Source organism: Paraburkholderia caledonica, from assembly GCF_000383275.1.
Classification (GTDB): domain Bacteria; phylum Pseudomonadota; class Gammaproteobacteria; order Burkholderiales; family Burkholderiaceae; genus Paraburkholderia; species Paraburkholderia caledonica.
In genome coordinates this window covers 226,424-341,766 of sequence record NZ_KB911035.1, presented here as the reverse complement: position 1 = coordinate 341,766, position 115,343 = coordinate 226,424, and the positions used below count along the sequence as shown (strand labels likewise).

At 61.7% G+C, this 115,343-nt stretch carries 92 protein-coding genes (2 of these 92 running past the window's edge); 48 read left to right on the top strand and 44 right to left on the bottom strand.

Annotated features, from left to right (window positions below):
• On the bottom strand, window positions 1-198 hold the beginning of the coding sequence (locus H281_RS0107645; RefSeq protein ID WP_020066501.1) for a (2Fe-2S)-binding protein. 264 nt of this gene lie to the left of the window's left edge; only the first 198 of its 462 coding nucleotides appear in the window; its start codon is at window positions 196-198; its stop codon lies off the left edge, out of view.
• Between the two features lie 185 nt (window positions 199-383).
• On the opposite strand from H281_RS0107645, the gene H281_RS0107640 reads away from it, so the two are divergent.
• Window positions 384-1,328 carry an AraC family transcriptional regulator gene (locus H281_RS0107640; RefSeq protein WP_027804383.1) on the top strand — a complete coding sequence of 315 codons (945 nt, stop codon included), beginning with the start codon at window positions 384-386 and terminating at the stop codon, window positions 1,326-1,328.
• A gap of 18 nt (window positions 1,329-1,346) precedes the next feature.
• Here the strand turns inward: H281_RS0107640 and H281_RS0107635 are convergent, their stop codons facing one another.
• Together H281_RS0107635 and oxlT are read right to left on the bottom strand one after the other, a co-directional pair.
• On the bottom strand, window positions 1,347-1,808 hold the full coding sequence (locus tag H281_RS0107635) for a RidA family protein (protein WP_020066499.1): 462 nt from the start codon (window positions 1,806-1,808) through the stop codon (window positions 1,347-1,349).
• 233 nt (window positions 1,809-2,041) lie between these two features.
• Window positions 2,042-3,379 (bottom strand): oxalate/formate MFS antiporter, encoded by a 1,338-nt coding sequence (oxlT, locus tag H281_RS0107630; RefSeq protein ID WP_020066498.1) that lies wholly within the window; start codon window positions 3,377-3,379, stop codon window positions 2,042-2,044.
• A gap of 464 nt (window positions 3,380-3,843) precedes the next feature.
• Here oxlT and H281_RS0107625 point away from each other — a divergent pair, with 464 nt between their 5' ends.
• The gene (locus H281_RS0107625) at window positions 3,844-4,251 is read left to right on the top strand and encodes a DUF6632 domain-containing protein (protein WP_020066497.1); all 408 of its coding nucleotides are present in this window, start codon (window positions 3,844-3,846) and stop codon (window positions 4,249-4,251) included.
• A 67-nt stretch (window positions 4,252-4,318) separates the two neighbouring features.
• Here the strand turns inward: H281_RS0107625 and ypfJ are convergent, their stop codons facing one another.
• The 4 genes from ypfJ to H281_RS0107605 all read right to left on the bottom strand — a co-directional run bounded on the left by ypfJ (window position 4,319) and on the right by H281_RS0107605 (window position 8,801).
• A complete protein-coding gene (ypfJ, locus tag H281_RS0107620; protein ID WP_020066496.1) occupies window positions 4,319-5,182 on the bottom strand; it encodes a KPN_02809 family neutral zinc metallopeptidase in 864 nt (287 codons plus the stop codon).
• A 228-nt stretch (window positions 5,183-5,410) separates the two neighbouring features.
• Complete coding sequence (locus tag H281_RS0107615) at window positions 5,411-6,622, bottom strand: SAM-dependent methyltransferase (protein WP_020066495.1); 1,212 nt, start codon at window positions 6,620-6,622, stop codon at window positions 5,411-5,413.
• Window positions 6,623-6,678: 56 nt separating this feature from the next.
• Complete coding sequence (locus H281_RS0107610; RefSeq protein WP_020066494.1) at window positions 6,679-7,515, bottom strand: DUF1365 domain-containing protein; 837 nt, start codon at window positions 7,513-7,515, stop codon at window positions 6,679-6,681.
• A complete protein-coding gene (locus H281_RS0107605) occupies window positions 7,500-8,801 on the bottom strand; it encodes an NAD(P)/FAD-dependent oxidoreductase (protein ID WP_033379455.1) in 1,302 nt (433 codons plus the stop codon). The genes H281_RS0107610 and H281_RS0107605 overlap by 16 nt, the downstream gene beginning before the upstream one ends.
• Window positions 8,802-9,165: 364 nt before the next feature.
• Here H281_RS0107605 and H281_RS0107600 point away from each other — a divergent pair, with 364 nt between their 5' ends.
• The 4 genes from H281_RS0107600 (at window position 9,166) to H281_RS0107585 (ending at window position 12,584) form a co-directional block, all read left to right on the top strand.
• Complete coding sequence (locus H281_RS0107600) at window positions 9,166-9,789, top strand: sigma-70 family RNA polymerase sigma factor (protein WP_020066492.1); 624 nt, start codon at window positions 9,166-9,168, stop codon at window positions 9,787-9,789.
• Window positions 9,786-10,535 (top strand): anti-sigma factor, encoded by a 750-nt coding sequence (locus H281_RS0107595; RefSeq protein ID WP_020066491.1) that lies wholly within the window; start codon window positions 9,786-9,788, stop codon window positions 10,533-10,535. The genes H281_RS0107600 and H281_RS0107595 overlap by 4 nt, the downstream gene beginning before the upstream one ends.
• A gap of 77 nt (window positions 10,536-10,612) precedes the next feature.
• Window positions 10,613-11,446 (top strand): DUF1295 domain-containing protein, encoded by an 834-nt coding sequence (locus H281_RS0107590; protein ID WP_020066490.1) that lies wholly within the window; start codon window positions 10,613-10,615, stop codon window positions 11,444-11,446.
• Window positions 11,447-11,450: 4 nt separating this feature from the next.
• On the top strand, window positions 11,451-12,584 hold the full coding sequence (locus H281_RS0107585; protein ID WP_020066489.1) for an SAM-dependent methyltransferase: 1,134 nt from the start codon (window positions 11,451-11,453) through the stop codon (window positions 12,582-12,584).
• Here H281_RS0107585 and H281_RS35600 read toward each other — a convergent pair.
• The 5 genes from H281_RS35600 to H281_RS0107560 form a co-directional block, all read right to left on the bottom strand.
• Complete coding sequence (locus tag H281_RS35600) at window positions 12,573-13,280, bottom strand: hypothetical protein (RefSeq protein ID WP_020066488.1); 708 nt, start codon at window positions 13,278-13,280, stop codon at window positions 12,573-12,575. The two genes, H281_RS0107585 and H281_RS35600, sit on opposite strands and share 12 nt — an antisense overlap.
• A gap of 168 nt (window positions 13,281-13,448) precedes the next feature.
• Entirely contained in the window at window positions 13,449-14,318 is an 870-nt protein-coding gene (locus H281_RS35595; protein WP_020066487.1) for a hypothetical protein, read from the bottom strand.
• Window position 14,319: 1 nt separating this feature from the next.
• Window positions 14,320-18,153, bottom strand: a complete 3,834-nt coding sequence (locus H281_RS0107570) for a type VI secretion system Vgr family protein (protein ID WP_020066486.1) — start codon at window positions 18,151-18,153, stop codon at window positions 14,320-14,322.
• Window positions 18,154-18,160: 7 nt separating this feature from the next.
• Window positions 18,161-18,415, bottom strand: a complete 255-nt coding sequence (locus tag H281_RS0107565; RefSeq protein WP_020066485.1) for a PAAR domain-containing protein — start codon at window positions 18,413-18,415, stop codon at window positions 18,161-18,163.
• Between the two features lie 670 nt (window positions 18,416-19,085).
• On the bottom strand, window positions 19,086-19,370 hold the full coding sequence (locus tag H281_RS0107560; protein ID WP_020066484.1) for a hypothetical protein: 285 nt from the start codon (window positions 19,368-19,370) through the stop codon (window positions 19,086-19,088).
• A gap of 462 nt (window positions 19,371-19,832) precedes the next feature.
• On the opposite strand from H281_RS0107560, the gene H281_RS0107555 reads away from it, so the two are divergent.
• From H281_RS0107555 to H281_RS0107525, 7 genes are all read left to right on the top strand, one after another.
• Window positions 19,833-20,807 (top strand): aliphatic sulfonate ABC transporter substrate-binding protein, encoded by a 975-nt coding sequence (locus tag H281_RS0107555; protein WP_051120910.1) that lies wholly within the window; start codon window positions 19,833-19,835, stop codon window positions 20,805-20,807.
• 401 nt (window positions 20,808-21,208) lie between these two features.
• Window positions 21,209-22,603, top strand: coding sequence for a GH1 family beta-glucosidase (locus H281_RS0107550; protein WP_020066482.1), 1,395 nt, complete (start codon window positions 21,209-21,211; stop codon window positions 22,601-22,603).
• Window positions 22,604-22,713: 110 nt separating this feature from the next.
• Window positions 22,714-23,952, top strand: coding sequence for an ABC transporter substrate-binding protein (locus H281_RS0107545; RefSeq protein WP_027804380.1), 1,239 nt, complete (start codon window positions 22,714-22,716; stop codon window positions 23,950-23,952).
• 7 nt (window positions 23,953-23,959) lie between these two features.
• Window positions 23,960-24,919 (top strand): carbohydrate ABC transporter permease, encoded by a 960-nt coding sequence (locus H281_RS0107540; protein ID WP_020066480.1) that lies wholly within the window; start codon window positions 23,960-23,962, stop codon window positions 24,917-24,919.
• Entirely contained in the window at window positions 24,919-25,836 is a 918-nt protein-coding gene (locus H281_RS0107535) for a carbohydrate ABC transporter permease (RefSeq protein ID WP_020066479.1), read from the top strand. The genes H281_RS0107540 and H281_RS0107535 overlap by 1 nt, the downstream gene beginning before the upstream one ends.
• Window positions 25,837-25,840: 4 nt before the next feature.
• Window positions 25,841-27,088, top strand: a complete 1,248-nt coding sequence (locus tag H281_RS0107530) for an ABC transporter ATP-binding protein (RefSeq protein ID WP_020066478.1) — start codon at window positions 25,841-25,843, stop codon at window positions 27,086-27,088.
• 50 nt (window positions 27,089-27,138) lie between these two features.
• Window positions 27,139-28,191, top strand: coding sequence for a LacI family DNA-binding transcriptional regulator (locus tag H281_RS0107525; RefSeq protein ID WP_020066477.1), 1,053 nt, complete (start codon window positions 27,139-27,141; stop codon window positions 28,189-28,191).
• A 40-nt stretch (window positions 28,192-28,231) separates the two neighbouring features.
• On the opposite strand, the gene H281_RS0107520 is transcribed toward H281_RS0107525, so the two are convergent.
• On the bottom strand, window positions 28,232-29,089 hold the full coding sequence (locus tag H281_RS0107520) for a PA4780 family RIO1-like protein kinase (protein WP_020066476.1): 858 nt from the start codon (window positions 29,087-29,089) through the stop codon (window positions 28,232-28,234).
• A 686-nt stretch (window positions 29,090-29,775) separates the two neighbouring features.
• Between H281_RS0107520 and H281_RS0107510 the strand changes: the two genes are divergently transcribed.
• A complete protein-coding gene (locus H281_RS0107510) occupies window positions 29,776-31,473 on the top strand; it encodes a SulP family inorganic anion transporter (RefSeq protein WP_020066474.1) in 1,698 nt (565 codons plus the stop codon).
• A gap of 5 nt (window positions 31,474-31,478) precedes the next feature.
• On the opposite strand, the gene H281_RS0107505 is transcribed toward H281_RS0107510, so the two are convergent.
• A complete protein-coding gene (locus H281_RS0107505; protein ID WP_020066473.1) occupies window positions 31,479-32,117 on the bottom strand; it encodes a LysE family translocator in 639 nt (212 codons plus the stop codon).
• Between the two features lie 126 nt (window positions 32,118-32,243).
• Window positions 32,244-33,119, bottom strand: a complete 876-nt coding sequence (locus H281_RS0107500; RefSeq protein WP_020066472.1) for a LysR family transcriptional regulator — start codon at window positions 33,117-33,119, stop codon at window positions 32,244-32,246.
• Window positions 33,120-33,291: 172 nt separating this feature from the next.
• Here H281_RS0107500 and H281_RS0107495 point away from each other — a divergent pair, with 172 nt between their 5' ends.
• The 6 genes from H281_RS0107495 (at window position 33,292) to H281_RS0107470 (ending at window position 42,230) form a co-directional block, all read left to right on the top strand.
• Window positions 33,292-33,726 carry a VOC family protein gene (locus H281_RS0107495; protein WP_020066471.1) on the top strand — a complete coding sequence of 145 codons (435 nt, stop codon included), beginning with the start codon at window positions 33,292-33,294 and terminating at the stop codon, window positions 33,724-33,726.
• Between the two features lie 211 nt (window positions 33,727-33,937).
• The gene (locus tag H281_RS0107490) at window positions 33,938-37,126 is read left to right on the top strand and encodes an efflux RND transporter permease subunit (RefSeq protein ID WP_020066470.1); all 3,189 of its coding nucleotides are present in this window, start codon (window positions 33,938-33,940) and stop codon (window positions 37,124-37,126) included.
• A gap of 92 nt (window positions 37,127-37,218) precedes the next feature.
• The gene (locus H281_RS0107485; RefSeq protein WP_020066469.1) at window positions 37,219-38,442 is read left to right on the top strand and encodes an efflux RND transporter periplasmic adaptor subunit; all 1,224 of its coding nucleotides are present in this window, start codon (window positions 37,219-37,221) and stop codon (window positions 38,440-38,442) included.
• 68 nt (window positions 38,443-38,510) lie between these two features.
• Window positions 38,511-39,977, top strand: a complete 1,467-nt coding sequence (locus H281_RS0107480; RefSeq protein ID WP_123282656.1) for an efflux transporter outer membrane subunit — start codon at window positions 38,511-38,513, stop codon at window positions 39,975-39,977.
• Window positions 39,978-40,041: 64 nt separating this feature from the next.
• Window positions 40,042-40,728, top strand: coding sequence for a heavy metal response regulator transcription factor (locus H281_RS0107475; protein ID WP_020066467.1), 687 nt, complete (start codon window positions 40,042-40,044; stop codon window positions 40,726-40,728).
• Complete coding sequence (locus H281_RS0107470; RefSeq protein ID WP_020066466.1) at window positions 40,725-42,230, top strand: heavy metal sensor histidine kinase; 1,506 nt, start codon at window positions 40,725-40,727, stop codon at window positions 42,228-42,230. Before H281_RS0107475 ends, H281_RS0107470 begins: the two co-directional genes overlap by 4 nt.
• Before the next feature lie 57 nt (window positions 42,231-42,287).
• Here H281_RS0107470 and dinB read toward each other — a convergent pair whose 3' ends face one another.
• Window positions 42,288-43,433: a DNA polymerase IV gene (gene dinB / locus H281_RS0107465; RefSeq protein WP_033379453.1), complete on the bottom strand. Its 1,146-nt coding sequence runs from the start codon at window positions 43,431-43,433 to the stop codon at window positions 42,288-42,290.
• 214 nt (window positions 43,434-43,647) lie between these two features.
• Between dinB and H281_RS0107460 the strand changes: the two genes are divergently transcribed.
• Together H281_RS0107460 and H281_RS37625 are read left to right on the top strand one after the other, a co-directional pair.
• Window positions 43,648-44,124, top strand: coding sequence for an RHS repeat-associated core domain-containing protein (locus H281_RS0107460; RefSeq protein WP_338117945.1), 477 nt, complete (start codon window positions 43,648-43,650; stop codon window positions 44,122-44,124).
• 66 nt (window positions 44,125-44,190) lie between these two features.
• Window positions 44,191-44,691, top strand: coding sequence for an immunity 50 family protein (locus tag H281_RS37625; RefSeq protein WP_256972121.1), 501 nt, complete (start codon window positions 44,191-44,193; stop codon window positions 44,689-44,691).
• A 200-nt stretch (window positions 44,692-44,891) separates the two neighbouring features.
• Here the strand turns inward: H281_RS37625 and H281_RS0107450 are convergent, their stop codons facing one another.
• Window positions 44,892-46,121 (bottom strand): YncE family protein, encoded by a 1,230-nt coding sequence (locus H281_RS0107450; protein WP_020066462.1) that lies wholly within the window; start codon window positions 46,119-46,121, stop codon window positions 44,892-44,894.
• A 375-nt stretch (window positions 46,122-46,496) separates the two neighbouring features.
• Here H281_RS0107450 and H281_RS0107445 point away from each other — a divergent pair, with 375 nt between their 5' ends.
• Both H281_RS0107445 and H281_RS0107440 read left to right on the top strand, forming a co-directional pair.
• Window positions 46,497-47,555, top strand: coding sequence for a patatin-like phospholipase family protein (locus H281_RS0107445; RefSeq protein WP_020066461.1), 1,059 nt, complete (start codon window positions 46,497-46,499; stop codon window positions 47,553-47,555).
• A complete protein-coding gene (locus H281_RS0107440; protein ID WP_020066460.1) occupies window positions 47,552-49,051 on the top strand; it encodes a GntP family permease in 1,500 nt (499 codons plus the stop codon). The genes H281_RS0107445 and H281_RS0107440 overlap by 4 nt, the downstream gene beginning before the upstream one ends.
• Before the next feature lie 177 nt (window positions 49,052-49,228).
• Here H281_RS0107440 and H281_RS0107435 read toward each other — a convergent pair whose 3' ends face one another.
• The 6 genes from H281_RS0107435 to H281_RS0107405 all read right to left on the bottom strand — a co-directional run bounded on the left by H281_RS0107435 (window position 49,229) and on the right by H281_RS0107405 (window position 58,220).
• Window positions 49,229-50,926, bottom strand: coding sequence for a Na/Pi cotransporter family protein (locus tag H281_RS0107435; RefSeq protein ID WP_020066459.1), 1,698 nt, complete (start codon window positions 50,924-50,926; stop codon window positions 49,229-49,231).
• Between the two features lie 106 nt (window positions 50,927-51,032).
• A complete protein-coding gene (locus H281_RS0107430) occupies window positions 51,033-52,349 on the bottom strand; it encodes an oligosaccharide flippase family protein (RefSeq protein ID WP_020066458.1) in 1,317 nt (438 codons plus the stop codon).
• A gap of 352 nt (window positions 52,350-52,701) precedes the next feature.
• Window positions 52,702-54,798, bottom strand: coding sequence for an HAD family hydrolase (locus tag H281_RS0107420; protein ID WP_020066456.1), 2,097 nt, complete (start codon window positions 54,796-54,798; stop codon window positions 52,702-52,704).
• Window positions 54,799-54,950: 152 nt separating this feature from the next.
• Window positions 54,951-56,027 carry a glycosyltransferase family 2 protein gene (locus tag H281_RS0107415; protein ID WP_020066455.1) on the bottom strand — a complete coding sequence of 359 codons (1,077 nt, stop codon included), beginning with the start codon at window positions 56,025-56,027 and terminating at the stop codon, window positions 54,951-54,953.
• 109 nt (window positions 56,028-56,136) lie between these two features.
• On the bottom strand, window positions 56,137-57,144 hold the full coding sequence (locus tag H281_RS0107410; RefSeq protein ID WP_020066454.1) for a glycosyltransferase family 2 protein: 1,008 nt from the start codon (window positions 57,142-57,144) through the stop codon (window positions 56,137-56,139).
• 50 nt (window positions 57,145-57,194) lie between these two features.
• Window positions 57,195-58,220: a glycosyltransferase gene (locus H281_RS0107405; RefSeq protein WP_020066453.1), complete on the bottom strand. Its 1,026-nt coding sequence runs from the start codon at window positions 58,218-58,220 to the stop codon at window positions 57,195-57,197.
• Window positions 58,221-58,832: 612 nt separating this feature from the next.
• Here H281_RS0107405 and H281_RS0107400 point away from each other — a divergent pair.
• Window positions 58,833-59,309 (top strand): hypothetical protein, encoded by a 477-nt coding sequence (locus H281_RS0107400; RefSeq protein ID WP_020066452.1) that lies wholly within the window; start codon window positions 58,833-58,835, stop codon window positions 59,307-59,309.
• A gap of 190 nt (window positions 59,310-59,499) precedes the next feature.
• Here H281_RS0107400 and H281_RS0107395 read toward each other — a convergent pair whose 3' ends face one another.
• Entirely contained in the window at window positions 59,500-60,177 is a 678-nt protein-coding gene (locus tag H281_RS0107395) for a TetR/AcrR family transcriptional regulator (protein WP_027804376.1), read from the bottom strand.
• A gap of 80 nt (window positions 60,178-60,257) precedes the next feature.
• Between H281_RS0107395 and H281_RS0107390 the strand changes: the two genes are divergently transcribed.
• A complete protein-coding gene (locus tag H281_RS0107390) occupies window positions 60,258-61,001 on the top strand; it encodes an SDR family NAD(P)-dependent oxidoreductase (protein WP_020066450.1) in 744 nt (247 codons plus the stop codon).
• 194 nt (window positions 61,002-61,195) lie between these two features.
• Here H281_RS0107390 and H281_RS0107385 read toward each other — a convergent pair whose 3' ends face one another.
• Entirely contained in the window at window positions 61,196-61,402 is a 207-nt protein-coding gene (locus H281_RS0107385) for an antitoxin Xre/MbcA/ParS toxin-binding domain-containing protein (protein ID WP_164701837.1), read from the bottom strand.
• Between the two features lie 424 nt (window positions 61,403-61,826).
• On the opposite strand from H281_RS0107385, the gene H281_RS0107380 reads away from it, so the two are divergent.
• Window positions 61,827-62,594: a bestrophin-like domain gene (locus H281_RS0107380; protein WP_020066448.1), complete on the top strand. Its 768-nt coding sequence runs from the start codon at window positions 61,827-61,829 to the stop codon at window positions 62,592-62,594.
• Between the two features lie 281 nt (window positions 62,595-62,875).
• Here the strand turns inward: H281_RS0107380 and H281_RS0107375 are convergent, their stop codons facing one another.
• Window positions 62,876-63,280, bottom strand: a complete 405-nt coding sequence (locus H281_RS0107375; RefSeq protein ID WP_020066447.1) for a hypothetical protein — start codon at window positions 63,278-63,280, stop codon at window positions 62,876-62,878.
• Window positions 63,281-63,740: 460 nt separating this feature from the next.
• Here H281_RS0107375 and H281_RS34415 point away from each other — a divergent pair, with 460 nt between their 5' ends.
• The 3 genes from H281_RS34415 (at window position 63,741) to H281_RS0107355 (ending at window position 71,551) form a co-directional block, all read left to right on the top strand.
• Window positions 63,741-66,158, top strand: a complete 2,418-nt coding sequence (locus tag H281_RS34415; protein WP_033379452.1) for an FdhF/YdeP family oxidoreductase — start codon at window positions 63,741-63,743, stop codon at window positions 66,156-66,158.
• Between the two features lie 82 nt (window positions 66,159-66,240).
• The gene (locus H281_RS0107365; RefSeq protein ID WP_020066445.1) at window positions 66,241-66,456 is read left to right on the top strand and encodes a hypervirulence associated TUDOR domain-containing protein; all 216 of its coding nucleotides are present in this window, start codon (window positions 66,241-66,243) and stop codon (window positions 66,454-66,456) included.
• A gap of 496 nt (window positions 66,457-66,952) precedes the next feature.
• Entirely contained in the window at window positions 66,953-71,551 is a 4,599-nt protein-coding gene (locus H281_RS0107355) for a response regulator (RefSeq protein WP_020066443.1), read from the top strand.
• Between the two features lie 106 nt (window positions 71,552-71,657).
• Here the strand turns inward: H281_RS0107355 and flgM are convergent, their stop codons facing one another.
• The 3 genes from flgM to H281_RS0107340 form a co-directional block, all read right to left on the bottom strand.
• Window positions 71,658-71,969, bottom strand: coding sequence for a flagellar biosynthesis anti-sigma factor FlgM (flgM, locus tag H281_RS0107350; RefSeq protein ID WP_020066442.1), 312 nt, complete (start codon window positions 71,967-71,969; stop codon window positions 71,658-71,660).
• Between the two features lie 311 nt (window positions 71,970-72,280).
• A complete protein-coding gene (locus H281_RS0107345; RefSeq protein ID WP_020066441.1) occupies window positions 72,281-73,510 on the bottom strand; it encodes an NAD(P)/FAD-dependent oxidoreductase in 1,230 nt (409 codons plus the stop codon).
• Window positions 73,511-73,777: 267 nt separating this feature from the next.
• Window positions 73,778-73,993, bottom strand: coding sequence for a hypothetical protein (locus tag H281_RS0107340; protein ID WP_020066440.1), 216 nt, complete (start codon window positions 73,991-73,993; stop codon window positions 73,778-73,780).
• Between the two features lie 384 nt (window positions 73,994-74,377).
• Here H281_RS0107340 and H281_RS37240 point away from each other — a divergent pair, with 384 nt between their 5' ends.
• From H281_RS37240 to H281_RS0107305, 9 genes are all read left to right on the top strand, one after another.
• A complete protein-coding gene (locus H281_RS37240) occupies window positions 74,378-74,833 on the top strand; it encodes a hypothetical protein (RefSeq protein WP_227471199.1) in 456 nt (151 codons plus the stop codon).
• A gap of 337 nt (window positions 74,834-75,170) precedes the next feature.
• Window positions 75,171-75,446, top strand: a complete 276-nt coding sequence (locus H281_RS37235; protein WP_084690047.1) for a hypothetical protein — start codon at window positions 75,171-75,173, stop codon at window positions 75,444-75,446.
• A gap of 43 nt (window positions 75,447-75,489) precedes the next feature.
• Window positions 75,490-75,849 carry a superinfection immunity protein gene (locus tag H281_RS0107335; RefSeq protein WP_020066439.1) on the top strand — a complete coding sequence of 120 codons (360 nt, stop codon included), beginning with the start codon at window positions 75,490-75,492 and terminating at the stop codon, window positions 75,847-75,849.
• Between the two features lie 497 nt (window positions 75,850-76,346).
• Window positions 76,347-76,850 carry a hypothetical protein gene (locus tag H281_RS0107330; protein WP_020066438.1) on the top strand — a complete coding sequence of 168 codons (504 nt, stop codon included), beginning with the start codon at window positions 76,347-76,349 and terminating at the stop codon, window positions 76,848-76,850.
• Between the two features lie 166 nt (window positions 76,851-77,016).
• Complete coding sequence (locus tag H281_RS0107325) at window positions 77,017-77,952, top strand: phosphate acetyltransferase (RefSeq protein WP_020066437.1); 936 nt, start codon at window positions 77,017-77,019, stop codon at window positions 77,950-77,952.
• A 3-nt stretch (window positions 77,953-77,955) separates the two neighbouring features.
• On the top strand, window positions 77,956-79,137 hold the full coding sequence (locus H281_RS0107320) for an acetate/propionate family kinase (RefSeq protein WP_020066436.1): 1,182 nt from the start codon (window positions 77,956-77,958) through the stop codon (window positions 79,135-79,137).
• A 179-nt stretch (window positions 79,138-79,316) separates the two neighbouring features.
• Window positions 79,317-80,174, top strand: a complete 858-nt coding sequence (locus H281_RS0107315) for a hypothetical protein (protein ID WP_020066435.1) — start codon at window positions 79,317-79,319, stop codon at window positions 80,172-80,174.
• A 256-nt stretch (window positions 80,175-80,430) separates the two neighbouring features.
• Complete coding sequence (locus tag H281_RS0107310) at window positions 80,431-81,417, top strand: hypothetical protein (RefSeq protein WP_027804375.1); 987 nt, start codon at window positions 80,431-80,433, stop codon at window positions 81,415-81,417.
• 104 nt (window positions 81,418-81,521) lie between these two features.
• On the top strand, window positions 81,522-81,905 hold the full coding sequence (locus tag H281_RS0107305) for a hypothetical protein (protein WP_033379480.1): 384 nt from the start codon (window positions 81,522-81,524) through the stop codon (window positions 81,903-81,905).
• A gap of 129 nt (window positions 81,906-82,034) precedes the next feature.
• On the opposite strand, the gene H281_RS0107300 is transcribed toward H281_RS0107305, so the two are convergent.
• Entirely contained in the window at window positions 82,035-82,733 is a 699-nt protein-coding gene (locus tag H281_RS0107300; RefSeq protein ID WP_394340531.1) for a hypothetical protein, read from the bottom strand.
• Window positions 82,734-82,981: 248 nt separating this feature from the next.
• Here H281_RS0107300 and H281_RS0107295 point away from each other — a divergent pair, with 248 nt between their 5' ends.
• Window positions 82,982-83,968: a hypothetical protein gene (locus H281_RS0107295; RefSeq protein ID WP_020066431.1), complete on the top strand. Its 987-nt coding sequence runs from the start codon at window positions 82,982-82,984 to the stop codon at window positions 83,966-83,968.
• A gap of 72 nt (window positions 83,969-84,040) precedes the next feature.
• Here H281_RS0107295 and H281_RS0107290 read toward each other — a convergent pair whose 3' ends face one another.
• From H281_RS0107290 to H281_RS0107280, 3 genes are all read right to left on the bottom strand, one after another.
• A complete protein-coding gene (locus tag H281_RS0107290) occupies window positions 84,041-84,619 on the bottom strand; it encodes a YceI family protein (RefSeq protein WP_020066430.1) in 579 nt (192 codons plus the stop codon).
• 60 nt (window positions 84,620-84,679) lie between these two features.
• Window positions 84,680-85,243 carry a YceI family protein gene (locus H281_RS0107285; protein WP_087753604.1) on the bottom strand — a complete coding sequence of 188 codons (564 nt, stop codon included), beginning with the start codon at window positions 85,241-85,243 and terminating at the stop codon, window positions 84,680-84,682.
• A 94-nt stretch (window positions 85,244-85,337) separates the two neighbouring features.
• Complete coding sequence (locus tag H281_RS0107280; protein WP_020066428.1) at window positions 85,338-85,898, bottom strand: cytochrome b; 561 nt, start codon at window positions 85,896-85,898, stop codon at window positions 85,338-85,340.
• A 221-nt stretch (window positions 85,899-86,119) separates the two neighbouring features.
• Here H281_RS0107280 and H281_RS0107275 point away from each other — a divergent pair, with 221 nt between their 5' ends.
• Window positions 86,120-87,370, top strand: coding sequence for an arsenic transporter (locus H281_RS0107275; RefSeq protein WP_027804373.1), 1,251 nt, complete (start codon window positions 86,120-86,122; stop codon window positions 87,368-87,370).
• Window positions 87,371-87,465: 95 nt separating this feature from the next.
• Here H281_RS0107275 and H281_RS0107270 read toward each other — a convergent pair whose 3' ends face one another.
• Both H281_RS0107270 and H281_RS0107265 read right to left on the bottom strand, forming a co-directional pair.
• The gene (locus H281_RS0107270) at window positions 87,466-88,374 is read right to left on the bottom strand and encodes a formate/nitrite transporter family protein (RefSeq protein WP_020066426.1); all 909 of its coding nucleotides are present in this window, start codon (window positions 88,372-88,374) and stop codon (window positions 87,466-87,468) included.
• The gene (locus tag H281_RS0107265; protein ID WP_020066425.1) at window positions 88,371-88,616 is read right to left on the bottom strand and encodes a hypothetical protein; all 246 of its coding nucleotides are present in this window, start codon (window positions 88,614-88,616) and stop codon (window positions 88,371-88,373) included. Before H281_RS0107265 ends, H281_RS0107270 begins: the two co-directional genes overlap by 4 nt.
• A gap of 522 nt (window positions 88,617-89,138) precedes the next feature.
• Between H281_RS0107265 and H281_RS0107255 the strand changes: the two genes are divergently transcribed.
• The 6 genes from H281_RS0107255 to H281_RS0107225 all read left to right on the top strand — a co-directional run bounded on the left by H281_RS0107255 (window position 89,139) and on the right by H281_RS0107225 (window position 97,612).
• Window positions 89,139-89,429: an EF-hand domain-containing protein gene (locus H281_RS0107255; RefSeq protein ID WP_020066423.1), complete on the top strand. Its 291-nt coding sequence runs from the start codon at window positions 89,139-89,141 to the stop codon at window positions 89,427-89,429.
• 134 nt (window positions 89,430-89,563) lie between these two features.
• Window positions 89,564-91,135, top strand: a complete 1,572-nt coding sequence (locus H281_RS0107250; protein ID WP_020066422.1) for an efflux transporter outer membrane subunit — start codon at window positions 89,564-89,566, stop codon at window positions 91,133-91,135.
• Window positions 91,136-91,154: 19 nt separating this feature from the next.
• Complete coding sequence (locus tag H281_RS0107240; RefSeq protein ID WP_084690045.1) at window positions 91,155-92,363, top strand: efflux RND transporter periplasmic adaptor subunit; 1,209 nt, start codon at window positions 91,155-91,157, stop codon at window positions 92,361-92,363.
• A complete protein-coding gene (locus tag H281_RS0107235; protein ID WP_020066419.1) occupies window positions 92,360-95,491 on the top strand; it encodes an efflux RND transporter permease subunit in 3,132 nt (1,043 codons plus the stop codon). The genes H281_RS0107240 and H281_RS0107235 overlap by 4 nt, the downstream gene beginning before the upstream one ends.
• Window positions 95,492-95,507: 16 nt before the next feature.
• The gene (locus H281_RS0107230) at window positions 95,508-96,221 is read left to right on the top strand and encodes a response regulator (RefSeq protein WP_020066418.1); all 714 of its coding nucleotides are present in this window, start codon (window positions 95,508-95,510) and stop codon (window positions 96,219-96,221) included.
• Window positions 96,218-97,612: an ATP-binding protein gene (locus tag H281_RS0107225; protein WP_027804372.1), complete on the top strand. Its 1,395-nt coding sequence runs from the start codon at window positions 96,218-96,220 to the stop codon at window positions 97,610-97,612. The genes H281_RS0107230 and H281_RS0107225 overlap by 4 nt, the downstream gene beginning before the upstream one ends.
• Window positions 97,613-97,634: 22 nt before the next feature.
• Here H281_RS0107225 and H281_RS0107220 read toward each other — a convergent pair whose 3' ends face one another.
• On the bottom strand, window positions 97,635-97,901 hold the full coding sequence (locus H281_RS0107220) for a hypothetical protein (protein ID WP_027804371.1): 267 nt from the start codon (window positions 97,899-97,901) through the stop codon (window positions 97,635-97,637).
• Between the two features lie 197 nt (window positions 97,902-98,098).
• Complete coding sequence (locus tag H281_RS0107210; protein ID WP_020066414.1) at window positions 98,099-100,798, bottom strand: hybrid sensor histidine kinase/response regulator; 2,700 nt, start codon at window positions 100,796-100,798, stop codon at window positions 98,099-98,101.
• A 398-nt stretch (window positions 100,799-101,196) separates the two neighbouring features.
• On the opposite strand from H281_RS0107210, the gene H281_RS0107205 reads away from it, so the two are divergent.
• Complete coding sequence (locus tag H281_RS0107205) at window positions 101,197-102,462, top strand: DUF2252 domain-containing protein (protein WP_020066413.1); 1,266 nt, start codon at window positions 101,197-101,199, stop codon at window positions 102,460-102,462.
• Window positions 102,463-102,534: 72 nt separating this feature from the next.
• On the opposite strand, the gene H281_RS0107200 is transcribed toward H281_RS0107205, so the two are convergent.
• From H281_RS0107200 to bcsD, 7 genes are all read right to left on the bottom strand, one after another.
• Entirely contained in the window at window positions 102,535-107,319 is a 4,785-nt protein-coding gene (locus H281_RS0107200; protein WP_020066412.1) for a cellulose biosynthesis protein BcsC, read from the bottom strand.
• Entirely contained in the window at window positions 107,310-108,503 is a 1,194-nt protein-coding gene (gene bcsZ / locus H281_RS0107195) for a cellulose synthase complex periplasmic endoglucanase BcsZ (RefSeq protein WP_027804370.1), read from the bottom strand. Before bcsZ ends, H281_RS0107200 begins: the two co-directional genes overlap by 10 nt.
• Window positions 108,504-108,513: 10 nt before the next feature.
• Entirely contained in the window at window positions 108,514-111,150 is a 2,637-nt protein-coding gene (gene bcsB, locus H281_RS0107190) for a cellulose biosynthesis cyclic di-GMP-binding regulatory protein BcsB (RefSeq protein ID WP_027804369.1), read from the bottom strand.
• Between the two features lie 3 nt (window positions 111,151-111,153).
• Entirely contained in the window at window positions 111,154-113,358 is a 2,205-nt protein-coding gene (gene bcsA, locus H281_RS0107185) for a UDP-forming cellulose synthase catalytic subunit (RefSeq protein WP_020066409.1), read from the bottom strand.
• Window positions 113,355-114,143 (bottom strand): cellulose biosynthesis protein BcsQ, encoded by a 789-nt coding sequence (gene bcsQ / locus H281_RS0107180; RefSeq protein WP_020066408.1) that lies wholly within the window; start codon window positions 114,141-114,143, stop codon window positions 113,355-113,357. Before bcsQ ends, bcsA begins: the two co-directional genes overlap by 4 nt.
• Window positions 114,140-115,129: a cellulose biosynthesis protein BcsP gene (gene bcsP / locus H281_RS0107175; RefSeq protein WP_033379478.1), complete on the bottom strand. Its 990-nt coding sequence runs from the start codon at window positions 115,127-115,129 to the stop codon at window positions 114,140-114,142. The genes bcsQ and bcsP overlap by 4 nt, the downstream gene beginning before the upstream one ends.
• A 139-nt stretch (window positions 115,130-115,268) precedes the next feature.
• On the bottom strand, window positions 115,269-115,343 hold the final stretch of the coding sequence (gene bcsD, locus H281_RS0107170; RefSeq protein WP_020066406.1) for a cellulose biosynthesis protein BcsD. It continues 381 nt past the right edge of the window; only the last 75 of its 456 coding nucleotides appear in the window; its start codon lies beyond the right edge, outside the window; its stop codon occupies window positions 115,269-115,271.

The window sequence follows — 115,343 nt, the reverse complement described above, 5'->3', positions numbered from 1 at the left end:
CACGGCGGCGAGCGGCAGCACGCACGAACGCGTGGCCTCGCCTTCGAGATGAACCGTGCAGGCGCCGCATTGCGCCATGCCGCAGCCGAACTTGGTGCCGTGCAGGCCGGCGTTCTCGCGAATGGCCCAGAGGAGCGGCGTGGTGGGATCGGCGTCGAGCGTGACGTTCTTGCCGTTCAGGACAAACGATGTGGACATGGAACCTCTCCGTGGGGAAAGCCCGAACTTGGCGCCGGGTGTACGCGGCAGTGTGAACGACGGCTGCGCGTTCTGCTTACACAATCCTGCAAAAATATTGAACAATTCTGCAAATCCAACGAGCCGGAGGTGGCAGTCCGGCAGCGGTTGAGTATGCTCGCTTCCGTCAACGGAGTTCAATGCACATGAATCTGGCTTCTTCCGGGATGGATCCCTCGGCGTCGCGCGAAGCGGCACGCCGCGAACTGGCTGCGCTCGTCAGCCGGTTCGCCCCAGTCGACGGCGCGCATCAGACGGCGATTCCCTCGCTCGCTTTCTACCGGTACTCGGCGCCCGCCGATCTCGGCTGCGGCGTGACGAACTCCGCGTTCGTGTTCGCGGCCCAAGGGGCCAAGCGGGTCGTGGTCGCGGGGCAGGCTTACGACTACGATCATCTGCATTGCCTCGTGACGTCCGTCGATCTGCCGATGACATCGCAGGTCACGCGAGCGTCGTCCGAAGCGCCTTATTTATGCGTGAAGCTCACGCTCGATCCGCAGGCCATCGCGGAACTGGCGACGCAGTTGTGTCTGCCGGAACCGGGGGCCGTGTCGGCGGGCGAGGGCATCGCGGTGGGCTCGCTGTCGGCACCGGTTTTCGACGCGGCGCTGCGGCTCGTGCGATTGCTCGATACTCCGGATGACATTCCGGTTCTCGCGCCGCTCATCGAAAAGGAACTGCTCTATCGGTTGATGACGAGCGAGCAGGGCAAGCGGCTCAGGCACATTGCCGTGAATGGGAGTCAGACCTACCGGATCGCGCGCGCGATCGAGTGGATCCAGAATCACTACACCGAGATCTTGCGGGTCGAGATGCTGGCGCAAGAGGTGAACATGAGCGTGTCGTCGTTCCATCATCACTTCAAGAACGTCACGACGCTGAGTCCGCTGCAGTATCAGAAGCAACTGCGGCTTCACGAAGCCCGAAAGCTGCTGCTTGGACAGAAGGGAGATGTCGGGTCGGTGGCTGTCCGGGTTGGGTATGACAGCCCTTCGCAGTTCAGCCGCGAATATAGCCGGCTGTTCGGGGCGCCTCCGCTTCGCGATGTCGTGCAGTTGAGGCGCCGCAACGGCGTGGGATATGGGGAGTAGTTTCTTGGGCTTGCCGGCTCATGTTGAGCCCTTCAACTCGAAGATGCTGTCGATCTCGACGGGGATGCCCATTGGCAACGTGTGCACGCCAAGAGCGCTTCGTGCAGGCAGCTTGCTCTGGCCGAACAACGTCAGCAGAAGGTCGCTCGCGCCATTGGCCACTTGTGGATGCTGCGTGAACGATTGTTCAGCACGCACGTAGACAGTCAGCCGGCTGCATCTGTCTACGTTGTCGAGCCCGCACGCCTGATCGACGCAGGCGAGGATCATCAGCATTGTCAGACGCGCCGCGTGCTGTGCCCTTTCGACAGACATGTCGGCGCCGACAATGCCGACCAACGGCTTGCCATCCTCGAACGGACCGAGACCGGAGACGTAGAGCTGATTGCCTGAGACAGATACCGTTCGATAGGAGCCGAGGGGGTTGATCGGCGGCGGCAACTGGAGCCCCAACTGCGCGAGGCGTTCGGATACGTTCATGTGTGGCTCACGGTAATGTGGAATGACGATAGAGGCGACTACAAGTTGCGCTTCGCCTGTTCGTCGAACCTCAGGCTACAGCGCGCCTCGTCCTTTGAACACCTGCAGCCAGTCATTTATTCCCGCTCATGTTCAACCTTTCATTCGGTGGTGCGGATTGGGAGATCGCACTCCCGGATTCGAGGGCACGCAGTCGCCGCCACGCGGCGATGCGGCCATTCGATTAAGGCTGATCAACCACCGTCGGCCGAGACGCGCGCCGATTCGCTTATCAATGCGCCGCTATAGGTGTTCTCGCTCGCCGGACTCGCGTGACGAGCCGCATGCGCGCGGCGCATTGGCTTCAGCACCAGGAGCGCGAGCAGCGCGGAGGCTGCCGCCATGCCGGACGCAAGCATGAAGACGGCATGCCAACTGCCGGTTGCCGCCGTAATGACGCTGGTGAACGGCACGAGCAGCGCAGCCGTGCCTTTTGCCGTATAGAGCAGGCCCGCATTCGTAGCCGCGAATTTTGGTCCATACGTATCGCCGCACGTGGCGGGGAACAGGCTGTAGATCTCGCCCCACGCGAAGAACACGATGCCGGTCAGCACGACGAACGCCACCGGGCTCTGGCCGTATTTCGACAGTGCCAGAATGCCGACCGCTTCGATCGCGAACGCGATGAACATCGTATTTTCCCGGCCGATGCGATCCGAGATCCAGCCGAAGAACGGCCGCGTCAAACCGTTCAGCACGCGATCGATCGTCAATGCGAACGTCAGCGCCGGCAACGTCAATCCGAGCAACGAAACTGGAGAGTCGTGCAGGCCGAAGTCCTTTGCGATCGGTCCGAGCTGCGCGGTGGCCATCAGGCCGCCCGCAGCCATCATCACGAACATCAGGTACATGACCCAGAACACCGGCGAGCTGACCACTTCGCGCGGCGTGGCGTTGTAGACCACGCGTTTGATCGTGCTTTTTGCGGTGGCGAGCAGGCTGGCCGGCGGCGCGAGCAAGGCGAGCCCAAGCAGGACGACGATGATGCCCTGGCCGAGGCCGAACGACAGGAACGTCGCTTCGTACCCGCTGCTCTTGATCATGTTGGAGATCGGAATCACGGTGGCCGCGGACCCCGCACCGAAACCGGCTGCCGTGATCCCCGCAGCAAGGCCGCGACGAGTGGGAAACCACTTGAGCGCGTTGCCCACGCAAGTGCCGTAGACCGCGCCCGCGCCGACGCCGCCTATTGCCGCCGCGATGTAGAGCAAGGGCAGCGACGACGCCATCGAGTTAAGCACCCACGCAATTCCGCATAGCAGGCCGCCCCCGACTACGACCGGACGCGGCCCGTACTTGTCGACCAGATAACCTTCAACGGGCACCAGCCACGTTTCGGTTACCACGAAGATCGTGAACGCGACCTGAATCGCCGCGCGACCCCATTGGTATTTTTCGTTGATCGGATTGACGAACAAGGTCCAGCCGTACTGCATGTTGGCGATCATTGCCATGCAGATCACACCGAATACGAGTTGCACCCACGGTGACGCTATCCACGACGACGCTCCTTCCTGATGATCCGTTTTCATCACTGTCTCCTTTGGCATGCCTTGTCTTTTGATTGCGGTAGGTGGCACCGCGACCGACCGTTTGACGTCGTGAAAGCGTTGGTCGAACCCATACAGTATGTGATATATCAAGTAAGTCAAGCGAAAGAAACACTAGTCTCGTAACGCGACTTTCCTGATATGAAAGGCAAATGAAGGAGTTGTGGCGACTCATGCGGATGAGTCAAAAAAAAGCCCGCCGGCAAGGCCGGCGGGCAGAGGGCATGCGGCAAGACAAGGCTGTTCGCCGCACTCCTGCTTTTATATATGAAAGTGTTCTGTAATGTTAGTTTTTTGTTTGTAGGGATTTCGATAATGCGCGACGCTCGCCGGACGCGGTAGAAAGCTCGGTGCAAACGCGTCCATCTGCGAGGCGCGAGGCACTGCGCTCACCACGCGCGCGGAGTATCGTGGTCGATGCACGCGCCGCACTCCGGAGACCCGCAATGAACGAAGCTCAACGACTCGCCGCCTTGCGTATCGTCCTGATCGCCGTAGGTCTGATCGCCCTGTTCGCGTTCGGGCCGCTCATGATCCTGTGGCCGTCCGGTTGGGCCTGGCACAGCGGTCACTCCGACTATCCGCTGATGATGGTCGGCATCTACGCGACGCTCGGCGTGTTCTTGCTGAGGGCGTCGCGCGATCCGCTCAAGCATCTGAGCCTGATCTGGTTCACGGTATGGTCGAGCGTCGTGCACGGCGCAATCATGGCCGTGCAGTCTTTTGGCGTCGAGATGGACGGAGCGCGCCATCTCGGCCATCTGGCGGGCGATGTCCCCGCGCTGTTCATTGTCGCCGCAGTGCTCGCTTTGTTGACGCCGCGCGGCGACAAAGCGCGCGCGCTGCTGGCATGACACTGTAGCCGTTCATGTGGCCGCTTATGTAGCCACTCACCGCGCTACACGCGACGCCACCCCGACATCACAACGACTGCGCCGAGAACGTATCGCACTGGCGGACATCGCCCGTCGTGAGGCCGCGTCGCAGCCACCGCTGCCGCTGCTCACTGGTGCCGTGCGTGAACGCCTCGGGCACGACGCGTCCCTGCGATTGCCGCTGCAACCGGTCGTCGCCGATCGCGCCCGCCGCGGTCAGCCCCTGCTCGAAGTCGCCCGGTTCCATCAGCTTCGCATTTAACTGCTGTGCGACCGCTGCCCACACGCCGGCAAAACAATCCGCCTGCAATTCGAGCCGCACGGACAGCGCATTGGCGCGCGTCGGCGACATGCGCGCACGCGCCGCTTCGTACTTGTCCGAGATACCCACCACGTTCTGTATGTGATGCCCGACCTCGTGCGCGATGACATACGCCTGCGCGAAGTCGCCGCCCGCGCCGAAGCGCTCGCGCAGCTCGCGGTAAAACGACAGGTCGATATAAACGGTGCGGTCCGGCGGACAGTAGAACGGCCCCATCGCGGACTGTCCTGTGCCGCATGCCGTGGGCGTGGCGTCGCTGAAGAGCACGAGCTTCGGCGCCGGATAGTCCTGATTCAACTGCGTGCGAAAGATATGCTGCCAGGTGCGTTCGGTGTTGCCGAGCACCCGACGCACGAAGTGACTGCCGGCATCTTCGGCGGGCGGTGCGTTCGTCGTCGCACTGCGCTGCGGCGCGTTGCCTTGCAGCACTTGCGCACCGTTGATAATCGTCATCGGATTGATGCCGAAGAAGTACGACGCGGCCAGTGCGATCACAATCGTCCCAATGCCGATGCCGCCGCCCATCCGCATGCCTCCGCCTCGCCGGTCTTCGACGTTCTGGCTTTCTACTTCATCATCGAGGCGCATGTGCTTTCTCCATTGTGTCGCGCGACAAGCCGTGACGTTTTGCGGTCCGTGCTCGCGAGGAAGCAGTAAGCATACCCGCAGGGCGGTTGTGTGAGCGGTCGCGCACGCAAGAAAACCGGGCGCGTTTGTTCGTGCGCAGTGGTTGTGAAACTTCAGACGTGGGGTGCGCAGCTTTCACCTGCCGCCGCCCGGCATTTGTCCCCGTGATGCCCTTTGCAGCACAGCCGGTCAGCCCGCTTTGCTGAGCACGAACTGCATGACGTCGGTGCGGCCCTCGTCGAAACCCGCTTCGCAGTAGGCCAGATACAGCCGCCATGTGCGCATGAAAACTTCGTCGAAGCCCAAGGTGCGGATCGTGTCGACCTCCGCTTCGAACGCACGACGCCAGCGGCGCAAAGTCTCCGCGTAGTCGCGACCGAATGACAACGATGCGTGCGCTGAGAAATGGTTGCGCTGCGCCGCGTCGATGAAACGCTGCGGGCTCGGCAACATTCCGCCCGGAAAGACGAACTCGCGAATGAAATCGCTGCTTGAGCGATACGCGGCAAAGTGCTCGTCGCCGATCGTGATGGTTTGCACCAGCGCTCGAGCCGCCGGCCGCAAACAGTCATGCAAAGTGCGAAAGTACATGGACCAGAATTTTTCGCCGACCGCCTCGAACATTTCGATCGACACAATGCCATCGTACTGGCCGCTCAGCGTGCGGTAGTCGCGCAGTTCGAGGTGCACGCGCTCGCTCAAACCCGCCTCGCTTACACGCTGTTTTGCGAACTGCAGTTGCGCCGACGAGATTGTCACGCCATGAACATGAATTCCCTGGCGCGCTGCAAACATCGCAAAACCGCCCCAGCCGCAGCCGATTTCCAGAACATGCATGCCGGCGCGCAATTCGAGTGTATCGACGATGCGCTGATATTTGGCCTGCTGCGCCGCTTCGAGCGTCCGCTCGAAATGGCCGTCGAATAGAGCACTGGAGTAGGTGAAGGTCGGGTCGAGCCAGCGCGCGTAGAACGCATTGCCGAGGTCGTAATGCGCGTGAATATTGCGCCGGCTTCCCGCGCGGGTGTTACGCCTCAGCCGATGCCTGAGTCCATACCAGAGTTGGGCAAGCCAGTTGCCATACACAGTGCGCTGCAAAGCATTCTGATTGCGGATCGCTATTCGCAGTAGCGTGACGAGGTCGGGCGTATCCACCCAGCGCGCGCGCCAGGCGTCCGCGAAGCCGATGTCGCCTTTGCGCAGGATCGCGCCGCATGCCCGCCAATCGCGAAGTTCGAGCCGGGCGCGCGGCGTGCCATGGGGATCGCCGAAGGTGCGCTGCTGGCCATCGGGTGTAACGACGACCAGATGTCCGGCCTGAATCCGTTCGAGCAAGGACAGGAATAGACGCGCCGACGGCGGCGTGGCCTCGTCACCGCAAACGGTTCTCGAAAGCGCCATAAATGAAACTCCTCATTCGGACGAAATGGACTGTGCAGCGCAAGACGGTTTCGCAGTCACGGCTGCGTCGATGACTTGTCAGTGACGGGATCAGCCACAGGGCGCTTGCCATGGAACGGCACCTTCTTTATCGCCAGACGTAGCGCCTGCCAATGAATGCGGAACACCACGCCGAGGCTCAGGAACGGCTGACGCGCGAGCGCGGTTAGCGCGCTTGTGCCTGTTAGCGGAACGAGCGCTCCATGCAGCGCCGTGCGAATCAGGAGTCCCTGTGCGTCGTGGTAATCGACGGCGATCGATGTGTTGCCGCGCGTCTCGCCGACACGGAACACGTAACCGCCCTCGGCACGGCAAAACGGCGACACGTGCAGCACCTTCTTACAGCGCAGAACGGTGGAGCGGGTGATCGCCTCGCGATCAGGCGCATGCAGCAGATAACAGTGGCGCTCGCCAAACGTGTTGCGCACCTCGGCGAGCAATGCTCGCAGGCCGCCATCGCGGTCGTGGCAAAACCAGAATGCGATCGGGTTGAACGCGTAGCCGAACACACGCGGGAATGCTTGCAGCCAGATGCGGCCGTCGGCTTCGTGGAGGCCGGCGGCACGTAGTTGCGCCCGCATCCATGTTGCGAGATCGCTGCCGTCGCATGGGCCGTGGTCACGGCGGCGCAAGCTGAGCGGCCGGTAACGATCGACACCGAACCACGCATTGCCGATCGAGTCGAGCCGATCGAGGTCGACGCGCACATAGAACGCTGGATAAACGAAGCGATGACGCTTTGGCCGCAGACGCTCGTGCATGATCCTGCAGTTGAGCAGCCAGGCGAATGGCTCCTGAATAGCGGCGGCGCTCGCGCTGCCATCGGCGGTGCCGGGCTTCACAGCTTTGCCCATGCAGGAGACGAGCCGAAATCGGCGGCCACACGCAGCGCGGATTTCAGACCGTCCTCGTGAAATCCATAACCGGTCCATGCACCGGCGAACCACGTGCGTCGCTTGCCCTGCAGCATCGGCAGACGTTGCTGCGCGTCGATCGCGCCGAGATCGAGAAGCGGGTGATCGTAGACAAAGCGCCGCAATTCGGTACCCGGCGCAGGCGCGGTCAGCGGGTTCAGCGTCACGATGAGCGGCGTCGTGAAAGGCAAGCGCTGGAGCTGGTTGACGAGGTAACTCACACACACTGGCTGCGTACCGTCGTGGCAGCGGCTGCCCAGGTAATTCCACGCCGACCAGACGCGCTGACGCCGCGGCAGCAGACTCGTGTCCGTGTGCAACACCGCCACGTTGGGCCGGTAAGCGATTGCGCCGAGCACGCGTCGCTCGTCGGCATCGGCGTCTTCCAGCATGTGCAGCGTGGTCGGCGCGTGCGTTGCAAGCACCGCTGCGTCGAAGTGCTGCGTGCCATCGTCGGTGAATACGTCGACGCCCTGGTCGCCGCGCCGGATTCCTCGCACCGAGGTTCTGAGCCGCACGTCATCGAGCGTTGCGGCAATCCGCTGCACGTAACTTCGGCCTCCACCGATCACCGACTTCCACTGCGGCCTGCGGTTCACCTGAAGCAGTGCGTGGTTCAGACAGAAGCGCAAGAACGTGCTGGCGGGAAAAGCGAGTATGTCGGCCGTTGCACTCGACCAGATCGCCGCGGCCATCGGCAGTAAATAGTGACGCTGAAACGCATGGCCGTAGCCGCCCATTGTCAGCAGTTCGCCCATCGACACGCGTGTTGCTGTGGCGATTTCCAGGTTGCGCTCCGCGCTGCCGTTGAAGCGAAATACATCGCGCAGCATGCCGATAAAGGTCGGTGAGAACATGTTGCGCCGCTGAGCGAATAGCGTATTCAGATTGGTGCCCGCCCATTCAAGGCGGCCCTTGTCGAGCGAAACGGAAAAGCTCATGTCGCTCGCATGCGACTTCACGCCCAGTTCCGCAAACAGCGCGATCAGGTTCGGATAGGTGCGATCGTTGAAGACGAGAAAGCCGGTATCGACGGGATGACAGTGTCCATTGAGCCTGACATCGACGGTATTGGTGTGACCGCCAAGGTAGCCTGCGGATTCGAACAGCGTCACCCGATGGTTGCGCGCGAGCAGATAGGCGCTCGCAAGGCCGGCAATACCCGCACCTATGACCGCCACGCGTGAGCCTCGCGTCAATGGGACGGTCCTGCTGGCCTGACTCATGTGCGCATCTCCCGATCATGGGACGCGCGTGGCTATTGGAAGTTAAAGGGGAGTGCGCGTCCTCGGGCAGAGTTACGAACGACGAGCGAAACCGGATGCAGCATGTGTGCCGGATTCGATGAAAGCACGCGGTGAGTCGGGATTTGCGTCATGCAAGGCGTCCAACCGACCCGCTCAGTCGTAGATAGGGATTCACGACACGAGAGCAGGAGGTCCCTTCATGCTTGATACGCGGCCTTCGTTGACTGGCAGGCCAGGTGTCGGGCCGACTGTCAGCCCAACCGTCAGTCCACCGCGACCGCGGCTGTCGATGCTATATTGCGCGAGGTTAATCCGTGAGGGCGATGCACGCCACTACCCGCGCATGAATGATAAGTCGAATAGCGCAGACAACGACGAACCGGTCTCGCCTACGCAGGCAGACCCGGACGGACGCGGCAATGACGCGCAGCGACGGGCGCACCTGAACGGATTGCTGCAGGCCACGGCGCACGGCAATCAAGCCGCATTCGCCGAGCTGTACCGTCTCTCGTCGAGCCGGGTGTTCGCGGTCATCTTGCGCATGACACACGACCGCGCCGAAGCCGAAGATCTCTTACAGGATGTTTTTACTGCCGCCTGGCGACGCGCCGATGTGTTCGATCCCGCGCGCGGCGGCGCGATGACGTGGCTGGTGACGCTGGCGCGCAACCGCACGATCGACCGCTTGCGTCAGCACCGCGAGGCACCGCTCGATAACGAGTCCGCGGAGGAAATCGTCGACGAAGGACTCACGCCGGTGGCGCTTGCCGAGGCGAGCGAAGAGCGCGTGCGACTCGAGCGCTGCATGGAGCAGCTTGGACCGCAGCAGCGGGGCGCGGTCCGCGAGGCGTTCTTCAGCGGCATTACCTATAGCGAGCTGGCTGCTCATCTGAGCGTGCCGCTCGGCACATTAAAAAGCTGGATCAGGCGCAGCCTGATGCAGCTCAAGACCTGCCTCGAGCGATGAATACGCCCGCAGAAAACGAATCCGAACTGCGCTGCGCAGAATATGCGTTGGGCGTCCTCGACGCCGACGAACGCCGCGCGCTCGAAGACGCCGTGGCCACCGCCCCCGTGCTTGCGTCGACCCTTGCGCGATGGCAGAACCGGTTTGCGCCGCTTGCCGAAGACCTGCGCCCCGTGGCCGTACCGGAGCGCGTGTGGACTCGCATCCAGCGCGATCTCGGCTTCTTGCCGGCGCGGTCGTCAGCCTCGGACGGCGAGCGCGGGCAGGGCTGGTGGAATAACCTGGGCCTGTGGCGCTTCGTCGGTATCGGAGCGAGCCTCGCGACACTCGCGCTCGTCGCGGTGAACCTGGTCTCGCTACGCGAGGCGCCGCGTCCCGCGAACGTCGCCGTCAATCCGGTGCAGGGCTATATGGTCGCGACGATCGCGCGCCCAGATGGTGTCGCCCACTGGACAGCGACGGTCGATCTGCTGCGTCGCGAGATGGTCGTGGTGCCGGCCGTCAAGCCGACGTTCGCCGCAGACCGCGCAACCGAACTGTGGCTCATTCCGCCAGGCGACAAACCAATCTCGCTCGGTGTGTTTCCGGCTGATGCACCGGCGCGCATGACGCTTGCCGACGCCGTCGTTGCGCAACTGAGCGCACGCGCAGTGCTGGCCGTCTCGCTCGAACCGCTGGGCGGGTCGCAGACGGGGCAGCCTACGGGGCCGGTCGTTGCCACGGGTCAGGTCCGCTCGGGCGTCTGATAGGAAGAGAGCGGCGCGTTGCATCCGTTTGACCGCGGCATCCGTAGATTCCGTTATTCGTCGCTTCGGAATTCTGCATGCCAGTTGCCGCCACCCTTGCGCTCGCATTCGCGGGCCTCGTCATAACGTTTGTCGGTGTCTGGGTCGTTCAGTTGCGTACGCGCAATGCGGGGATGATCGATCCAGTCTGGGCAGGCACGCTTGGCGGTGTCGCGGTTTTTGTCGCGGCGGCCGGGCCCGGCGCGTCGCTGAATCGCGCCGCGGTTGCGCTCAGCGGAGGCGCGTGGGGACTTCGGCTCGCGGTGCATCTTTGGCGCCGTAACAGCGGACACGCCGAAGACGCCCGTTACGCGGCGCTACGCGAGCGCTGGGGCGCTGCCGCCCCGCGCAACATGCTGGCGTTCTTCCTGCTGCAAGCGGTGATCTCGATGGTGCTGTCCATTGCATTCCTGGTGCCTGCGTACAGCGAGGCGATACCCTCGTTCGGGTTTATTGTCACAGCACTTGTAATCGGCTTGACGGCGCTCGCAGGCGAGGCTGCCGCCGACCGCCAACTTCGCCGCTTCGTCGCCGATCCAGGCAATCGCGGCCGCGTTTGCACTGTCGGCTGGTGGCGCTACTCGCGACATCCGAACTACTTCTTCGAATGCCTGCATTGGTGCGCCTATGCGGCGTGGTCGATCAGCCTGCCGTGGGGTTGGGCGACGCTCGTGCCGCCCTGCGCGATGGCCTGGCTGCTCATGAAGGTATCGGGTGTGCCGATGCTCGAAGCGCGACTCGTCCAGACCCGCACCGGCTACCGCGAATACATGACGACGACAAGCGCGTTGATTCCGTGGCCGCCACGCGCGGGCGCCCGCGTACACGGTAACGATCTGGATTCGGACGACCGACACTCGAAGAGGAACTGAGATCATGACCTTTACCGTCACGCCCACGCCTGCGTCCCGACGCGTCGAACCGGCACCCGGCAGACCGGCCGCGAGCGCCTATGACCCGAACTGGACGATTCGCTGGTGCGAGCGCGGCTGGCTGCCGGACCTCGCGATTCGCGCCGGCATGCGGGCGCTGATGGCCAGGCGGCTCGCCGATGAACATGCAAACGACGGAGAGCGCCGTGGCGAGGCACTCGAACTGCTCATCGACGATCTGCGCGCAAAGCCGATCGCGATTGAAACGCAGGCGGCCAACGCGCAGCACTACGAAATCCCCGGCGAGTTCTTCGAGGCGCATCTGGGTCCGCGTCTCAAGTACTCCTGCGGCTATTATCCAAGGGGCGATGAAACGCTATCCGAGGCCGAAGATTCTATGCTGGCGCTGTACGCTCAGCGCGCAGGTATCGAGGACGGACAGTCCATTCTCGACCTCGGGTGCGGATGGGGCGCGTTATCGCTGTGGCTCGCACAGCGGTATCCGCAGGCACGGATCGTCGGACTTTCAAATTCGCATGGGCAGCGCGCGTTTATCGAGCGTCGCGCGACCGAGCGCGGACTTTCCAATTTGCGCGTGGTGACGGGCGACGTCACGACCTTCGAATTCGCGCCGGGCGACGCGGGCTTTGACCGCGTCGTTTCCGTCGAGATGTTCGAGCACATGAAGCACTATGGCTTGCTGCTCGCGAAGATCGCGCGATGGCTGCGCGACGATGGGCAGCTTTTCGTTCACATCTTCGCGCACCGGCTGCTCGCATATTCTTTTGACGTGCGCGACGGCAGCGACTGGATGTCGCGCCATTTCTTCACCGGCGGCACGATGCCTTCCGCAAACCTGTTGCTGCGTTTTCAGGACGATTTCTGCGTGACGCGTCAGTGGTGGATTGACGGCACGCATTACGAACGGACCGCCAATCAGTGGCTGGCTTCTCTCGACTCTGCGCGCGAGCGCGTGTTGCCACTTCTCGCGGCAAGCGGCAATGCGCACCTGGCGTTCCAGCGCTGGCGCATGTTCTATATGGCCGTCGCGGAACTGTTCGGCTATGCGCACGGACAGGAATGGGGCGTCGCGCATTATGTGCTGCGTAAGAGGGGTGAAGGAGCTTCATCCTTTTAGCGCAATGCTTTTCCAGACTGTGCCGGATTCCGGGCACGTCGCGCCCGTGCACAGCTCCATGTAGCCGTAGGTCTGCGGCTTTTTCTGGTTCTGTTCCTCGCGCTTTTTCTTGCGCATCGCGGGCGTGAGATAGGGGTAGTCGCGATCGATTGTGATTCGATCGAGGCGCACCTTCCCGGATGGATTATTGGGCGCGGGGTCAAGGAAGAAAAACTCCACGTCCACGGGAAAACGTCCGTTGTCGCCATCATTAGCCCGGTACCAGTAAGAGTGCAGCAGGTTATCGGGCGGAGGACCGACCCCCATGTCGTTTCCTTCTTCCCTCACGCCCTTCTCGTCTACCCAGTAGCTTGCAAGATCAAGGCGTTGTTCAAGCAGGCGGCGACTAACGCCGGCAAGCGCGTCATGGAACCATAGTTCAAAGGAAACCGGCACGACTCGCACTTCCAACCTGTCGTCTGAATAGTCGAGCGGATCTGGCCTGGTTGACAGACTCATCCTCACCTCAGGAAAGGCTCGATTCGTGAAGACGTATTGTTTGCCTCCCCCTTCGGGCATATGGAATTCGGAGGATGCGAGTGTCCCGAAAGCAGGGTCGTCGGGATTAAATGGCCTGTCATCCCGCATCACTTCCATGACCTTATCAAGCAGTCGGAGTAGCGCCCGTTCCTGCGACGGCGTAATGTCGTCACTCATTTCAGTGCGCTCCAATTGACTGGATGACGCGGGCGTAGACGCGTGTGCATGCGCCTGGGTTACGCAACTGAGAACGGCCAGTCCAGCAATACTGGACCACTTCGCCGCACAAGAACGCATCCTGTTCATGTAGATAACTCGCATACGTGGAAGACCAGGCGCCTTCGCTTATCCCTTCAGCGCAATGCCTTTCCAGACGGTGCCGGATTCCTCATCGACATTGCAAAGCCAGTACCACTGGCCGCGAGCCATTGGACATGAGCCCCCTTGTTCCAGCGACACGGAGCGTACAGCATCGAACTTCTGCCCCCGCTCGACCTTCATCACGTCGGTCGGACCGTCCTTTGTCCAGCCTTCCCATATGCCGGATTCCGGGCACGTCGCGCCCGTGCACAGGTCCATGTACCCGTATGTCTGCCGCTTTTTCTGGTTCTGTTCCTCGCGCTTTTTCTTGCGCATCGCGGGCGTGAGATAGGGGTAGTCGCGAGTGATGGTAATTTGATCGAGCCGTGCCTTCCTCGACAGATCATCGGGCGCGGGGTCTATGAAGAAGAACTCGACATCAACGGGAAACCGGCCGTGTTCGCCCGCATTCGCCCGGTAGCGATAACGATGCTCCCGCGCAAAGGGCGGCAGACTGTGGCCGATGTCGTTGCTTTCCTTCCTCAGCCCGTCCGCGTCTACCCAGTAGTTTGCAAGATCAAGGCGCTGTTCAAGCAGGCGGCGACTAACTCCGGCAAGGGCGTTATGGAATGCCAGTTCAAAGTAGGCGGGGACCGCTTGCACGCGCGTCCTGTCGTCAGAATAGTCGAGCGGGTCGGTCCAGGTTGTCAGTTCCACCGTCGCATCAGGAAAAGCGCGGTTCCGGAAGGAGTACGCTATTCCAGCTTCCCCAGGGACAAAGTGTTCCGCCGATTTGAGGTTCCCCAGATCGGGATCGTCGGGATTGATCGGCCTGTCATCCCGCATCACTTCCATGACCTTATCAAGCAGTCGGAGTAGCGCCCGTTCCTGCGACGGCGCAATGTCGTCACTCATTTCAGTGCGCTCCGATTGACTGGATGACGTGGGCGTAGGCGCTTGTGCATGTGCCTGGGTTACGCAACTGAGAACGGCCAATCCAGCAATACTTGACCACTTCACCACACAAGAATGCATCCTGTTCATGTAGATAACTCGTATAGGTAACTGCCATCGTTCGGGCCTGCTCCGGTGTGACGTTTCTCACCTTGCAGACTTCGGCCTCGACTTTTTCCAGATCGGCCTGAATGAATTGCCCGTCAGCGATACCCTTCGTCTTGGTAATCACCCAGTAGTAATAGAACACCAGCATCGCATGGATGCCTGCGCGGGCGAGACTGTCATTCGGGAAGGGTGTAGCGCAGGCCAGATCGAATATCTTCTTGCCAGCGATCTGCTTGAAACATTCCCGCATATCGGAGAATTCCCTGTAATCGTCGGGAAATGCACTGAGTAACGCGATCTGCCAGAAGAGCTGCTGGCAGTGCCGCGCTTCGTGATAAACCGTGTCGGCGAAATCAATCAGTGTGACGTTTGTTTCTGGAACGCCTTTAACGCTCCTGATAATTTCATCAATGTCCCATCTCGACAGACAGAGTACCCATTTTGAGCCTTGAAAAACCCCATGCGCGCCAATTGGAAAGCTATATTCTGCAGCGTTGCTAGCCGACACAATCACGATGTTGGGCATTGCACCGCCTTGCTTCGCGACCCTCTCCGGCAATCCGAACGGACCCGCCTGCAACGCATTCCAGATTGGCCCCTGGATCGCCGGCACGATGACTGCCGCCAGATCTTCATCCGTCTTTCCCGCGAGACTCGCCCACTCAATTCTGCAAAGACTTTCCTTCACAGCGGCCGTGTAGCTCTTTGCAACCGGATACTCGATATCACTCCGGTACTGGAACGCTGGAGGCGTATCTGCGCCCTTCGCATTTCTGAGCGGGTGACAGGTCCGCAAACCCCAGTTCATCGGATCACACCCAACAAACACAGGCGGCTTGCCATCCCCCGTCAGCCCTTCTCCCGGCGTTTCGGCTGACTTGCCGCCCACCTTCGTCGTGCGCTTTTCCGGCATCTCGACCGTTTCAGGTGTGGGCAGACTGTCATCGCGCCACACCGTTGTAGTGCTCGCCGATATGACCTTATCCGGTTCGCTTTGCGACATGAGTTCCACAAGGCCGAACGAGACAGCGTTGCTCGTCGCCACCTGCATCTCGCCGCGCCCGTTCGTCACGCCCTCGATCACCTGACCGTCATCCAGCGTGATCCGGTATGGCTGGCCACCGAGGATGAACCCGCCGCCGTCCTCAACCAGAACATGATGCGCAGCCAGCCGCCCCGGGTTCTCCTGCGTCACTGGCAACATGACCGGCGCAGCCTGCGGATCGTCTGTCGCGTGGCTCGCTGCGTGAACGAGGTAATGCCCGTTCGTGTGAACTGTGACGCCTTGCGGCGTCAACCGCAGCAGGGTTCCGCCCGCGTTGATTTCAATACCCTTCAGCGCGGCCAGCCGCAGCCATCCGTTCTGGCTGGTCACCGTCACGTCCTCCCGCGCGATTGCCTGGAGTCCATCGGTACGCGCTTCGAGGTGTATGTGCCCGGTTGCGGCGATCATCGTTATCGACTTGCTGGCATAAAATGCAATCGCTTCGCGCACGGAAGCAAACAGCGATTTGAGCGCGGCAATCGCGACGTTGCCGCCCGCCGTCAACGCCGTATGTTTCCCGCTGACGATATGCGTATTGTCCTGCGCCGCCGCATGCAGATTCGCCGCGCTGGACACTGCAATGTCAGGCTGCCCGAACTCGGGAAAGTCATGGGCACTGTCCGACGCCCTGCCACGTAGCGCGGCGTTTGCATCGCCGAGCGCCTTCGCAACATCCCGTTGCGCCCCTGTGGCTTGCTGAGCGCCGTGCTGCTGTGCAGACAGCGCAAGTTCTTCGTGGATGCTGCGCGCCTCGGTCAGCCGGGCATGGGTCTCGTCCATGTCCTTGACCTTGCCCGCTGCCCCCGAGCGCCCCCATGAAGTGAATAGCAATCCCATCGAAGCGCGCAGAACGCCCCAGCGATCACTACGCAATTCGAAGCCTTCGCCGCGCGCGTCCTGTCGTCCCTTGTTACCGTCGATCCGCGTGATGTGCCCCAGGCTAAGACTCGACTTGGCGTGGTCGCTCGCAAGTTGAGCCTGAAGTTTTCCCGCTGTATCGTCCAGCGCCAGGTGGTTCGACTGCGCGCCGTGGTCAAGGCTCTTGCTTCGTATGCCGCTTAGGGCAGCGTTCGCGGGCAGTTCCCACGGTGGCGTATTGAAACGGTCAGCGACGAAGCCCGCCACAACGGGCCGGTCCGGGTCGCCGTGAACGTGTGAAACCACGACCATCTGCCCGGCGCGTCCCGGCGTCACAACGCCGAGTTCGCTCCCTTGCCATTGCGTGACGACCCGAACCCAGATCGACGTTGCGCCGTCGAACCGGGCCTCGCGGTCCCAGTCAAACTGTATTAGCAGGCGGTTCCGGCTGTCGATCCACATTTCCCGGCCTTGGGGCGCGACGATCACCGCATACTCGTAACCCTCGACGCGCGGTTTCGGCGTCAGTTGCGGCAGGCGGTAATACTCGCCAACCGGATGGAGTTCGAACTCTGCCGCTACCGCATAGGTGCGCCACGCGCTCGTTGACGTGCCGACTTCGCTTATATCCAGTTCGCAGGCGAGCACCAGATACTCGCGGTTTGCGCTGTCGTGCGGATAATTGACAAGCCTGAATGTGCGACCCGGCTGCAGCCCCCGCAGACGACCCGTGCCCTTCGCACGCAATCCCTTGCAGCGCGTTGCTTCCACCTTCACGCGCGCCAGATACTGGCCTTCCTCCCTCGCGTCGTGGGGGTAGGACGATGGGAACGTATCGGGCTGCGCGAACTCGGCCGGCGCGTAAATTTCGATGCTCGGGTCGGCTGTGCCGCCAGCCGCTTCGTATGTGTGCCGGTTCGGCGCATTGGACCGGCGCAGACGTGGCCGCATGTAGTCATGGTCATTGACGCACGCCTTCCCCGCCGTCACGGTATGCGTTACGGCCAGGCTGCTGATGTGTTCCTCGTCAATCCGGCCACCCGTGTGGAAACGCAGTTCCTCATAGGCAATGCCGTGCCGGTGGAACCCGCCTGACGTGTCGGAAACGACGAGAGTATGCCGGTCCTTCGCGTGTTCGAACCAGAACACCAGACCCCACTCTTCCATGAGTCGGAGTGCGAAAGTCCAGTCCGACTCCCACGCCTGTCGCACCATATCGCGCATCGGGTAGCGACGCATGCCGTTCCACGGGCCGCCAATCCGCCAGTCGACCGGGCCCAGATATCGCCCGAACACCTTTTGCAGAATATCCACGACAGTGCCGCTAAAAATTCGAGAGTCGGAATTCTGCGTAGCCCGCCATATGAAAGGGCGCAATACGAACTCATAAACGGCCGCTCGATCTTCCACACACTGAATGCGCGCCGAGACGATTTCACCGTTGATGTAACGGACGTCGGCACCGATGTTCGAACGCCCGATGTCGCCCGGCTGGCCCGCTATAAAAGTGCCAATGCCTGAAATTTCGATTGCAACAGTGCCGTCAGTGCCGACAGTCTGCGTCAGATCGATCTGCGTCGCATCAGTCGGGTTTAACAGAAGAGCAGTTTGGCTTTCCGCGACGACCACATACTCAAACAGTTCTCCCACCGCTTCACGCCCGCGCACACTACGCACGGCGAGCATGGGCTCGCGCACCTCTTGGCGGGCGCTGGCAATGCCGACTATTTCAGGAAGGGCGCGTCCGCTGAACGTGATACTTCGCGTGTTGACATGCCAGATCATAAGTTCGTCACGCCCGGATGAGTGTGGCTCCGCATGCAGTCCTGTCGCCAATGAGCGCGACGCGGCGACCTGCATGCGTTGTTCTGCCGGTAGCGATGATTGGCCAGGCGCCGCCGCAGTCCGGGCACTTCACAAGGTGTCCGTCCAGTGCGACGCCCACGCCGAGATGTGTGAGGTTTGACGCTGCCTCGATGACTTCGCCGCCGTGGTCCGTCGAGTCCCCAAGGCGGCCCATTTTTCTACCGGTTGTTGCATCCTTCATCCGCGATTCCTGTTTTATCAAGTGACCGACAGTCGAGAGCGGCGCGTCCTGCCGTGTCGAGGTGGTTGTCTGACTGGACAGAGCCCGTTTAAGACACGCGCAGCCGCGATCGTCGGCTCATGCCGCAATGATGTTGGACGTAGTGGCGGACCGCGACTATCAGACGAGGATTAAATAGGGGCGGTACATATGCGCGTGGCATATTTCATCGGGGAATGTGGTTCGAACGCCGCTCGCGGCTCGGCGTTTAATGCCTTTGATGAGAGACGAAGGCGTCAAGATATCTTCGATAGGCTCGCATCCGTCGGACCGCTCGTCTGAGCATATTGCGCTGACGCGTGACGACGGTTCGCACATCGAAGAGTTCTGGTGTGCAAACAAAGGCGGATCGTCGCTTGCCGAGCGGCTCAGGAAGACGCTAGAACGTGCGTCCATGAACACTGGAGTAGGGTAGTTGAGGGCGACGATAGGCCTCAGTGCCGGGCGCCTGCCAGATGCCGCGTCGCTGCTGCAAGAGTTGTTAGCACGACGATGTTTAGCTATCGTCCTTGCCCCTCCCGCTGACGGTCTCTGATGCGTAAGACCAGACACTTGCGTGCGAGAAGCCCTGTGTTTCCCAGAAAGCGGGAAGGCCGCCGATGCGTGACAAGCGACGACGTTCCACGCCTACTCACTGTCCCGTCTTGACCGACTCTCCATTGCCGTCAGGCGACATGTTCTGCTTGTCCTTATCGGACCTTTTCGGCTGATTTGTCATATCACCGGGAACGCGGTTCCATGGACTCGAGACGGGCTCGCTGTGATAAGTCATGCCTGCAGTCGCTGCTCCATGAGATCCACCGCTGCCGTTGCCGCCATTGCCATTGCCGCCCGCCTGAGCAAAAGCGGCGTTGCACGCGCAGACCGTGGCGACAGTGATGCTGGCCCAGACCAGGTTTTGCCTCAACTTTTCCATGATTTCTCTCCATTGAAACCCGGCGCGGGCGGTGCCAGCGTCTGAGCCTTTTGTGCCGCTGCAAAACGCCCGGTTGCCACGCGGCGAGGTGCAACCAGGTGCGCGTCGACGAGCAACGCCTTGTCTTCCGGCTTTAGGACTGTATCGACGAGGCCGGCAACGCGGCCCCATGACGGATATACGGTCAGACCTCCGCTCCGGATGCGCGGTGTTATCGCGGGCGTGTCAGAGCTTGCTGTGCAATATTGCGCTGCGATGACGCATCGGGTGCGGAGATTCGGACAGCCACCTCGCAGAGGTCGCGACGACACCAGGCGTTATGCGTTCCCCTGCTAAGCATAGTTAAAACGCTCGCTTATCCGTGCGATCCGTCGTTGCTACGATCGCAGTTTGATCGTATCGACCTCATCGGAATTTCGAGCCGTGACACTTTCTATCTTTCGATTGCTCGCCCGTGTGGCGTTGAGCACGTTGCTCGCTGTCGGCGCAGCCCAGGCGCAAACCACAGGTAATGTTCCGGCTCCGCTGAAGTTGCGGATCGGCTATCAGAAGTCTTCGACGCTCATTACCATCCTGAAAGCGCGCGGCTCGCTCGAGCAGGCACTGGCGCCGTTGGGCGTGAGCATTAGCTGGAACGAGTTTGCGAGCGGCCTGCCGTTGACGGAGGCGCTCAACGCCGACGCGGTCGACTTCAGCGCCGACGTTGCCGACACGGTTCCCGTGTTCGCGCAGGCGGCTCACGCGCGCTTCGTATATGTCGCACAAGAAGCGCCGTCGCCAGGCGCGCAGGCGATCATCGTGAAGCGCAACGGCCCCGTGCGCACGCTCGTCGACCTGAAAGGCCGGCGCATCGCGGTGACCAAGGCCGCCGGCAGTCATTACCTGCTTCTCGCCGCGCTCGCCAAGGCGGGCCTCGCACCCGCCGACGTGCGCATCAGCTATCTCACGCCCGCCGACGGACGCGCCGCATTCGAGCGCGGCAGCGTGGACGCGTGGGTCACCTGGGATCCGTATGTCGCGTCTGTCGATCAGGCACCGGACGTACGCATCCTCGCCAACGGCGCCGGCCTTGCCTCGTATCAGCGGTACTACCTCGCGTCGAGTAGCTTTGCCGCAGCCCACCCGGAAGTGATCAGCACCGTGTTCGCGCAGTTGTCGTCGGCGGGAGCCTGGGTGCGCAGCCATCCCGACGATGCAGCAAAGTTGCTCGCGCCCATCTGGGGATTGGACGCTGCGACGATCGAGCGCGCGAACGCACGCCGCAGTTACGCGGTGCGCGCAGTGGAAACGCAAAACTTCGGTGAACAGCAAAAGATCGCCGATACGTTCTACCGAGCGGGGCTTCTGCCGGCGCCCGTGGAGACATCCACAGCGCTGCGTTGGAATTTTGTCGCGAAGCGCGCGGAGGTGGCGGGGGTGGCGCTTACTGCCCGTTGAATTGAGCTGTCACATTAGAAGCGGGCGTGGCCCGTAAAATCCTGCTCCAGACATAGCGGTGACCTCGCACGGTCAGAAGCCGTGCTCTCCTGAATTGCAAGCAACGTAATGCGAAAGGCAGGTCTTGGCAGTCGATAAGCACATCGCGAGGCTTCACCATCGCGCCGCATTTCCGCTAACGCGCGACTGAACAATGCATCGGGCATGCTTTGAAACGGCATGCCAGCACCGCTCCAGACAAACCCTGATTGCTGCGTCAAAGAGGCCACTGATATTGTTCGCGAGCGTTGTGTGGAAGCGCTTCCACTTCCGCCTGGGCGGATGTCAACGCAGTCGCTCCTCGTATCTCGCCGTACCCGGTTCAGTCAACTCAGTCGAGCATTCGCTTGCATGGAGAATCCGTGGCACACGACGCACTTTCCTCTCATTCGTCCGCCGATCCGTTCACGCCTGCCGCCGACTCGGCACTGTGGCGCAAGAACTTTCTGTTGGGTGCAGCCACCGCTTCGTATCAGATCGAAGGCGCGGTCGACGAAGACGGCCGCCTGCCATCCATCTGGGACACCTTCTGCGCGACGCCCGGCAAAGTGCTCGCCGGCGACAGCGGCGCCGTGGCATGCGATCACTATCATCGCTGGGAATCCGACGTTGATATGCTCGTTGGCCTTGGCCTCGAAGGCTACCGCTTGTCGATTGCGTGGCCGCGTGTGATGGACGCCAACGGCGCGTCGAATCGCAAGGGACTCGACTTCTACAAGCGCCTGCTGACGCGTCTGAAAGAGAAGGGCATCACCACCTTCGTGACGCTCTATCACTGGGATTTGCCGCAGCATCTGGAAGATCGCGGCGGCTGGCTCAATCGCGAAACCGCATACCGTTTCGCGGATTACGCGGATCTGATGAGCCGCGAGCTGGCCGGCACCGTCGATGCATGGGCGACGCTCAACGAGCCGTGGTGTTCCGCATATCTCGGCTATGGCAACGGCCATCATGCGCCCGGTCTCGCCAACGGACGCTTCGCCACGCAGGCAATGCACCACCTGCTGCTTGCGCATGGGCTCGCGTTGCCTGTGCTGCGCGAGAACGATCCCTCTTCGCAAAAGGGCATCGTCGCGAATATCGGGCGCGGCACGCCCAACAGCGACAGTGTCGAGGACCAGCGCGCCGCGCAACTGTTCGAGATCCAGCACAATGCGTGGATTCTCGATCCGTTGCTGAAAGGTGCTTATCCTGAGGCGCTTTTCGAATTGTGGCCGGGCACCGAGCCGTTGATACTCGGCGGTGACATGCAGATCATTTCCGCACCGCTCGATTTTCTCGGCATCAACTATTACTTCCGCACCAATGTCGCGACCGACGGCGCACACGGCTTCACGGAAGTGCCGCTCGAAGGCGTCGAGCGCACGCAGATGGGATGGGAAGTGTATCCGGACGGCTTGCGCGACCTGCTGATCGGCTTCAGCCACGAGTATTCGAACCTGCCACCGGTGTACATCACCGAGAACGGCATGGCCTCCGACGACACGGTGATCGACGGACGCGTGAACGACACGCAACGCATTTCGTTTCTGAAGCGTCATCTCGCGGCGGTGGACGAAGCGATCAAGGCCGGCGTCGATATACGCGGCTATTTCCTGTGGTCGCTGATGGACAACTTCGAGTGGGCATTCGGCTATGAGCGCCGTTTCGGTATCGTACATGTCGATTACGTCACGCAAAAACGCACGACGAAGCGCAGCGCCGAACTGGTGTCGCAATTCATCGAGGAGCGCAAAGAGAGAAGCCAACGCGCGTAAGAGTGAACGAAAAAGCAAAGCAAAGAGCAACGATAGAGCGACGAAGAAGAAACAGAAGCTGATTTGCATGTCGACCTGAAACACGGGCGCGAGCCTTTGGAGGAGACGGGATGAACAGCAGAAAAACGGTCTTGCGAGCCATGGTTGCGGCATTGGCGATGCATGGAGTGCTCGCTTATGCTGAGCCTTTGAAAGCCAACGTCATTCACTGGTGGACGTCGGGCGGCGAATCCGCCGCGATCCGCCAGTTTGCCGATGCCTATAACAAGGCGGGCGGTCAGTGGATCGACAACGCAGTTGCAGGCGCGGATCAGGCGCGCTCCACCGCGATCAACCGTATCGTCGGCGGCGATCCGCCCACGGCAGCGCAGTTCAATACGTCGAAACAGTTTCATGATCTGATCGATCAGGGGCTGCTCAACAATGTGGACGACGTCGCCGCGAAAGAGAACTGGAGCGGCGTGTTCCCGCAGTCGATACTCGACAGTATCAAGGTGAAAGGGCATTACTATGCGGCGCCCGTCGACATTCACATGCCGGCCTGGTTTTTCTACTCGAAACCCGCGTTTCAGAAAGCCGGCATTACCGCCGAGCCGCAAAGCTACGACGAGTTCATCGCCGATCTCGGCAAGCTGAGAGCCGCAGGCGTGATTCCGCTCGCATTCGGCGGTCAGCCGTGGCAGGAAAAAATCACTTTCGATGCCGTGCTCGCCGACGTCGGCGGCCCCGATCTATATCTGAAGGTGTATCGCGACCACGACGCGAATGCGGTGAAATCCGACGCGTTCAAAAAGGTGTTGATTGCATTCAAGCGCTTGCACGATTTTGTGGATGCCGGTTCTCCGGGCCGCAACTGGAACGATGCGACTGCACTCGTCATTTCCGGGAAGGCCGGTGTGCAGATCATGGGCGACTGGGCGAAGGGCGAATTCTCGGCGGCGAAGCAGAGCGCGGGCAAGGAATTTGGCTGCTTCCCTGGCTTTGGCCCGCATTCGCCATACCTCGTTGCGGGCGACGTATTCGTGTTCCCAAAGAGCGATAACGCCAGCACTGTAAAAGCACAGAACCTTCTTGCCACAGTGATGACCTCGCCGCCCGCGCAAGTCGCATTCAGCGCGAAGAAAGGCTCGATTCCGATTCGCCCCGATGTGGATGCGGGCAGTCTCGACATTTGCGCGAAGGAGGGCATTGCAATCATGAAGGACAAGTCGCGTCAGCTGCCGAATCCGGAAATGCTGCTTTCACCCGACACGCAAGGCGCATTGATCGACGTCGTCACCAACTTCTGGAACAAGAACCAGTCGGTCGACGACGCGCAGAAAGCGTTTGCCGGCGCGTTGAAGAGCTAGGCGCAATATGCACGCGCTCAAGCTGCATGCGTCGCGGCCCGGATCCGCGTCCGGGTCCGGGTCGCCGAAAAAGCCCTTCAAAAAACCGCTAAAGAAGCGTTTTTCGATTGCGGCATGGCTCGCATTGCTGCCGATGATCCTGACCGTCGTGTTCGCCTATCTAGGCACAATGGTCTGGACCGCGCGCGTTTCGCTTAGCAATTCGCGCACGTTTCCATCGGGCGACTTCGCGGGGTTGACGCAATACGTGAGGCTCTTCAACAACGCCCGGTGGTTGTTGTCGCTGCAAAACATCGTGATTTACGGTGCATGTTTCATTGTCGCGTGCATGGTGATCGGTTTGCTGCTCGCCATCTTTATCGATCAGCGTGTCGTCGCTGAAGGTGCATTGCGCACTGTGTTTCTGTATCCGTATGCGATGTCGTTCGTGGCCACAGGACTTGTCTGGCAGTGGATTCTGAATCCGGAGCTCGGCGCGCAGGCAGTGCTGCACAAGCTCGGTTTCGTTCATGCACGCTTCGACTGGATCGTCGATCAGGACTGGGCGATCTACACGATTGTCATTGCCACCGTATGGCAGGCGTCGGGTCTCGTGATGGCGTTGCTGCTGGCGGGCTTGCGCGGAATAGACGACGAACTGTGGAAGGCCGCGCGTATCGACGGCATTCCGCGCTGGCGGGTCTATGCGAGCATCGTCGTGCCCATGCTCGGACCGTCGATCTCCACCGCGTTCGTGCTGCTCTTCGTAATGGTCGTCAAGCTCTACGACGCCGTCGTGGCGATGACGCAAGGCGGCCCCGGCACCGCGAGCGAGGTGCCGGCGAAGTTCATCATGGACTATCTGTTTGGCCGCGCGAACATCGGCCTCGCGTCGGCGGCTTCGATCGTTCTGCTCGCAACCGTGCTCGCGATTCTCACGCCGTTCTTCTATGCCCGCAGCCGCGCGGCGTTGCGCAAGGAAGTGTGATGAACACCCTCAGTTCTCCGCTGAAAAGCGCCGCGCCGCATAGCGCGTCAAAGCGGCGCCGCCGTACGGCATTCACACCGGCGCGCGTCGGCGTCTATCTGTTTCTACTCAGTGCGGCACTATTTTTTCTGCTGCCGCTCTACGTGATGCTAGTCACGTCCTTCAAACCGATGAGCGAGATCCGCCTCGGCAATCTGCTCGCTCTCCCAGCGCATTTCACGCTACATGCGTGGAGCGCCGCGTGGGAGTCGGCGTGTACGGGGCTCGATTGCAATGGCATTCAGGTCGGCTTCTGGAACTCCGTGCGTATCGTCGTGCCGAGCACCGTGTTCTCTATTGCGATTGGCGCGGTGAACGGTTACGCGCTGTCTTTCTGGCGTCCGCGCGGCGCAGGCGTGCTGTTCGGCGTGTTGTTGATGGGCGCATTCATCCCTGTGCAAGTCATGGTCTATCCGCTCGTGCGAGTGCTCGCGAGCGTGCATCTGTTCAGTTCGCTGCCGGGTATCGTCGTGATTCATACGATCTTCGGCATGCCCGTGATGACGTTGCTGTTCCGAAACTACTATGCGTCGATTCCGCAAGAGCTTTTCAAGGCGGCGCGCATCGACGGCGGCGGTTTCTGGCGTATCTTTGTTCAGCTGATGCTGCCTATGTCGACGCCGATCATTGTTGTGGCGGTCATCATGCAGGTGACGGGCATCTGGAACGATTTCATTCTCGGCCTCGTGTTCGCTGGCACGAAGAATCTGCCGATGACCGTGCAACTGAACAACATCATCAATACGACGACCGGCGAGCGGCTTTATAACGTCAACATGGCGGCGACGATCCTGACCTCGCTGGTGCCGCTTGCTGTGTACTTCATTTCGGGCCGCTGGTTTGTCCGCGGCATTGCGTCCGGTGCGGTCAAAGGATAAAGCGATGACCTACGTGGTTAAACAGGCGAACACCCTCGCAAGTCCACTGACAGGCGCGGCTGACATGACAGAATCCGCGGACACGGCACGAACAGACAACATGCCTGGCGTCGCAGACACCGCCGACACCGCGCACGCGGCGAACGTTGCGGTGCGCAATCTGACCATCCGGCTCGGTGGCAACACGGTGATCGAAAATCTCGATCTCGACGTGCAACCCGGCGAATTCGTCGTGCTTCTCGGACCCTCGGGCTGCGGCAAGTCCACGTTGCTGCACAGTATTGCCGGGCTGATCGACGTGACCGACGGCAGCATTGAAATCGCCGGCGAAGACATGACGTGGGCCGATCCGAAAGATCGGCGCATTGCACTCGTATTCCAGTCATATGCGTTGTATCCGACGATGAGCGTCGAGCGCAATCTGTCGTTTGCGTTGCGCATCAACGGTACGCCGAAGGCGGAAATCGCGCGGCGTGTGGCGCGTGCCGCCGAGATGCTGCAACTCGGCCCGCTGCTCAAACGCAAGCCGGCGCAACTGTCGGGCGGCCAAAGGCAACGCGTGGCGATCGGCCGCGCGATCGTGCGCGAAGCCGACGTGTTTTTATTCGACGAGCCGCTGTCGAATCTCGACGCCAAACTGCGGACCGAGCTGCGCCGCGAGTTGAAGCAACTGCACCAGCGTCTCGGCGCAACGATGATCTACGTGACGCACGACCAGGTCGAAGCGATGATGCTCGCCACGCGCATGGCCGTGATGCGAGGCGGCGCGATCCAGCAGTTCGGCACACCTGCCGAGGTCTATGCGCGGCCCGCCAATCTCTTTGTCGCGACGTTTCTCGGCACGCCTGCGATGAACCTGGTCAACGGCACGCTGGAGCAGCGCGACGGCGCGCTGCATTTCTGCACGGAGCAGTGGCGGCTCGACGTGTCGAACTACGCGTTCGTCGATCGATCCGGCGAGTCACAGCCGCAATCACAACCGCAATCGCCACCCCGCCCATGCGTGCTAGGTGTTCGCGCAGAAGACGTGCGCATTGGTCCGACGCAGGGCGAAGGCGCTGGCGAGCACGCGAAAATTTCGCTCGTGGAGCCGATGGGCAACCACCGCGTCGTCTGGCTCGACTATCATGGTGTGCAGATCGCGTCGATCGATCAAAGCAAGACGCCGGTAATGCCCGGCGATACGCTGGCGTTCTCGCTCGACAGCACACATGTCTCGCTCTTCGACGCGGCGAGCGGCGCGCGGTTATAGCGCGCCGGTGTGAGGGTCGTTGAAAACGGCAAGGTGTGACGGAGAACCGTGTGGCAACACTGAAAGATGTCGCGGCGCTGGCTGGTGTGGGCATGTCGACCGCGTCCCGCGTTATATCCGGTAAGGGCCCGGTCTCAGCCGACGCCGCGTCGCGCGTGCGGGCTGCAATCGAGCAGTTGAACTTCCGTCCGTCGTCCATCGGCCGCGCGATGGCCACGCAGTCGCTCGGCATGATCGGGATTTTTGTGCCGACGTTTTTTGGCTCCTATTACGGCACCATCCTCAAACAGACCGATACTGAGTTGCGCGCCGTGCGCCGGCATGTGGTGGTCGCAACCGGCTGCGGAGAAGTGTCGCCGCGCGAGCAGGCTATCGAGGCGGTGCGTTTTCTGATTGGCCGCGATTGCGACGGCGTCGTGGTAATCAGCCATGATCTGCACGATGAAGACCTGATCATGCTGCATCGAATGCATCCGAAAATGGTGTTCCTCAATCGAGCGTTCGACCAGGTCCCGGAGGCGTCGTTTTGCGCGGATCATCGGTACGGCGGGGAACTGGCGGCGCGCACGCTGCTTGAGCACGGGCACCGCGATATCGCCGTGATTTCCGGGCCTTTTACGGCTTCGGACAACCTGACGCGGCTCGAAGGCTTCTTCGCGGAACTCGAACGCGCGGGCATTTCGCGCAGCGACGTGACCTTGATCGAATCAGACTTCTCGCCGGAAGGCGGCTACGCTGCCGCGCAGAAACTGCTCGATTCGAAGCGGCGCTACACGGGTCTATTCTGCGCGAACGACACAATGGCGGTCAGCGCGCTCGCGCGTTTTCACGAAGCCGGCATTTCGGTGCCGGACGAATTGTCGGTGATCGGTTACGACGACGACTATTCCGCCGCTTACACGGCGCCCGGCCTCACGTCGGTGCACATTCCAACCGCCGAACTGACGCAAAACGCGGTGCGCTGGCTTCTCAACCAGTGTTATCGAACGACGTGGGAGATATTCCGCGAGTTTCCGGTGAGCGTCACAACGCGCGAGTCGGTGGGGCCGGCGCCGGGCGCCAAGCCCGCTTCGATTAGTGCGTCGTGCTTCGGCGGCGCTTGATCGTCTCTTCCGGAAGGCCGCCCGCAGCCCTTGCTGTGCGTTAGGCGCCGCTGCGCAGCGCTTCTTCATGGCGCTGGCGCGCCTCTTCTTCAAGCCGCGTGTCCTCGAGTTCCTGCAACACCGCTTCCAGATCGACCGGCGTCGTATCGGCTTCAACGTGACCCGTCAACTGCGCATCCACGTGCAACGCGCCGGCTTCGTAAAGCGACCAGATTTCCTTGCCGTACTTCGTATTCAGCAACGCCGGCGCGAACTGGCCGAAATACGTGGCGAGGTTGTTCACGTCGCGTTCCAGCATCGCGGGCGCTTCCAGGTTGCCGGCGGCGTCTACCGCCTGCGGCAGGTCGATGATCACGGGGCCGTCGGCGGCAAGCAGAATGTTGTATTCGGACAGATCGCCGTGAATCATGCCGGCACACAGCATACGCACGACCTGATTGACGAGCAGCGCATGCAGTTCGAGCGCGCGCGCCTCGCTCATATCGACATCGTTCAGACGCGGCGCCACATTGCCATCCGCGTCGGTCACGAGTTCCATCAGCAATACGCCGTCGCTGCAAATGAAGGGTTGCGGCACGCGCACGCCGGCGTTGGCCAACTGGAAAAGCGCACTGACCTCGGCGTTCTGCCAGGCCTGTTCCTGCACTTCGCGGCCGTAGCGGCTGCCTTTTTCCATCGCGCGTTGCTGACGGCTGTTCTTGACCTTGCGACCTTCGCGATACGACGCAGCCTGACGGAAGCTGCGCTGTTTGACATCCTTATAGACCTTCGCGCAGCGCGTGGAGTCGCCGCTGCGCACCACGTACACGGTGGCTTCCTTACCGCTCATCAATTGGGATATGACTTCGTCGATCAGGCCTTCTTCGACTAGCGGGAGCAAACGTTTCGGCGTTTTCATGCGACCGCCCGGATGTGGCGGCAAGCGTGGCAGCCGTGCGCGGCGGGAGGCGGGGAGAAGTGGTGCGGGATTCGAGTCATGCCGGATTATAAACGCTGCGCCCGCGCGGCTCTTTATTGACGCGAGCCGCTGCTGCCACACGTTTCAGCACGATTCGCGGATGCCCGCGTCAAAAACACCTTCCTCGCGCACTGAGCTGGAATGTCGGCGCTCCGTGCCACGCGGTAGTCGCGACAACGTTTGCGCGAGCCCACTAACACCGTCGGCATCTGCTCCGACGAAACGCTTTTGCATTTTTAGCCGCTATTTCACGGGCTAAAATGCGCCGCGGCCTGGCACTGGTGTAATAGTCCGCAACAGTGCTGTGCGGTTTTCGCGCATTGTCTCCGCGAGCTTATCGCGTAGACTCGTGAGCAACGAAAACTGGTTACGGGGTGTGAGATGTTGGCGGTTTTCTTTATCGCCTGTCCGATCTGCATTGCGGCGCTGTTCGGTTTCGCGCGGCATGTCGATCCGCGCACGGGTCACTTCAAACGTTGATTCTCAACGCTGCGATTTTCGCCGACACCGGCAGGTAAATGCCGGTGCCGGTCTTTAGTTGTGGCCGGTTTCGTCCGCGGGCCTTGCCTTCCGGTACTGAATCGCGGCACGATGCGCGATAACCTGAGTTTGGGGCGGCATCGCGTATGCAAGACTTTCTGGGGAATCTGGCGACACGCGCAGGCGTGCTCAAGGGCGTGCTTCCATTGAGCCGCGCGGCGGCGTTGCGCGATGCGCTGGCGGGCGTGCAACTCGCGTCGATGGACATCCCACAGGTGCTCGGCTACGCGCGCATTGCGGGCATGCCTGCTGTTACCGGCCTTTACACCGTCTTTCTGCCGCTTATCGCGTTTGCCTTCTTCGGTGCATCGCGGCATCTCGTCGTCGCAGCGGATTCAGCCACCGCCACCATCTTCGCGAGCCGCCTGTCGACCATGGCGCCGGTTTCGAGCCCGGAATACGCGTCGCTCGCCGCAATGGTCGCATTGCTCACCGCTGCCTTGTTGTTCGTCGCGCGCATTTTCAAACTTGGCTTTCTAGCCGACTTCCTGTCGCGCACTGTGCTCGTAGGCTTTCTTGCCGGAGTCGGCGTTCAAGTGGGCATTGCGATGCTGGGCGACATGCTCGGCCTGACAGGACACGCGGCGCGCAGTGTGGATCAGCTTGTTCTCGTCGCGCGTGACTGGGCGCGACTCGATGTCCCCACGATTGCGATTTCCGTGCTGGTCGTCGTGGCGGTTCTATTCTTCAAACGTGTCTGGCCGCGTTTGCCGGTGCCCTTGATTGCGGTCGTGGCCGGAATCGCCGCGAGCGATATGTACGGCTTCGCCGCGCGTGGCATCGCAGTGCTCGGCCCGGTTGCCGGAGGCTTGCCGCCGCTGCGCATGCCGTCGGTGACGTGGGAGCAGATGCTCGATCTCGTGCCGGTCGCCGCATCGTGTTTCGTGATGATCGTCGCGCAAAGCGCCGCGGCGAGCCGCGTGTTCGCCGAGCGTCACCACGAAGCGACCGACACGAATGCCGACCTGCTCGGCATCGCCGCGGCCAACGCAGCCGCTGCGTTTTCCGGAGCGTTCGTGGTGAACGGCAGTCCGACGCAGACCGCGATGGCCGATCGGGCAGGCACGCGCAGCCAGTTCGCGCAGATCGTATTCGCAGCGGTCGTGGTAGTCGTTCTGCTGTTTTTCAGCCGGTTCTTGCAGTATCTGCCGCGCTGCATTCTGGCAAGCATCGTATTCACGATCGCGGTCGGGTTGATCGACCTGAAGACCTTGCTCGCGATTCGCCGCGAGAGTCCGGGCGAGTTCGCGCTCGCGGTGTTCACGGCCGCGGCCGTGGTACTGATCGGCGTGGAACACGGCATTCTGGTGGCGGTCGCGTTGTCGTTATTGCGCCATGTGCGTCACAGCTACCGTCCGCATACGATGATTCTCGCGCCCGGCGACGACGGCGTCTGGGTGCCGGTGCCCGCGATGCCGGGCTCACAGACTGCGCCGGGTTTGATCGTTTATCGCTTCGGCGCCGACCTGTTCTATGCGAATGACCACTTTTTCGTCGACGACGCCCGGCGTCTGATCGACCACGCGCCGAGCACGGTGCGCTGGTTCGTGGTGGATGCGAGCGCGATCACCGACCTCGATTATTCGGCGTCGCGCTCCGTGGGCGAGCTATGCGCGCTGCTGAAACGAAGCGGCATCAACGTGATTTTCGCTCGTGTGAACCCCTATTTACGCTCGGATATGGACCGGCACGGTATCACGCCGATCATCGACGGAAGCTGTATTTTCGGCACGTTGCACGAAGCACTGCGCGCGGCAGGCGTGGACCAGCCCGTGGCGAAATGAACGCGTTAGCTTTTCGACGTCAGCATCTTCAGGCCCGCAATGCCGAACATGATCGCGAGAGAGCCGTCCAGCCAGCGCCGGATTGCAACGTAGACGCGCCGCGCGGATGCCGTTGAAAACAGCAGCGCATAACTGCTGAACACGGACGCGCCAATGCACATGCAGCCGAGCACGATTGGCGCGATGTGCGACGTACCGCCCGCTGGCGACATGGCGAGCGACACGATAGACATCCACACGAGAACGGCCTTCGGATTGGTCAGATGCAGCAGCAGGCCACGCAGATAGAGCCGCGTGAGCGGCTCGTTGCGGCGAGCCTCGCTCGCGGGCATTGCACGGGGAGCGAAGGCCGAGCGCGCCGATTTAACGCCTAGCCACAGCAGATAAATGCCACCGGCGACCTTGATCGCGGCGAGGCATTCCGAGCATGTAGCAAGTACCGCCGACAATCCGAGCGAAGCCAGCAGCGCCCAGAAGAACGATCCCGACACCACGCCCAACGCGAAGGTGAGCGCCGAGCGGCGCCCAGCGCTCATAGCGAGAGACATGATCGCCAGATTGCTCGGGCCGGGGCTTGCCGTGCCGACGAAGTAGGCGCTATAGGCGATCAGGACATCGGCGGTGAGAAAAGCAGTAGGCGTCATGGGCTGCGGCTCGGGGGCGGACAGTGGGAACGACGATTCTGCGCGCCGAAGCATGCAGCGCACAGATACAGTTGAACGCGCGTCGATCGGCACACTCGTGCGCAACTCTTCATCTACGCCGCGTTTTTATTGGTTCGCCGCCGTGCCGATGCACTCGGCAAGCGCGCCGGCCACCGCCTGCCGGCTATGCCGCGGACGCTGTACGAGGCCGATCTCGCGGTGAAACGTAGCCTCTTCGAGCGATAGGGCGACCACGCCGGCGGGCCACTTGCCGAGGCCCGCAGTGTCAGGGATCAATGCGACGCCGATGCCGCGCGCGACCAGTTGCACGATAGCCTGCAATTCGTCGAGTTCCAGCACGTCTTGTACATTCAGCCGCGAGCGCCGCAGAAAGCGGTCGACCAGGCGCCCGCCGAACGAGGTGCGGTCGTAGCGGATAAACGGCTCGCTTTTCAACAACTCGCGCCACGATCGCTTGCCGCGCGCAAGCGCTTTCGGTACGAGCAGCACGAACGGTTCAGTGACGAGCGTGCGCCATTCCAGTTCCGAGGGCAGTGCAAACGGCGGCTTGATGATGACGGCCAGATCCAGTTCGCCCGAGTCCACCTGCCCGAGCAGATTGAGCGATACGCCGGGCACGACGCGAATTCGCCAGCCTGGACGGTCCACCCTGAAGTGCGACAGTGCATCCGCGAGAAATGACACTTGCGCCGACGCAATGGCGCCTATCCGCAGCATGCCGCTCTCCGCTGCGACCGCGCCCCGTTCGGACAGACGCGCGTAGAGCGTCATCATTTCTTCGGCGAGCGCGAGCGTTTCGCGTCCCGCATCGTTAAGCGTGGCCGAGCGGCCCGTGCGGTCGAACAGCGCGAAGCCAAGCTCTTCTTCGAGCCGCTGCATCTGCGCGCTGACGGCCGACTGCGTGAGCCCGATGCGAGCCCCCGCGCCGGAAAAGGTGCCGTACTGGCTCACGGCAATGAAAGTCTTGAGTTCGGAAAGCATGCTTCGATTGATCGATTCTGGTGTTGGTCAGATCAAATATATATCGTTTTTCACCAATTTTAATTGTGGTTAAGCTAACGGCGACTCAGGCAACTCGCGCATGCGGGTTGCTCAGGCAGGTTGCCGTCGAAATCATCAACCGTAATACCCACTCAACAGCGAGCCTCACATCATGAGCGTTGCCGACACCGTTTTGCCGCCGTTTCACCTGGCGTTTCCTGTTCATAGTCTCGCCGCTGCGCGCGAGTTTTATGGCGAGTTGCTCGGCTGCCCCGAAGGACGCAGTTCCGAGCAATGGGTCGATTTCAATTTTTACGGGCATCAGATAGTCGCGCATCTCGCGCCGGAAGAAACTGGCCACCGCCAGACCAGCAAGGTGGACGGCGACGCCGTGCCGGTGCGCCACTTCGGCGCCGTGCTTTCAATGGAGCAATGGCAGGCCGCCGCGGACAAGCTGCAGAAAGCGGGCATCGACTTCATCATCGAGCCGCATGTGCGTTTCAAGGGCGAGGTCGGCGAACAGGCGACCATGTTCTTTCTCGATCCGTCGGGCAACGCGCTCGAATTCAAGGCGTTCGCCGACATGTCGTCGCTGTTCGCGAAGTGAAGGTAAAAAAAAGCGTAGGCTGACTGAAATATGACGGCGGCCGGCCCTAACGGACGGCCGTCCGTCCTTGGCTTTTCCTTACGATTAGCTTCCTGACATTCTCGCCATTTTCGCGTCATGCAGGTGTTGGTGCTAGCGATCTAGCATAAGCGCCAGTTCCCCATCCTTACCTGCTCCCGGCAGTTACCTGCACTTTACTCAGGCGCGTTTCATGTGGATTGTCAACGTTGCGCTTAAGCGGCCGTACACGTTCATCGTGATGGCCATTCTGATCGTGCTGGCGACGCCTTTCGTGCTGTTCACCACGCCGGTCGACGTGCTCCCGGAAATCAACATTCCGGTAGTCAGCATCATCTGGACGTACAACGGCTTGTCCGCCGAGGACATGGCCCACCGGATCGCCTCGGTCAACGAACGCAGTTTGACCACCACCGTCAACGACATCGAGCATATCGAGTCGCAATCGCTCGCGGGTATCACGATCCTGAAGGTGTTTCTGCAGCCGACCGCGAACATACAGACCGCGATTGCGCAGACGGTGGCCGTTGAACAGGCGCAACTCAAGCAGATGCCGCCGGGCGCCACGCCGCCGCTGGTGATCAGTTATTCGGCCTCCAGCATTCCGGTGATTCAACTGGGCCTGTCGAGCACCAAGCTCTCCGAGCAACAGCTCAACGATACCGCGCTGAACTTCCTGCGGCCGCAGCTGGTGACGATCCCCGGCGCGGCCGTGCCTTATCCGTATGGCGGCAAATCGCGGCTGATCTCCGTCGACCTCAATACACGCGCGTTGCTCTCCAAAGGTCTGACGCCGCTGGACGTGGTCAGCGCGTTCAACGCGCAAAACCTGATTCTGCCCACCGGCACGGCGAAGATCGGACCGAAGGAATACACGATCAACATGAACGGCTCGCCGGCCACGCTCGAAGGGCTCAACGATATTCCGGTGCGCACGGTCAACGGCGCGACGACCTATCTGCGCGAAGTCGCTCACGTGCGCGACGGCTTTTCGCCGCAAACCAATATTGTTCGTGAGAACGGCCATCGCGGCGTGTTGATGTCGGTGCTAAAAAACGGCAGTGCGTCGACGCTCTCGATCGTCAACACGCTGCACGGCTTGCTGCCCGCCGCGCGCGCGGCGCTTCCGCCGGATCTGAAGATTACCGCGCTGTTCGACCAGTCCGTGTTCGTGAAGGCGGCAGTGCAGGGCGTGGTCCGCGAGGCGGTGGTAGCCGCGGCGCTGACCGCCGCGATGATTCTGCTGTTTCTCGGCAACTGGCGCAGCACCTGCATCATCGCAATTTCGATTCCGTTGTCGATTCTGTCGTCGCTGATCGCCTTGCATGCGCTCGGGCAGACCATCAACATCATGACGCTCGGCGGCCTCGCGCTCGCGGTGGGTATCCTCGTCGACGATGCGACCGTAACGATCGAGAACATCGAACGGCATCTGCATATGGGCACCAACCTGCATGATGCGATTCTGGAAGGCGCAGGCGAAATCGCCATTCCGGCACTCGTCTCGACGCTATGTATCTGCATCGTCTTCGTGCCCATGTTCTTTCTGACAGGCGTGGCGCGCTACCTGTTCGTGCCGCTCGCCGAAGCGGTGGTCTTCGCGATGCTTGCGTCGTACGTTCTGTCGCGCACACTCGTGCCCACGCTGGCCATGCTGCTGATGGGCCACGCGCACAAGCCGAAGGCCGATATGAAGCCGAGTTTGTTCGCACGTCTTTATCGGCGCTTCGATAACGGCTTCGAGCGCATGCGGGCTGCCTACATTGTGATTCTCAGCAGTCTGCTCGTGCGCCGTGCCCGCTTCGGCAGCATTTTTCTCGGCTTTTGCGTGGTGTCGATGGGACTTGCGTTCGTGCTGGGCGAAGACTTCTTCCCGAGTGTCGACGCGGGCAATATCCGCTTGCATATGCGCGCGCCGACGGGCACACGGATCGAGGAAACCGCACGTCTTGCCGACGAAGTCGAAAAGGTGATCCGCGAAGTCGTGCCCGAGAAAGAACTCGGCACGATCCTCGACAACCTTGGTTTGCCGTACAGCGGTATCAACCTTTCGTACAGCAATGCGGGGACGATCGGCACGCTCGACGGCGAAATACAGATCGCGTTGAAAGAAGGTCACGAGCCGACACAACTCTATGTGGACAAGCTGCGCGCCATGCTGCCGCAACGATTTCCGGGTGTGGAATTTTTCTTCCAGCCGGCGGACATCGTCACCCAGATTCTCAACTTCGGGCTTCCGGCGGCCGTGGATATACAGATCGCCGGCGCGGATCAACAGGGCAACTTCGACGTCGCGCGCAAGCTGCTCAAACAGGTGCGCATGATTCCAGGCACTGTCGACACGCACATCCAGCAGAAACTCGACGAGCCTGCCATCAACCTGCAAATGGACCGCACCCGTTTGCAGCAACTCAATCTGACGGCCAGCAATGTCGCGCAAAACGTGCTGATTTCTCTATCGGGAAGTTCGCAGACGTCGCCGGGCTTCTGGTACAACGACCGCAATGGGGTCGAGTACAACGTTGCAGTGCAAACGCCGCAGTACAGCATTTCCTCGATCGACGACCTGTTGCGCACGCCAGTGTCGGCCTCCGCAACGGGGCCGACGCAACTGCTCGGCAACCTTGTGCGAGTGCAGCCGCAAAACCAGTTCGCGGTAGTCACCCACTACAACATCAGGCCGGTCATCGACCTTTACGTGAGCGTCGATAAACGCGACTTGGGCAGCGTCGCGGATCAGGTCGACAAGCTCGTCGAACAGGCGCGCGCGTCGCTTCCGCGCGGCAGCCAGATCACCGTGCGCGGCCAGGTACAGACGATGCGCAGTTCCTATTTCGGGCTCGGGCTCGGCGTGGCGATGGCGATCGTGCTCGTGTACCTGCTGATCGTCGTGAATTTCCAGTCGTGGGTCGATCCTCTCATTATCGTGAGCGCTTTGCCTGCGGCTCTCGCCGGCATTGTTTGGATGCTGTTCCTGACCGGCACGCATCTGAGCGTGCCGGCGCTCACGGGCGCGATCATGACGATGGGCGTCGCCACGGCCAACAGTATTCTGATGGTTGCGTTCGCGCGTCAGCGGCTTTCCGCCGGCGCGCCACCGCTGACCGCGGCGCTCGAAGCAGGAGCGAGCCGCATCCGCCCGGTGCTGATGACCGCGTTCGCAATGATCATCGGCATGATTCCGATGGCGCTCGGTCTCGGCGAAGGCGCCGAGCAGAACGCGCCGCTCGGCCGCGCGGTGATCGGCGGATTGCTGTTTGCGACGGTGTCCACGCTGTTTTTCGTGCCGCTGGTGTTCGCTGGCATTCATACGCGCCTCGCGCGTCGCCATCGCAACGATCACGAAGAGAGTGGCAACGGCGACGCCGGACAACCGGCCTGAAGTCGAACAGGCACAAACAGACACATTGCTGAAACGTGAAGAAAACGGCTACCCAGGCTAACGGAGCTAGCTAACCGAGATGGCTAACTGAGATGACCGAAAAAACTCATGCATCGCTGGCGATTCCGTCGCGAGAGACCGAAGGCGGCCATGCACTGCCGCCGCGCAATCGCGAATGGAAGCGCGCGAAGATTGCCATCTGGATCGTGCTGGCATTGCTCGCATTGGGAGCCTTGCGTACCGTAATTGCAAACCTCATGCAAAACCGCACCGTCGAGCAAACGACGAAGCAGAACGCCACGCAATACGTGACCGTGACGAGCCCAACGCGGGCCGAAGGCGGTGGCAGCACCACGTTGCCGGGCACGCTGCGCGGCAGTGTCGAATCGCCGATCTTTGCGCGCTCGACCGGCTATTTGCTGCGCTGGTATGCCGACATCGGCACGCGCGTCAAGCAGGGGCAGTTGCTCGCCGAACTCGATACGCCGGAAGTCGATCAGGAACTCGCGCAGGCACTCGCGCAACGCCAGCAAACCAGTTCGAGTCTTGCGCTTGCGAAAAGCTCGCTCGAACGCTGGCAACAATTGCGTCAGCGCGATGCGGTCTCGCAACAGGAGCTCGACGAACGGCAGAGCACGTATACGCAGGACGTGGCGAACCTGGCCGCCGCCGACGCCAACGTGCAGCGCTTGCGCCAGCTCGAATCGTTCAAGCGGATCGTCGCACCGTTTGCAGGCGTGGTCACGCAACGCAACGTCGACGTAGGCGATCTGATCGATGCGGGTAGCGGTACGAGCCGGGCGCTGTTCGCGCTTGCGCAGTCGGACCCGCTGCGGGTTTATGTGCAACTGCCGCAGGCGTATGCGCAGAACGTGGCGGTCGGGCAGAACGTGGTGGTCACGCAGGCCGAACTTCCCGGCCAGCAGTTTCATGGCACCGTCACGCATATCTCAGGCGCGATCGACGTGCCGACTCGCTCGCTGCAAGTCGAAGTGACACTGCCGAATCCCGACAGCAAGCTGCGCCCGGGCGCTTATGTGCAAGTGGCGCTGCCGTCGGCTGCCCGCGCGCAATGGATGGTGCCTGGCAACGCATTGCTGTTTCGCGCCGAGGGTCCGCGGGTTGCAGTCGTCGACGCGAAGGGCAATGTGCAGTTGCGCAAGATCGTGATCGCGCAGGATCTCGGGCAGACGCTTGAAATAGAAAGCGGGATTGACGGAAACGACAGAGTGATCATCAACCCGAGTGATTCGATCGCGGACGGCGATCATGTCCAGATCGCGCAACCGCAGAAGAACACGAAGGGGGCGTCGTGAAACTCACACGCGGCAGCAGGGGCGTCGTCAGGATCGCCGCGGCGGTCGGTGCGGCTGCCAGTGCGGCCATGCTTGCGGCGTGTACGGCCGGCCCCGACTACAAGCGGCCGCAGGCAGAGGTTCCGCCCGAATGGAAGACCGATTCGTACTGGCGTGTCGCAGCTCCGTCGCATGCGCCGATGGACCCTGACTGGTGGAACGTCTATCGCGACTCCACGCTCGCCACGCTGGAAACGCAGGCACTCGCACAGAATCAGACGCTGGTGGCCGCGAGCGCGCACTACGCTCAGGCGAAGGCGACGCTTGCGAATACGCGTGCGCAGCAGGTTCCCGAAGTGGACCTCGCCGCAACGGCGTCACGCTTCCGGATCTCTCGCGACAGACCGCGCACGAACTACGGCGTGCCGACCACGTCGACGGTGCAGAACAATCTGCAGATCGGTCCCACGATCAGCTACGACACCGATCTCTTTGGCCGCATACGCCGCCAGGTGGAAGGCGCGACGGCGTCCGCCGAGCAATCTGCAGACGACCTCGCCAACGCGCGGCTCGTGCTCACAACCGAGGTGGCGAGCGACTACTTCTCATTGCGCGAGCTCGACACCGAAATCGACGTGCTGAACCAATCGGTCACGTTGCAGCAGAAAGCACTCGATTACGTGAACTCCGAGCATGAGCTCGGCGCCGTGTCGGGGCTCGACGTCTTGCAGCAAAAGTCGCTACTCGACACGACACGGGTACAGGCGCAGCTGCTGCTGAACCAACGCGCGCAATTCGAGCACGCGCTCGCGGCGCTCGTCGGCGTGCCCGCGCCTCAATTCGCAATCGAACCGAAGGTACTGAACTTCCAGGTGCCCGCGATTGCGCTCGGCGTGCCGAGCGACGTTTTGCAACGGCGGCCCGACATTGCCTCGGCTGAGCGCGCAATGGCAGCGGCCAATGCGCAGATCGGCGTTGCCAAGGCGGCGTTTTTTCCGAGCCTCACGCTGACGCCCGGCATCGGCTGGGAAAGCACGCAGTTCGCGAGCTTGCTGAGCGCGCCCACGCTGATGTGGACGCTCGGGGCGGCAGCGAGCCAGGTTCTCTTCGACGGCGGGCGGCGCGCGGCCAACGTGCAGTTCGCAAGCGAAGGTTATAAAGCGACCGAGGCCGACTATCGGCAAACGGTGCTCAACGCATTCCAGCAGGTGCAGGACGGCATCACGGGTCTCGCCGTGCTCGACGGCGCGGCGAAGCAATCGGAGCAAGCGGTCGCGGATTCGCAACGTCTGCTTGCGCTTGCCAACGACCGTTATTCGGGCGGCCTCGTTGCGTATCTGGATGTCATCACCGCGCAGCAGTCGTTGCTTAACAGCAAGCGTCAGGACGCGCAGATTCGCGGCCAGCAGATGACGCTTTCCGTCTCGCTCGTCAAGGCGCTGGGTGGCGGCTGGGACGCGACCACAGGGCCGGCGAGCGGCGAATCAAGGGTTGGGCAACAGGACATGCAGCCGGAGGGCGCCGGGCCAGTCCAAACACGTGCCGCTGCGCAGTGAGGCGGCATAGTGCACGGGAAGCAATACGAGGCGTTTCGTATAATGCAGACACCAGGGGACGCGCATGAAATTGCTGATTGTTGAAGACGAGCACAAGGTGGTGGACTACCTGCGCTCCGGTTTGACAGAGCAGGGCTGGGTCGTGGACGTCGCGCTCGATGGCGAAGAGGGCATGCATCTGGCCACTGAGTTCGATTACGACGTGATCGTGCTCGACGTCATGCTGCCGAAACGCGACGGCTTCAGCGTGCTGAAGGCGCTGCGCATGCGCAAGTCGACGCCCGTCATCATGCTGACGGCACGCGATCATGTGAACGACCGCGTGCGCGGTCTGCGCGAAGGCGCCGACGACTATCTGACCAAGCCATTCTCATTTCTCGAACTCGTCGAGCGTCTGCACGCGTTGGCGCGCCGTACGCGCTCGCAGGAGTCCACGCTCATTTCAGTCGGCGATCTGTTCGTCGATCTGATCGGAAGGCGCGCGACGCGAGAGGGCGTGCGTCTCGATCTCACCGCGAAAGAATTCCAGCTGCTGAGCGTTTTGGCCCGCAGGCAAGGCGATATTCTGTCAAAGACCGCGATCACTGAACTCGTCTGGGATGTCAACTTCGATAGTCATACTAACGTCGTGGAAACGGCGATCAAGCGATTGCGCGCGAAGCTCGACGGCCCGTTTTCTTCCAAACTGTTGCATACCGTGCGCGGCATGGGCTATGTGCTCGAAGTGCGCGAAGAGGCGGAACAGCCATGAACCGTTCAATAGCACGGCGCCTCGCACTGATGTTCGCGCTCGTCGCGCTGTTCGTATTTACGCTCGTCGGCGCGGGGCTTTTTGCGGTGTTGCGCTCGCAACTCGAGAACCACTTGCGCGAGTCGCTCGACGACCGTGCCCAGATCGCGCGGCTCATCTGCAATCACGGGCTGACACCTGAAAAATGGCGCATGTCGCGCGAGAAGCTCACCGACATGACGCCTCATGACCGCAGCACCGTATATGCGGTAACGAGCATCGAGCCGTCCTACAACTATGGCAAGCCCATCGAGGGTTCGACCGTGAAGAGCTGGCCCGGCGGCTACGCGCGCGTGAGGCCGGCGGGCGGCGGTGAAGACATGCTCACCACCACGGTGTCCATTCCCGGCTATTCGACGCGGCCCCCCATGCAGTTGCAGGTCGCATCGAGCTATTCGCCGAACATTCGCACGATGCGCGTGTTCGGTTTCGCGCTTGCGGCGCTGTCGGCGCTTGGCAGCCTCGCGGTGCTGCTGCTCAGTTATTCGGTGACGCGCATCGGCCTCGCACCGTTGACGCGTCTCACCCGCGACGCATCCGCCGTCAGTCCGAACAATCGCTCGCAACGGCTGAATACCACGTCGTTGCCGCATGAATTGAATGACCTTGCTAATTCTTTTAACGGCGCGCTTGAACGCCTCGACGGTGCGTACTGCCGCCTCGAATCGTTCAATGCGGACGTCGCGCACGAATTGCGTACACCTGTCACGATCCTGATCGGGCAGACGGAAGTGGCGTTGACACGCAACCGCTCCGTGGACGATTTGCGTCATACGCTGCAGTCGAATCTCGAGGAATTCGAACGCATGCGCGCGATCATCAACGACATGCTGTTCCTCGCGCGAGCCGATCAGGGCGAGCGCGCAACGGGCCTGGTAGAAGTATCGCTGGCGGCTGAAGTTGCACACACGCTGGAGTTTCTGGAGATCCCGCTCGAAGAAGCTCGCGTGCATGCACGCTTGCATGGCGACGCCGCAGCGCATGTGAACCGCTCGCTGTTCGGTCGCGCCTGCACGAATCTGTTGATGAACGCGATCCAGCATTGCCAGCCTGGTGCGCAGATCAACGTGCGCATTGTGCGGGACGGGCAACAGGTGCGCATTGAAGTTGCGAATCCCGGCGAGCCGATCGAGCCCGCCGTGCTCGAACATCTGTTCGACCGTTTTTATCGTGCTGAAGCGTCGCGCACCAATAGCCGCGAGAATCACGGCCTGGGTCTCGCAATCGTTAAGGCGATTGCGGAGATGCATCGCGGCAGCGTGTCGGTGCAAAGCGCGAACGGCGTCAATACGTTTGCATTTTCGATTGCTGCTTCGCTTGCGGACAGCGTCGCGCTGTCAGTACGTTCGAATGCGGCGAAACTGCCGGGGAATGGTGTCGGAAATGGTCCGGCGAACGCAAACACGCCACCGGCACCGGCACCGGCTTCGTATTCGTCACTGGTAAAAGGAAAGTCCGCCTGAACGGGTTGCCACCGCTTCGGCGCTCCGTGTCACGCTGCATGCAACTGAACGCATGTACTAGAAATCAAGCGTGAATTGAGCCGGCTCGTCACGCGGAACCTGTCCGGCGGGTTGCAGGTTGCCGGCCTTGACTCCGAGCAGCCTGATGGATTTAGCGAGCTCCACTCTCTTCAGGCAGTCGGTTGCCGCGCGACGCAACGCTTCCGCATTGGCAATGGGTTCGGGAAGCGTGATGTCGCGCGTGACTGTTTTGAAGTCGTTGAAGCGAAGCTTGATGCCGATCTTCTTCGCCAGATAGCCTTTTCTCTGCAGATCGGCTGCCACCTGTTCGCACAGACGGGTGAATGCGGCGCCCAGTTCCTGCCGATGCCGTACGGCATGAAGGTCCCGTTCGAATGTGGTCTCGCGGCTCATCGAGACCGGTTCGCTGTATGTCACCACGGGCCTCTCGTCAAGACCGTGGGACACTCTGCGAAGCCACGCACCGTAGCTTCGGCCAAAGTGCTCTATGAGCCACGACTCGTCGCGCTCAGCGATTCCGCCGATGGTCGTTATGCCCAATGACGCAAGTTTCGCGGTGGCTTTGGGGCCAATACCGTTGATCTTATTCGCGGCCATTGGCCAGATCCTCGACTGCACGTCTTCGAACTTCAGGATCGTGATGCCGTCGGGTTTTTGCATATCGGAGCACAGCTTTGCAAGCAGCTTGTTGGGTGCGATGCCCACGGAGCACGTGAGATTCGTTGCTTCCAACACCGCCGACTTCAGCTTGCGCGCTACTTCCTCTGAACTGCCGCTCGTGAGCGAGACGTCTGCGTACACTTCGTCGATACCGACGTCTTCTATGCTCGAAGTGACCGACCGCACTGCATCTTTGAACAGTCGCGAATACGTTCGGTAGAGGTCGAAGTTCACCGGAAGGATAATCGCATCCGGCGCTAGCCGGGCGGCCTTCATGGTGGGCATGCCGGAGTGAACTCCGAACGCGCGCGCTTCGTAGGTGGCGGTCGTCAAGACGCCTCTGCCTACGTAGTCGCGTAAGCGCGAAAATTCGCGTGTGCCGTCCGGGTTGGTCCGCGGCGCGTCCGTGCGACGACCGGCAACCACCATGGCCTCGCCTCGTAGCTCTGGATACTGCGATAGTTCGCAAGACGCAAAGAATGCGTCCATGTCGATGTGGGCTATGCGCCGTTCATCTGGCATGCCGTGTTTGCTCGTTAGTGGCGTTCGGTGGTGCCGCCCGGCCAAAGGGGCGCTCGTCCGCACCTTCGGAAAGTAGCGGGCGGACGAAGGTACGTGCGTTTGACGGGTATTTTACCGGGACTGTACGTTTGTACAGTATTTTTTGTCAGGGCTCCTGGAATCCGGTCTGCGGATTTGTCGGGAAGGAAGCCGGGTCGCCGACAATGTGCTCGCGTTGGCGGATGCGCAGCAGCAAACTCAGACGCAATATAGCTATGAGCCGTCTGGTGCGACGATGCAGACGGGGCTGGCCGATCCGAACATGCAGCAGTACACAGGACGGGAGAATGACGGGACCGGGTTGTATTACTACCGGAATCGGTATTACAGTCCAGGCGCAGCGCGATTCATCAGTGAAGACCCAATCGGTTACGCGAGTGGGCAGACGAATGCGTATGCTTATGTAGACGGGGATCCGGTTCAGTTCACGGATCCGTTTGGTGAGTCCAAACTCATGCCCGTTACGGGTGGGCCGCATGGCGGGTTTATCGTTCATCCTTTCAAACTCAACGTGAATTACTACGATTCAAATGGTGATTTGTCGGCTCAGTATCACGGTGACCATTCTCACGATGGGATGAGGCCGCATGGTCATAACGCCGGGCCCAATTTTGACCGCGACGAAGGGCTTCCGCTTTGTCCGATCCCTTGAAAATGGATTTTGATTTGGGCGTTGGCGCGCGATCAATGCTGTCGCCGCCCTTGGCAGAAGGTCGTCATGACCGATCGCAATCTTGATGATTCGACGGGTGCAAACACCGTTGCGGAATGGGGCCAAATAATGTGTGAAGTAGATGACTATGGGTGGGGCGAGGTAGGCAACTCCATCTTGCTCAAGAAGCTATTCGGATACTGGCCGGCTTTCCACGATGCACATGTGCTGTCTATCAAGATGGGGTACGGAAAACGTGATGCCCGAGAGGTAGATGTCGCAATCGAATTGCGACATTGGGGCCAGGATGACCCAAACTGGGTTGCACGTGGACCAGACTGTGTCATAACGCTGACCCTACTTGAGGTAAAGATCGCAGACGTATCTATGGACGCTTTCGTTCAAGATAACTCCGTAGGTGACGTTTGCTTCACGAGGACAGACGACAACCTATTGCTTTTTGAACTTGATCCTAATAGTGGCGCCAGCGTTTTCATTGCGTGTACGTCTGCCGAGATTACTCGAATAGAGCCGTATTGCGCGCCAATTTCTTCGAGTACGACGTGACCGCCAACGTGTAGTTGGCGCGGGGGCGACACAGTATCGTTTGTTTACTCGCTCCGGCCTTCGCGAACCACCCTGACGCCAACCCCGTCAGGGTCGCTGCGCACACCTAGGAGGGCGATTGCGACGACCCGCGACCACCAGGAGCACGCTACCCCGCCTGCAGATGCCGCACAAAGTGAAGCCCGCAGCACTGCCGCGCCTCATCTGGCGGCGAATACCGACACCCCGCCGTTGACGAACCCGTTTGCCGCGCAACCCGGACATCCCGCCGGCGATGTCGCGGAAGAATATGGAACAAAAATGAGCCCGGTCGCCGGGTCGATTGCAACCGAATGCGCGTTATTGCCCGTGTTAAGACGGGCGACGACACTGCGGTTGCCCGCGTCGACGATGGTCAGCACGGGCGTGCATGGCGACGCGGCCGAGCAGGCGCCGTTCGTCGACGCATTGCCAGAAGACGTCCACCGGCTCGCCGCGTTGTAGTAGCGATTGGTGGGCGCAGCATATTCAAGCTGATCGCCGCCGCCGGCGTTCAGGGAGGCCACGAGTGCACCGCTCGAACGGTTGAAGATCTGCATGAGCAACGGAGCGCCAGTCGTACCTTCGCGACACCCGACCGCAATATCGTTGCCGGGGCCCAGTGCCAGCCCTGTGGGATCGCAATTGCCTTCCGGGTACATCGCTACGCCCGCAAGCGACGTGTAGTTTTGACTGCCACCGGTCGGAATTGCTCGAATGGACGCTCCCGGCAATTTCACCAGTTCGCCATGAGGATTCGCTGTGCTGCCGTCAACGTTCACATAGAAGTTGTCGCTGGCGGCGTCGTACCGGCACGCTTCGAGGCCCGCGGTGGGCTTGCCCGAAAGATCCGTGAACGTCACCTTGGCGACGACGGTCTGCGTGGACGTGTTGATGAATGTGGCGAACGGGGGCGACTCTTCCGGGCTGGAGATCATGAAGATGCCATGCGTGGGATCCAGACAACCTTCATCTGCGCGAACGCCCGTCGTGCTAACCGTGATTTTGTTCGTCACGGCGCCAACAGCGGGATCGACCACCTTCACAGAGTTCACGTCGCCCACATAGATAAAGTTGCCGACAGCCGTCGCGCCGTCCGGACCCGCCTGCGAATTCGGCCCGGGGCCAAGCCCGGTGAACGCGAGAAGCCCGCTTCCCTGAATGGCTTTGACGAAGGTCTTCGACGGTATGTCGATCTGATCCAGAGATGCGTTATTCCTGTCGGTGAAATAGTATCGGCTACCCGAGACGACGCCGATGTCGAATGAGAAGTTTACGCCTGCCTTGATGTTGGGGACCGCGATGTCCGATACATAGTGCGGGCCGCTAATGCTGAGTTCGTCCCCGCCACAACCCGCAATCGCAATAGCCGCACACGCCACCAATGCATTCGCCAACAGGTGCTTCGGCATCGTACACCTCCCATCATCGTCGTTGGAGTGGACCTATCTCAACGGCGCGCCGGAAGAGATAGTAGACGTTGCTATAGCTTATGCATTCCCGTAAGCAGTTGTCCTTATCGTTTTCCCAGGTAGGCGGTACTGTGCTTAAGATTCGCATAAGGTTTGATATTTTATCTGTGCATACCTGACGCTTGAATGTCATCTGGAATCAGAAAACCATGGCTGCTCGCTATGAGTGAATATGCGCGCTATCTGGGAAAACTCGTTCTGGTTTTCAAATGTGCCAGCGCGCGCCCGCATTTGAAACGGAGCACTTATTGGATACTTTGCAATTAGACAATTGGTCGTATAACCTTTCCCGTGCCTCGTCCATCCGGAAACACGATGACCGATCTGCACGTCGCTCCTCGCCCATCAGATCACGACGGCCCGCTGCTCGTCGATTTCGCGCTGCAGGGCGGTGGCTCGCATGGAGCCTTCACGTGGGGCGTCCTTGACCGAATGCTCGAAGAATCCCGGTTGCAGATCGACGGTGTATCGGGTACGTCGGCGGGGGCAATGAACGCAGCGGTACTTGTCAGCGGCTTCGAGCATGACGGCCGGGCCGGCGCGCGCAAGGCGCTCGAACACTTCTGGCGGCAAGTATCGGATGCCGCCATTTTCAGTCCCTTCCAACGTAGTCCGCTCGACAGGCTCACCGGCCGCTGGACGCTCGATCATTCCCCACTCTTTCTTGCGATGGAAACGATCTCGCGGCTCGTTTCGCCGTACGATCTCAATCCGACCTCGTTCAATCCGCTGCGCAACATTCTGGCAAAGACCATCGATTTCGACTCGGTACGCGCCTCGCGTATAAAGCTTTTCGTCACGGCGACGCATGTGCGTACCGGTCAGGGCCGCGTGTTTCGCAATGCTGATCTGAACCCGGACGTGCTTCTTGCATCGGCGTGCCTGCCGACAATGTTCAAAGCCGTGAATATCGACGGCGAAGAGTACTGGGACGGCGGCTACGCAGGCAATCCGACAATCACGCCGCTGATCCGTGAAACGAATTCGACAGATACCTTGTTAGTGCAGGTTAATCCCGTCGAACGTCCTGACGTGCCGCGTTCGGCACGCGACATCATCAGCCGGCTCAACGAGGTCGCATTCAACGCGCCCTTGCTGAAGGAGTTGCGCATGATCGCACTGCTGCACAAAGTCGCCGACCCGGGCAGCGACGAAGGCCGCCGTTGGGCAACCATGCGTATGCACCGGATCGCGAGTCCGGTCATGACGTCGCTTGGCTATTCGTCGAAACTCAATGCCGAATGGCGCTTTCTCACTATGCTGCGCGACGAGGGGCGACGCGCCGCGCAGGTGTTTCTCGACGAACATGGCGGTGCGCTCGGAGAGCGTTCGTCACTCGACCTGGATGGGCTCCTCGAAGGAATGATCCAATGAGCGATCCCGTGTTGTCGTCCACTGCGCTGGGCCTCGGGCTCGTGGGTATGTTGGTGAGCCTCGGGTTGTTGATCTGGTTCGCATATCGCGGCTGGAGCGTATTGCTGCTCGCGCCGATTGCAGCGATGCTGGCCGCCCTGGTGTCGGGCGAGCCCGTGCTCGCGCACTGGACACAGACCTTCATGTCGAGCGCCGCGCGTTTTCTGGCGCAGTTCTTTCCATTGTTCCTGCTCGGCGCACTGTTCGGCAAGTTGATGGAAGACAGCGGTTCGGTCAATGCGATTGCGCAGTTCATGACCGACAAGCTTGGACCGCGTCGCGCAATCCTCGCCGTAGTAATCGGCGGTGCGGTCGTGACGTATGGCGGCGTGAGCCTTTTCGTCGCTTTCTTTGTGCTGGCGCCGATGGCGCAGGCGCTGTTTCGTGCGGCGAACATTCCGCGCCGCTTGATGCCCGCTGCAATCGCGCTCGGCACATCGACATTTACGATGTCAGCGCTGCCGGGCACGCCTGCGATCCAGAATGCGATACCGATGCCGTTCTTCGGCACGACACCGTTCGCGGCGCCAGGGCTTGGCGTTATCGCGAGTGTCGTAATGATTGGATTTGGCCTGTGGTGGCTTTCGCGTCAGGAGGTCGCGGCACGGCGCGCGGGTGAGGGGTTCGGTGACGGGTTCGGCGAGGCGCCGGACGCGCCGGCGAGTGCGCAGGAATCGAGCCTGGTGCGCGAACGTGCGACTGTCTCTCAGTCGTTCGATCCGGCCGAAATCGAACGCGGCCACGTCAGCGAGCGACTGCCGCCGATCGGCATCGCGATTGCGCCGCTCGTCGTCGTGGTGTGCGCAAACTTTGCGATGAACATCTTCGTGTTCCGACATTACGATGCGTCGTATCTCGCCGAAGCACGTTGGGGCGGGACGACGCTGTCTGCTGTAAGCGGCGTGTGGAGCGTGTCAGTGGCGCTGGCGCTCGCCGTGGTGGTGCTCATCAGCATCAACGGCTCGCGGCTTGGAACGCTGAAAGAGAGCGTCGATGCGGGCGCAAATGCTTCTGTATTGCCCATTTTGAGTGTTGGTAGTCTCGTAGGATATGGCGCGGTAATCGCGGCGCTGCCGGCGTTCGAATTGGTGCGGGCGTGGGTACTCGGCATCGGCGGCGGGCCACTGGTGTCGCTTGCCGTCGCAGCGAATCTGCTCGCGGCACTGACGGGCTCCGCGTCGGGCGGCTTGACCATTGCACTCGATGCGCTCGGCGGCACCTATCTCCAACTGGCTGCGCAACATCACATCGATCCGGCGCTGCTGCATCGAGTCGCAGTCATGTCGTCGGGCACGCTGGATAGCCTGCCGCACAACGGCGCTGTGGTAACGCTGTTGTCGGTATGCGGTACGACGCATAAACAAAGCTATCGGGATATGTTGATGGTCGGAGTGGTTGGCGCGCTGGTGGCGCTGGCTGTGGTGATTGTGTTGGGATCGTTCGCCGGAAGTTTTTGAGTTCTTTTTGTGTCCGCGACGATTATTGCTCTGGCTTGTCGCGCGCAAGATTCGCCAGTGGCGGAGCGACGCGAACTGAGCGTTGCCGGTGCGCGCGAGGTGCGCAACGTGCAGAAGTCACTCGCCGGCTCGCGGGCATCCGCGGAACTGCAATCGCCTGGTGCATGTAGACAGGCCTTACATCTGCACGGGCATCTGCACTTCGTTCAATGATTGACTGGCTCTGACGATGGCGCGAGACAGCCGTGCCACCTCGTTGAAATGCTCGATCATGTCATTCGCCAGACGGAAAATGACTGCGCCTTCCTGACTCTGTAGTTGAAGCTCGGACATCATGTACTGTCGCGCAGTGTCGGCCAACACTTCAATCTCGGGCTTTGCATTGAGAATGCGTGCCACGACTTCCGCTTCCGGATGCGCGATTGCCCTCACGGCAAGCGCGAAATGTTCAATCACAGCCGTGACGAATCGCGAGGTTGCGGCGTTGCGTAACCGGGCAGTGTCGGCACCTTGCGCGAGCCGGCGCTCGCTCAGCGCAAGCATGCTGGTAGTGGCAACCTCCCGGATCGCGTCGAGGCAGGTCGCGATACGCGCCAGGTCTACCAATTGCCTCCCTTCGTCACCGGTATGAGTCGCATCCGAAAGTCCGCCGACATACGTGAGAATGGCCGTGCACAGAGTATCGGCGGCTTTGTCATCGTCCAGCAGCGTGCCGGCAGTCTGCGTGCTGCCGTCGACGACGAGCGTTGCACTACGATTGACCAGATTCTCGACCTGCTTGCCGAGGGAAACCAGTTCCAGCTGCACGCGGCTAATTGCTAGCGCCGGCATTTCCACCAAGGTGTCATCGAGATAGCGCGGCACGCCTGGATCGTGCCAGCCCTTTTGTTTCGACGGGGCAAGCCGTTGTGCAAGCTTGCCGATGGGGCCCGTGAACCATATCAGGAAGGCGGTGGAGAACACGCTGAACACAGTATGCGCATTAGCTGCCTGACGCGGCGTTTCTGCTGCGAGGCGGGCAGCGCCTGTCAATTCGGGTGCGGATGGGGAAATCTGCCGAATGAAGTCCGCATACTGCGGGATCACGAAAGCGAGTAACAGCACGCCGAGCAGATTGAAGAGCAGGTGGACGATACCTACTTGTGCGGCTTCCGCTGATTTACCAATCGACGCCAGCAGCGCCGTGCCGCATGTGCCGACGTTAGCACCCAGAATCAGCGCGATGCCGGATTCAAGTGGAATCAATCCCTGGCTGCCTAGCGCAATCACGATCGCCAGCGTGGCAGCAGAGCTTTGCACGATCGCCGTAAACACCGCGCCAATCACGATACCGACCAATGGACTGCGCATGTCCTGCATGGCAGCGATGAATGGCTCGTAATTGCGCAGGGGGTGCGTGGCATTGCCCATGAACTCGATGCCGAGAAACAGCAGGCCGAGGCCAAGCAGAACGCCGCCGAGTTCGCGCACCAGTTCGCGCCTGGAGAAACCGTACAGCAAAAAACCGCCCGCGAGCAGGAATGGCGTAATCGCCGAGATATTGAACGCGATGATCTGCGCAGTCAGCGTCGAGCCGATATTGGCGCCCATGATCACTGGAATCGACTGCTGCAACGTCATGAGCCCGGCGGATACAAATCCAACCAGGAGTACGGTGGTAATGGTCGATGAATTTAGCAGCGCCGTGATGCCCGCGCCGGCGAGGACGCCGCGAAACCGGTTCGCCGTCAGCGTGCCGAGCAGCGCCTGCAAACGAGAACCGGCGATGGCCTTCAGCCCTCCCGTCATCAGTTCCAGTCCGAACAGGAACAGAGCAAGGCCGCCGACGAGCAAGCCAACGACTTCGATCAGGTTCAGATTGGCACCGGGCTGCATGGCGATGCGGACCCTCAGATTGGAATCATTCCCCAATTGTACGAGGTTCTATCACCGATACCAGTAATGAAGGCGCCGCTTGAACGGCCGGGTGGCGGCAACCTGATTACTTGTCCTTCGGCGCAGTCAACGGATCACGGATCCCACACGCGTTCCTGATAAACATCAGCGCTCGCTCGCAACCGGGTATCAAGAGAACCAGTCGAAGTCGAATCATGATCACCATTAGCATTGCAGAGAGCGTCGTCTCACCAATCACCCGGGCGAAAGCGAGTCCAACGGCGCCGTAGTGGGGAGCGAGCACAAGCGCGAGGATTATGTTCACGAACGCGGATGCGATTCCGACCGTGGCAAGCAGGCGATCCTTCTTCCGCGGCAAAAACACGTAACCGGCGATGAACTCGTTGAATGCAGCAAACGGGAACATCAAAGCAAAGATTTGAAGTATGTGAGCGCTGTGAGCGAAAGAATCACCGAGTATGAGCGGCAATACAAGAGGGGACAGGGTAAGGGCGGCGCAACATACTAGCAATCCGTATCCGATAAGCAGCATAGCGCCGCGCCGAGTGGTCTGGTTTGCGCCTTCCTTGTCGTCGTGGGCGAGTTGGCGCGTGATGGTGGGAATGAACACTTGGGCCGCCGGCCCCATCAATCCAAGGCTTAATGCTGCAAAACGTTCTGCCGCGCCGAAATAGCCCACCTGGGCGGGCGTAGATAGCAGCGTCAAAAGATAAGTGGATGAAGCTGTCAGAACCCTCGACGCGGAAGAGTAGATGAACAGCATCGTTGATTTGCGTATCAGGGAAATGGTGCCTGTCCATCGGAGGCGTGGCCACCCCAGTTGTGAGATTGCGAGCCCATAAGAAATAACCGATGACGCTACACCTGAGATGAGTAGACTCGCGACGACCCATACTGCGTCGCGGGGACCTCTTACGATTGTCAGCACCAGAACCAGGCTCAACGCGAAACCGAAGACTTCGATGATGATGGGCGTTCGAAACTGATGACGGCCCTGAAAAAGCCAACCGAGGTTGGCCCCGGACACAATTCCCAACAGCGTGGCCATCACACCGATCAGAGGTGTTTGGGACAGTACAGGAGAGCACATGGTGGCGACGAGCCCCGCGCAGCCACCCACGATTGCATGCACCAGACGCGCGCTCAAGTGCAAAGACAGAATCTCATTACATTCTTCGGTCGTTTGGGCTTTCGATATGTCCCGCATGCCGACGGGCTCGAAGCCATAGGCGACCAGCATCCAGATCACGCTCATCAGCGACATGGACGCCAGCACGCGGCTGTATCCGTCAACACCAAGCGTCCTGCTGTAAAAAGGTACGACGATGATGAGGTACAGATACCGCAACACATAGCCGCCGTACACGAACCCAACGGTACGGATGCTCTTTCGTCTATCCATTCTGCTTCTCCGGCTGGAGGGTGCCTTCTCAGCGCAACACAGCGCGACGGCGGATCTGACGGCTTACTGCCTGGAGCAGGAAGCTAACAACGGACCGCACGTCTGCTTGTTTTGGTCCGCGCCGTTGACATCGTTGAATCGCGGAAGTACTGCTACGCTGCATGGACTCCGTTGGCCCGGCTTTGTGAGCTAGATGTTGATGAGCCCGGAAGTGCCGCGCTGAAACCACGCGAAGGCTGTCTGAACGCGCGCAACCGCCTCCAGATGTCCCTTCTCTGCACGGTGCATGCCACGACAGCCTGGCTGTGTCTCGGCATTATTACCGCATACCTGGATGCAGCATGGGGCGGCACTATCGGGCCATCGCTCGGGTACGCAACCATCTTGCCACGCCAAGACTTCCCAGCATTAACCCGGCTCCGAGAGCGGGCACCGCCCGGACTACGCTGGCCTCGGGCCATTCTGAAATCAAGGGTTTTCCATCTTTGGAGCCCAGCCTCGACATCCACTCGCGGGCGCTGAGCGGCAGGGGCGGCGCGACCTCCTCGAACACTCTGTGCAACTGATCGCTCGCATGAGGAAAGGAGCCTAGTGCGCTCGCCTCGCTACGGGTGGGTGAGCCTATTACGAGCCTGGTTACGATGGCGGCTCCCTGCGTGATCCCTTGCAAAGAATCAAGTATGTCGATATCGGCCTCGCTGAGAACGGCCAGTACGTCATCGACATACGCATTGATCACATTGTGTTGAAGTCTCAAGCCCCACGCCATGGCCTGCGGATTGTCCTGAGTAAGGAGCTCTGCGTAAACGATGCCATCGTCTCCTCGTTTATAACCCGTCGTCGTGCCGTGGTCCGCTGCGCAAAGGGCCTCAAATATCGGCCCTCGGACAAAGGGCCGTAGAGGCGCCGCGAAGGGTTCGCTCAGATAGTCGTCGAGACTACCGCAGTTTTCCGGGCGACGATGAAGCCCAAAGTAAAAGCCCGATAGACGCCGACTGAAACCGGCTTCGCGCGTGGACGCCACCATTGCCAGCGACCGCTGTAGATTCCCCCGCCATCCAATATCGACGACACCGACGTTCCCGTCGGCGAGGAATCCCTTTTGTTCCAGATAGTCGAGAAGCAGTTGTCGAGCAGAAGATGCGGTCGCATTGATGAGATTCACCACCTCGTCGTCCGCCTGCATATGCTGCATTAGTTGCTGCAGATCAGAGGCGCTCAGCGGCGCATCAGGGGAGCTAATGTGAAGACGTTGCTGCAAGCCGGCGATGGCCGGATGCTCGATATCCACGTCGAACTTTTCCAATATGTCAGAAAGAGAACTTCCCGGCGTGAAGCCGAAATGACTCAGATCACCGTCGGACACGTTGACGAGTGCGGGTAAGTGGAGCGATTGCCGCGATACGTGCAGATAGTGCAGCTCGATCGGAATGCCATATAGCGCCACGATCTTCTTTGCAATGGACATGAGGATCTGGCCATCACGCGCCAGAAAAAACAGCTTATCGACTTTCCTGCTTTGGGCCTGTTTCAGAATCCACACAACGAACGCGAGGAGCAACGGGCCCATGAAGCCCGCCGATATTTCGGCAATCGACTGATCGTGGCTAGTAATAGCCGTAAAACGCAGCCGGGCGGTGCGCGCGCTCCCTGACAGCGCAGATCCGAGCAGGTGCGGCTCAATCGCGCCCTTGCCGAGTTCACGCTCCAGGCGACTAGGTGCCCCGCGGAAGAACGGTGCTACGCGAGCGCCTGCACGCCACGCCTGGAAGACATCGGAAAATACGCTGTCGCCAACGTGCAGATGGCTCTTGCTACTGCCCTTTGCAAGCGGAAAAAGGGAACCCGTCCTTTTTGCGCGGCCCTTCTCGCATGAAACGAAAAGTTCACCCTCACTGATGTACACGCCGCAACTGCTCAACATCGTTTCCAGGTCCCGATGGGAAAAGTAGATGTCCGAAATAATTGCCGTTCTGCCGAGTGACGCAAAACGATTGAGAGTCTCAACCATACCGGCGATGGGTCGCATCAAACGCTTCTCAAGCTCGACTTCAATGGCCTGCGCTGCTTCCAGTAAATCGTGCGACAAGCCCGACGACGCTGCGATGGCCGCGTAGATGTCGTCGAGCGTCACTTCACGTTCAACTCCTGCCTTGCGGGCCCTGAACTCCGCTGCTTGCCGGATTTTCAGCCATTCGCTGGGATCGATAAGCGAGCCAAATTCGCGTTGCAGTCGATACCCCGTTAGCAGGAACATGTCGGATGGCCTGTGCAAAGGCCTCGTTATCAGGGTGTCGAAGGCGTCGAAAGAGACCAGCCCATTTCCGGTCCATATTCGCCGCGCATCGACCTCCTCCAAGGGAGGCTTGGCCGAGAAGAGCCGATGGATGCCCGCTGACACGAATCGTTGATTGATGACCCGTTCGAGCACAAGGTTCGTAGCATTCATCAGTGTCTTCCACCCTTCAGAAAGGAAATGGTTTTCGCCAACACCGCTTTCCTGTCGGCTACTCGATGTCGTCTTCTGGAACTTGAAACGTTGGAGGCAGCGTCAAAGGAGAGCTTACGCGGTGCACGGCTGCCGTTGTCGCCTCGCCCGGTTCATAGGCCAAATGTTCTAGCGCGGCGCTTGCTCCGGGATATGAGGAGGGAAAGCCGTTTGTTGAAGAACTGCATAACGCAACTGAGAACTCCCGGGTGATCGATCACGTGTCTAACGGCGGTCACGAAACGCTTTTCACGAATCGCTTCGGTCACATCGACCCAGTGAAGAGACGCCTTGAGAGACCGATGCCGGCGCGCACACGCGGCGGCCAAACTTGCAGAAAGTGTGTGCGATGCACGGAAACGCGCATTTGCGTCAAGCATGCCTCGTAGCGTCTGCCGGTCCGCTGACTTGTCGGAGGAGAGCGAACCACCACGGCGCCGGTAGCGGTAACCCATTGCCGGATAGACAATTATTCTTGCATCGTGCTTGGCCAGTAAGCGCAACAGGATATCGAAGTCTTCTCCGGAACGAAGCCGCTCTTCATACCGAAGTCCGGTCAGGAGTTCGGCATTGATCATGGGCTTAAGATACGCCAGGCGTGGCGCTTTGATCAAAGAGACGGCATCGAAACTTTTGAAGCTTTCAAGGCCCAGCAGGGAATGTCCGGTGAGCGAGCCCTCCTCGTCCACGATAAGTAAATCGTCCGCTACGATGCCTGCGCCATAACTCTCCGCGCGCTGCAGCAGCGACTCGAGGCGTCCTTCCGCGAGGACGTCATCACTGTCCAAAAACGTAATCCAGTGTCCTCGCGCGCATTCCAGCGCACGATTACGAACAGTGGACGGCCCCGCGTTGAACGATGCGGTCAGAAGCTTGATTCGGGAATCGTTATCGGCAAAGGCGCGGACGATTTCCACGCTAGCGTCAGTTGACGCGTCATCCGCGACGATCAGTTCCCAGTCTTCAAAGCTCTGCCTCTGGACCGACTGAATGGCTTCGCCGATCCAGCGTTCGCCGTTGAAGTTTGCCATGACGACAGTGACAGATGGGGCCGCTGCATCCGTTATCCGTGTGACGGGTTTATCTGTCTGCGCGCGATCCTCCACAGATCGCGCCAAGGAGAGGTCTTCGCCCGCCATGTATTCGTTGCTGGACAGACCGACGGTTGACTGTGACTGGTGATGAGGCATATCAGCGCCGTTCGAAGTTAGACAAGCTTAGTGAACGTCAGAGGAGGGCTTGGGTTCGAGCCTTCGTCATGCGCGAATCTTGCATAACGAGGGAACACCGTCCTTCTTCCTAACGGGCGGCGCTGCACCGGGCCAGGGGATTGCAGATGTAGCGAACCGCGTAGTCTGCGACAGGGGAGTATGGAAACAGACACAAACTGGATAGCGCGAGTGTCCCCAACTTCTTCTTCAGGCTCCAGAAAGGGTTCGCCACAATGGCGTGCAGATACCGGTGCGAATCTCTTAGCATCCAACGCCAACGGGTCGTCAACGGAGCATGGTAGACGCTTGAATAGAAATGAGCTCGTTCGTATGCGAAATCGTGGAAGTCGGCCGGCAATTGCATTCCCATGCGGCACCAGGCCAGTTCCCGAAGGGTCACCCAGCGGGACGGGAATGCCTTCGGGGCCTTTTCCTGCTGATCAGAGTTAGCAAACAATGCGTCTCTCCCTGCGCTTGCATATACGCGGTATCCGCCGAGCGACACCGGGATACTCGATACAGGTCCAACTAGAGCCGACCCATAAATTGCATAGAAATCTGCGCCATACCGGTCCTTGATCGTTTCGGGTACAGGAAAGATCTTTCTAAGAGCACTGACGCTGTAGGCGTTTCCAGACGCCGGCGGTGACGGATAGAGCCACCCATCGAGCAGAAGCTTTCGACAATCGCCATCGATTCGAGAATGAGGCACATAAGCACCCATCTGCTTGCTCGTGTGATCGATCACGTCTAGCTGAAACTGCACTTTTGCAAGATTTCCGTTCTCGAAGCGCTGCATCACTTCGGACACGGCGCCCTGATAAAGGACGTCGTCAGCATCGAGGAACAGCACGTAATCCGTTCTGGCGAGATGCAGCCCTAAATTGTAGGCAGACACCTGGCCGCCATTGTCCTTGAAGACGGAGCTAACGCGAGCACCATAGCCTTCGATGATTGCGCGCGAGCCGTCTGTTGATCCGTCGTCGATCACTATGACGTAAGTGCTCATGTAGTCCTGTGCAAGCGCCGAATCGATTGCCTCCGCCAGGAACTGTTCGTAATTGTGATTGCAGATGATGACTGTCATGTCCTTCATGATGTGTCACGCGCGAAGGTGAGGAGGGATCTGACGGCCTGCGACCGCTTTCATATGAACCGTCGGCGGATTAGCGTGCTGGCAATGTTTTTCGGCGCGAGCAACGTGGCAATGCTCCAACCGGCGATAAGACAGCGGAAAGCAGGGCGCTCGAAACTTGCGCGAAAAGGAATGGAAAGGGCGTCGCGCAGGGCTCTAATTCTGCTGTCGCCGGGCAAGGGATGCTGTCGCGGTGTGAGCCGTAGAGAGGCGACGCGCAATTGCAACAAGTGAGGTGCACAAAACAGGGTGCTGAGCGGCGGTGCAGGCCGGCCGGTCATCGCGCAGGCCTTGCAGGCAGCGCTGTGACGCTTGAGTGCACGCGCGATCTCTCGTCCGAAGTTGCTCGTGCTCGCGCTCATGGCGCTGTCATTCGCGCCGTGCATGCGATAGAGCACTAAGGGCGCAGCAATCGTTTCTACATCGCCGAGGTAGGGGGCCATGGCGATGCACGTTGAGTCCGTGAATGAATCGTAACTCGCATCCAGTGGAAAGATCTTTTCCAGAAAACTGCGTGCGTAGGCATTTCCCGATCCAGGCGGCGTTGGGTATTCGGACGTTTCATAAGCCCAGTGACGGATCGCTTCCGACGATAGACCGGGCGGGATCTTCGGGATCACATTTCGAATCTTTGGAATCGCATTCTCGTTCTGTATGCGACGGCCCTGCGCGTCGACGCGCTCCATCAGTACCTGTACCTTGCTCAGGCCGGTCCGCCATACTGAAGCAATGGCGCGCAACGCACCGGGCATTAGCACGTCGTCTGCATCAAGGAAGATGACGACGTCGCCTGTACTTCTCGCGAAGCCTACGTTGTTGGCGTCCCGCTGCCCGCCGTTCTTTTTAAAGATCGCGGTGATTTTTTCACCAAACGAGTGAATGACGTCGGCCGAGTTGTCGGTCGATCCGTCGTCCACAACGATGATTTCCAGCCGGTCCCAATCTTGCGTCAAGGCGCTTTCAATAGCCTGTCGAAGAAAATGCCCATAGTTGTAGTTGGCGATGACGATCGAGAAAAAGAGGCCCTTTTTAGCCATAGATCCGCTCCGTCCTGCGTTCATCGACTGCCTCCGGCTTCTCAAATGAATCAAGCGTCCTGAACCTGCGAGATGCGCCGCACCGACCAGCGCTATGGGCCAACCCGATTGATGTCGCCGCTCAAACTGACGCGGCCACCGGTGCCGCGTGTGGCACCCTGGATGCAACTATTTAAGAACAAAGGTTTCGGAGTATGCGATTGCGGCCTAAAATCGGGCGATAAAGGCGCAAAAAGTTGAAACCGCGGGGGTTTTGGCAGAGGATAAGTACTGCTTTCCAATCGCAAAACGCGAATTGCACATGCCGCGCCATAACGTGAATCTCGTATCTATTTGCTACTTGCTTCTTGAGATTCGGACACCGATATTGCTAACCGATCACTCAAAGGCAGTTACGTCAGACGACTAATCGTTAGATCTGCGCCGGGCAGCGGCACGACGGCAGGCACCTGGATTGGTCTACGGGCTTCATGCAAGGCAGAGCATCGGAGAGTGAAAATCGATCACGCAGCGGTGAATGTCACATTCGCGCAAGAAAGAATCAGCAGCTAGTGTTTCAGTTTAATCGACGACGGTCGGCCGCGCGTGCGAGCTACCACTTGGAGCTAATCGATGAAGGTTGCTTTTTACAAGGGAACGCGTCCCGGCCTGGCCGGGAAAATAAACCGCCTGATCCGGTGGTGGACAAACAGTCCCTATTCGCATTGCGAACTTGTCGTCGCTCCAATCATCGACGCGCATCTGTGCGCATCGTCGTCGTTCGAGGATGGGAGCGTGCGCTTCATCACTACGAAGCTCGATCCAGCGCGATGGGATGTTGTCGGACTCGCGGCCGACCCGGTGACGGAGCGGGCTGCGGTGGAGTGGTTCAACGATCATTTCGGCGAGCCGTACGACTTCGCGCCTGTCTTCGCTTTCCTTCGTCGCCGCGGCCGTCATCGAGGCCGCTGGCACTGTTCGGAGTCGATCGGGGCAGCGCTGGGTATGCCGGAGTCCTGGCGGTTCGATCCCGCTACGCTGCACGCTGCGCTGTCTTCCGATTCGGTGCAGTCGCCGCCCGACGACATGCCGCCACTGGTGTCGGCGTGATTTCGGGCGAGTCTCACTGACTGATGGTTGGTCTTCGTTGCGAAGCCGGTAGGGAAAACTGGAAAGGTTCGGTGACGCGAAACCTCGATCGATCCTGTCCGAGAGCCTCGCCGTTCGCCTTTGATCTCTCAGCGCGCGCATTCCGCACCAATCAAGCTCAGCGACATACTTCGCTGTCCAAATCAATGTGTTAATCGGACTTTGCACGTGTGTCGGCGTGGCGAACCAGTTCCTCCCATCCAGCCATCGTCATCTCAGCGACGGCTTGGAGTTCTGCTCTTTCGGCGCCGTCCCGCGCTCGGATCGCCATACCGCTTTGAACTGTTTGCAGGAACCTCGCGAGGTTCGCTATATCAAGGGATTCCGGCAACTCACCCTCAGCAACGGCCCTTTCCAGGCGCGACATGAGCACATCAAACGCTCCACCTCGCGTGGCCCGCATCAAGTCGTCAAGCTCGGCATGGCCATCGCTTCCGACGGTGGCTAGTGTGACCATGCAGCCGTGTGGCAGACCGCAATCTGCCCCGGTCATCGCCATGGCTGAGTCCCACAGATAGGCAAACGCCGCTTCGCGTGCTGTGACAGCGTGGCGAAACCTCCCTAGGACCAGATGCTCGTAGGTCGTCGAGTAAAGCCGCATCGCTTCGGCATATAGCTCGTCTTTCGATCCGAAAGCGGCATAGAGGCTGGTCGAGCCGACGCCGAGCGCGTTGGTCAGGTCTGCAATTGAGGTCGCCTCATAACCCTTCGTCCAGAAAAGCCTCATGGCTTGCGCCAGTGCTGCTTCGCGATCGAAAGCGCGTGGCCTGCCGCGGCCACGAGGTGGGCGTGCAATGGTCATGGAAGTGTTCTCTGATTTTTTCTGCATCGATCACTACATAAATATCTTGACTGTCCGTGCCGCCGATCCTACCATTTGTGCATCGATCACTACATAAAAGGCGGACAATGAACAACAATCTAGTCGGAAAACGGGCATTGGTCACCGGCGGCTCGCGGGGCATCGGCGCCGCGATTGCACTTGCGCTTGCAGAAGACGGCGCGGACGTTGCGGTAACGTTTCAGAACTCAGCCGAGCGGGCGCAGGCAGTTGTGGCCTCGATCGAGAAACTGGGCCGCCGCGGTGTCGCGATCAAAGCCGACAGTGCCGATCCGTCCGCCATCAGGCGATCGGTGGATGAGGCCGTCGGCGCGCTGGGTGGGCTCGACATTCTCGTCAACAACGCGGCCATCGCTCGCTACAACACGATCGCCGACTTCGACCTGGCGGACATCGACGCTCTCCTTGCGGTCAACGTCCGCGGTCCCATTCTCGCGACGCAGGCAGCCATCCCTCACCTGAAAGCGGGCGGTCGCATAATCACGATCGGCTCCGCCGGAGCCGATCGCATCGTGGGTTCAGCGGGAACGGTTTACTACATGACCAAGTCCGCGCTGCAGTCGTTCACGCGGGGGCTGGCTCAGGAGTTGGGCCCGAAGGACATCACTGCCAATCTGGTTCAACCCGGCTCGACTGATACCGAAATGAACCCGGCTAACGGCGAGAGCGCGGAATTCCAGCGCAGCCTTACGCCCTTGGGACGCTTCGCCGCACCGGCTGACATCTCTGCGGCCGTTACTTTTCTTGCAAGCCCGGCGGCAAGGCATGTCACTGGAACAATTCTCACGGTCGACGGGGGCTTGCTGACTTAGGTCAAGTAATGCGGTTTGGTTATGACGCGAAGAAGGCGTGGAAATGGCCGATACCGGGCGGTTTGTGGGCTGAAACGCGGCTCATATAACCGTTGATGTGTGCTTGTTGTCTGGCCGCTTACCGGGCGTCACGGCCATTCACGATTCGAGGCTCTCGGCAGACATGAGTTCTCCTGTGAGTGATCTACGAGGTCTCACCACCAAGGCGAAGAAACCAAGATCCATTTCACACGCTGAGTTCCCTCTGAACTGGTCAACGGATCGATGGGACGTTGATTGTCCAACATCGGCACTTCGCTATACAGCCATCGGATCGCATCTGACTTCAGGCAACCCCAAAGAGCCGTGGCAATGGTGTGGTCCGCAACCAAGCTCATCAGTTCGTCGGTAGTGCTGTTCACCTTCCACTCGGGGGCCAACGCTTTGACAAACCCGTCCCAACCGTTAAGCTCCGGACTCACCTGCCTCCTGCAGTCCATAAATTCAGCTCCTTGGTTGTAATTGTCGGCAATTTACCTGAGATGCTCGACTGACGGAGAGTGGCCGATTGCCAAAGACCACGCGTGAAACGCACGCATCCCCAGCGACTTCGGCCCCAGCTTTCGGACCCGACCGAACTCAGCCGCCCGCATGGGGCGCGGGCCGACTGCCCTCAGTACACATCAAAGTTCGAGAAGCGCGCGCCCTTGACCTCCTAGAATGCCATTTGGTGCACGGGCAATTGTCGTGCATACAAGCTTGCGGTTGACATTGAAGCGGAATTCGTCATCCGAGGCGTAAGCGGCCAACTCCTCGAAAGAGAACTACATATCCAAAGGAGCGATCATGCAGCAACTGGTGAGACACCCATTTGTCCTCTTTGTCATCTCTTTCGTGCTGATGTCGATTGCGGCCCGGCTGGGTAGCCGCACTCTGCGCTCGCGGATACAAATCGACGAAGACACGCGTGATGACTTCAAGATCGTTCAGTCCGCAACGCTGACTCTGCTCGCGCTGGTCATCGGATTTAGTCTGTCCATGGCAGTGGGCCGCTATGACCAGCGAAAAAACCTCGAAGAGGAAGAAGCCAACGCGATCGGAACTGAGTTCGTCCGCGCTGAACTGCTGGCCGACGCCGAGGCGGCCGTGGTCCGCTCGCTACTCGTGCAGTATCTCGCATTGCGTGTCGAGTTTTACCAGACCCGAGACCTTCAACGTATCCAGCAAATCGATGCCGCGACCGCGGACCTGCAGGCCAAACTGTGGACTGCAGCCAAGACCGGCGCCGTTAAACAGCCGAGCCCGCTCAGCGCGCTAGCCATCGCGGGTATGAACGATGTGATCAACACACAAGGCTACACGCAGGCGGCATGGTGGAATCGAATCCCTGTAGCCGCATGGATATTGATGATCGTCATTGGCCTGTTCAGCAATCTGCTAGTGGGCTATGGCGTCAAAAATGCAAACGCCAAAAACCGCTTCCTCGTGATTATGCCTTTGACAGTGTCTCTCTCGTTTCTGTTGATCGCAGATATCGATAGTCCGCGCAACGGCATCATTCGGATTGTGCCGCAAAACCTCATTAGCACCGCGCAATCACTCCCGAAACCGTAGTGCCCGGAAACAGGACTATTGGACCCGAACGCATGTCAGTTAGCTGCAACGTCAAGTCGGATACGAGACCGTTCAAGCGCCTGACAACAGCCGGTTTGTCGACATTCAAACGCCTATGTACTGCCGTCGATAAACGACCGCTGATGGCCGGTTTTCTGCCTGACGGCGATTGGCCGCACGCGACCCTGAACGGCCTTCCGCTTCGCCAGAAAGCAGTCGTTAGAAGGCGTACATCGACAACCTACTCAAGCGTTGTTCCGGCCAAACTCTCGATTGAAGAGTTAGTCGAAATCTATCCTAAAGGCGCATTCGTCTTCGTACTGCAGCCTTAAATCGATCAGGACTGAATTCGACAGAGCATTTGTCAACGCAACCTTCAGCTCCGGGGCAACGCCGTCCAGGTGAAAGGAGAACCCCCACCCCGGCGACGCGTTGACCCAAGACACAAACAGGTCTTCGCTGCTTGTGCTCCAAAACTGAACGTTATTCACCGTCGCGGTAGCGGCTTCATTGATGATCCTGTCGCGAGATATAGCGATCTGTTCGCCGTCATCACTCCACTGCGTTACTCGCCCATTCTCTGGATTGGCGAGCACAAATCCAAGAGGCTGGAGCAACGCTTCGACAGAGCGAAAAACGTCCGGAAATGGACCTTTCAGCAGTACCGTCAATATAGGCTTCGCCATGGCGCTTACGAACTCCAGTCTTAGTTGATCGTGGCAGGTGTTATAACAGCTAGGTCGCGTGACAATTCGCGTGACAATCCTCCGGCGTGGCGATTGTTGACGGTTCTTTCAAAGATGACCACTGACCGTTCATGGCCGCCCTCCGCCCCCCGCCCCCGGCATTCGACCCAACGCAGGCCGACGCCCACATCCAGCCGAACCGACAACTTCGCGTTCCAAATCATTCAAACCTGGTTGAGCCAGCTTCGCGAAGCGCACAAATCCTGACCACATTAATTTAGCAACATCGCGAACTCGGAAACGCGCAGCCAAACTAATCCCACGACCTTTCAGATCCACACCGCCACCTGCAGCCAGCGATATCCACCCCACCTCCCACCCGCGCGAAGTCCAAAACGCCGTCGCTCCCATGGGCACAACGCTTGCGCACTCTCCCAGATGCTTACCGGAGGACCAGAAAATGAGCAAGCGGGATGTACCAGGAGTCGGGCCCTATGGCGGCCCGGCTGGCGGCTGGGGGGCGTTGCAGGCAGTGGCTCGCGCCGTGCGCCAGCAGATGGGTGTGGCGCGCGAGGCGACGATGCTGTTGAAGGTTAATCAACCGGCCGGTTTCGATTGCCCAGGGTGCGCATGGCCGGACCCGCGCAGCACGTCGTCGTTCGAGTTCTGTGAAAACGGGGCGAAGGCTGTGTCCTGGGAAGCAACGAGCAAACGTACGACACCCGATTTTTTCGCACGGCATTCACTCAGCGAACTGTGGCATTGGAGTGACTTCGCGCTTGAGGACGAGGGACGGCTGACTCATCCAATGCGCTACGACGCCGCCACCGACCGTTACGTGCCGATCGAGTGGGACGAGGCGTTCGCACGTATCGGCGCCGCGCTGCGTGCCTTACCCGATCCGAACATGGCGGAGTTTTACACGTCCGGCAGGGCCTCGAATGAGGCGGCGTTTCTGTTCCAGCTGCTCGCGCGCCGGTTCGGCACGAATAACTTCCCCGATTGTTCGAACATGTGCCACGAGCCCACGAGCGTGGGTCTTCCCGAATCGATCGGCGTCGGCAAAGGTACGGTCACTCTCGCTGACTTCGATCATTGCGACGCAATATTCTGCATCGGACACAATCCCGGCACCAACCATCCGCGCATGCTCGCGACGCTGCGCGCCGCCGCGCGGCGCGGGGCGAAAATCGTGGCGCTCAATCCGTTGCGCGAACGCGGACTGGAGCGTTTCACTTCGCCACAAGACGCTATGGAAATGGCGACCGGGCGTTCTACGCCCATTGCCACCGACTATGTGCAACTCAAGATCGGCGGCGACGTCGCGGTCCTGAAAGGGATGATGAAAACGCTGCTCGACATGGACCGCGAGAACCGCGGTAACGGAGGCGAGGGCGTAGTGGATCGCGCGTTCATCGACGAACACACGACCGGGTTCGACGAGCTGGTGCGCGATCTGGAAGCCACGCCGTGGGACCAGATCGTGTCGACGTCGGGCGTTGCGCGCGACGAGATCGAAAAGCTTGCTCGCATTTATGCGGAGTCGCGCGCGGCGATCGTATGTTATGGCATGGGCATCACACAGCATCGCAGCGGGACCGCGAACGTCCAGCAGATTGCGAATCTGTTACTCATGCGAGGAAACATTGGACGCGATGGCGCAGGCATCTGTCCGCTGCGTGGCCATTCCAACGTGCAAGGCGATCGCACGGTGGGCATCACCGAAGTGCCGCCGCCTGCGTTCCTCGATTCGCTCAAGCGCGTGTTTGGTTTCGAGCCTCCGCGCGAGCACGGGCACGGCGCGATCGCCGCGATGCAGTCCATGCGCGACGGCCGCGCTAAGGCGCTGATCTGTCTGGGCGGCAATCTGCCTGTCGCGATGTCGGACCCCGGCGTCTGCTTCGACGCGATCCGCAAGCTCGACCTGGCGGTGCATATCGCCACGAAGCTGAACCGCTCGCATCTGCTGGCCGCAAAAGAGACGTTGTTGCTACCGTGTCTCGGGCGCACCGAACTGGATGTTCAGGCAAGCGGGCCTCAATCTGTCACCGTCGAAGATTCCATGTCGATGGTGCATGCGTCGCAAGGATCGCTGCCGCCGGCGTCGGAGCATCTGCGTTCGGAACCGGCGATCGTCGCGGGCATTGCCAAAGCATCGCTCGACGATCCGACGCTCGACTGGGATGGCTGGGTCGCGGACTACAGCCGCATTCGCGACCTGATCGAAGTGGTCTTTCCGCAATTCGAGCATTACAACGAGCGCATACGCGAACCGGGCGGCTTCCGGCTTTACAACGCCGCGTCTGCGCGCCGCTGGGACACGCCCGACCGCCGCGCGCGTTTCATCGCCCATAGCGGCGTCATGGAAGATCCGCGCGTGAATCGCAGCGACGCGCTACTGCTCGCCACGATACGCAGCCACGATCAGTACAACACGACCATTTACGGCTACAACGACCGCTATCGCGGCATATCGGGTCGTCGCGATGTGATTTTCGTCAACGAGCAGGATCTCGACTCCCGCGGTCTGCAGCATGGCGATCTCGTCGATGTCGAAGCGATCGAAGATACCGTGAGCCTCGGTGGATCGCGTCGCTTGTGCGGACTGACGGCGGTCGCTTACGACATTCCCCGCGGATCGATGGCCGCCTACTATCCCGAGGCGAACGGGCTCATCGCATTACACGACTGCGACGCGCGTAGCGGGACGCCGTCGTACAAGTCGGTGCCCGTGCTGCTCTCGCTCAGCACGGGAGATTGCTTGCCGGACGGCCAGGCGTCGACGTGGCAGCAAGGCGACGTTCGCAACGACCGCACAGGAGCGGCCATCGCAGGCGAGACTCCCCATCGTCCGAACGATGGAGCGATGCCGACATGATTGGTAGCGACTACTACTGATTCGTGCGCGGCATGTCGATTACGCAGCCAGGTCCCGTCAACTTGATGAACGGAGAGTCGCAATGAGCAAGGATCTCAAACCGAAGGATCGCGTCAGCTGGAATACCCCGCAGGGCGAGACGCACGGACACGTCAAACGCGTCATTACCGAGCGCGCGAAGGTCGATGGACATGTCGTTGCGGCATCGCCGTCCAGTCCGTCGTATGAAGTGGAGAGCGAGAAGAGCGGCAAGCGCGCGGTTCATAAAGGCGAGGCGCTGCGCAAGTCGCGTGGCTAGCGGCGCGCTAGGTATAAAACTTCCGAAGCGCCAGCGGCCGAAGGCGGTTGGCGGTCTTGTCCTTGTCGCATCGTCTGTGCATTTTTTGCGTCAGGCGTGCGGCTTCTCATACGCAACTAACGGTCTATCGCGCTTGCCGTCGCCGAGGTTGGCCGACGTGTTGCACAAGTTGAACCACGAAACGTCATGCTTGCATCGGAATTCCCGACCGCACGTGCCGGCAACATCGCATCGCTCTTGAGCGTATCCGCAACTTTTGCGCGTGCGCGGCGCTGACTATCTAAACAACGGGACAAGTGACCGACGCCCGAAACGTCGCGATCTTACAAGCGGAAAATTTTGCTCTCACGCGCGTTTTCACACTGTCTGCCCACCCCGATGCAAGGGCCGCGAAAGGGCAAAAGAGTCAGCACGAAGGCAACGACAATCGTCCGACATGACCACACAACGAACTGCATTATTTGAAGGATAATGTCTGCCTTTTTGTCCCGTTGAGGTGGCCGTGCGCGACCAGACATCATCCGACGCAAAACGTGCAGCAGTGTCTGTGGCTCATGATTTCCTTTATGGCGGCGGCGAAATGGGCGCGCTGCTGCGCGCGCATAACTGGAGCGCCACGCCTCTAGGCGAACCGGAAACGTGGCCACAAAGCTTGCGGTCCGCGTTGAGCATTTGTCTGGAAGCCAACTTCCCCATCGCCATCTACTGGGGACCGGAACTGGCACTGCTCTACAACGATGCGTGGAGTTCCATTCCCGGCAAGAAGCATCCTGGTGCCTTGGGTCGTCCGGGCAGGGAAGTGTGGCCCGAGATCTGGGACACGATCGGTCCGCTATTCCATCAAGTACAGGAGTCCGGAGCCGGGGTTTGGCAGCATGACCAATTGCTTCCCATGCACCGCCATGGATACACCGAAGAGTGCTATTTCAATTTCACGTTCAGCCCGATCCGGGGTGAAGGTGGACAGGTAGAGGGGATCTTCAATGCCGTCCTCGAAACGACGTCCTCCGTTCTGGCAGAGCGGCGTGAGCGTGCGCTGCGCGAACTTGCCGAAGCCCTGGCGGCGAGGCGCGATGAGCTAGAGGTGTTTGCAGTCGCGGCGACGCTGCTCGCCACGAAAAGCGTCGATGTGCCATTCAGTCTGCTTTACCGGATCGACGACAACGCACAGCAGGCGCACCTGATGGGACTCACCGGCGTCGACCGGGACAGTGCGGCTGCGCCGGCGGTAATCGCCCTTAGCGAGGCCGACACGCCGTGGCCTCTGGCCAGCGTGCTGCACACAGGGCAGAAACGTCTCGTGGAAGATCTTGCCGAACGTTTCACGACGCCGCTCCCAGGCGGTCCGTGGCCCGAGCCGTGTACTCAGGCGCTCATCCTTCCGATTCAGTCTACGGCGCACCCGGGAACGGTTGCCGCCATTCTTGTCGCGGGGATAAGCCCACGCGGCGCCGCCGACGACGACTACCAGGCCTTCCTTGAGCGAGCCGCCTCACATATCGCGACGAGCCTGGCGAGCGCTCGCGCCTACGAGGAAGAACGGCGACGCGCCGAAGCGTTGGCCGAGATCGATCGCGCAAAGACGACGTTTTTTTCCAATGTCAGTCATGAGTTCCGTACGCCTTTGACCCTGATGCTAGGGCCGATAGAAGAGTTGCTCGCCGATCCGGAGCAACTTGGCGAAGAAGGCCTTCGGCAAATTCAGCTCGCCCACCGCAACGGCCTGCGGCTCCTGAAACTCGTCAATTCCCTGCTGGATTTTTCGCGTATCGAGGCAGGTCGCCTGAAGGCCAGCTTTCAAGCCACGGATCTTGCGCAACTGACCACGGACCTCGCCAGCAATTTCCGCTCGGCCATGGAGCGTGCGGGGCTGACCCTGACCGTCGATTGCGAGACGCTCACGCAGCCGGTCTATGTCGACCGTGACATGTGGGAAAAAATCGTTCTGAACCTGCTCTCCAACGCGTTCAAGTTCACGTTCGAAGGCGGGGTATCGGTCGAATTGAGGCAGCGCGACACGGCTGAACTGGTCGTTCGCGACACCGGGACCGGTATTCCCGAGGCGGAGCTGCCACGGATCTTCGAGCGGTTTCACCGTATCGAGGGAGCCCGCGGTCGCTCATTCGAGGGCAGCGGCATTGGTCTCGCGCTCGTCGAGGAACTTGTCAGGCTGCATGGCGGCACCGTTCGCGTAGAAAGCGAGATCGGCAAAGGGACGGTATTCACCGTCGCGATTCCTTTTGGCGCGAAGCACCTGGCGACTCCGCTGATCGAACATGAAGGACCGGTGGGCTCGAGCGCTTTACGTGTCGAGGCCTACGTCGGCGAGGCTGAGCGCTGGTTGCCGGACGCGCAGGCGCCTCACGAGACTTCTGATAGAGAAAGAATTGGCGAGTCCGTTACGGCTGCGGCGCGGCCCGCTATCGATGGCGCTCACATTCTTCTGGCCGACGACAACGCCGACATGCGGGCCTACGTGCAACGTTTGCTGGGCGGTTCTCATCACGTGGAAGTCGTCGCGGATGGGCAGGCTGCACTGGAGACGATTCGCCGCCGCCGTCCCGACCTTCTGCTCACCGACATCATGATGCCGAGGCTCGATGGCTTTGGCTTGATACGTTCCATCCGCGGCGACGCGACGCTGAAGGACCTGCCCATCATCGCGTTGTCGGCGCGTGCGGGGGAGGAGGCGAGCCTCGATGGCTTGGCTGCCGGCGCCGACGACTACCTCGTCAAACCATTTTCCGCGCGCGAACTCGTCGCCCGAGTCGACTCAGCGCTGGCCATGGCGACACTTCGCAGGCAGATGAGCCACACTCTGCGCGACGAGGCCAACCTGCTCGAGGTCCTCAATAAAATCGGCGCGACGATCGCGGCCGAACTGGATCTGGACCAGGCGGTGCAGGTCGTCACCGATGCCGCGAAAGAACTCACGGGCGCCGCGTTTGGAGCGTTTTTCTACAATGTGCTCGACGAGCGCGGCGAGCGCTATACGCTCTATTCGATCTCGGGCGTGCCGCGCGAAGCGTTTTCCAAATTTCCGATGCCGCGCAACACGAAGGTGTTCGCGCCTACGTTCAACGGCGAGGCTATCGTGCGCTCCGCCGACATCAAGCGGGACCCGCGCTACGGCAATAGCGCGCCGTATTTCGGCATGCCTGAAGGGCATCTGCCCGTGTGCAGTTATCTGGCGGCTCCGGTCGTGTCGCGCTCCGGCGAAGTGCTGGGCGGGCTCTTCTTCGGTCATCCCGAACCGGATGTATTTACCGAGCGCGCCGAGCGCCTGCTGCTCGGCGTCGCGGCCCAGGCGGCGATCGCCATCGACAATGCTCGGTTGTATCAGGCGGCTCAGACTGAGATCGCGCAACGAACGCTGACCGAGCAGGCTTTGCGTGAAAGCGAGGAACGGCAGCTACGCCTGAACGAGACGCTGGAAGCGAAGGTCGTCGAACGGACGTTGGAACTGCAGGCCGCGAACGAACAGCTACTTACCGCGGCCGAGGAGCGTGAGCGCGTCGAAGAGGCGCTGCGCCACGCACAGAAAATGGAAGCGATCGGCAAACTGACCGGTGGCGTCGCTCATGATTTCAACAACCTGCTGCAGGTGATAGCGGGCAATCTCCAGTTGCTGGCGAGAGATATCAATGGTCATGAAGCCGGGGAAAGACGCTTGCGTAACGCGCTGGCCGGGGTCACGCGCGGCTCGAAGCTTGCCTCGCAATTGCTCGCTTTCGGGCGACGCCAGCCGATGCGGCCCAAGGTGGTCAACCTTGGCCGGTTCGTCCGCGACATGGACGATATGCTGCGCCGCGCTCTGGGCGAGGAGATAGAGATCGAGACCGTCATCTCCGGCGGTCTTTGGAACACCATGGTCGATCCGAGCCAGGTTGAGAACGCGTTGCTCAATCTCGCCATTAACGCGCGCGATGCAATGAAAGGCCGTGGCAAGTTGACGATCGAGGCTGGCAATGCGTCGCTCGATGCCGTCTATGCCGCTGCCCACCCCGACGTCCGGCCAGGCCAGTACGTGATGCTTGCCGTCACTGACACGGGCTCCGGAATGTCGGGAGAAGTCATGGAGCACGCGTTCGAACCGTTCTTCACCACGAAGCCGGAAGGGCAGGGAACCGGCCTTGGCCTGAGCATGGTGTGGGGCGTCGTCAAGCAGTCGGAAGGCCACATAAAAATCTACAGTGAGGTGGGCGAAGGCACCACCATCCGTATCTACCTGCCAAGGTCCCGCCAGGAGGAGGACCGCACGCCAGAGGCTGAAACTGCACCGGCGGTCGGGGGAACGGAAACTATCCTGGTCGTGGAGGATGACGAAGACGTGCGCAATACGGTCGTCGATATGCTCACGGACCTCGGATACAGGGTGCTGAAAGCGCGAGATGCGCAAAGCGGATGGGCCATCATAGAAAGCGGCGTGCCGATCGATCTGCTCTTCACCGACGTGGTGATGCCTGGCCCGCTACGCAGTCCCGAACTCGCTCGAAAGGCGAGGGAGCGGTTGCCGGACATTGCAGTGCTTTTCACGTCGGGCTATACGGAAAACGCGATCGTGCATGGCGGCCGCCTCGACGAAGGCATCGAGTTGCTGAGTAAGCCGTACACCCGGGAGGCTTTGGCGCGAAGGCTCCGTCACGTGTTGGCAAATCAGCGTCAACTGAACAGCCAGCGTCCGGCCCCGGCGGTCCGTGCGCGGCCTGCCCGTGAACGGCCTGTCATCGAAGTTGCGTCCCCCGCGCTGCGGGTGCTGCTGGTCGAGGACGAGGAATTGATCCTGATGTCCACCGGAGACATGCTCGAAAGTCTGGGGCACCGGGTGTTCACCGCGGCAAGTGGCGAACAGGCGCTGCCGATTCTGGACGCCCATCGTGTGGACGTGCTGGTGGTGGACCTGGGCTTGCCCGGTATGTCGGGAAGCGAGCTTGCAGTTCAGGCGCGCAAGAAGTACCCGAAGCTGCATGTCGTGATTGCATCGGGCAATCCAGACCCGAGCGTGTTGAGCAACGAATGGCTTGCCGGGGCGGTGATTCTGGCCAAACCCTATGACGAGCAAGGCTTGACGCGAGCCATCAGGGGAAAACAGTAGCAGTCGCAGCGGCAGGAGTGGGCGCCATTGTTGTTTGGGCGGGCGTCGCGAGCTGCACGGCGACGTGAGTTACCTACGCGGCAGTGTCGCCAGGTTCAGTCGCCGGTTACCGGGTTCTCGTTTGCAGCAACTCGCGCACGGAGTTAAGCGCGCCGTCGGCGATCTTGCCCGAATCGATCTTGTAGGTGCCTTGACGCAACTCGGCCTTGATCGACTCGACCTTCGCGGTGTCGATATCCGGGTCACTGAACGAGCGCAGCGCGGACATTGACGTAAGACTCACCTCGGTATTTTGCGTACCGGAAGTGCCGGCGGGGATTACGGATTCGATCGCGCCATTCGTGTCGCTGTTGTTCGTTGCGCGCTGCGTGGTGTTGCGCGGCGCCGCGAGCGGGTAGTTGCTGGGTTCAATCTTCATGGTGTGTGTCCCTCACTTGTTAAGTTCTTTAACGGTATGGCGTTTGAAATCTTCACCCTGCTACGGCGAGCCCGGCCGCGCGCGAGCTGTTCCGATGGGTGAAAACCGTTGCCAGGCGGGGACTTCAGCGGATTGAAACAAAGTGCAACAATTTGTGAGCAATACCACATAAGGGCTCGAACGTACTTCGGAGAGCGTCCCGGACGCTGATGACAAAGCGGCGCGCGCGCAGTTTTGGAGCGCGCGTGACCTAAGCCGGCAGTCCGTTTGCTGAACACCGATTCACTAGCGCGCGAAGCGCTGACGGCGTGTTACCCGCGGATCGGCGGCGGCACCTGCACAATGGGAGCCGATGCCGCGAAAAGATCCGCGCGGCTGCCGGTGCGGGGCGGATAGATCCGCTCCGTGTTGATGACCCGTTTGACGTTCTTCGCCTGCTGACCCTGTGCGGCGAGCCTGCGCTCCCAGCCTTCCGTGTAGACCGCGCCCCAAGCGCCAAGGTCGAGAATAGTCGTGTACCAGTCGATGTCGAGCGGCAGCATCGGCAGACCGAGCAGATCGCAGACGACGTTGTGCCCCGCGAAACGCCCCATCGGTCTGCTGTGCTGGCAGGACATGACGGATTCATGCTTGCCGTCTTCGAACAGCGCGCGCGCCACGTCGCCGGCTGCGAAGACGTCGGAGACACCTTTTACGCGCAGGTTCTCGTCGACCGGCACCCGCCCGAGCGCATCGCGCTCGACAGGAATGCAGCGCGTCAACGGACTCGCATGCATGCCGCCACACCAGATAATCGTCGATGCGTCGACGCGCTTGCCGCCTGCGAGCGTCATCCCCGTGTCGTCGATCTGCTCGATCTCGACATCGGTCATCATCTCGACGCCGAGTTGCGTCAATGCCTGCTCGATGACCGGTTGCGCACCGCCCATCGCCATCGCGATCCGTGGCGCACGCTCGATCAGCATGACGCGAACCTCGCTCTCACGCAGGCGCTCACCGCTCGCGGCCAGGAGGTCGCGCACACGATGCGGCAACTCGGAGGCGACTTCCACGCCCGTGAGGCCTGAGCCGATAACAACGAAGGTCAGACTTCCAGCAGCGTGTGAATGCACCATTTTCAGAAGCCGTCGTTCGAGGCGTTCGGCGCCTTCGTATGTATCGACGTTGAATGCATGGTCCGCGAGCCCACCAATCGGCGCGTCGACAAGGCGGCTTCCCGAGGCCAGCACGAGCTTGTCGAAAGTCAGCGGCGTAGTGCGTCCGCGGACGCTCAACGTGACCTGTTTGCCGGCGACATCGATGTCCGTAACTGCGCCCTGGATCCATTGCACGCCGACGGGGCCTAGCACATCGCTCAGCGGTACGAGCGTCGCCGCGAGATCCGCTTCGTAGTTGCGCACCCGGATGCTGTGATGCGCGTGCGGGTTGATCATGACGACTTCGACCTGATTGCTCGCGCCTTGCTCATCGAGCTTGCGGGCCGCACCGATGGCACTCCACAACCCAGCAAAGCCGCCGCCGATCACGACGATCCGTTTCATGGCCGCTCCTGTTCAGAGATGTGTGCGCGGCCAATCTGCCCGATGTGCGGCGCGGCAACGAGGAGGAGATGCGCAAAACGCGACGGGACACGAAGCAAGGCTTGAAGACGAGGCGCAGCCCGTTGCGTGCAAACCTACCGTAGTTGATATGGTAGGACAACGAAACGCAAAGGCGAAGAACGTGGCCGAGCGGCGGCGACTATTCGCGACTCCATGCAAATGCGATCTGCGCTTCTCGTACTTTTAGCGGTTCTGGCGGTTCCCGAATCATGGACTCGTGATTGTTTGTTTGATTTGAGTCTGCAGGTCCACCAACGGTGTCGCAGTCACTGTGGCGGCGACGCTTTCGGATTGGGGCAATAACCCGGCGAACGCAGCAATTCCGGTCGCGCATACCGCAACGAATGCGATAGCGCCAATGACGACGATTGCGTTGCCGTACGTCGGTTTTGATTGCACTGAGTTTGCAAAAAGCCGCATCATGACTGTCTCCTGGTGGCGCAGCTACCGTTTGCAACTAGTGTGCCGACACCGCTTCGAAACCGCTGACGCGCCTGCGAAGCCCGCTGGTAAAGCAACGAACGACCAGAGCGGTTCCGCAGCAGCGGCCCGTTGTTGGACTCGATCAAACACGGCGAGGTGTTGTTGCGCGCCAAAAACCAACACAACCGCTCACTGTGCTCAGTCAACGGCGAAAGGGTCGCCCTGGCAACCATCGCCGGCTAAAACGTGGCGAAGAATCGCTTTGCGGTTTTCCGCATGAGAGAGGTCGAATAATCACTAACGAATCGTCATCGCACGCGCTATAACGTAGTTGCAGGGCGACTATTCGTGTCGAGGGGTCCACAAAATCCATCGGCATTGCCAATGCGCACGCCAACTTGCGTCCCCGTCTCGGCCGGGCGCACTGCACTTCGTATCTTCCCAACTTTCCTGGATCACGGTCTCGGGCGATTCGACCCGCAGGCCGCAGGCGCGTTTCCCGAATCCGAAAATCGCGTGTTGGTTTTCGACTTCGCCGCGCGAATAACGAAACGGCATGAATGGATAATCCAACGCGGATCAGGAGGCAATATGAAACTAGGACGGATGGTTGGATCGGTTGCTGGGCTGCTTTTGATCGCCGGGCTGGCGCATTCGCAAGGCACGCCCCAGGCGCCTCAGGCCGCTCCGCAAGACAGCGGTCAGGTGCAGGTTTCCAACCCAAGTGCGGGGATGGAAGCGTACGGTGGCACCTCCGATACGATGGTACAAAGCGGCTCGAAACATGCCCGGCCGTGCAGAGTGAACCCGCAATGCAACATCTTCTTTGGCGGAAGCTGACAATACACTGACGGCGCGCGAGCAAACGGTGAAACACCAGGTGCTCGCGCAAAACCATAGCCGACGAGGCTGGCCGCAATGGCTCAGTCCTGTTTCACGTCTATGTTCTGGGGACCCCGATATCGGAGGTCTCTCGACTTACCCGATGCGAACCATTCCAACCGCAGCAGGCCCGCGAATCCGCCATGGCCTTGCAGTGAGGTATTGTTCGGTCTGCAGCAATTGTGATTTCACCCTATGGGGATAGAAAAAGGATAGGCGCCGTCTACACTGACTCTTGTCAACGGCGCGTGTCTCACCGATTCGCGCTGCCTCAGAATCGCATCGGAGAGTCATCATGAAAAGCAAACTTCTTGCAGCTGTGCTCGTCGCCGTCACTACTTCGTTTGCCGCCCCTGTGTTTGCCAGCGGCTATGGTCCTGCGCCTTCTTACCGCCCTTCAGTGGGGGCGCCTGCTTCGCAACGGGGCCCAAGTGCCCAAACGGTTGCAGCGGAACGCAACAGTGCGGCCGGTTCCGTTAATGATTCGTATGGCGGCGTGGCTGCGTCCTCTTCGGAATCCGGCGGCCGTCAAACCGCTGACTCTGTCGGCCATGTTTACTCGGGCCATTAATCTGAAAGCCGTCTGCTAAGCGAAGCTGTCACGAGGTGTCGAAATGTTGAAAATTATCGAAGGTGCATTGTTTGTCGGCGCGCTGATGCTGTATCTGGTACCCGCAATGATCGCCGACGCCAGAGAACGCGAGGACGCGTTCGCGGTGACCATGGTGAACATTCTGCTGGGATGGACGGTTATCGGTTGGTTCGCAGCGTTGGTATGGGCGAGGCATCCGGTCAGTAACCGGCAACTGAAGCAGTTCGCGAGACGGGCGCAACGCGCGGTCGCACGAGTCACGATCGATGCAATCGTCGCGCGGGCGAGCGGTCGCGCCAGTTCGATACCCATGTTCAATCCTCGCCTGGTACCGGTTGTCGCGCGCATCGCCGCAAGCACTAATCGCCGCGTAAGGCACTAACGATTGCGGCGGATCATGTATCGTCCGCCGAATTCTTTCGAAGCCGGACGGCGGTCCGACCGCCGCCGGATTTCGTGTCAGCAAGGAGCCCGCTAGTGCGGTAGGCGGGCATTGCGTCGGCTCGAATTATTTCGAGTGCCATCACGGCGATCGTACTGACGCCGGATTCAAAAGCGTTCGCCCAAAGCGGCGTCGACGAAACTGGCAACGAGCCCTACAGCGGCGCCTCGACCTCCAGTCACGCAACTGACGCCTCAAGCCAGTCGCCCGGTAGCGCATCGGTTTTTGGGCAGACGCCGCAAATGCCCAGCCGCTGAACGATCACTTGACTCGCGGCAATCCCTGCTCGGCAAAAATCTGATTCTAGCCATCACTCCGCAGTTTCGAGCGTAGGACCTTCGTCCGATATGCTCACGCCGCCTTCGCTCGCAACAATTTGAGGAAGGGCTCCGCGCAAAGACGGGACAGCGAGCACTCATCAGCGATGGGAGAAGTTCATGAATAGTCAGATCAGATGTGCGTTGATTTGCGCGCTGATATCCGGGCTCATGGGCTGCGTGCAACCTCATCAGCAGGTGGAAGCCGGCGCGGATCAGTCGACGGCGATTGCGCGGCTCGGCCCGCCCAAGGAGACCTACAAGCTGCCGGACGGCGGTCAGCGCCTGATGTGGCCGACGCAACCGATGGGCACCACGACGATCGTCGCGGATATCGACGCGTCCGGCAAAGTGGTGAGCATGCGTCAGGTGCTGCAGGAGAGCGAGTTCTATCGCGCGGAGGTCGGCAAGTGGACGCGCGACGATGTGCTCATCAACTTCGGGCGCCCGTTCGAAACCGCGCGCTTTCAAAGAATGCAGCGCGACGTGTGGTCGTATCGCTATCTGGAGAACAATATTAATCACATGATCTTCCACTTCTATTTCGACGATGCAGGCATTTTGCGGCAAACGCAGAAGGCACCGGATCCTATGTACGACAACACGCGACGCGGACGGTTTTAGGCGTCGATCGACTCGCGGCTCGCGAAGCCAAGCTGCGGGAGATCGGTCCAAAGTCCTATTGCCGCGGCTGCGCGCGGCGGCGATAGTCGTTCTGAACGGGCTATGACCAGCGTCACCGGTGTCGCCGCGCGCGGCACATCGACTGTCGCAATGCACGGGAGGAATCGTGGAGCGTACGCACGAGAAGTATCAACGGCTTATCGCGTTTTGCCAAAGCCAGCCGCCGCTAACGACTGCCGTGGCGCATCCATGTGATCGCGCATCGCTCGAAGGCGCCGTGGAGGCGGCGCAGATGGGGCTGATTGCGCCGCTTCTCGTAGGTCCGCGCGAGCGCATTAGCGCCGTCGCCGAAGAATGCGGGCTGCAGATAGCCGGCTATCCGCTGATCGACGTGCCGCACAGTCACGCGGCGGCGGCGAAAGCCGTCGAACTGGTGCGCGAAGGCAAGGCTGAGGCGATCATGAAGGGCAGCCTTCACACCGACGAGTTGATGGCCGCCGTCGTCCACCGCGAGGGCGGCTTGCGCACCGAACGGCGTGTGAGCCACTGCTTCGTGATGGACGTGCCGGGGCACGCAAACGCGCTGATCATCACCGATGCCGCGATCAACATAGCACCGACGCTCGCCGAAAAAACCGACATACTGCAAAACGCGATCGATCTCGGCCATGCGCTTCGCGTAGACGAAGTGCGGGTCGCGATTCTCTCGGCAATGGAGATCGTGAACCCGAAGGTTCCGTCGACGATCGAAGCCGCGGCGCTCTGCAAGATGGTCGATCGTCATCAGATCACAGGGGCGCTCGTCGACGGGCCGCTCGCGCTCGACAATGCAATCGACCTCGAAGCGGCGCGCATGAAGAAGATCGATTCGCCGGTGGCGGGGCGCGCCAATGTGCTGATGGTGCCCAATCTCGAAGCCGGCAACATGCTGGCAAAAAGCCTTTCGTTTCTAGCCGGCGCGGACGCGGCGGGCATCGTTCTCGGCGCGCGCGTGCCGATCATCCTGACGAGCCGCGCCGATTCGATCATCACGCGGCTCGCGTCGTGCGCGGTCGCGTCGCTGGTGGCGAGCAAGGGCCGCGAAGATCGGCTCGTGGTGTAGATCATGGCCGACGTCATCCTGGTACTCAACGCTGGATCGTCGAGCATCAAGTTCAGCGCCTTCGATGCGCAAACCGCCGAGCTCGCCTGTGTGCTGCGAGGTCAGATCGACGGGCTGTTCAGTTCACCGCACTTCGCCGCTTTCGATGCGGCCGGCGCGCAGGCCGGCGCTCACGCGTGGGGCGACGGCGCGAGCCTGGACCACGCCGAGGCGATCGCGCATATCGCCGACTTCTTGCGCGGGCATCGCGAAGGCCATCGCCTCACGGCGGTCGGGCATCGCGTCGTGCACGGCGGCGCGCGTTTCGTCGCACCGGTGCTCGTCGATGCAAGCGTGCTCGCGGAACTCCACACGCTGACGCCGCTTGCGCCGCTGCATCAGCCACATAACCTGAAGCCGATCGCAATCATCGCGGAGCGCAATTCGGCGATGCCGCAAATCGCCTGTTTCGACACGGCCTTTCACGCAACGCAACCCGAACAGGCGAAGGCCTTCGCGCTGCCCGCTGCAGTTACCGAACGCGGCGTACGCCGATATGGCTTTCACGGACTGTCGTATGAGTATATCGCCAGCAGGCTGCCGGAGATGTCGCCGGCAGCCGCGGCCGGTCGCACGGTGGTCGCGCATCTCGGCAATGGGGCGAGCCTGTGTGCGCTGTCGGCATGCCGCAGTGTCGCGACCACGATGGGTTTCACGGCGCTCGACGGCCTGATGATGGGTACGCGCTCAGGCAGCCTCGACCCTGGCGTGATCCTGTATCTGCTCAACGAACTGAACATGACCACGCGGGAAGTGGAAAACCTGCTGTACTCGCAGTCTGGTTTGCTCGGCGTTTCCGGCATTTCCGGCGACATGCGCGTGCTGCTCGCGAGCGACGATCCTCGTGCCCGCTTCGCCGTCGAACTGTATGTGTATCGGATCTGCCGCGAGCTTGGCTCGCTGATCGCGGCGCTCAAGGGCATCGATGCATTGGTGTTCACGGCAGGCATCGGAGAGCATGCGACGCAGGTTCGGCAGCGTATCGGCGAATACGCGCAGTGGTGCGGTATCGACATCGACTCCGACGCAAATCAGGCGAACGACTCGTGCATCAGTACACCCACTAGTCGGGTCGGCGTGTGGATCGTCCCGACCAACGAGGAACTGATGATCGCCCGTCACACTCGCGCCCTGATCGGCAGCTGAGTACACGAGAAGCACACAAGAGAAACGCGCACGAGAAGAAGAGGCCGTATATCGAGTCACTGGGCGGCGGGCTTCGCAGCGTCGATCTTCATGCCGCTCTGCGTGTTCATGGAGAAAAGACCGGATGTATTTTGAAACGTATCGCAAGCCCTGCGCCTGTCGCTATTGCGGAGAGAGAGATGCTGCGGCTGACTGTATGGTTCACGCTCCTCATCTCGTTGAGCGCGAATGCGGCGGTTCATCTGGACTTCCACGATGAGTCGCCGGATGCTGCTGCAGCCGGGTCGGCTTCGCGCCAACGCGGCGCTGTCGATATCGATGAAATCCTGCGGCAGTACGGGATCAACCAGGGTTCGACCAAAGCCCGCATCATCTTCGAGTGGTTCGACAAGGTAGCGCGCGACCCCGTTATCGGTGCCCGTGTGCCAGGCGGCGCACCGGCGCTCGTTCATGTGCTGCTCGATCCGGAACAGCGTGAAGCCATGATGTCGAGTGGCCTTGCACGTCTCACGCCGGCCGACCGATCGCGCTACCTGGTGCTGCTCACCCGTGTGCTCGACGAACTGGTCCCGGTCAATTGTTTTGGGCTCGTCGACATCGTAACGATAATGAACCGCGTCACGATCGCGCAGATGTCCGACGCGCAAGCGGAGGTATACCTCGATCTTGTCTACAAGATCATGGTGAGCAGCGGTTCGGCGGCGCCGGTACGCGTGCCGACGCGGGAAGAATACGCGGCAGCGTCCGAGGCAATGTCTCGTGCCGTGGTCATCGAACTAGGCGGCGATCCGGCCAATGTCGATCGGTATATGGCATATACAGCGAATCCTTCCACTGCAACCCCGGCCGATGTCTGCTGGATGACAAGAGTGACGCTGCATGCTCTCGCGAGAATGCCGGCTGCCGAGCGCGATGTCATGCTACTGCCAGTATTCATCGGACCGCCTGCGGCATCGCTGGCGGATCCCGACGATCAGCGACCCGCGCAGATGCCTTTTCCCGCTTCGGCCAGCCCGCCGGGCACGACGATGCCGTGATGGAGCGTCTGAACAAGTAGGCGCTGTACGGCGGCGATATTCCCGCCACGTCGGCGCATTTTGTCTATTCTGAATTCGACATGTGCCCCGCCGACTTTGGGTGCTCGAATAAGCAAGGCAAACGTCATACGCCGCACGAGGCGTGTGTTTCGGAACCAGGAAGCAATGGCCCAACATACAGGAGTGTGCAATGTGCGTTCTGTACGCTGTGTGCTGGTTCGTACTGGGCGCGGACAGACTTACAGTCGATCGGACGATGCATGTACTGCGGCTCCATTGGCGACGCCGGGCGTCGTTGGCATGTGCAGCCATAGCCTTCAGCGTTTTGCCTTGCCTTTCGTTTGCTCAGGACCTTCCGGGCCGCTCGTCGGGACCGGCTGTGGTTGGGGGTAATGTGAAACAGCACGCGGACGCCGTGCTCGCCGTCATGAGTTATACGACTGTTCCGGACGTCACGACCAGTAACCTGGCGGTTAATAGCGGCACTACCGGCAATCCCAGCTTCGGCCAGACACAGCTTGGCGGCGGGTTCACGTTGAGCCGGTCGTTTCCTTTGTACATGGAGGGCACGCTCGCCTACAGTCGCTACGATCCGGTGTTCGTCGCGTCGGACGGCTCGGCACAGCGTCCAGTGCCGACAAAATGGAATACGTTCAGCGGCACGGTCGGCATCGGCTGGGATTTTCGGATCACGAATGAACTGGTGTTTCGTCCGATCCTTAACGGAACGCTAGGCCGCGTTTCCAGCGATCTGAAGGTCGGGCAAACGATCTTCAATCGCGCCACCGATGCCAACCTCCAGTTTCTCGACAACGGTTCGCTGGACGCGTATGGCTACGGCGGCTCGCTGATGCTCGACTATGAGCGCTACCGTGACAACTACGAAATCGACGCTGAGTTGCGGGCCACGGACATTTATCTGCGCAGCTTCGGCGGTTCTTCCCAGGCAGTGCAGGGTTCCGCCATGGCGCAGCAAGTCAGCCTGTGGACCCGCTGGCGCGCGCCTACCGGATGGCATGCGTTGGACCGGCCAGTCCGCTATGTGCTCGAAGCGGCTTACTCACATTATTTCGGCGAAAGCGCGGGTGTGCTGGGGTTCAACGACCTCACCTCGTTGGGCGTCGGCCTCGAACTCGACAGCAGCCGGTATCCGGTCATCATCACCAGGACGCGCGCGGTAGTGCGATATGTGTTCGGACACAATGTGCATGGCGTGTCGTTCGGATTTGCGGTGAGCTTCTAGTTCGCCTGCGGCGTGCGGCGGCGGCTGATTACCGGCAAGGACAGTATCTAACTCGCGGCGACCCAATATGCCGTTCGTCATACCGATCGGAAAAGGAGATGCTGATGCGTGCCCACCGCTGTCTGCCTGTGTTCGTTTTTCCCTTGCTGCTTGTCGGCTGCAATACGCCGCCGATTCCTCCAGGCAAGTCGGTCGATATTCCGACTGCCCTCGAACAGGTCCTCGACGGATTGTGCAACTTCAGGAAGCAGGAGGCGGCGCGCAAGCGGGACGGGGACGTCGATATCGACACCGTCACCGTGCAGCTTGACCTGACGATCGATGGTTCACGCAATCCGCCTGTCGCGGTCGCGCCGGATATCCAGTTCATTCCGACCGTCAGTTACGGACAGATGATTACGGCGAACAGAGGAAGCACGCTCACCATTGCGCTCAAACACAAGGGCACAGGCAGTTGGGGCACTGGCGACTGCAATGCTTCCAAATGAGAACAGCCGGAGTGGAAACCGTGGTTCAAGTGGCGGCGTGGGAACGCGTGCGCGTTGCCACGCTTTGAAGGGCCTGCCGCATTGGATGACAGCATCGCGACGCGACTCAAGCCTGGCCGCGACTATCGACTAGAAGCGATAAGTCACGCCGATCTGAAGGACCGGATAGATTTTGTAGCGCTCCACCGTATTGCTGATTTTCTGTTCCTGCTCGTCGATGTTTGCCTGAGTCGTGAACATCGAGTAAATGGCGGGCACGTTGTAGTGCGTGCGCGGACGGCCGTAGGCAACGCCCAGATCGAACGTCAGGCCGAAGCCCTTGGAAACCGGCTTATGTCCATAGCCGATCCCGACATACGGCATTACCCGCGGCAGCGTGACCGTGGCCGAAGGCGCGGCGCCCACGGCCGGCACGTAGTCGTCGCCGATTTTGTAGTTGCCGTCCGCATTGGGCACGGCGTGAGCCGAAAGCTCGTTGTCGTTGATCAATGCGCCCGCCGTCAGGCGAAAACCGCTTGATTGGAACGGGAACACGTCGAGATAAAGACCGCCTTGTAGCAGCTTGAGATGGCCGTCGTATTTGTTCTGGTCAACGTTGACCGAATGCGAGAAGCCAAGACCTTCGAATTCCGCATGCACGCCAGCCCATGAATTGAGCGGCAAAGCCGCGCCGATGCCCGCGCCGAGCGTACCGCCGTGTACATAAATCTCCTGCGCGTGCGCCGTGCTTCCGAAGACCGCCAATGCGGCCATCGCGGCGAGAGCCGCATTCTTTACCTGCCGTTTCACCTGTCCCACCACTTGTCTCCCGACACGAACCAATTGCATGGCGAGGACTTTACGATTCCATCGCGAGGTTCAAATGAATGAACAGCGGGGGATTGTGGCGGCTCTTCGCGCTCAAGTATGGCGCTTTGCCGGAAGCGGAAATAATGCCCCGTAACTTGTTCCGAACCGGCGATTAAAGCGCGTTGCCTTGACGGATTAACCCCGTTTTAAAGGGCTATTCGGCAAATGAAACGAGCGGGCGCGCTTCGATAATCAACTCATTGAAGCCTTTCAAATCTGGAGTAGTGATGTCTGTTTCGAAAACGTTCCGCTCATCTGGTGCCGCGGTTGCGGTCGCCGTTGCCGCAGCCGCCGTTCTCGGCGCATGCGGCGGCGGCTCGGGCGGCAGCAGTGGCGGCAGTAACGTGCTGAAGTTGTCGTCGGCGGTGCAGAGCGAGCACGTCGCAAGGTATGCGGGCGCGTTCGGCATGTTGTCGGGCCCTGGCGTCGCGGCGATCTATACGTCGGTCGTGCAATCGCTGCTGACGGGCGTGACGGCGGGCGCGGGCAACACCATGACCTCGTGTCCGGCGAGCGGCTCGATCAGCGTCCTCGCACAGGGTGCGGGTGTGAGCGGACTGCAAAGCGGCGAGACGGCGACGGTCGGTTTCAATCAATGCGTAGGGCAGGTGAAGGCGCCCGGCGTGTCGGACAGCGCGTCGATTACCGGCACCGTCAGCGTGCAGATTCAGAACGTGCACGGCATTGTCGGCAACGAATCGAACGACTGGTCGTACAGCGCGATCGAAACGGCTAATGCGTTGACACTGGCGTCGTCGAACGGCAAGACCGTTGTCAACGGCACGGTCAGCTACACGATGAGCTACAACGCGGCAACCGGCATCACGACGACGACCGCGAGCAGCCCAACGGTGACGCTCGATCGCAACCAGACGGCCGGCTCCGGCAGCATCAGCGGAAAGATCACGATCACGTCGCTGACGTATTCGCGCGTGCATGGCGCCGATCCGGTCACCGATACACTCGCGACCAGCGGCGACATCAGCGTGAATGCCGCCGACGCGACGATCGCGTTCGCCGTGTCCACGCCCACGCCCGTCAAGGTCAACGGCGGCAAGGTCACCGCTGGCGTGATCCAGTTGTCGACGAGCGACACAGTGGAGACCATCACGCCGAAAGACGAGTCGAGCGTGACCATCACGGTCACGTCGAACGGAAAAACGGGAACTTACACTGAGACCGTGGACGACTTCCGCTCGCTCGCGGGCGCCTGAGCGAAAGCGTGGCTGAATGCGCGCGCTGCGAGAGCGCGCGCGGGCGGGCGCGTGGCCGCGCCCGCCGTGATTTTACTGCTTGATGCCTTCGGCCTGAATATGCAGCGTGGTCTGCATCTTGAAGCCATAGGTCTTGCCGAAGTCGACGCCAAAGTCATCGCGATTGAAGGTTGCGGTCGATTCGGTGCCGCAAACTTCGCGCTTGAGCATCGGGTTCACGAAGCACTTGAACGACTCGATCTTCAGGTTGACCGGCTTGGTCACGCCATGCATGGTCAGCGTGCCGATCACTTCAACAGGCTTGTCGCCGTCGAAGCGGATTTGCGTGCCCTTGTAGGTTGCGGTCGGGTACTTCGCAACGTCGAAGAACTTGTCGGTGACCAGTTCGGAATCGAGCTTGTCATTGCCGATATCCACCGAGCTCATGTCGATCGTCACGTCGACCGTGCCCGTCTTTGCCGCGCGGTCGAGCACAACGGTGCCGCTGCTCTTCTTGAACTTGCCGCGCCAGATCGACACGCCGCCGAAGTGATCGGTCTCGAAGCTCGGGGCCGTGTGGGTCGGATCGAGCTGGTAAGTGTCGGCGGCCATTGCGTTGAACGACAATGCGGCGGCGAGAGCGCCGGCGGCGATCAGAAATTGTTTCTTCAAGATGTTCTCCAGGTTTCGAAAAGTGCTATGAGGCTTGCGGTTTTACTTCGGTTTTTTTAATCACTTCTTCGAAGCGACGAGGTGAAATTTGATGACGACTTCGTCGGCTACGACCGACGTGTCCTTCCATTCGCCAGTGCCGACGTCGAACTGGGAGCGTTTGATCGGCAGCGAGCCGTCGAACGTCTGCGTCGGGCCCTGGCTTGCAATCGTGACGGGCACCACCACGGTCTGCGATTTGCCCTTGATGGTCAGCTTGCCGGTGATCTTGTACTGATTGCCGCCCGCCGGTGCGATCGCGCTGGAAACAAACGTCGCGGCCGGATACGTGGCGCTGTCGAACCATTCCTTGCCTTGCGCCTGCTTGTTGTAGTCGTCCGCGCCGAGATCGTAGCTGCCGGTGTCGATCGACACGTTCGCGCTTCCTGCGGTCGGCTTCGCCGGATCGAACGACAGTTGCGCAGAGAACTTCTTGAACTTGCCGTCGACAGGCACGTTCATCTGCTTCGTCGTGGCAATGACGGTGCTTTTGCTCGTGTCGACGTCGGCATGCGCGAGGCCTGCACCGAACAGAGAAAGGGCGGCGACGCCGGCGAGGATGGAGTGATGGAGTGTGTTTTTCATGGTGATACGCATCCTATCGAACCCGTGCGCGTTCATTGCGCACAGTGAAGAATTTGATTGCCAACAGGCTGTAGCGAATGGGCGCCGATGAGTGTCACTTGAGGAACGGAATCATCCGTGCGAGCAGGCCGTCGCGGTCGACAAACTGGTGCTTCAGCGCCGCCAGCACATGCATGGCGACCAGCGCGAGCAGCGTGTAATTGAGCAGCACGTGCACCGTGCGCAGCGTCGCCTTCAGCGCCTGATCCGGGCCAATGAAGGTCGGCAGCGGCACGATGCCGAGATACACCACCTGAATGCCCGCCGCCGAACTGTAGAGGTAGCCCGACACCGGAATCGCCAGCATCAGCAGATACAGCAGGCCGTGTACGGCGTGCGCCGCCGCCTTCTGCCACGCGGGTGTCGCGCTATCCAGAGCCGGTGCGCGATGGGTCGCTCGCCACAAAACGCGCGCCACGGCGAGCATCAATACGGTGACGCCGATCCATTTGTGCCATGAGAAATACTTGAGCTTCGTCGGCGTGAAGCCGGGAATGTCCGTCATGATCCAGCCCAGATAAAAGCCCCCGACGATCAGCACGGCGATCAGCCAGTGCAGTGCGATTGCGGCGCCGTGGTAACGGCCTGTATCAGTGTGGCGGGATATGTCGTTCATTCGCGTCGGTCATGCGTCGTGGCAGTGAGTGCGAATAGTAGGCAGGTCAATGGAGACTGAATAGGCGGGGGCGCAAGAACACATTGTTGTACTGGTGACGGTAATGCGTGCTGGGTCGCGACTTGCAACGTCGGGCGAACGCAAGCGGAGCCGGGGCCGAGTTGGGGTATCCTGCGCACCGGGCCTTGCCCACGTACAACCATCCATTCAGGGCTTTCGTTGTGACTTCGATTTTCCTTTCATGGGGTATTGCCGCCTTTGCGACGGCCGGCGTGATCGCCCGTCCTTTCAAATGGCCGGAAGCGGTGTGGGCGGTGGCCGGCGCGCTGCTGCTGGTCTCGCTCGGCCTGTTGCCGTTGCATCTCGCGGTCGAAGCCGTCGGCAAGGGCACTGACGTCTATCTGTTTCTGTCCGGCATGATGCTGCTCTCCGAGGTGGGGCGCCGGGAAGGGCTGTTCGACTGGGTCGCGGTGCTTGCCGTCAACCATGCGCAAGGTTCGCCGCGCAAGCTTTTCATGCTGGTCTATCTGGTCGGCGTGGTGATTACCGCTTTTCTTTCAAACGACGCCACCGCGGTCGTCCTCACGCCGGCCGTGTTCGCCGCCGCGAAGAAGGCGAAGACGGACCCGCTGCCGTTACTGTTCGTGTGCGCGTTCATTGCAAACGCAGCCAGCTTCGTGCTGCCGATCTCCAATCCGGCCAATATCGTGCTGTACGGCAATCACACGCCCGCGCTCGTGCCGTGGTTGATGCGCTTCGCGTTGCCGTCGCTGCTGTCGATCGTCGCCACGTATGCGCTGCTGCGCTGGACGCAACGCAAGGCGCTTGCCGGCAGCTGCGAGGCGAATCTCGAGCCGCTTCAGCTTTCGTCGAGCGGACGCGTCGCGCTCGCCGGCATCGCCGTGACCGCCGTCGTGCTGCTGGCGGTATCGGCGTTCGACATTCAGTTGGGGCTGCCCACCGCGATACTCGGCGCGGCGACTGCGCTCGTCGTGCTGATCCAGGAGCGCAAATCGCCGCTGCCGATGATCCGCGAGATATCGTGGAGCGTGCTGCCGCTCGTGGCCGCGCTGTTCGTTCTCGTCGAAATGCTCGATTACACCGGTGTGATCAGCATGCTGGCAGCGCTAACGCGTTCGGCGGCCGCGCACAACGAAATGACAACGGCCGGCTGGGCCGGCAGCGCCATCGCGATCGGCAGCAATCTGATGAACAATCTGCCGGCCGGGCTGATCGCCAGTTCCACGGTGATGCAGGCGCATAGCCCGGAGCGCGTGATCGACGCACTGCTGATCGGCGTCGACCTCGGACCCAACATGTCGATCACCGGTTCGCTCGCGACGATTCTCTGGCTCAACGCAATTCGCCGCGAAGGCGAGGACGTCAGCTTCGTGAAGTTCCTGAAGGTCGGCGTCGTGGTCATGTTGCCCGCGCTGGTGCTCGCGCTCGGCGCGCGGATTCTGATCGGCTGACGCACGGCTCGCCGCGGGGGCTGTGAAGGCCGCCGCGGCGAGCCACGAGTGTTGCCGCGTTTGCGGCGCCAAGCCGCCCGCGCAACTGAACGTGCTCAGCGATGGCCGTTTATTTCAGGCGCGATGGCCGCGTGATTGAGCAGCGCAACCAGCGACATCCCGCCCACGGTGTTGCCCACGAGCGTCGGCACGAGAAAACGGAAGAAATAGTCGTGCAGGCTCGCGTCGCCGCTCAGGAACGCATAAGCAACCTCCGTCGATCCGGCGATGATGTGCGAAAGATGGCTGACGGCGACCACATAGGTAATCAGCAGCACGGTCAACAGACGCCCGGACCGCGCGCTCGGCAACAGCCACACCATCAGTGCGATCAGCCAGCCCGCGAAGACCGCCTTCACCATGGTCGGCAGCATGTGTTCCGAGCCGACCGCCGCACGCGATACCTCGCCGAGTGCATCCACCACCGCGGGCGAGAAGACATCGGGAATGCGTAGCATCGCCGCGAAGATCCATGTGCTGATGAGGTTGAAGACGAGCACCACGGCCCATAGACGCATCGCTTTAAGCAATGTGCGTGGATCGCGCCGCGTCAATACGGGCAGCACCACGGTCAGCGTGCTCTCGGTAAAAAGCTGCTGCCGTCCCATGATGACCAGCACGAAACCGATCGAATAACCGAAGCTCGACACCAGATGGCGCCATGGCGTGTCCGGCAAGCCCGCATCGAGCACGGCTTGTGTGAGAAACGAAAATCCCATGGACAGACCGGCGGCGAGCGATGACCAGATCAACGCGCCGATGGTCCGCTCGAGCGCGGCTTCGCCCTCTTCGCGAACGATCTCATGCAGCACGAGCGCGTGCGGGGCGGTGTGATGCGCCGCCTGATCCTGCTCTCCCTCGTTCAGATGAGGCGAGTCTGCGCCGGCGTCCTGCGCGCGTGGCGCGCCGTTGCCGGCTGCTGCGTCGGGCGTTTTGTGTTTCGGTTCCCTGGTCGCCTCGGTCATGAACGGACGTCCTTCGAGCGCATGCCAGGCGCTTCGCAGACGGCTTCTTCGGAATCCCGCAATGCGCCGAGCACGGCTTCGAGACGTGCCAGCCGGGCTCGTTGCACCGGCACCAGCGCCGCACGCGACAGGAGGCGCACGCGGTTTTCCCAATACGAAAGAGGAATGCGGTCATTGACCGAAATCCGCCCCAACACGAGTTCGAGATGGGCGATCTCGCTGTCCAGGTTCGGGTAGTTCATCGACGTGGTCCGGGAAAAAGAGGTGAACGGTAAATCTGCTCCGGCACTACCTGTGTGGGTGAGCAAGTAGTGTTCCCCAATTCATCAGGACAACGGGAATTCACCAGGCGTTCTTGCAGTCCGCATGTCGTATGCTCAAGCACGCGCCACTGCCGCTATCGGCCTGTTCCATCACGGAGCGGCGCGAGATCAGAATTACGCAAATCGTCGCCTGACGGTAGCACTCGTTCATTTCATTCGATGTCACGCCGCGCCTGTCGCCGCGCGAGGCAATGGACAGCTGTGGCCTTCGATACGTCACTACAGACGGCCATAACGGCAATGAGCAGCGATAAACGGCGGCAACAGGGCGGCACTCCGCCATGCGCCCCGGCGCTTCCCAAGGCGCCCGGCGCTTCATGACATTAATCGACATAACTCTGCAATTGCTTTGGGGCGTGGGTTCCACAAGAATTCGGCCTGTCATTGGACGGATCGCGGCATAAGCAGGCGACGCTCGGTGGCTTATCGAAGGAGTCAGTCATGAAAAAATTGCTCGCCGCCGTCCTGCTGTGCTGCGCGTCTACCGTCACGTTCGCTCAGGCCGCGCCGCAAGGCGGTAATCCGCAGCGCATGGAGCGGATGGTTGCGCAGTTGCAAACGCGTTTTGCGAACGCCAATACCACGCACGACGGCAAGCTGACGAAAGAGCAGGCCGCGGCCGGCATGCCGATGGTCGCTAGCCACTTCGACGAGATCGACACGCAGAAGCTTGGCTACGTCACGTTGCCGGAGATCGAGGCGTATATGCGCGAACGCGGTGCAGCGCATTAAGTGGGGCACTGCGCGGTGCAATGAGCGGTGCACTGAGCGGCGCGCCTTGCAGCGAAACCACACGATGCCGGCGCCGCGCGCTCGTCGCAACCGTCATGAACCCCTCCCTCAACCATTGACGCCCGATTCACGCGATGAAACTAGCCACGTCAAGCCGTTTGCGTCTTGTAAGCGCATCGATCGTCGTGTCGATGGGCGTGGCGTTGAGCGGTTGCATCAGCGTTGGCCCGGACTTCAGGGAGCCCGACGTCACGCTGGAAAACCAGTGGCTGGAGAGCTTGCCGCCTGCCGCGCAGAGCACGCCCGCCGGCGAGGCCGCGTGGTGGAAAGCGTTCAACGACCCGGTGCTGAGCGCGCTCGAACAACGCGCTTATGAGCGCAACCTGTCGCTGCAGGTCGCGGGGCTGCATATCTTCAAGGCGCGGGCGCAGCTTGCGATCAGCGGGGAAAATCTCCTGCCCCAATCGGGCAGCGCGTCGGTTGGCGCGAGCCATATCAACACGAGCGGAGTCGGGCCGATACCGCCGGCTCATTTATGGGCCGAGCATCTGCACGTGAACGCCGGTTGGGAGATCGATTTCTGGGGGAAATACCGCCGGCAGATCGAATCGGATCGCGCGCAATTGCGCGTGTCCGAGGCGGCGTACGACAACGCGCTGGTGTCGATGTTCGCCGACGTCGCCAACGCATATATCGATCTGCGCGCGTTGGAGCAACGCATCGCCGTAGCGCGGCAGAACCTCAAGTCCGTCCAGGATAGCCTGACGCTCACGCAGGCGCGCTATAAACGCGGCGCGTCGAGTCAGCTCGACGTCGAGCAGGCCGCCACGCTGGTAGCCGAAACCGAGGCGCAGATTCCGCCGCTCATCAAGGCGCGTGTGCAGGATCGCGACACGCTTGCGGTGCTGCTCGCCGATCCGCCCGATGCCGTCGACGCGCAACTGAAAGGCAGCACTGCGATCCCCGTGCCGCCGACGCAGATCGACGTAGGCATTCCCGCCGATTTATTGCGGCGCCGTCCCGACGTGCGCCAGGCCGCGCTCAACGCGGCGGCGCAGTCGGCGCTGATCGGCGCGGCGAAGGCGAAGCTGTACCCGTCGCTATCGCTGACGGGACTGTTCGGCTTGTCATCCGGCGAACAGCATGGCATTGGACTAACGCAATGGGGCGGCAAGACGATCGGTCTTTTCTCGGCGGGCATTTCGCTGCCCATTCTCGACCGGGCGCAACTTCAGAACGCGGTGCGAATCCAGGATGCGGCGTTCCAGGAAGCGGTGCTCGACTATCAGAACACCGTGCTGCAGGCGCAAAAAGAAGTGGAAGACGCGATTGCCGCGCTTCGCACATCGCTCGATGCGCTGGCGGCGTCGTCGCGCGCTTCTGACGCATCGCAGCGCGCATTGCGGCTTGCCAACATTCAATATCGCTCCGGCTCCGTGACTTACGACTCGGTGCTGGACGCTTCACGTTCGGCGTTGCGCGACGGCGATTCGCTCGCGCAGAACCAGGGGATTGCGGCGCTTGCGGCGGTGTCGCTATATCGCGCGCTTGGCGGAGGATGGGAAGTCGCACAAGGTCAGCAGGTGGTCAGCGAACGGATCGCCGAAGAGATGGCGCGGCGCACGGATTGGGGGCGTCTGTTGAACCCGCCTGCAGATTCCGCGCTGGCGCGTGCGAGCGCGAACTCGCCGCCGGGCAGTAAATAACGAAGCGGGGAATAACGACATGGCCAATCGAAGAGCAGTGGGCGAGGGCGCAGCGAATGCCTGTGTGCCGGCAGCGTCGCGACGTCCAGCGTTTCACGCCGCGTTGTACCGCCCGTTGAGCGCCTTGCCTCGCGTTGCCCTGCTGACGACATTGAGCGTGGCGTTGAGCGTGACATTGAGCGTGACATTGAGCGCGGCATTGAGCGGTTGCCACGACGGCAATGCCCCAGCCGCACAGGCCGCGCAGTTGCCGCAAGTCAGCGTCATGCACCCCGAGTCGCGCGAAGTGCGCGAGCAACTCGATCTGACCGGCAGCGTCGCACCGTCGGCAACCGTCACGCTAGTCGCGCGCGTCCAGGGCGTACTGAAGGAAATCGGCTTCGCAGACGGCGCCAATGTAAAGCAAGGACAACTGCTGTTTCGCATCGAGCCGGACACGTATCGCGCGCAACTCGTCTACGACCAGGCCTCGCTCGATAACGCCGATCAGGAACTGAAGCGCCAGAAGGAGCTCACGTCGGACAACGCGACTTCGGAGTCGTCGCTGCAAAAGGCGCAGACCACCCGCGACCAGGCGCTTGCGAAGCGGGACATGTCGCGCATCAACCTCGGCTACACGGAAATACGCGCGCCGTTCGCGGGCCGCATCGGCGCGCGCGCGTTCGACGTCGGCAATGTGGTGGGCGGATCGGATTCGACGAAACTCGCCACGCTTGATCGCATCCAGCCGGTATATGTGAACTTCACGTTGAACGAGCGCGACGCGAATCGCATTGGCCTCTTTACGCGAGCGCCGCGCACCGTGCGAGTCAATCTGATCGGCGCCAAGCCGGAGCAAGGTGAGGACGCCGCGCTGGAATTCGTCGATACGCGGGTCGATCCGGCGAGCGGCGCGATCAAGTTGCGCGCTGATATCGCCAATCGCGACACGCATCTGATCCCGGGCATGTCGGTCGAGGTGCATATTCCGGTAAGTGAGCCGCAGAAGGTGCTGCTCGTGCCGGAAACCGCGTTGCTGCGCGAGCAGGCCGGCGCATCGGTGCTGGTCGTGAATGCTGGCGGAGTGATCGAGAAGCGCGGCGTAACGACCGGCAGCCTGTACGGTTCGCTGCGCGCGATCAAGAGCGGCCTCGGTCCGGCAGACAGGGTCGTGACGGGCGGGGGGCTCGCCGTTGCGCCGGGCGTCAAGGTGCAAACAGTCGATGCCGTAGCGCAGGGCCGTTCATGATCCGCTTTTTCGTCGAGCGCCCCGTATTCGCCAATGTGATTGCGTTGATCGCGATGCTGCTCGGCGCGGTCGCGCTCATCAATCTGCCCATCGCGCAATATCCGCCGATCACGCCGCCTACCGTGCAGGTGGTCGCGCACTTTCCGGGCGCAAGCGCGACGACGGTGATCGACCGCGTTGCGTTGCCCATCGAAGCACAGGTCAACGGCGTGGAGAACGCGCTGTACATGCAGTCGACGAGTACGAACGACGGCACTTACACGCTCACCGTCACGTTCGCCGTGGGCACCGATGTCGACAAGGCACAGGTGCTCGTGCAGAACCGCGTGTCGGCGGCCACCGCGCAACTGCCGCAAGCAGTTCAGCAGCAGGGCGTGACCGTGAGGAAGCGCTCCACCGCCATTTTGCAGTTGTACACGCTGCAATCGCCGAACCCGAAATACGATTCGCTTTTTCTCAGCAACTACGCGGTCATTTATCTGCGCGATACGCTTGCGCGTTTGCCGGGCGTCGGCGACGTCACTGTGTTCGGCACCGGGCAGTACAGCATGCGGGTCTGGCTCGATCCGCAAAAGTTGAGCGAGCGCAATCTGAGCGCGGCCGACGTAATGCAGGCCATACAGAGCCAGAGCAAGGACGTAAGCGCGGGTCAGCTCGGCTCCGAGCCCAACGCGGGAGGCCGGGCGTTCCAGCTTACCGTGACGATGCGTGGCGTGCTTTCCGATCCGCATGAATTCGACGACATCATCGTGAAGGCGGATTCGAGCGACGGCGGCCATTTCGTGCGCATTCGCGATGTCGGACGCACGGAGCTCGGCTCGTCGAGCTACGGACAGTTCTTCAATCTCGACGGCAAGTCCGCTGCCGGAATCGCGATCTATCAGTTACCCGAAGCAAATGCGCTCGAGGTCGGCAATGCGGTAAAGGAGACCATGGCGCGTCTCGCGAAAGACATGCCGCAGGGCGTCACCTATCAATTGCCCTTCGATACGACGACCTTCGTGCGGCAATCCGTGATCGACGTTTACAAGACTCTCTTCGAGGCGGCGTTGCTCGTGCTCGCGGTGATCCTGCTGTTTCTGCAGAACTGGCGTGCGATGCTCGTGCCTGCCACGACGATCCCCGTCACGATTGTCGGCACGTTTGGCGCCATCTACATGATGGGCTTTTCCATCAACCTGCTGACGCTGTTCGCGATCGTTCTTGCGATAGGCATTGTGGTGGACGATGCAATCGTCGTCGTCGAAGGCATTACGCAGCATATCGAACAGGGCAAGACGCCAAAGCAGGCCGCCATCGACGCCATGCATGAACTGCTCGGCCCGATCATCGGCATTACGCTCGTGCTGGTGTCGGTGTTCCTGCCTTCGGCGTTTCTTGGCGGCGTCACGGGCCAGATGTACCGGCAGTTTGCGCTCGTGGTGGTTGCGACCACGATCATCAGCGCGATCAATGCGGTGACACTCAAGCCGGTGCAGAGCGTGCGCTGGCTGCGGCACCAGCGGCCGGGCAAGCCGAACGTGGTGTACCGCGTGTTCGACAGGGCCTATGCGCGCGTGGAGAACGGCTACGTCAAGGTGGTTTCGTGGTTCGTCGCGCGCTGCAAGCTTGCGCTCGTTATCGCGCTTGCGCTGGGCGCGGCATCGGCGTTCCTGCTGACGCGCGTGCCGACCAGTTTCATTCCGCTCGAAGATCAGGGATACATGCTCATTGCCGCGCAACTCGCCGACGCGGCATCGCTCGGACGAACGCGCGAGGCCAGCACACAGATCGAGAAGCGGATCGGCGCGATTCCCGGCGTGAATCACGTGGTGTCGATCGGCGGTATTTCGCCGCTCGATAACAACGCGTCGTTGCCGAATTCCGCGCTGATCTATGTCACGCTCGACGACTGGAGCAAGCGCGGCAAGGGCGAAGACCTCCGCTCGCTGTATCTGCGCATGAACAGGGAACTGGCAAAGCTGCCCGACGTGCGCTCGGTCGTCATCGTGCCGCCGCCGATCCAGGGGCTCGGCAACAGCGGCGGCGTGCAGATGCAGGTAATGCTCACCGACGGCTCGCAGAACTATCGGCGGCTGCAAAGCGCGACGGATGCGCTGATCGCGAGCGTGTCGAAACGTCCGGAACTGCAACGCGTGTTCAGTCCGTTTCGCGCCTCGGTGCCGAGCGTCGAACTGACGCTCGACCGCACGAAGGCGGAATCGCTGCAAGTGCCGGTCGGCAATGTGTTCGATCTGCTGCAAGATTACGTGGGCTCGGCCTACGTCAATCAGTTCACTGCATTCAATCACACGTTCCCCGTATTCGTGCAGGCGGACGGCGCGTTTCGCCGCGAGGCCGACGACATTCGCCGCTTGCAGATTCGCAGCAATAGCGGACATATGGTCGAGTTGGGCACTTTCATCGACGCGCACACGAGCGTCGGTCCGGCGGTCGCGACGCTTTATAACCTTGCACCGGCGGCGGCCATCAACGGCAACCCGGCTAGCGGCTACAGCACCGGGGACGCGATCCGGGCCTTCGAGCAGGAAGCCGCGCGCATCCTGCCGGCCGGCATCGGCTATGAATGGACCGCGATGTCGTACCAGGAAAAGCTGGTTGGCAACTCTGCTTACTGGGTCTTCGCAGTCGGTGTGCTGCTCGTGTTTTGCGTGCTCGCCGCGCAATATGAAAGCTGGCTGTTGCCGATCGCGGTCGTGCTCGCGGTGCCGCTCGCGCTGCTGGGCACGGCCGGCACGCTCGCAATACTCGGCGCCGCGAATAACCTGTACACGCAGATTGGTCTTGTACTGTTGATCGCCTTGTCGGCGAAGAACGCGATCCTGATCGTCGAGTTCGCCCGGCATTTGCGTATGCAAGGCGTGGGCATTGCAGAAGCCGCCGTCGAAGCGGCGCGCCTGCGTTTTCGGCCCATCATGATGACGTCGTTTGCGTTCATTCTCGGCGTCGTGCCGCTCGTGGTAGCTACCGGCGCCAGTGCGAGCGCGCGCCGCTCGCTCGGTATCGCGGTGTTCTCCGGTATGCTGGCTTCAACGTGCATTGCCGTGCTGTTCATTCCGTCGTTCTACGTGTTATTGCAGCGCATCGCCGAACGCCAGGCCGCGCGCAAAACACGAAACGATGCCTGAAACGAGGAGCTTTCGCATGGATCGCCCCGCTAAAATCATCGTGCTCGACGACGAAGTCGAACTGCGCAACATGCTGCAGCGTTTCTTGCGCGGGCAGGGCTTCGACGTCAGAGTCGCGGAAGACGGTAAGCGGCTCGACCGCTATCTCGAGCGCGAGCCGTTCGATCTGCTGGTGCTGGATCTGATGATCGGCGAAGAGGACGGGCTCGCGATCTGTGCGCGTTTGCGCGAGCAAGGGCAGACGTTGCCGATTCTGATGCTGACCGCGAAGGGCGATCCGCTCGACAGGGTGCTGGGTCTCGAAACCGGCGCCGACGATTATCTTGCGAAGCCTTTTCTTCCGCGCGAACTGGTGGCGCGAATCAATGCGCTGCTGCGTCGTCAGAAAATGGCTTCGGGCGAAGTGACGGTCACGTCGCAACGCGTGCGCTTCGGCGAATTTGTGCTCGACGTCAGCAAGCAGCAACTCATGCGCGGCGACGCGCTGCTCGAAATCCACTCGGCGCAGATGCTGCTGCTGGTTGCGCTCGCGTCGTCGCCGAACCGGCCGGTAAGCCGCGACAATCTGCTCGCGCGCGCGCGAGGGCGCGATCACGATGCGCTCGACCGCAGCATCGACGTGCAGGTGCTGCGCCTGCGGCAGATCGTCGAGAACGATCCGTCCAAGCCGCGCTTCATCAAGACAGTGTGGGGCGTCGGCTACATGCTGATCGCGGACGTCGATTCATGAGCCGTCCACTATTGCAACGGGTGCTGCCGCGGACACTGCTCGCGCGCAATATTGCATTGCTGATCGCGCTCGTCGTATTGAGCCAGGTGTGCTCGCTCGGCGTGCTGCTGCATTATGTGCAGCGGCCTCGCGTGGAGCGCGCGGCCGCTGTGTTCGCCACCTATGTGACGACGCTCGACAACCTGCTGCAAAGCACGCCGCGCGCCGCGCGCGATGCGCTGGCTGCGCGTCTTGACGCGCGGGCACGGCTTCCCGGCAGTGCGCTGGCGGAGCCGCCGTCGAGTGTCTTGCGCGGATATCGCAACTATCAGCGCAAGGTGTTTCTCGAGAGTCTGCGTGAACATCTCCCGGCAGACATGGAAGCGCGCTGGCAGACAGAAGGAGGCCAACGCCTCTGGATTCGCATGCATGCGCCCGCCGATGGACCGGGCGGCGCGGCGGCGGGAGCCGCTGCTTCCGAGGCCAACACATCCGCTGCACCGTATTGGATCGCACTGCCGATTCCCGAAGACGCCCAGGGCAATGGGCTCGACGCGGCCATTCTGCTGTCGCTCGGCCTTGCCGCGCTGGCGGCGTTGACAGGCTACGCGATCCAGCTTCACCTGAACCGGCCGCTGCAGGAGTTGACGCGCGCGGCGCAGCGCCTGAGCGACGGCGACACGCCGCCGCCGTTGCCGACCACCGGCCCGCTGGAAATTGCCGCCGTCAGCAGCGCTTTCAATCAGATGACGCACGCGTTGCAACAAGCGGAAGCGACCCGCGCGCTGATGTTAGCCGGCATCTCGCACGACATCCGCACGCCGCTCACCAAGCTCCGCCTTTCGATGGCCATGGCGATGCCTGAGAGCAGCGACAGCAGTTTCGTGGTGGCGGCGGAGTCCTACCTCGACCAGATCGAAACCATCTTGCAGCAGTTCATGGACTACGCAGGCAGCGGCGAGCGGGAGCCAGCCGAACCCGGCGATCTGAACGCGTTGATCGAGCGGCTTGCAGGCGACTTCGCGGGACTCGGGCATGAGTTCGAACTGTCGCTCGCACGCTTGCCGCTGATTTCCTATCGCCCGGTGAGCATGATGCGGCTCCTGATGAATCTGATGCAGAACGCGATCGTGTACGGGGGCAGCGGACTGGCGGTGCGTACCTGGGCGACCGACGACACGGTGTATGTCGCAGTGGGCGACCGCGGCAAGGGGTTATCGGCGGAAGAACTCGAGCAGTTGAAGGCGCCCTTCCAACGCGGCAGGAACGCGCGAGCGCATAGCGGCGGCACAGGGCTTGGGCTCGCGATTGTCGAGCGGATCGCGCGGCTGCACGGTGGCAGGTTGGAGTTTCACGCGCGCGAGGGCGGCGGCCTGGAGGTGTGGGTGGTGGTGCCGGGTGGGGCGGGGTAGCAACCCGCTGCCCGCTCTTCTATTACTCGCGATCGAGCCACGCATCCAGTCCCACCCGGAACGCGACGCCCGCGATTACTGGCACCGTCAGCATCAGAATGATGCCGAAGTTGGGGATTGCATCGCCATAGGCGATCGGCTGATACAGCACCACGCCCGAGACTATCGCGAAGACGAGCACGCCGACGGCTACCATCAGAAGATTGCGCGCCGTGATGGACAGCTCTTTGCGCCTGGCCTTGGTCGGGCTTGGGCTCGCAGCGGGGGCTGGGTCGTGTTGGGAAGGCATGATGGCTCTCGTGACAAAAAGCGGCGGAAGGTCAAGCGCCCACGCGACAGGAAAGCAGGCGCGCGCCCGGCATCATACCAGGGCGCGTATGCGCTGCGCGCTTCGCGCCGCGTGCGGCTTCATCGATATAAACCAATATATGCCGCATTCCGGCTTGCGGTGCGAAAAGCGCACGCCGCGCCTGGGGGCGCCCCGCGTCACCAGGCGGCTTCGATGGGATCGAGCCACCGCGCAAGCTCGCGCCGCAACTGGGCGAGGTCGAGCGGTTTGCCGAGCATCCGCGCGCCGGGAATGCTGTCGCCGATCGGCGCATGCGCGCCGTAACCGGACACCAGCAGCACTTGCACGTCCGGCTGTGCGCGCAGGACCGCGCGCGCGAGATTGTCGCCCGACATGCCAGGTAGCGTGATGTCGGTGCACAGAATGTCGTAGCGTTGCGCCGGCACGAGCGGCAGCGCTTCTTCCGCGCTCCCCACCGACGTGCAGTCGAGACCCAGCGCGCCGAGCAGGCTGCTCAGCGCCTCGCGCGAATCGGCGTCGTCCTCGACGAGTAGCACGTGAGCCGGCGAGCGCGCCGGCGCAGCTTCGGGCGCGACGTTTTGACGAGCTTCATGGTCGCGAGCGGCGCCGTCCGGCGTGCAGACGCGCGGCGCATCGACGCTCGGCATCTCAACGCCCGGCGTCTCGACGCTCGACGGATCGTAGGCCACGGGCGGCACGCACGCAGCGATCTCCCGGTCGGTCATCTTGCCGACATGCGTTGCACCGGCAACCGGCCCTGCCGACGCACGCAGCACACTTCGCACCTTGCGCGCGAGATCGTCGCGTCGATACGGTTTCGACAGCAACGTAATGCCGGCATCGAGTTTGCCGTGATGGACGATCTCGTCGCGCGTATAACCGGACGTGAACAAGGTCGGCACCGCGGGCGAGCGCGCCGCTGCACGGCGCGCCAGTTCGACGCTTTTGATCTTGCCCGGCATCACCACGTCGGTGAACAACAGGTCGATCGGCATGTCGCTCTGGATAAATTCGAGCGCCGCATCGCCACTCGATGCAGTCAGCACCTTGTAGCCGAGTTGCGCGAGCATTTCGACAGCGGTCAGACGCACGTCCGCATCGTCTTCCACAACGAGGATCGTTTCGCCGCCGCCTACCGGCGTGGCGGTCTGATCGACGGTTTCGGGAGTTTCAGGCTCGCAGCAGCGCGGGAAGTACAGCGACACGGTCGTACCCTGTCCCACCTCGCTGTCAATCAGCGTATGGCCGCCGCTTTGCCGGACAAAGCCGAACACCATACTGAGGCCGAGGCCCGTTCCATGACCGTTCGGCTTGGTCGTGAAGAATGGTTCGAACGCGTGTTCAAGCACCTCTGGCCGCATGCCTGCGCCGGTATCGGTGATGGAGAACACGACATATTCGCCCGGCGACAGCTCCGCGTGGTCGTTGCAAAACGCGGCATCCAGCACACGGTTCGCGGCACGGACAGTGAGCGTGCCGTCGGCTTTCATCGCGTCGCGTCCGTTGATCGCGAGATTGAGCAGCGCGTTTTCTAGCTGGTTCCGATCGGCCTGCACGTTCCACAGATCGTCGCTCAATACCGTTTTGATCGTGATGGTCTCGCCGAGCGCGCGGTGCAGCATCTCGCTCATGCCCGCGAGCAGCCGGCGCGGATTGAGCACCGTCGGCGAAAGCGGCTGGCGGCGCGCGAACGCCAGCAGATGCGCGGCCAGTTTCGCGCCGCGCTTCACGGCATCGGTCGCCGCCGACAAACGGCGCAGCGTTGCGGGATTATCCCCGGCGTCGGCGGCCATCATTTGCAGATTGCCGTTGATCACTTGCAACACGTTGTTGAAGTCGTGCGCGACGCCGCCCGTCAGGCTGCCGATCGCTTCCATCTTTTGCGCCTGGCGTAACTGTTCCTCTGCGAAGGCGCGTGCGGCGACCGCATCGGCAACGCGCTGTTCAAGCGTCTCCGTCAACTGGCGCAGCGACTGCTCGGCGATCTTACGTTCGTGGATGTCGATCAGCACGGCGGGAAACCGGGTGGGCACGCCGTTATCGTCGAACTCGCACTGGCCGTTCGCTTGCACCCACACGTAATCGCCATTGGGGCAGCGAATCCGGTACTCGGCGCGAAACGGTTTTCCGCCGGACAGCGCCTTGAAGGTCAGATGTTGGAGCAGCGATTGATCGTCCGGATGGATCATTTTTGTCGCCGCGCGGTGATCGACGCCCCGAGCGGCTTCGTCCACCGACAACGAAAAAGTGCGGGCGAAGCGCTCGTCGCCAGTGATCTTTTGAGTGCGCATATCGACGACGCACGTGCCGAGCACGGCGCCCGTATTCAGCGCGAGTTGCAGGCGTTCGTTCGTCTCGTGCAGCTCGGCTTCGGCGCGTTGCCGCCAGCGCTCGGTCAACACACGCCCCGTCGTCTCGACAACGATAGCGAGTACGCCCGCAGGCGCGCCGCTGTCGTCTGCAACGGGGCTGTAGTACAGATCCATCCACACGTCTTCGGGCTTGCCTTCGCGCAGCAGCACGAGTTCCTTGTCGCGATACGACAGCGTGCCGCCGGCAAGGCACGTATTCATGACGTGACGATTGAAGTCGGCAACCTCGGGCCAGCCTGTCTCGACGGGACAGCCCAACAGATACGGATGCCGTCCGCCCGCGAAAACCGCGTAGGCGTCGTTGTAAATCATGTGGCCGGCTTTGCCCCACAGCAGCACGAGCGGCACAGGCGAGGCAAGCAGCAGCTGCACGGTTGCGGTCAGGCTGCGAGGCCAGTTCGGGATCGCGCCGACGTCGGTTGCGGACCAGTCGAATTCGCTGATGCGCCGCGCCATCTCGCCGCCCCAACCAGGACAGCCGTGATCTTGTGCCGGAAATGGCATGCTGCGCTCCACAGAGGGTCACATGGATGAGTGGGCCTCCAGTCTGCCGGTTCACATAGCGCGCGTAAAGGCTTCGTATGGCGCCGGCACACTTTAGCCTCCGGTCGCCCCTATGCTCTCGCAAGTTTTACCTGCGCACTGTGCGCAAGCGCATCTGGAAGCGGAAAGAAGCGCCGATGCCCATACGTTGGAGAGAACTTCAGAACGTATTTCCAGTGGCGGCTTATATCTCGCATGAGTAACCGTTGAAGCCTCATGTGCCCTTACAGAATGCTTCACACGATAGGCGCGATTCCTGCTGAAGGTCGTTGCTTGCGCACGCGACAATGCGCGCGACAAGCGCTGGCGAGGACACGTGCCGCGCCGGCTTCGAATATCGATAAGAGCGGACCGTACAAATGCCGAAGAAGCCCGTCGCAACAAACAAGCTGTCCAAACCGCTCAGCAAGCGGGCGAAGAAGCTCCCCGACGCCGAAGCGCGCCAGCCGCTTCTGACCGCGCGCCGCAACGCGAGAATGGCGCGCTCCGCGCATGCGTATGTGCGAGGCAGCACGAACAGATTTTATGAGTGGCTCGACGGAATCGAAGGGCACGCGCTACCCGAGGGTCCCGCTGTATGGATCTGCGGCGATTGCCATACGGGCAATCTCGGGCCCGTCGCCGATGCGAATGGCCGCGTCGAGATCCAGATTCGCGATCTCGATCAGACGGTGATCGGCAATCCCGCGCACGACCTCATCCGGCTCGGGCTTTCGCTCGCGACGGCAGCGCGCGGTTCCGACCTGCCAGGCGTGACGATCGTTCAGATGATGGAGGCGCTGGCCGACGGCTATGAACGCGCCTTCGACGAAAGCGCGGGTGAGGCGGACATTCACTCCGAGAAACCGGAGGCGGTGCGCGTCGTGATGAAGGAAGCGGTGCGGCGTTCATGGCGCCATCTTGCCGAAGAGCGTATCGAAGATAGCGAGCCGACTATTCCGCTCGGTTCCCGTTTCTGGCCGCTTGCCAAAAACGAGCGGCGCGAGATCGACGAGCTCTTCAGCAAAACGTCAGTTGCCGCACTTGCGACTGCATTGCGTGGCGCAGGCGACGAGGCGGACGTCGAAGTGCTCGACGCCGCCTACTGGGTCAAGGGCTGCAGTTCGCTCGGACGGCTGCGCTACGCGGTGCTGCTCGACATCGACGGCGCCGCAGTGGACGGCGACGATCTGTGCCTGATCGACATCAAGGAGGCAGCGCCCGCTGCGGCGCCTCGCTATGCGGGCGTGAGAATGCCACGCGACAACGCGGAGCGGGTGGTGGAGGGCGCGCGGCATCTGTCGCCTTCGCTCGGCGACCGGATGAGATCGGCGCGCCTTGCGGATCGCGCGGTGGTGATACGCGAGTTGCTGCCGCAGGACATGAAGCTGACGATCGAGCAACTGACTCGCGACGAAGCGACGAAGGCGGCGCGTTTTCTTGCGCTGGTAGTGGGCAAGGCGCACGCGCGGCAAATGCATCTCGCCGAACGCAAGGCATGGCTCGCCGAGCTGCGCAAGAACCGTTCGAAGACACTCGACGCACCGGGCTGGCTCTGGAAAAGCATCGTGCAACTGGTGAGCAGTCACGCCGCCGGATACCTCGAGCATTGCCGCAAATACGCAACCGGCTCCGACGCGGCCTGAAAAACGCCGTGACGGCGGTCCAGCAAATCGGGCCGCCGCGGAATCAGACGCGCGAGCCCGATCAAGCGCGCGCTAGTTGGACAGCGACAAATACGGCGAACTGAGCGGCGTGGGCGGGAACGGCTGCAGGCCCGTCTGCCTCGTAAAGCTGTAGCGAACGTAGACTGCGGCAAGCCACTCGCGATATTGATAAGCATTGCCGAGCGAAGCCGTTGCGCCGAACGCCAGTTGCGGCGCGAGCTGGTATTCGCCCACGGCGCTCAGCGAATACGACACGCCGGTTTTGCTTTGCCCCGGGTATTGAGCGCCGCTATCGACACCGCTGCCGATCAGCGCCGCCTGACCCGCAGCCGCCGCTTGCAACGAGCCCGAGTTGCCGAGCGGGAAGTAGTTCGATGCGTCCTGCCGGTAATGCTGCACGCCGATTGATCCCTTCAGGTCATACGTAAAGGCGCCATTGCGGCCAGTCCATTCGATCGGCAGATTCAGGATCACGTACTGTTGCGGACTGAAGTAGCCGCCCTGGCCATACGTGAAGTACGACAGGTTCTTGTCGTAGCCCATCAGCGTCGTGTTCACACCGATGGTGAACGTCTGGTCGGCGTCCTTGAAGAGGCGCGTGTAGATGCCGCCGCCGCCCTTCCAGGCGGTGTTCGTCACGACGTTGTGTCCATCGTAGTACTGGAACGCCGCGTTCACGTACAGACCGCTGGTGCCGTCGTCCCACGCAAGGCTCGCGAGGCCGCCGGTCGATGTGACGCCGCCCCATTCGAGGCCGGACGCAGCGTCGCGTGTGCCGGCGTACGACAAGAGACTGTCGGTGACCGCGCGCCGCGCGACGGCGAGCGAATAGGAGACCTTGTCGGTGATGCCACCGTTGTACTGCGCGCCGCCTACTATGTTCGTCTCGCGAAAGCCGATCGGCGTCACGCCGATATCGCCGCTCAGCTTGCGGCTTTCGTAGCCGACCGAAAGTCCCACGCCGCTCGCCGTCTGGCTGCCGTAATTGTTGGTGCCCGCAACGGCCGCCGCTGCCGACGTGCTGTTCGACAGCCCCGCGCCGAAACGCGCGAGCGTCGACACGTTGCCTGCCGCGGTGCCGGCATCCAGCGTGACGGGAGTTGCCGTCACCACGACATGGCCGTTGCCTGCCTTGATGCGGCCTTGGATCGGCGCTTCGATGTCGGTGAGCGTGGAGAGGCCGTCCTCGCCGCTGCGGTTGCGAAACACAATGCCGCCCGAGACCGTGCTCGCCTGCTCGCGATTGACCTGCGCCAGTTCCTCGGCTACGCCAAGGGTCTGCGCATTGGCGACGTTTGGCTGCGCGTAGTTCGCGCCATTGCCGCCGCTGCCGTTCATGCCCGGCTGTTGCGGGTAATACGCTTGCGCATAGCCGCTCGGCGGCTGCGGAATGTAAGGCTGTTGCTGCCCGTAATAGCCCTGATTGCCCTGATTGCCATAGGCCTGCTGCTGCGGCGGATAGGGCTGATACGGCTGCTGGCCATAACCCTGCTGCTGAGGATACGACTGATAAGGCTGTTGCGCGTAGCCTTGCGGTTGCTGCTGTTGCGGATAAGCTTGTTGGCCGTAATACGGTTGCTGTTGCTGTGCATAAACGGCTGCGTTGCGGCCGTTCTTCGACGCGTTTTGCTTTTTGCTCGCGGTGCGTTTGCCGTTCGCTGCGGCTGCGGTCGTCGAGCCATACGGCTGCGGCTGCATCGCCCCGGCGTTGGCCTGCGCCTCGCGCGCGGCGGGCGACATGGGCCAGGGCGTCGGCGCATAGCCATCGGGCGTGCCGTATTGCTGCTGCGGATACGGCGCCTGCTGCGCGTAAGCCGGGTTGTATTGCTGCTGCATCGGCTGCATCGGAGCCTGCATCGGCATCTGCGGCTGGGCGGCCTGGCCGTTCTGCCCAGGGTAGGGCTGCAACGGTGCGCCGGACTGGCTCGAGCCGTAGCTGTCCTCGCCGTAGCCGCCAGCGTCGGCCCCCTGACGAGGCGCGTTATACGGCAGCGCGGCGGGCGCGCTGTTCGGCGTGTAGGGCTGCGCGGGTGCCGCATAAGGTGCGACGTATGGCGCGGGCTGCATGGGCGGCGGATAGTTCGGCACGGTCTGTGTCGGCAAGGAAGACTGCGAGTACGGAAGGGAAGCTCGCGCGGCGTTCGAAGAAGCATTGAAGCCGGGCGCTGCGTTATCGGCGTCGGTCGGCGCGAGCGTCGCGGTTTTTCCCTCGAAAGGATTGGTGCCGGGCAACGGCGTCGCGCCGATACGGCGCATCGCCGCTTCCCAGCCGCGCGGCACGTTGCTCGCCGCGGCATTGCGCGGCGCATTCGCCATCAGCGGTGTGTTGGCCGCGACCAGCGAGCGCTGCAGATAGGTCGACGCGAGCGACAGCTTGCCTTCCGAGCGATACATGCGGCCAACGGTGGCAAGCACGCCCGGGTCGTTGGGCGCCGCATTCAAGGCCTGCGACGCCAGCGATTCGGCGTAGCTGAACTGCTTCGCACCAGACGCGGCGGAAATCGCCGCCTGCAGCAGATTGAGGTCGTCGGGCTTGCGCCGCAATGCGACGCGATAGCTTTCGAGCGCGTTGCGGTCGTCGCCGGCTGACGCATACAGGCGGCCCAAGGCGGCCTGCAGATCGGGATTGTCGGGCATCGCCGCGAGCCACGGCGCGATCACGTCGTAGGCGCTGGCGAGGTCGCCACGCTGGCGCACGGCGTCGCATTGTTTGATGACGATGCCGAGATTCAGATTGGCGAAGTCGGTGCGCTGCTGCGGCGTCAACTGCATCGACGACAGACGGCGCATCACCATGCCGAGCTCTGCTTGCTGCTGCGTGGTCGACAGAATGCCCGCGTATTGCAGCAGCAGATCGGTGTTGCCGGGTGCCGCGTTCATCGCGCTGCGCACCAGGCTCAGCGCGCGGTTCGGATCGCCGGCCTGCTGGTAGGCCGCCGCGATTACGCCGATCAGTTCGGGACTGTTCCCCGCCACCGGCTCGGCTGCATGCAAAGTCGCGAGCGCCTGTTGGGTCTGACCGCTGCGCGCCATGCGCGTGGCGAGATCGGCTTGCTGATGCACCCACAGCCGATGCTGCAACGCCGCCATCGCGTCGGTGCGTTGCGCGACGGGAATGCGTTCGAGTTGGGCGAGACCGGCTGACCAGTCCTGCGTTTCCGCCGACAGCAGCGCGCTCGCATACAGCGCATCGGTCATGTCAGGATGCGCGGCGAGCAGGCCGTCCATCATGCTGCGCGCGTTCGCGACCGCGCCCTGGCGCACGTAAATACGCGCGAGGTCCAGACGCAGCCACGGGTCGTCGGGCGTGTTGAGCAGCGCGTCTTCGAAGAGACTGCGTGCGCTGCCCAGGTCGCCGTGCGCTTCGGCCGCGCGCGCTTGAGCCGCCTGCGCTTCTCCACGCAGACGATTGATGCCGCCAGCCTTCGACTGCTGTTCCGTGTTCAGTCGATTGGCGAATTGCAACGCTTCGTCGCCGCGACCTTGGGCGGCCAATGCGCCGACGAGTCCGCGAATGGCGTCGGGGTTGTCTGCCTGGCGGCGCAGCGCCATCCGGTATGCCTGTTCGGCACCGGCCGCGTCACGGTTCGCAAGCAGCATTTCACCGAGCAGCACTTGCGCGGTGACATCTGAAGGATTCATCGCGATGGCGCGTTCGAACAGCGACTTCGCCTTTGCGAATTCGCCGTTGCTGCGCGCGCCGATTGCGTCGCTCGTGTAGGTCCAGTACGTCGCGCTATCCAGCGCGGTTTTCCAGCGAGCCGGGTTGCCGTTGCGCGACGCGCGCTCCAGATAGTTGCGCGCTTCGGCGAAGTGCTCCTGCTTGAGCGCGGCGATGCCCATGCCGCCAAGCGCGTCGGTGTCGTTCGGACTGGTGGCCAGCACCGACGAAAATTTCGCGCGCGCCGTGGCCGCGTCGTTGCGATCGAGTGCGGCGAAGCCCTCGGCGACGGTGCGCCCGCGTGCGTCGACGGAGGCGTTTTCCTGCGCGCGCTCACGTGCCGCCTTGTCCTGCTGCACCATCGAATCGAAGCGCGCCTTGACCGCAGCGTCGTCGTTCGCGCTTTGCAGATACGCCTGGTACAGCGCGGCGTCCGACGGCCGCGCGTCGAGCCAAAGCAGTGCCTGCCGCCAGCTCTTTTTTGCCGCCGCGCCCACCGTGCTGTCGCCGGCGAGTTTTTGCAGCCGCGCGATGCCGTCGCGGCGGGTGACGTCGCGATAGGTCAGATGCTGAGCGTAGGCGAGTGCGTAACGCGGATCGTCCGGGTTATCACGCGCGAGTTGCTCGAGTCCGCGACGCGCCTGATCCCAACCTTGCGGCGTAGCCGACAGCGCCTGGTAGTACTCGAGCTGCAACGCCGGCGTGGCGGGCTTGCCGCTCAACGCGCGCTGATACTCCTGCACCGCGCTCGCGCTCTGGCCGCTTTGCGCGAGCCGCCGCGCGTCGTTCACGGTCTGGTCGCGCAGGCTCGATTCACCGAGCCGCCGGCCGAGTTCGTCGAGGCTCGGGTAGTTCGGCGCAACCGCCTTCAGTCGCGACAGATACTGCTGCGCGCCCGCGCCGTCCTTGCGGTCGGCGAGCACCATGCCCATGCCGAACAACGCGTCGGGCTGTTTCGGGTCGATGCGCAACACCTTCAGCCAGGCCTGCTCCGCGAGGTCGCCGCGCTGATGCGATTGCCAGTACTTGCCCTGATCGATCAGCACGCCCATTGGATCTTTCGACCCTGGTGCCGGCGCCTGAGCCAACGCGTCGGGTGCGGCCGCCGCGAGGCAGCAGGCAAGCGGTAGGCTCAGCGCGAAGCGCATTGACAACGCGAGGGCGCTCAATCGCATGCGGTTCTCCAGCTGGGCACGAGGCGTCCGCTTTCGTCGAAGCGATAGCGTCCGTCGATGAAACCCGTGCCGAACAGGCCCAGCACCCTGTCGTAGTAAACGGGCTCGCGGCCAGGCACGCTGGCGTCGAGCGCGGCCAGATGCGTGCGCGCGAGGCCAAGGCCGTGCGCGTCGCCGAGCGCCTTGAAGTACGGCGCGAGCGCGGCCCAGTAGCTGAGCGGGCCTTCGCCGCTCGCCGAGCCGTTGGTCGACGACACCTTCTCCGGCGGGAAGCCGTTTTGCTGGACCTTTGCGCGCATGCCGCCGAGCGCGGCGAGCCACGGCTTCGCAAGCGGATCGGCAGGCGACGCCATGCCCGCCCACAGATAGACGCGGATCGCGTCGTAGCTGCCGGTGTCGCCGTTTTTCGGGTCGACCACGAACTGCCCGTTTTGCCACGCCGCCCAGTCGGGCGCGAAGCCTTGCGGCGCTGTTGTCTTGACGAACTTGTAGGCGCTGTCGGCGAGCTTCGCCCACGGACCGTTCGGCACTTCATGGGCAAGCGCGCGCAGCACGGGCAGCGGCAGGTAGCTCGGATTGAGGCGCGTCACGCCGCCGCTTTTGAAACCTTCGGGCCCGGGCAGCAGCATCGGACCGACGCCAGGCAGGTTCGTCATCTCGTCACGCGCGATGCGCGCCGCGAGCGCCTGGCCGAGCTGCGTGTAGCTCGCGTCATGCCACAGGCGCCCGGCCTGCAGCAGATCGTAGGCGATCCACAAGTCGGAGTCCGATGCGGAATTCGGATCGAGCACGCCGTAAGAGCCGTCCGCTTTCCTGCCCCATTGCCACGACGGCAAGCGCAGATTTTGCGGATCGAACTGATTGCCCGCGAGGTTGGTGCGCGTCCAGTTCAGCAGCCGGTCGAACGTGGCGCGGTCGTTCGCAACGAGTGCGAAGAAGAGGCCATACGACTGGCCTTCGGAGGTGGTCTGCTGGGTAGGCGTGGAGTAATCGATCACGCGACCGTCGGCTTGCACGAAGCGCTCGACGAAAGTGCGATAGCCAGTCCAGTCGCCGCACGCGCCGGGCGCGGCTGCATTCTGCGCGACCTTCAGCACGTTCGCGCACGCCGCCGATGCCGCGACGCCCAGCGCCAGCGAGACGGCCAATTTCACACCCTGTTTTCTGTTGATTCGAACCCGCATGTCAGTCCTGTTAGTCCTTCAAACGGCGCGCCGCGACCGAGCGCAGCATCCGGTAGAACAGCGCCGCGATGATCAGCGCCGCGAGCACGCCGCCCAGCATCAGCAGCAACGGATGCGACGACAGCGCCCAGCGCAGATACTCCTGCGGCGATAAATGGCCGACATAGTACGCGTCGCCATTCGACGTGATCGTGACCGTACGGCCGTGGATCACGGCCATTGCGCCTTGAATCTCCGGCAGCACGTCGGCGTCGAGCAGGGCGGCCGACAGATCGGCGTCCGACTGCCCGGCCGCACTTACGAGAGCCACCGCGCTGCGGGTCTTTTTCAGCGGCGATTCGAAGCCGGTCAGGAGCGCGTCGCCGTTCGAGCTGACGAGCGTGAGGTCGGCGCGCGCGGGCAGGCGCTCGACGCCGCGCTCGCCATGCCACCAGTCCTCGAGTTTGAAGACGATGTCGGACAGCTGGAACGTGCGCGAGTCGCCGTCGCTCGAAAACGGCATCGACTTGGCCCAGCGTTGAAGTAGCGGTTGCTTGCCGGGCGCGCCGAAAATCAGCAGGTCCTTGTCGGCGTATTTGTCGACGTCGTCGGCGGTGCCCACTGTCACGCCCGCGACCGGATAGCCGGTCGACGCGCCCATGCGTCCCATGGTCAGCAGGTAGAGGCTGTAGTCGCTCGAGTCGGCGTCGTTCGGCAGGATCACCGCCGTTTCCGACAGATCCGCCATGCGCGTGAACGGAAAGCCGCTGTTCGCGAACGCTGCGAGATCGGGCAACGCCATGTAGTGGGGAAACGACGACAAGTCGATCGTCGAATTCGGGTCAACCGCGCCGATCACGTTCTCAAGCAGTCGCCCGTGACATTCGCCGGTATTCGGAATGTCATAGTAAAAGTGCAGGCGCAGTTGCGCGCGCGGGGTCAGCAGCAGCGGCGGAATATGCAGCGTGCGGCGCGCCTCGGCCGTCTTGTCGGGCAGCACGCGCGCGAAATAATGGCTCAGGTCGAATACCGAACTGGACTCGGCCGGAATGGGCAGCGCCTGCACGAAGCCGCTGTTCACGCTGACGTTCAGCGACGAGCGGTCGCGCTGCGGACGCACCGTGTAGCGGTAGCGCAGGTCGATCGGCGCGCCCTTGGTATGCCACATGAACAGGTCGGGCGGTACGCGCAGATTCACGTGGACCGCGTCGGCGTCGTAGCCCGACACGGTCAGGTCGCGCGCGTCGGCAAGCTCGCCAAAGCGAACCGGTCGATGCGTGGGCAGCCAGTTGGGCGCGTCGTAGGGCGTGCGCTTCGCAAGTTCGGTGAGCCGCGTAATCGTCACGCTTTGTCCGGTCAGCGTGTTCTGTCCGATACCGAGCGCCCGCGCGGCGATCTTCAGTTCGGCGTCGGTGCGTCCCAGCACCAGCAGCAGCTTGCCGCGCGCCGGCGCTTCGCGGTCGACCACGGCGATGGTCGGGCCGGAGATAGCTGGAATCGTGACGCCGGCGGGGCGCTGGTCGTCGGTGGCGAACACGACGGCGTTGCCCGACAGCGGCACGTTGTCCTGCTGCGCCGGGAACAGCGCACCGCGATAGCCGGCGAGCGCGCCGAACCACGAGGCCACGATGCCGCCTGCCTCGAGCGTGCCGGCTGTCGGCTTCTGCGGAAACACGAACGGCAGTTCGAGGCGCCGCACGTCGCGTCGGTCGAAGAACGGTTGCGGCAGGGCCGCGAGATCCGGCTTGCTGGCGAGCGACGCGTACGTCAGATCGAGCGAGCTTGCATTGCTGACGGTAGCCCATAGCGACGAGTTCGCCGGGTCCTCGCAACTCGCCGTGTAATGCCCGATCAACTGCACGTTCAGGTGATTGAATTCGCTGACGAAGCGCGGGTCGAGCGACACGTCGCGCGCGACCAGCATGCCGGCCTGATCGCGCGGCACGGGCAGCGTTGCAGCGACTTCGCCGTTTACCAGCACCTTGAGTTGCGAGATGTTCGGCAGCAGGGCCGGCGAGTAGCTGTAGATCAGATGCAGGATCGCGCCCGTTACCACCTCGTCGCCGCGCACCGAGAACGCGACGCCGTTCTGGCCGTCGGTGCCGCGCAACTGCAGCGGATCGAGCGCGCCCAGGTCGGCGAACGTGAGCGTCTGGCGACGGCCGCCCGGCACCAGCGTGCCCGGTTCGGCGGTGGTCGGCGTCTTGACGCCCAGCGCTTTTACCGCCGACGCGGCGAGCGCCGGCGTGGGCGTCGCCAATGGCGCTTGCGCGATCATCGCCGGGTCGTAGGGTACGGCGGGGCTCGGCGCGGGGCCGTTGCCAGTGCCGGTTGCATGTGTTGCCGTGTTCCCAGCCGCCGCTGCGGGCGGCGTTGCCTGCGCTCGAAGCAAGGCTTGCGCGCGCGGCGCGGCGGTGTCGGCTGCGTTGGCTGAGTTGGCCGTGTCTGCCTTTCCGGCGGTGCCCGACGCCGCAGCGGCCGCTTCGGCCACCGATGCGAGCGGCGCGGCCAATGCGGTCTGCAACGCGAGCCAGCACGCGACGCCGCGCGTCAGCCGTGAAGAGCGAGGGCGCTGCGCGTCGCGGCGCTGCAAGTTTGTGTCACTGTGCGACTCGTAACGCTGCTGATTCGAGCGTTCGATGCTTCCCTTCGCCATCCAGTTGCGCATAGATCAGTCTTTGGTTTTTAGCTTCTTGACGTCCACCGGACGGCTTTTCATCGAGCTTCGCAGGTCGTTGTAGAGGTGCTCGAAGAGGCCTGCGATGCCGCGCACGCCCACCGTCAGCACGTGCGAGAGCCCGCGCAGCGGCGTGTCCTGCTGGCGCCCCTCGGCCCAGCCGGTCCAGGCGTCGGCGCGTGCAAACGTGGTCTTGACGAACTCGTATTCCTGCTCGCGCGTCATCGCGGAAAAGCGCAGGCCGACCCGGCCCGGCGCCGTGAAGCCGACCGTGGCGGGGAACGCGTATTCCTCGTCGCCGCGAAAGAGCGACACGGTGACGCGCTCGTGCATCGGCACCTGAATGGCCGCGGGCAACGCGACACCTACGCCGCCTTCCGAGTAGTCAATGGTCTTGCAGGCGAGCGTGCGGCCCGTGGAGAACTTGAGCATGACCGGCATTTCCATCGCCACGCGATGAACCGCGCGAATCTGCCGGCGCTCGCTCGCGGCAGCCACGCTCGCGCCGAGAATCAGCATGTTGTACGTGGTCCAGCCGAGGTTCAGCACGGTGGTCTGCACGATGCTGCGGGTATGCCAGTTCAGATAGATATGCACGATGCCCACGCAGAAACCGATCAGGTTCAGCAACAGCAGGAACAGATACGGCCGCGAGATCGCCCAGTCGAAATAGTTCTTCTCGATCTGGCCACCTTTGGCCGTCACGTTGAACTTGCCGAGCTTCGGGTTGATGAGCGCGAGCAAGGTGGGCGCGGTGATATACGACGCCAGCACCGATTCATAGACCTCGGCCCAGAACGAATGGCGGAACGAGCGCTGCATGCGCGAATTGGTAATGCTCGCGTGCATCATGTGCGGCAACGCGTAGATGGCGATGGTGCTCGCGGCGGCTTCGATCACGTGCGCGCCGAAGAACAGATACGACAGCGGCGCGGTGAGAAACACGAGACGCGGGATGCCGTAGAAGAAGTGCATCATCGCGTTCAGATAGCAAAGCCGCTGGCCGAACTTCAGGCCCTTGCCCGTGAGCGGATTATCGATCCGGAAGATCTGCGTCATGCCGCGCGCCCAGCGAATCCGCTGGCCGATGTGACCCGACAGGCTTTCGGTCGCGAGCCCCGCGGCTTGCGGAATCGCCAGATACGCTGTGGTGTAGCCGAGACGATGCAGCTTCAGCGCGGTGTGAGCGTCTTCAGTGACGGTCTCTACCGCGATGCCGCCGATCTCCTCGACCATCGTCCGGCGCAGCAGTGCGCATGAACCGCAGAAGAAGGTGGCGTTCCACAGATCGTTGCCGTCCTGCACGAGCCCATAGAACAGTTCGCCTTCGTTCGGCACTTTGCGGAACGTGCCGAGGTTGCGCTCGAACGGGTCAGCGGAGAAAAAGTGGTGCGGCGTTTGCAGCATCGACAGCAGCTTGTCGCGCAGGAACCAGCCAAGGCCGATCTGCAGGAACGAGCGCGTCGGAATGTGATCGCAATCGAAAATGGCGAGGTATTCGCCCTTGGTGATCTTCAACGCTTCGTTGATGTTGCCGGCCTTCGCGTGGCGGTTGTGCGTGCGGATCGTCCAGTTGACGCCGACTTCCTCGCAGAACGCCTTGAACTCGGGACGGCGGCCGTCGTCCAGCACGTGGATGGACAGTTTTTCGGCCGGATAGTCGAGTGCGAGCGCCGCGTAGATGGTCGGCTTGACCACCGAAAGCGGCTCGTTATAAGTGGGAATGAAGACGTCGACGGTAGGCCAGTCGCTGCGCGAGGCGGGCAGCGGCATCGGCTTGCGCTTGAGCGGCCATGCGGTCTGAAAGTAGCCGAGCAGCAGCACGAGCGTCGAATAGACTTCCGCCGACACGAGCAGAAGACCCCACGCGGCGTCGAGCGGATGCTCCCAATAAGTCGTCGAGGTCAGCCGCCAGTACATATAGCGGCCCGACGTCACCACTGAGAGCATGATCATCACCATCGTCGCGTAACGGCCTTGCAGGCGGCGAAACAGCAGCGCGGTGACGAAGCAGCAGGTGGCGAACGTGAGTTGCTCGTAGAAAGCGAGCGGCACCGTGAAAACGAAGTACAGCATCACCAGTGCGAACAGCGTGACGAGACCGGTGACGATGCGGCTATTCCAGAAGCGTGCGTCGACAAAGCGTTCGAACCGCGACGGTTCGCTCGCTTCAATGCCTTCGGGATGAGTCGTGCTCATGCGACATTCCTTGGCGAGACAGCGATCGCGTCGACCGCCGACATCAGCCACGTGCCGCACGCGCGGAAGTCGGCGGCGGCCTGGCTAAGCGGATCGTAGTGGATGAGCGTGGTGTCGCAGGCGAGTGCTTCGCTCACGCCTTCGTCGAGATGGATCACGCCGGGAAAGAGTTTCTCGCCGAGCATCTGGCGCAGAACCTTGAGTACGTCTTTGGTCAACTGGCGCGACTGGTCGATCTGATTGACCACATAGCCCACGCCGCCGAACTCGGCGCGCGGCGCCGCGTAGGTGTCGATCAGCCGCTCCATTTGCGGGATCGCCGCGTAAGAAGCGGCGTCGGCCAGCACCACGTTCAGCGCGAAAGTGGCCGCGCACAAGGCGGCGCGCACGTACGCCGAAGAACCCGGCGGGGTGTCCACGACTACGACGTCGGATGCTTCGAGCCTCAAGCTGCGCAACGCATGCGCGAGCCACAGCGGGTCCTGGTCGACATGCGCCTCGAAGCGGCGGCGGTCGTCTTCCAGTACCGCGCCGTATGGCAGCACGGTGACGCCGTCGACGCCGTCGAACATGACCGACTGCCATGCGTCGCCGGTCAACGTGGCACGCGAGATGCCGTCGATGCTGTCGAGCGGCACGCCGAAGTGCAGACGCAGCGCATTCTGCGGATCGAGGTCGAGCGCGATCACACGCCGGCCGCTCGCGGCGAGCACCGAAGCGAGGTTCGCGGCGAGGGTCGTCTTGCCGACGCCGCCCTTGGCGGACACTACCGCAATGACTTTCATGAGCGGCGCGGGCGGTTGACGAGCCACGATTTGGACTCGGCGGGTTCGGCGCTGACTGCGGACGCCGCGGCTGCGCGCGGCGTGCCGCGCAGGCGGTCGAACAGCGATTGCAGCGGCACCGCTTGCGTGGCGGGCGCGGCCGCGTGGAGCGGCGTGGTCTCCGCTTGTGAGCTAAACAGCTTGCCGAGGATCGACGTGGGTTGCGAAGCTGCCATGGACGTTGGCGCAGACATGAAGGGCTGCGTGCGGGCCGAGGCGGGGGCAGGCGCGGGCGCGGCGTGGGGCGTGCGGGCGGCGCCCGGACCGGAACGGGCAGGCACCGGCGCTTGCGCCCATGCCGGAGCGGCCGCAGACGTTCGCGCCGATGCCGCGGGCGGATTGCTCGCAGCAGCGATGGCCGGCGCACTCTGCATGAACGGCGGGATCGGCGGGATCGGCGGGACGGCGGAAACTGGCGCGAGCGGCGCGATAGATGCGATCCTGGCGGTAGGGACGACAACAGCCACCGGCTCGGCCTGTCTCGTTGCCGGTGGAACCGGAGACGAAACCGGCATCGACGCAGCATCAGCCGCCTTCGAAGCCGTTGCCTGCGTGAGCTCGCCATGCGTTTCGGGCGCACCGAAGCGCGATGCGCCGCGCGGCGCGGCCGGCGTTGCCGCAGCCACGACAACCGGCGGAATGTCGCGGCGATGCGAGCGCGTGAAAAGCGGTGCCTTTGCGCGCGTCACCGAGGCCGCGTCTTTCGGCGTGGCCGGGTCCTGACGCTCGACGGCGAGCGCGGCGGCCTCATCTGCCACCGGTTGAGGTCTTGCTTGTGCGCGTTGCCCGATTGGGGGAATCAGCGGCTGCTTGAGATCGAGCGTCACCAGCAACGGCCAGCGCGTGCGCGCCGAATGCGCCTCGTTCTCGCGCCCGATCTCCTGGTACGCGTTGGCGTCGCCGCCGAAGTGATCGAATAATTTCTCGATGTCGCTTGATGAACTCATGTTGCCGCCATTCATTTAGTGCTTTACGTTGCCCGGTCCTTACTTCCGGTCGCGGCGCGAAACCAGTGCCCAACCTGACTGCCCGCTGCTGGTCGCGCACCGGTCCTGCGCGCAGCTCGGCCCTGGCCTGTTACGGCTTTCACGCTGCATGACGGCCGAGACGGAACTCGAGCGCCGTGTCTTGCGAATACTCGCTGGTTTGTGCGACTGACAA

Bases quoted from the DNA above. Each gene is read 5' to 3' on its own strand.
- H281_RS0107640 (WP_027804383.1), top strand. From the start codon at position 384: ATGAATCTGGCTTCTTCCGGGATGGATCCCTCGGCGTCGCGCGAAGCG.
- H281_RS0107635 (WP_020066499.1), bottom strand. From the start codon at position 1,808: ATGAACGTATCCGAACGCCTCGCGCAGTTGGGGCTCCAGTTGCCGCCG.
- oxlT (WP_020066498.1), bottom strand. From the start codon at position 3,379: ATGAAAACGGATCATCAGGAAGGAGCGTCGTCGTGGATAGCGTCACCG.
- H281_RS0107625 (WP_020066497.1), top strand. From the start codon at position 3,844: ATGAACGAAGCTCAACGACTCGCCGCCTTGCGTATCGTCCTGATCGCC.
- ypfJ (WP_020066496.1), bottom strand. From the start codon at position 5,182: ATGCGCCTCGATGATGAAGTAGAAAGCCAGAACGTCGAAGACCGGCGA.
- H281_RS0107615 (WP_020066495.1), bottom strand. From the start codon at position 6,622: ATGGCGCTTTCGAGAACCGTTTGCGGTGACGAGGCCACGCCGCCGTCG.
- H281_RS0107610 (WP_020066494.1), bottom strand. From the start codon at position 7,515: ATGGGCAAAGCTGTGAAGCCCGGCACCGCCGATGGCAGCGCGAGCGCC.
- H281_RS0107605 (WP_033379455.1), bottom strand. From the start codon at position 8,801: ATGAGTCAGGCCAGCAGGACCGTCCCATTGACGCGAGGCTCACGCGTG.
- H281_RS0107600 (WP_020066492.1), top strand. From the start codon at position 9,166: ATGAATGATAAGTCGAATAGCGCAGACAACGACGAACCGGTCTCGCCT.
- H281_RS0107595 (WP_020066491.1), top strand. From the start codon at position 9,786: ATGAATACGCCCGCAGAAAACGAATCCGAACTGCGCTGCGCAGAATAT.
- H281_RS0107590 (WP_020066490.1), top strand. From the start codon at position 10,613: ATGCCAGTTGCCGCCACCCTTGCGCTCGCATTCGCGGGCCTCGTCATA.
- H281_RS0107585 (WP_020066489.1), top strand. From the start codon at position 11,451: ATGACCTTTACCGTCACGCCCACGCCTGCGTCCCGACGCGTCGAACCG.
- H281_RS35600 (WP_020066488.1), bottom strand. From the start codon at position 13,280: ATGAGTGACGACATTACGCCGTCGCAGGAACGGGCGCTACTCCGACTG.
- H281_RS35595 (WP_020066487.1), bottom strand. From the start codon at position 14,318: ATGAGTGACGACATTGCGCCGTCGCAGGAACGGGCGCTACTCCGACTG.
- H281_RS0107570 (WP_020066486.1), bottom strand. From the start codon at position 18,153: ATGATCTGGCATGTCAACACGCGAAGTATCACGTTCAGCGGACGCGCC.
- H281_RS0107565 (WP_020066485.1), bottom strand. From the start codon at position 18,415: ATGAAGGATGCAACAACCGGTAGAAAAATGGGCCGCCTTGGGGACTCG.
- H281_RS0107560 (WP_020066484.1), bottom strand. From the start codon at position 19,370: ATGGAAAAGTTGAGGCAAAACCTGGTCTGGGCCAGCATCACTGTCGCC.
- H281_RS0107545 (WP_027804380.1), top strand. From the start codon at position 22,714: ATGAACAGCAGAAAAACGGTCTTGCGAGCCATGGTTGCGGCATTGGCG.
- H281_RS0107540 (WP_020066480.1), top strand. From the start codon at position 23,960: ATGCACGCGCTCAAGCTGCATGCGTCGCGGCCCGGATCCGCGTCCGGG.
- H281_RS0107535 (WP_020066479.1), top strand. From the start codon at position 24,919: ATGAACACCCTCAGTTCTCCGCTGAAAAGCGCCGCGCCGCATAGCGCG.
- H281_RS0107530 (WP_020066478.1), top strand. From the start codon at position 25,841: ATGACCTACGTGGTTAAACAGGCGAACACCCTCGCAAGTCCACTGACA.
- H281_RS0107520 (WP_020066476.1), bottom strand. From the start codon at position 29,089: ATGAAAACGCCGAAACGTTTGCTCCCGCTAGTCGAAGAAGGCCTGATC.
- H281_RS0107510 (WP_020066474.1), top strand. From the start codon at position 29,776: ATGCAAGACTTTCTGGGGAATCTGGCGACACGCGCAGGCGTGCTCAAG.
- H281_RS0107505 (WP_020066473.1), bottom strand. From the start codon at position 32,117: ATGACGCCTACTGCTTTTCTCACCGCCGATGTCCTGATCGCCTATAGC.
- H281_RS0107500 (WP_020066472.1), bottom strand. From the start codon at position 33,119: ATGCTTTCCGAACTCAAGACTTTCATTGCCGTGAGCCAGTACGGCACC.
- H281_RS0107495 (WP_020066471.1), top strand. From the start codon at position 33,292: ATGAGCGTTGCCGACACCGTTTTGCCGCCGTTTCACCTGGCGTTTCCT.
- H281_RS0107490 (WP_020066470.1), top strand. From the start codon at position 33,938: ATGTGGATTGTCAACGTTGCGCTTAAGCGGCCGTACACGTTCATCGTG.
- H281_RS0107485 (WP_020066469.1), top strand. From the start codon at position 37,219: ATGACCGAAAAAACTCATGCATCGCTGGCGATTCCGTCGCGAGAGACC.
- H281_RS0107480 (WP_123282656.1), top strand. From the start codon at position 38,511: ATGCTTGCGGCGTGTACGGCCGGCCCCGACTACAAGCGGCCGCAGGCA.
- H281_RS0107475 (WP_020066467.1), top strand. From the start codon at position 40,042: ATGAAATTGCTGATTGTTGAAGACGAGCACAAGGTGGTGGACTACCTG.
- H281_RS0107470 (WP_020066466.1), top strand. From the start codon at position 40,725: ATGAACCGTTCAATAGCACGGCGCCTCGCACTGATGTTCGCGCTCGTC.
- dinB (WP_033379453.1), bottom strand. From the start codon at position 43,433: ATGCCAGATGAACGGCGCATAGCCCACATCGACATGGACGCATTCTTT.
- H281_RS37625 (WP_256972121.1), top strand. From the start codon at position 44,191: ATGACCGATCGCAATCTTGATGATTCGACGGGTGCAAACACCGTTGCG.
- H281_RS0107450 (WP_020066462.1), bottom strand. From the start codon at position 46,121: ATGCCGAAGCACCTGTTGGCGAATGCATTGGTGGCGTGTGCGGCTATT.
- H281_RS0107445 (WP_020066461.1), top strand. From the start codon at position 46,497: ATGACCGATCTGCACGTCGCTCCTCGCCCATCAGATCACGACGGCCCG.
- H281_RS0107440 (WP_020066460.1), top strand. From the start codon at position 47,552: ATGAGCGATCCCGTGTTGTCGTCCACTGCGCTGGGCCTCGGGCTCGTG.
- H281_RS0107435 (WP_020066459.1), bottom strand. From the start codon at position 50,926: ATGCAGCCCGGTGCCAATCTGAACCTGATCGAAGTCGTTGGCTTGCTC.
- H281_RS0107430 (WP_020066458.1), bottom strand. From the start codon at position 52,349: ATGGATAGACGAAAGAGCATCCGTACCGTTGGGTTCGTGTACGGCGGC.
- H281_RS0107420 (WP_020066456.1), bottom strand. From the start codon at position 54,798: ATGAATGCTACGAACCTTGTGCTCGAACGGGTCATCAATCAACGATTC.
- H281_RS0107415 (WP_020066455.1), bottom strand. From the start codon at position 56,027: ATGCCTCATCACCAGTCACAGTCAACCGTCGGTCTGTCCAGCAACGAA.
- H281_RS0107410 (WP_020066454.1), bottom strand. From the start codon at position 57,144: ATGAAGGACATGACAGTCATCATCTGCAATCACAATTACGAACAGTTC.
- H281_RS0107405 (WP_020066453.1), bottom strand. From the start codon at position 58,220: ATGGCTAAAAAGGGCCTCTTTTTCTCGATCGTCATCGCCAACTACAAC.
- H281_RS0107400 (WP_020066452.1), top strand. From the start codon at position 58,833: ATGAAGGTTGCTTTTTACAAGGGAACGCGTCCCGGCCTGGCCGGGAAA.
- H281_RS0107395 (WP_027804376.1), bottom strand. From the start codon at position 60,177: ATGCAGAAAAAATCAGAGAACACTTCCATGACCATTGCACGCCCACCT.
- H281_RS0107390 (WP_020066450.1), top strand. From the start codon at position 60,258: ATGAACAACAATCTAGTCGGAAAACGGGCATTGGTCACCGGCGGCTCG.
- H281_RS0107380 (WP_020066448.1), top strand. From the start codon at position 61,827: ATGCAGCAACTGGTGAGACACCCATTTGTCCTCTTTGTCATCTCTTTC.
- H281_RS0107375 (WP_020066447.1), bottom strand. From the start codon at position 63,280: ATGGCGAAGCCTATATTGACGGTACTGCTGAAAGGTCCATTTCCGGAC.
- H281_RS34415 (WP_033379452.1), top strand. From the start codon at position 63,741: ATGAGCAAGCGGGATGTACCAGGAGTCGGGCCCTATGGCGGCCCGGCT.
- H281_RS0107365 (WP_020066445.1), top strand. From the start codon at position 66,241: ATGAGCAAGGATCTCAAACCGAAGGATCGCGTCAGCTGGAATACCCCG.
- flgM (WP_020066442.1), bottom strand. From the start codon at position 71,969: ATGAAGATTGAACCCAGCAACTACCCGCTCGCGGCGCCGCGCAACACC.
- H281_RS0107345 (WP_020066441.1), bottom strand. From the start codon at position 73,510: ATGAAACGGATCGTCGTGATCGGCGGCGGCTTTGCTGGGTTGTGGAGT.
- H281_RS0107340 (WP_020066440.1), bottom strand. From the start codon at position 73,993: ATGATGCGGCTTTTTGCAAACTCAGTGCAATCAAAACCGACGTACGGC.
- H281_RS37240 (WP_227471199.1), top strand. From the start codon at position 74,378: ATGCGCACGCCAACTTGCGTCCCCGTCTCGGCCGGGCGCACTGCACTT.
- H281_RS37235 (WP_084690047.1), top strand. From the start codon at position 75,171: ATGAAAAGCAAACTTCTTGCAGCTGTGCTCGTCGCCGTCACTACTTCG.
- H281_RS0107335 (WP_020066439.1), top strand. From the start codon at position 75,490: ATGTTGAAAATTATCGAAGGTGCATTGTTTGTCGGCGCGCTGATGCTG.
- H281_RS0107330 (WP_020066438.1), top strand. From the start codon at position 76,347: ATGAATAGTCAGATCAGATGTGCGTTGATTTGCGCGCTGATATCCGGG.
- H281_RS0107320 (WP_020066436.1), top strand. From the start codon at position 77,956: ATGGCCGACGTCATCCTGGTACTCAACGCTGGATCGTCGAGCATCAAG.
- H281_RS0107315 (WP_020066435.1), top strand. From the start codon at position 79,317: ATGCTGCGGCTGACTGTATGGTTCACGCTCCTCATCTCGTTGAGCGCG.
- H281_RS0107310 (WP_027804375.1), top strand. From the start codon at position 80,431: ATGCATGTACTGCGGCTCCATTGGCGACGCCGGGCGTCGTTGGCATGT.
- H281_RS0107305 (WP_033379480.1), top strand. From the start codon at position 81,522: ATGCGTGCCCACCGCTGTCTGCCTGTGTTCGTTTTTCCCTTGCTGCTT.
- H281_RS0107300 (WP_394340531.1), bottom strand. From the start codon at position 82,733: ATGCAATTGGTTCGTGTCGGGAGACAAGTGGTGGGACAGGTGAAACGG.
- H281_RS0107295 (WP_020066431.1), top strand. From the start codon at position 82,982: ATGTCTGTTTCGAAAACGTTCCGCTCATCTGGTGCCGCGGTTGCGGTC.
- H281_RS0107285 (WP_087753604.1), bottom strand. From the start codon at position 85,243: ATGAAAAACACACTCCATCACTCCATCCTCGCCGGCGTCGCCGCCCTT.
- H281_RS0107280 (WP_020066428.1), bottom strand. From the start codon at position 85,898: ATGAACGACATATCCCGCCACACTGATACAGGCCGTTACCACGGCGCC.
- H281_RS0107270 (WP_020066426.1), bottom strand. From the start codon at position 88,374: ATGACCGAGGCGACCAGGGAACCGAAACACAAAACGCCCGACGCAGCA.
- H281_RS0107265 (WP_020066425.1), bottom strand. From the start codon at position 88,616: ATGAACTACCCGAACCTGGACAGCGAGATCGCCCATCTCGAACTCGTG.
- H281_RS0107255 (WP_020066423.1), top strand. From the start codon at position 89,139: ATGAAAAAATTGCTCGCCGCCGTCCTGCTGTGCTGCGCGTCTACCGTC.
- H281_RS0107250 (WP_020066422.1), top strand. From the start codon at position 89,564: ATGAAACTAGCCACGTCAAGCCGTTTGCGTCTTGTAAGCGCATCGATC.
- H281_RS0107240 (WP_084690045.1), top strand. From the start codon at position 91,155: ATGGCCAATCGAAGAGCAGTGGGCGAGGGCGCAGCGAATGCCTGTGTG.
- H281_RS0107235 (WP_020066419.1), top strand. From the start codon at position 92,360: ATGATCCGCTTTTTCGTCGAGCGCCCCGTATTCGCCAATGTGATTGCG.
- H281_RS0107230 (WP_020066418.1), top strand. From the start codon at position 95,508: ATGGATCGCCCCGCTAAAATCATCGTGCTCGACGACGAAGTCGAACTG.
- H281_RS0107225 (WP_027804372.1), top strand. From the start codon at position 96,218: ATGAGCCGTCCACTATTGCAACGGGTGCTGCCGCGGACACTGCTCGCG.
- H281_RS0107220 (WP_027804371.1), bottom strand. From the start codon at position 97,901: ATGCCTTCCCAACACGACCCAGCCCCCGCTGCGAGCCCAAGCCCGACC.
- H281_RS0107210 (WP_020066414.1), bottom strand. From the start codon at position 100,798: ATGCCATTTCCGGCACAAGATCACGGCTGTCCTGGTTGGGGCGGCGAG.
- H281_RS0107205 (WP_020066413.1), top strand. From the start codon at position 101,197: ATGCCGAAGAAGCCCGTCGCAACAAACAAGCTGTCCAAACCGCTCAGC.
- H281_RS0107200 (WP_020066412.1), bottom strand. From the start codon at position 107,319: ATGCGATTGAGCGCCCTCGCGTTGTCAATGCGCTTCGCGCTGAGCCTA.
- bcsZ (WP_027804370.1), bottom strand. From the start codon at position 108,503: ATGCGGGTTCGAATCAACAGAAAACAGGGTGTGAAATTGGCCGTCTCG.
- bcsB (WP_027804369.1), bottom strand. From the start codon at position 111,150: ATGCGCAACTGGATGGCGAAGGGAAGCATCGAACGCTCGAATCAGCAG.
- bcsA (WP_020066409.1), bottom strand. From the start codon at position 113,358: ATGAGCACGACTCATCCCGAAGGCATTGAAGCGAGCGAACCGTCGCGG.
- bcsQ (WP_020066408.1), bottom strand. From the start codon at position 114,143: ATGAAAGTCATTGCGGTAGTGTCCGCCAAGGGCGGCGTCGGCAAGACG.
- bcsP (WP_033379478.1), bottom strand. From the start codon at position 115,129: ATGAGTTCATCAAGCGACATCGAGAAATTATTCGATCACTTCGGCGGC.